This is a genomic window from Paenibacillus sp. FSL K6-1330 (assembly GCF_037976825.1).
GTDB lineage: Bacteria > Bacillota > Bacilli > Paenibacillales > Paenibacillaceae > Paenibacillus_AQ.
Genome location: NZ_CP150269.1, coordinates 2,458,872 through 2,574,214 on the forward strand (window position 1 = coordinate 2,458,872; position 115,343 = coordinate 2,574,214).

At 50.9% G+C, this 115,343-nt stretch carries 105 protein-coding genes, 1 pseudogene and 1 other annotated feature (2 of these 107 cut by a window edge); of the genes and pseudogenes, 83 read left to right on the forward strand and 23 right to left on the reverse strand.

Annotated features, from left to right (window positions below; translation table 11 throughout):
• Nucleotides 1-44, forward strand: partial view of a catabolite control protein A gene (ccpA, locus tag NYE54_RS11050; RefSeq protein ID WP_098742808.1) — the 3' end only. 967 nt of this gene lie to the left of the window's left edge; only the last 44 of its 1,011 coding nucleotides appear in the window; its start codon lies off the left edge, out of view; its stop codon occupies nucleotides 42-44.
• 115 nt (nucleotides 45-159) lie between these two features.
• On the forward strand, nucleotides 160-861 hold the full coding sequence (locus NYE54_RS11055; protein WP_339271993.1) for a 5'-methylthioadenosine/adenosylhomocysteine nucleosidase: 702 nt from the start codon (nucleotides 160-162) through the stop codon (nucleotides 859-861).
• Between the two features lie 118 nt (nucleotides 862-979).
• Here the strand turns inward: NYE54_RS11055 and NYE54_RS11060 are convergent, their stop codons facing one another.
• Complete coding sequence (locus NYE54_RS11060) at nucleotides 980-1,612, reverse strand: GNAT family N-acetyltransferase (RefSeq protein WP_076320706.1); 633 nt, start codon at nucleotides 1,610-1,612, stop codon at nucleotides 980-982.
• A 286-nt stretch (nucleotides 1,613-1,898) separates the two neighbouring features.
• On the opposite strand from NYE54_RS11060, the gene acsA reads away from it, so the two are divergent.
• Nucleotides 1,899-3,623, forward strand: a complete 1,725-nt coding sequence (gene acsA / locus NYE54_RS11065; protein WP_076320707.1) for an acetate--CoA ligase — start codon at nucleotides 1,899-1,901, stop codon at nucleotides 3,621-3,623.
• A gap of 224 nt (nucleotides 3,624-3,847) precedes the next feature.
• On the opposite strand, the gene NYE54_RS11070 is transcribed toward acsA, so the two are convergent.
• A complete protein-coding gene (locus tag NYE54_RS11070) occupies nucleotides 3,848-6,955 on the reverse strand; it encodes a transglycosylase domain-containing protein (RefSeq protein WP_339271994.1) in 3,108 nt (1,035 codons plus the stop codon).
• Between the two features lie 144 nt (nucleotides 6,956-7,099).
• Nucleotides 7,100-7,357 (forward strand) — a binding site (T-box leader).
• Nucleotides 7,358-7,408: 51 nt separating this feature from the next.
• On the opposite strand from NYE54_RS11070, the gene tyrS reads away from it, so the two are divergent.
• Nucleotides 7,409-8,662: a tyrosine--tRNA ligase gene (gene tyrS, locus NYE54_RS11075; protein ID WP_339271995.1), complete on the forward strand. Its 1,254-nt coding sequence runs from the start codon at nucleotides 7,409-7,411 to the stop codon at nucleotides 8,660-8,662.
• Between the two features lie 86 nt (nucleotides 8,663-8,748).
• Here the strand turns inward: tyrS and rpsD are convergent, their stop codons facing one another.
• Nucleotides 8,749-9,351: a 30S ribosomal protein S4 gene (rpsD, locus tag NYE54_RS11080; protein ID WP_076320710.1), complete on the reverse strand. Its 603-nt coding sequence runs from the start codon at nucleotides 9,349-9,351 to the stop codon at nucleotides 8,749-8,751.
• A 533-nt stretch (nucleotides 9,352-9,884) separates the two neighbouring features.
• On the opposite strand from rpsD, the gene NYE54_RS11085 reads away from it, so the two are divergent.
• The 5 genes from NYE54_RS11085 (at nucleotide 9,885) to NYE54_RS11105 (ending at nucleotide 14,839) form a co-directional block, all read left to right on the forward strand.
• A complete protein-coding gene (locus NYE54_RS11085; RefSeq protein WP_339271996.1) occupies nucleotides 9,885-11,876 on the forward strand; it encodes a sensor domain-containing diguanylate cyclase in 1,992 nt (663 codons plus the stop codon).
• Nucleotides 11,877-11,979: 103 nt separating this feature from the next.
• Nucleotides 11,980-12,813 carry a hypothetical protein gene (locus tag NYE54_RS11090; protein ID WP_083659562.1) on the forward strand — a complete coding sequence of 278 codons (834 nt, stop codon included), beginning with the start codon at nucleotides 11,980-11,982 and terminating at the stop codon, nucleotides 12,811-12,813.
• 131 nt (nucleotides 12,814-12,944) lie between these two features.
• A complete protein-coding gene (locus NYE54_RS11095; protein ID WP_339271997.1) occupies nucleotides 12,945-14,060 on the forward strand; it encodes an aminopeptidase in 1,116 nt (371 codons plus the stop codon).
• 95 nt (nucleotides 14,061-14,155) lie between these two features.
• Entirely contained in the window at nucleotides 14,156-14,401 is a 246-nt protein-coding gene (locus NYE54_RS11100; protein ID WP_071223684.1) for an HPr family phosphocarrier protein, read from the forward strand.
• 150 nt (nucleotides 14,402-14,551) lie between these two features.
• Nucleotides 14,552-14,839, forward strand: a complete 288-nt coding sequence (locus tag NYE54_RS11105; RefSeq protein ID WP_009589686.1) for a YlaN family protein — start codon at nucleotides 14,552-14,554, stop codon at nucleotides 14,837-14,839.
• A 126-nt stretch (nucleotides 14,840-14,965) separates the two neighbouring features.
• Here the strand turns inward: NYE54_RS11105 and cax are convergent, their stop codons facing one another.
• Nucleotides 14,966-16,039, reverse strand: a complete 1,074-nt coding sequence (gene cax / locus NYE54_RS11110; RefSeq protein ID WP_339271998.1) for a calcium/proton exchanger — start codon at nucleotides 16,037-16,039, stop codon at nucleotides 14,966-14,968.
• Between the two features lie 187 nt (nucleotides 16,040-16,226).
• Between cax and NYE54_RS11115 the strand changes: the two genes are divergently transcribed.
• The gene (locus tag NYE54_RS11115; RefSeq protein ID WP_009589611.1) at nucleotides 16,227-16,613 is read left to right on the forward strand and encodes an Asp23/Gls24 family envelope stress response protein; all 387 of its coding nucleotides are present in this window, start codon (nucleotides 16,227-16,229) and stop codon (nucleotides 16,611-16,613) included.
• A 52-nt stretch (nucleotides 16,614-16,665) separates the two neighbouring features.
• Here NYE54_RS11115 and ftsW read toward each other — a convergent pair whose 3' ends face one another.
• Both ftsW and NYE54_RS11125 read right to left on the reverse strand, forming a co-directional pair.
• The gene (ftsW, locus tag NYE54_RS11120) at nucleotides 16,666-17,883 is read right to left on the reverse strand and encodes a putative lipid II flippase FtsW (protein ID WP_098742818.1); all 1,218 of its coding nucleotides are present in this window, start codon (nucleotides 17,881-17,883) and stop codon (nucleotides 16,666-16,668) included.
• 11 nt (nucleotides 17,884-17,894) lie between these two features.
• Entirely contained in the window at nucleotides 17,895-18,242 is a 348-nt protein-coding gene (locus NYE54_RS11125) for a YugN family protein (protein WP_215164023.1), read from the reverse strand.
• Between the two features lie 252 nt (nucleotides 18,243-18,494).
• On the opposite strand from NYE54_RS11125, the gene NYE54_RS11130 reads away from it, so the two are divergent.
• The 9 genes from NYE54_RS11130 (at nucleotide 18,495) to NYE54_RS11170 (ending at nucleotide 27,564) form a co-directional block, all read left to right on the forward strand.
• Nucleotides 18,495-19,004: an NUDIX hydrolase gene (locus NYE54_RS11130; RefSeq protein WP_339271999.1), complete on the forward strand. Its 510-nt coding sequence runs from the start codon at nucleotides 18,495-18,497 to the stop codon at nucleotides 19,002-19,004.
• A 30-nt stretch (nucleotides 19,005-19,034) separates the two neighbouring features.
• Nucleotides 19,035-20,207: a M20 family metallopeptidase gene (locus NYE54_RS11135; RefSeq protein ID WP_339272000.1), complete on the forward strand. Its 1,173-nt coding sequence runs from the start codon at nucleotides 19,035-19,037 to the stop codon at nucleotides 20,205-20,207.
• A 212-nt stretch (nucleotides 20,208-20,419) separates the two neighbouring features.
• Nucleotides 20,420-22,204, forward strand: a complete 1,785-nt coding sequence (locus NYE54_RS11140) for a DNA repair helicase XPB (protein WP_339272001.1) — start codon at nucleotides 20,420-20,422, stop codon at nucleotides 22,202-22,204.
• Complete coding sequence (locus NYE54_RS11145; protein ID WP_339272002.1) at nucleotides 22,201-23,916, forward strand: helicase-associated domain-containing protein; 1,716 nt, start codon at nucleotides 22,201-22,203, stop codon at nucleotides 23,914-23,916. The genes NYE54_RS11140 and NYE54_RS11145 overlap by 4 nt, the downstream gene beginning before the upstream one ends.
• 104 nt (nucleotides 23,917-24,020) lie before the next feature.
• Entirely contained in the window at nucleotides 24,021-24,458 is a 438-nt protein-coding gene (locus tag NYE54_RS11150; protein ID WP_098743096.1) for a YlbF family regulator, read from the forward strand.
• 47 nt (nucleotides 24,459-24,505) lie between these two features.
• On the forward strand, nucleotides 24,506-24,769 hold the full coding sequence (locus NYE54_RS11155; RefSeq protein ID WP_076320721.1) for a YlbG family protein: 264 nt from the start codon (nucleotides 24,506-24,508) through the stop codon (nucleotides 24,767-24,769).
• Nucleotides 24,770-25,197: 428 nt separating this feature from the next.
• Complete coding sequence (locus NYE54_RS11160; RefSeq protein WP_076320722.1) at nucleotides 25,198-25,635, forward strand: hypothetical protein; 438 nt, start codon at nucleotides 25,198-25,200, stop codon at nucleotides 25,633-25,635.
• A 118-nt stretch (nucleotides 25,636-25,753) separates the two neighbouring features.
• A complete protein-coding gene (locus NYE54_RS11165) occupies nucleotides 25,754-26,659 on the forward strand; it encodes a selenium metabolism-associated LysR family transcriptional regulator (RefSeq protein ID WP_339272003.1) in 906 nt (301 codons plus the stop codon).
• 38 nt (nucleotides 26,660-26,697) lie between these two features.
• On the forward strand, nucleotides 26,698-27,564 hold the full coding sequence (locus tag NYE54_RS11170; protein ID WP_339272004.1) for a PHP domain-containing protein: 867 nt from the start codon (nucleotides 26,698-26,700) through the stop codon (nucleotides 27,562-27,564).
• A gap of 175 nt (nucleotides 27,565-27,739) precedes the next feature.
• Here the strand turns inward: NYE54_RS11170 and NYE54_RS11175 are convergent, their stop codons facing one another.
• Nucleotides 27,740-29,497, reverse strand: a complete 1,758-nt coding sequence (locus NYE54_RS11175; RefSeq protein ID WP_339272005.1) for an NFACT RNA binding domain-containing protein — start codon at nucleotides 29,495-29,497, stop codon at nucleotides 27,740-27,742.
• Between the two features lie 178 nt (nucleotides 29,498-29,675).
• Here NYE54_RS11175 and NYE54_RS11180 point away from each other — a divergent pair, with 178 nt between their 5' ends.
• From NYE54_RS11180 to spoVM, 18 genes are all read left to right on the forward strand, one after another.
• A complete protein-coding gene (locus NYE54_RS11180; protein ID WP_339272006.1) occupies nucleotides 29,676-32,471 on the forward strand; it encodes a calcium-translocating P-type ATPase, SERCA-type in 2,796 nt (931 codons plus the stop codon).
• Nucleotides 32,472-32,546: 75 nt separating this feature from the next.
• On the forward strand, nucleotides 32,547-33,383 hold the full coding sequence (dapF, locus tag NYE54_RS11185; protein WP_339273460.1) for a diaminopimelate epimerase: 837 nt from the start codon (nucleotides 32,547-32,549) through the stop codon (nucleotides 33,381-33,383).
• A 182-nt stretch (nucleotides 33,384-33,565) separates the two neighbouring features.
• Nucleotides 33,566-35,437, forward strand: coding sequence for a bifunctional homocysteine S-methyltransferase/methylenetetrahydrofolate reductase (locus tag NYE54_RS11190; RefSeq protein ID WP_339272007.1), 1,872 nt, complete (start codon nucleotides 33,566-33,568; stop codon nucleotides 35,435-35,437).
• Between the two features lie 38 nt (nucleotides 35,438-35,475).
• Nucleotides 35,476-36,363 carry a YicC/YloC family endoribonuclease gene (locus NYE54_RS11195; RefSeq protein ID WP_339272008.1) on the forward strand — a complete coding sequence of 296 codons (888 nt, stop codon included), beginning with the start codon at nucleotides 35,476-35,478 and terminating at the stop codon, nucleotides 36,361-36,363.
• A gap of 53 nt (nucleotides 36,364-36,416) precedes the next feature.
• The gene (locus NYE54_RS11200) at nucleotides 36,417-36,677 is read left to right on the forward strand and encodes a DUF370 domain-containing protein (RefSeq protein ID WP_006209218.1); all 261 of its coding nucleotides are present in this window, start codon (nucleotides 36,417-36,419) and stop codon (nucleotides 36,675-36,677) included.
• 13 nt (nucleotides 36,678-36,690) lie between these two features.
• Nucleotides 36,691-37,263: a guanylate kinase gene (gmk, locus tag NYE54_RS11205; protein WP_076320728.1), complete on the forward strand. Its 573-nt coding sequence runs from the start codon at nucleotides 36,691-36,693 to the stop codon at nucleotides 37,261-37,263.
• A gap of 57 nt (nucleotides 37,264-37,320) precedes the next feature.
• Nucleotides 37,321-37,521 carry a DNA-directed RNA polymerase subunit omega gene (rpoZ, locus tag NYE54_RS11210; RefSeq protein ID WP_100536098.1) on the forward strand — a complete coding sequence of 67 codons (201 nt, stop codon included), beginning with the start codon at nucleotides 37,321-37,323 and terminating at the stop codon, nucleotides 37,519-37,521.
• A gap of 124 nt (nucleotides 37,522-37,645) precedes the next feature.
• On the forward strand, nucleotides 37,646-38,899 hold the full coding sequence (gene coaBC / locus NYE54_RS11215) for a bifunctional phosphopantothenoylcysteine decarboxylase/phosphopantothenate--cysteine ligase CoaBC (protein WP_339272009.1): 1,254 nt from the start codon (nucleotides 37,646-37,648) through the stop codon (nucleotides 38,897-38,899).
• Nucleotides 38,899-41,427 carry a primosomal protein N' gene (gene priA, locus NYE54_RS11220; RefSeq protein WP_339272010.1) on the forward strand — a complete coding sequence of 843 codons (2,529 nt, stop codon included), beginning with the start codon at nucleotides 38,899-38,901 and terminating at the stop codon, nucleotides 41,425-41,427. Before coaBC ends, priA begins: the two co-directional genes overlap by 1 nt.
• A 43-nt stretch (nucleotides 41,428-41,470) precedes the next feature.
• Nucleotides 41,471-41,965 (forward strand): peptide deformylase, encoded by a 495-nt coding sequence (gene def / locus NYE54_RS11225; protein WP_076320731.1) that lies wholly within the window; start codon nucleotides 41,471-41,473, stop codon nucleotides 41,963-41,965.
• Nucleotides 41,962-42,903 carry a methionyl-tRNA formyltransferase gene (gene fmt / locus NYE54_RS11230; RefSeq protein WP_339272011.1) on the forward strand — a complete coding sequence of 314 codons (942 nt, stop codon included), beginning with the start codon at nucleotides 41,962-41,964 and terminating at the stop codon, nucleotides 42,901-42,903. Before def ends, fmt begins: the two co-directional genes overlap by 4 nt.
• A 50-nt stretch (nucleotides 42,904-42,953) precedes the next feature.
• Nucleotides 42,954-44,282: a 16S rRNA (cytosine(967)-C(5))-methyltransferase RsmB gene (rsmB, locus tag NYE54_RS11235; protein WP_339273462.1), complete on the forward strand. Its 1,329-nt coding sequence runs from the start codon at nucleotides 42,954-42,956 to the stop codon at nucleotides 44,280-44,282.
• A 180-nt stretch (nucleotides 44,283-44,462) separates the two neighbouring features.
• Nucleotides 44,463-45,503 carry a 23S rRNA (adenine(2503)-C(2))-methyltransferase RlmN gene (gene rlmN / locus NYE54_RS11240; RefSeq protein ID WP_076320734.1) on the forward strand — a complete coding sequence of 347 codons (1,041 nt, stop codon included), beginning with the start codon at nucleotides 44,463-44,465 and terminating at the stop codon, nucleotides 45,501-45,503.
• A 6-nt stretch (nucleotides 45,504-45,509) separates the two neighbouring features.
• Nucleotides 45,510-46,286 (forward strand): Stp1/IreP family PP2C-type Ser/Thr phosphatase, encoded by a 777-nt coding sequence (locus tag NYE54_RS11245; protein WP_076320735.1) that lies wholly within the window; start codon nucleotides 45,510-45,512, stop codon nucleotides 46,284-46,286.
• On the forward strand, nucleotides 46,283-48,421 hold the full coding sequence (pknB, locus tag NYE54_RS11250; RefSeq protein WP_339272012.1) for a Stk1 family PASTA domain-containing Ser/Thr kinase: 2,139 nt from the start codon (nucleotides 46,283-46,285) through the stop codon (nucleotides 48,419-48,421). Before NYE54_RS11245 ends, pknB begins: the two co-directional genes overlap by 4 nt.
• 51 nt (nucleotides 48,422-48,472) lie before the next feature.
• Nucleotides 48,473-49,381 (forward strand): ribosome small subunit-dependent GTPase A, encoded by a 909-nt coding sequence (gene rsgA, locus NYE54_RS11255; protein WP_339272013.1) that lies wholly within the window; start codon nucleotides 48,473-48,475, stop codon nucleotides 49,379-49,381.
• Nucleotides 49,382-49,384: 3 nt separating this feature from the next.
• Nucleotides 49,385-50,044 carry a ribulose-phosphate 3-epimerase gene (gene rpe / locus NYE54_RS11260; protein ID WP_339273463.1) on the forward strand — a complete coding sequence of 220 codons (660 nt, stop codon included), beginning with the start codon at nucleotides 49,385-49,387 and terminating at the stop codon, nucleotides 50,042-50,044.
• Nucleotides 50,045-50,204: 160 nt separating this feature from the next.
• Nucleotides 50,205-50,285, forward strand: coding sequence for a stage V sporulation protein SpoVM (spoVM, locus tag NYE54_RS11265; RefSeq protein WP_034273235.1), 81 nt, complete (start codon nucleotides 50,205-50,207; stop codon nucleotides 50,283-50,285).
• Nucleotides 50,286-50,729: 444 nt separating this feature from the next.
• On the opposite strand, the gene rpmB is transcribed toward spoVM, so the two are convergent.
• Entirely contained in the window at nucleotides 50,730-50,918 is a 189-nt protein-coding gene (rpmB, locus tag NYE54_RS11270) for a 50S ribosomal protein L28 (RefSeq protein WP_006209230.1), read from the reverse strand.
• Nucleotides 50,919-51,284: 366 nt separating this feature from the next.
• Here rpmB and NYE54_RS11275 point away from each other — a divergent pair, with 366 nt between their 5' ends.
• The 4 genes from NYE54_RS11275 to NYE54_RS11290 all read left to right on the forward strand — a co-directional run bounded on the left by NYE54_RS11275 (nucleotide 51,285) and on the right by NYE54_RS11290 (nucleotide 56,410).
• The gene (locus NYE54_RS11275) at nucleotides 51,285-53,063 is read left to right on the forward strand and encodes a DAK2 domain-containing protein (RefSeq protein WP_339272014.1); all 1,779 of its coding nucleotides are present in this window, start codon (nucleotides 51,285-51,287) and stop codon (nucleotides 53,061-53,063) included.
• Between the two features lie 49 nt (nucleotides 53,064-53,112).
• Entirely contained in the window at nucleotides 53,113-53,970 is an 858-nt protein-coding gene (locus NYE54_RS11280; RefSeq protein ID WP_339272015.1) for a DegV family protein, read from the forward strand.
• 14 nt (nucleotides 53,971-53,984) lie between these two features.
• Nucleotides 53,985-56,036, forward strand: coding sequence for an ATP-dependent DNA helicase RecG (gene recG / locus NYE54_RS11285; RefSeq protein ID WP_339272016.1), 2,052 nt, complete (start codon nucleotides 53,985-53,987; stop codon nucleotides 56,034-56,036).
• Nucleotides 56,037-56,122: 86 nt separating this feature from the next.
• Nucleotides 56,123-56,410, forward strand: a complete 288-nt coding sequence (locus tag NYE54_RS11290; RefSeq protein WP_215164004.1) for a stage VI sporulation protein F — start codon at nucleotides 56,123-56,125, stop codon at nucleotides 56,408-56,410.
• Nucleotides 56,411-56,568: 158 nt separating this feature from the next.
• On the opposite strand, the gene NYE54_RS11295 is transcribed toward NYE54_RS11290, so the two are convergent.
• Nucleotides 56,569-57,276, reverse strand: a complete 708-nt coding sequence (locus NYE54_RS11295; protein WP_339272017.1) for an SOS response-associated peptidase — start codon at nucleotides 57,274-57,276, stop codon at nucleotides 56,569-56,571.
• Nucleotides 57,277-57,457: 181 nt separating this feature from the next.
• Here NYE54_RS11295 and NYE54_RS11300 point away from each other — a divergent pair, with 181 nt between their 5' ends.
• Nucleotides 57,458-58,759, forward strand: a complete 1,302-nt coding sequence (locus NYE54_RS11300; RefSeq protein ID WP_076320743.1) for an NCS2 family permease — start codon at nucleotides 57,458-57,460, stop codon at nucleotides 58,757-58,759.
• A 202-nt stretch (nucleotides 58,760-58,961) separates the two neighbouring features.
• On the opposite strand, the gene NYE54_RS11305 is transcribed toward NYE54_RS11300, so the two are convergent.
• Nucleotides 58,962-59,582 (reverse strand): putative glycolipid-binding domain-containing protein, encoded by a 621-nt coding sequence (locus NYE54_RS11305; protein WP_339272018.1) that lies wholly within the window; start codon nucleotides 59,580-59,582, stop codon nucleotides 58,962-58,964.
• Between the two features lie 279 nt (nucleotides 59,583-59,861).
• Here NYE54_RS11305 and NYE54_RS11310 point away from each other — a divergent pair, with 279 nt between their 5' ends.
• The 13 genes and pseudogenes from NYE54_RS11310 to NYE54_RS11370 all read left to right on the forward strand — a co-directional run bounded on the left by NYE54_RS11310 (nucleotide 59,862) and on the right by NYE54_RS11370 (nucleotide 70,266).
• Nucleotides 59,862-61,412, forward strand: coding sequence for a sensor domain-containing diguanylate cyclase (locus tag NYE54_RS11310; RefSeq protein WP_339272019.1), 1,551 nt, complete (start codon nucleotides 59,862-59,864; stop codon nucleotides 61,410-61,412).
• A gap of 208 nt (nucleotides 61,413-61,620) precedes the next feature.
• On the forward strand, nucleotides 61,621-61,935 hold the full coding sequence (locus tag NYE54_RS11315) for a metalloregulator ArsR/SmtB family transcription factor (RefSeq protein ID WP_076320745.1): 315 nt from the start codon (nucleotides 61,621-61,623) through the stop codon (nucleotides 61,933-61,935).
• 63 nt (nucleotides 61,936-61,998) lie between these two features.
• Nucleotides 61,999-62,199: pseudogene (locus tag NYE54_RS11320) on the forward strand (NAD(P)-binding protein); the annotation flags it as partial.
• A gap of 303 nt (nucleotides 62,200-62,502) precedes the next feature.
• Nucleotides 62,503-63,429 (forward strand): COX15/CtaA family protein, encoded by a 927-nt coding sequence (locus NYE54_RS11325; RefSeq protein WP_339272020.1) that lies wholly within the window; start codon nucleotides 62,503-62,505, stop codon nucleotides 63,427-63,429.
• A gap of 152 nt (nucleotides 63,430-63,581) precedes the next feature.
• A complete protein-coding gene (gene cyoA / locus NYE54_RS11330; RefSeq protein WP_339272021.1) occupies nucleotides 63,582-64,502 on the forward strand; it encodes a ubiquinol oxidase subunit II in 921 nt (306 codons plus the stop codon).
• Nucleotides 64,503-64,516: 14 nt separating this feature from the next.
• Nucleotides 64,517-66,490, forward strand: a complete 1,974-nt coding sequence (locus NYE54_RS11335; RefSeq protein ID WP_339272022.1) for a cbb3-type cytochrome c oxidase subunit I — start codon at nucleotides 64,517-64,519, stop codon at nucleotides 66,488-66,490.
• 71 nt (nucleotides 66,491-66,561) lie between these two features.
• The gene (gene cyoC, locus NYE54_RS11340) at nucleotides 66,562-67,116 is read left to right on the forward strand and encodes a cytochrome o ubiquinol oxidase subunit III (protein WP_256720416.1); all 555 of its coding nucleotides are present in this window, start codon (nucleotides 66,562-66,564) and stop codon (nucleotides 67,114-67,116) included.
• A gap of 1 nt (nucleotide 67,117) precedes the next feature.
• Nucleotides 67,118-67,441 (forward strand): cytochrome o ubiquinol oxidase subunit IV, encoded by a 324-nt coding sequence (gene cyoD / locus NYE54_RS11345; protein WP_098742852.1) that lies wholly within the window; start codon nucleotides 67,118-67,120, stop codon nucleotides 67,439-67,441.
• Nucleotides 67,438-68,310, forward strand: a complete 873-nt coding sequence (gene cyoE / locus NYE54_RS11350; RefSeq protein WP_339272023.1) for a heme o synthase — start codon at nucleotides 67,438-67,440, stop codon at nucleotides 68,308-68,310. Before cyoD ends, cyoE begins: the two co-directional genes overlap by 4 nt.
• 31 nt (nucleotides 68,311-68,341) lie before the next feature.
• Nucleotides 68,342-68,743, forward strand: coding sequence for a FixH family protein (locus NYE54_RS11355; RefSeq protein WP_339272024.1), 402 nt, complete (start codon nucleotides 68,342-68,344; stop codon nucleotides 68,741-68,743).
• A gap of 37 nt (nucleotides 68,744-68,780) precedes the next feature.
• The gene (locus NYE54_RS11360; protein WP_076320757.1) at nucleotides 68,781-69,146 is read left to right on the forward strand and encodes a cytochrome c; all 366 of its coding nucleotides are present in this window, start codon (nucleotides 68,781-68,783) and stop codon (nucleotides 69,144-69,146) included.
• Nucleotides 69,143-69,718, forward strand: a complete 576-nt coding sequence (locus NYE54_RS11365) for an SCO family protein (RefSeq protein WP_339272025.1) — start codon at nucleotides 69,143-69,145, stop codon at nucleotides 69,716-69,718. Before NYE54_RS11360 ends, NYE54_RS11365 begins: the two co-directional genes overlap by 4 nt.
• Before the next feature lie 26 nt (nucleotides 69,719-69,744).
• Entirely contained in the window at nucleotides 69,745-70,266 is a 522-nt protein-coding gene (locus NYE54_RS11370; RefSeq protein WP_339272026.1) for a redoxin domain-containing protein, read from the forward strand.
• A 101-nt stretch (nucleotides 70,267-70,367) separates the two neighbouring features.
• On the opposite strand, the gene NYE54_RS11375 is transcribed toward NYE54_RS11370, so the two are convergent.
• Nucleotides 70,368-71,804, reverse strand: coding sequence for a PLP-dependent aminotransferase family protein (locus NYE54_RS11375; protein WP_083659541.1), 1,437 nt, complete (start codon nucleotides 71,802-71,804; stop codon nucleotides 70,368-70,370).
• A gap of 306 nt (nucleotides 71,805-72,110) precedes the next feature.
• Here NYE54_RS11375 and rpmG point away from each other — a divergent pair, with 306 nt between their 5' ends.
• The 17 genes from rpmG (at nucleotide 72,111) to NYE54_RS11460 (ending at nucleotide 87,998) form a co-directional block, all read left to right on the forward strand.
• Nucleotides 72,111-72,260, forward strand: a complete 150-nt coding sequence (rpmG, locus tag NYE54_RS11380; protein ID WP_076320761.1) for a 50S ribosomal protein L33 — start codon at nucleotides 72,111-72,113, stop codon at nucleotides 72,258-72,260.
• A gap of 112 nt (nucleotides 72,261-72,372) precedes the next feature.
• A complete protein-coding gene (locus tag NYE54_RS11385; protein WP_215163992.1) occupies nucleotides 72,373-72,846 on the forward strand; it encodes a hypothetical protein in 474 nt (157 codons plus the stop codon).
• A gap of 105 nt (nucleotides 72,847-72,951) precedes the next feature.
• Entirely contained in the window at nucleotides 72,952-73,560 is a 609-nt protein-coding gene (locus NYE54_RS11390; RefSeq protein WP_339272027.1) for a DUF1349 domain-containing protein, read from the forward strand.
• A gap of 210 nt (nucleotides 73,561-73,770) precedes the next feature.
• Nucleotides 73,771-74,673 (forward strand): alpha/beta hydrolase, encoded by a 903-nt coding sequence (locus tag NYE54_RS11395; protein ID WP_339272028.1) that lies wholly within the window; start codon nucleotides 73,771-73,773, stop codon nucleotides 74,671-74,673.
• Nucleotides 74,674-74,863: 190 nt separating this feature from the next.
• Nucleotides 74,864-75,052: a hypothetical protein gene (locus tag NYE54_RS11400; protein WP_076321309.1), complete on the forward strand. Its 189-nt coding sequence runs from the start codon at nucleotides 74,864-74,866 to the stop codon at nucleotides 75,050-75,052.
• 39 nt (nucleotides 75,053-75,091) lie between these two features.
• Nucleotides 75,092-75,250: a hypothetical protein gene (locus tag NYE54_RS11405; protein WP_339272029.1), complete on the forward strand. Its 159-nt coding sequence runs from the start codon at nucleotides 75,092-75,094 to the stop codon at nucleotides 75,248-75,250.
• A gap of 24 nt (nucleotides 75,251-75,274) precedes the next feature.
• On the forward strand, nucleotides 75,275-76,249 hold the full coding sequence (locus NYE54_RS11410; RefSeq protein ID WP_339272030.1) for a Gfo/Idh/MocA family oxidoreductase: 975 nt from the start codon (nucleotides 75,275-75,277) through the stop codon (nucleotides 76,247-76,249).
• A gap of 285 nt (nucleotides 76,250-76,534) precedes the next feature.
• Entirely contained in the window at nucleotides 76,535-80,209 is a 3,675-nt protein-coding gene (locus tag NYE54_RS11415) for a nitrate reductase subunit alpha (protein ID WP_339272031.1), read from the forward strand.
• Nucleotides 80,199-81,734, forward strand: a complete 1,536-nt coding sequence (gene narH, locus NYE54_RS11420) for a nitrate reductase subunit beta (RefSeq protein ID WP_339272032.1) — start codon at nucleotides 80,199-80,201, stop codon at nucleotides 81,732-81,734. Before NYE54_RS11415 ends, narH begins: the two co-directional genes overlap by 11 nt.
• A complete protein-coding gene (narJ, locus tag NYE54_RS11425) occupies nucleotides 81,727-82,305 on the forward strand; it encodes a nitrate reductase molybdenum cofactor assembly chaperone (RefSeq protein WP_076320771.1) in 579 nt (192 codons plus the stop codon). The genes narH and narJ overlap by 8 nt, the downstream gene beginning before the upstream one ends.
• Nucleotides 82,292-82,984 carry a respiratory nitrate reductase subunit gamma gene (narI, locus tag NYE54_RS11430; RefSeq protein ID WP_076320772.1) on the forward strand — a complete coding sequence of 231 codons (693 nt, stop codon included), beginning with the start codon at nucleotides 82,292-82,294 and terminating at the stop codon, nucleotides 82,982-82,984. The genes narJ and narI overlap by 14 nt, the downstream gene beginning before the upstream one ends.
• Before the next feature lie 51 nt (nucleotides 82,985-83,035).
• A complete protein-coding gene (locus NYE54_RS11435) occupies nucleotides 83,036-83,500 on the forward strand; it encodes a GAF domain-containing protein (protein ID WP_339272033.1) in 465 nt (154 codons plus the stop codon).
• Nucleotides 83,497-84,579 (forward strand): ATP-binding protein, encoded by a 1,083-nt coding sequence (locus NYE54_RS11440; protein ID WP_339272034.1) that lies wholly within the window; start codon nucleotides 83,497-83,499, stop codon nucleotides 84,577-84,579. The genes NYE54_RS11435 and NYE54_RS11440 overlap by 4 nt, the downstream gene beginning before the upstream one ends.
• Entirely contained in the window at nucleotides 84,576-85,223 is a 648-nt protein-coding gene (locus NYE54_RS11445; RefSeq protein ID WP_339272035.1) for a response regulator transcription factor, read from the forward strand. The genes NYE54_RS11440 and NYE54_RS11445 overlap by 4 nt, the downstream gene beginning before the upstream one ends.
• 166 nt (nucleotides 85,224-85,389) lie before the next feature.
• On the forward strand, nucleotides 85,390-86,904 hold the full coding sequence (locus tag NYE54_RS11450; protein WP_339272036.1) for an MFS transporter: 1,515 nt from the start codon (nucleotides 85,390-85,392) through the stop codon (nucleotides 86,902-86,904).
• 51 nt (nucleotides 86,905-86,955) lie between these two features.
• Nucleotides 86,956-87,681: a YwiC-like family protein gene (locus tag NYE54_RS11455; RefSeq protein ID WP_339272037.1), complete on the forward strand. Its 726-nt coding sequence runs from the start codon at nucleotides 86,956-86,958 to the stop codon at nucleotides 87,679-87,681.
• Between the two features lie 80 nt (nucleotides 87,682-87,761).
• On the forward strand, nucleotides 87,762-87,998 hold the full coding sequence (locus tag NYE54_RS11460) for a hypothetical protein (protein ID WP_076320777.1): 237 nt from the start codon (nucleotides 87,762-87,764) through the stop codon (nucleotides 87,996-87,998).
• A 107-nt stretch (nucleotides 87,999-88,105) separates the two neighbouring features.
• Here NYE54_RS11460 and NYE54_RS11465 read toward each other — a convergent pair whose 3' ends face one another.
• The 4 genes from NYE54_RS11465 to NYE54_RS11480 all read right to left on the reverse strand — a co-directional run bounded on the left by NYE54_RS11465 (nucleotide 88,106) and on the right by NYE54_RS11480 (nucleotide 94,552).
• Nucleotides 88,106-90,595, reverse strand: a complete 2,490-nt coding sequence (locus NYE54_RS11465; RefSeq protein ID WP_339272038.1) for a glycoside hydrolase — start codon at nucleotides 90,593-90,595, stop codon at nucleotides 88,106-88,108.
• Between the two features lie 22 nt (nucleotides 90,596-90,617).
• The gene (locus tag NYE54_RS11470; RefSeq protein ID WP_339272039.1) at nucleotides 90,618-91,622 is read right to left on the reverse strand and encodes an ROK family protein; all 1,005 of its coding nucleotides are present in this window, start codon (nucleotides 91,620-91,622) and stop codon (nucleotides 90,618-90,620) included.
• Nucleotides 91,619-93,496, reverse strand: a complete 1,878-nt coding sequence (locus NYE54_RS11475) for a class I mannose-6-phosphate isomerase (protein ID WP_339272040.1) — start codon at nucleotides 93,494-93,496, stop codon at nucleotides 91,619-91,621. The genes NYE54_RS11470 and NYE54_RS11475 overlap by 4 nt, the downstream gene beginning before the upstream one ends.
• 123 nt (nucleotides 93,497-93,619) lie before the next feature.
• Nucleotides 93,620-94,552 (reverse strand): AraC family transcriptional regulator, encoded by a 933-nt coding sequence (locus NYE54_RS11480; protein ID WP_339272041.1) that lies wholly within the window; start codon nucleotides 94,550-94,552, stop codon nucleotides 93,620-93,622.
• Nucleotides 94,553-94,759: 207 nt separating this feature from the next.
• Between NYE54_RS11480 and NYE54_RS11485 the strand changes: the two genes are divergently transcribed.
• Complete coding sequence (locus tag NYE54_RS11485; RefSeq protein WP_339272042.1) at nucleotides 94,760-95,350, forward strand: YdhK family protein; 591 nt, start codon at nucleotides 94,760-94,762, stop codon at nucleotides 95,348-95,350.
• A gap of 77 nt (nucleotides 95,351-95,427) precedes the next feature.
• Here NYE54_RS11485 and NYE54_RS11490 read toward each other — a convergent pair whose 3' ends face one another.
• The gene (locus tag NYE54_RS11490) at nucleotides 95,428-96,336 is read right to left on the reverse strand and encodes a TIGR01777 family oxidoreductase (protein WP_339272043.1); all 909 of its coding nucleotides are present in this window, start codon (nucleotides 96,334-96,336) and stop codon (nucleotides 95,428-95,430) included.
• 135 nt (nucleotides 96,337-96,471) lie between these two features.
• Here NYE54_RS11490 and NYE54_RS11495 point away from each other — a divergent pair, with 135 nt between their 5' ends.
• Complete coding sequence (locus tag NYE54_RS11495; protein ID WP_339272044.1) at nucleotides 96,472-97,437, forward strand: bile acid:sodium symporter; 966 nt, start codon at nucleotides 96,472-96,474, stop codon at nucleotides 97,435-97,437.
• 170 nt (nucleotides 97,438-97,607) lie between these two features.
• Here NYE54_RS11495 and NYE54_RS11500 read toward each other — a convergent pair whose 3' ends face one another.
• The 5 genes from NYE54_RS11500 to NYE54_RS11520 form a co-directional block, all read right to left on the reverse strand.
• A complete protein-coding gene (locus tag NYE54_RS11500) occupies nucleotides 97,608-98,798 on the reverse strand; it encodes an ornithine--oxo-acid transaminase (protein WP_076320785.1) in 1,191 nt (396 codons plus the stop codon).
• 95 nt (nucleotides 98,799-98,893) lie between these two features.
• The gene (gene rocF, locus NYE54_RS11505; protein WP_076320786.1) at nucleotides 98,894-99,802 is read right to left on the reverse strand and encodes an arginase; all 909 of its coding nucleotides are present in this window, start codon (nucleotides 99,800-99,802) and stop codon (nucleotides 98,894-98,896) included.
• 239 nt (nucleotides 99,803-100,041) lie between these two features.
• Entirely contained in the window at nucleotides 100,042-101,403 is a 1,362-nt protein-coding gene (locus tag NYE54_RS11510; RefSeq protein WP_339272045.1) for an ABC transporter substrate-binding protein, read from the reverse strand.
• Nucleotides 101,404-101,528: 125 nt separating this feature from the next.
• Nucleotides 101,529-102,353 carry a carbohydrate ABC transporter permease gene (locus tag NYE54_RS11515; RefSeq protein ID WP_339272046.1) on the reverse strand — a complete coding sequence of 275 codons (825 nt, stop codon included), beginning with the start codon at nucleotides 102,351-102,353 and terminating at the stop codon, nucleotides 101,529-101,531.
• On the reverse strand, nucleotides 102,350-103,330 hold the full coding sequence (locus tag NYE54_RS11520; protein WP_339272047.1) for a sugar ABC transporter permease: 981 nt from the start codon (nucleotides 103,328-103,330) through the stop codon (nucleotides 102,350-102,352). Before NYE54_RS11520 ends, NYE54_RS11515 begins: the two co-directional genes overlap by 4 nt.
• Before the next feature lie 235 nt (nucleotides 103,331-103,565).
• Here NYE54_RS11520 and NYE54_RS11525 point away from each other — a divergent pair, with 235 nt between their 5' ends.
• The 7 genes from NYE54_RS11525 (at nucleotide 103,566) to NYE54_RS11555 (ending at nucleotide 110,526) form a co-directional block, all read left to right on the forward strand.
• On the forward strand, nucleotides 103,566-104,549 hold the full coding sequence (locus NYE54_RS11525) for a LacI family DNA-binding transcriptional regulator (RefSeq protein WP_339272048.1): 984 nt from the start codon (nucleotides 103,566-103,568) through the stop codon (nucleotides 104,547-104,549).
• Nucleotides 104,549-105,427, forward strand: coding sequence for a ribokinase (rbsK, locus tag NYE54_RS11530; protein WP_339272049.1), 879 nt, complete (start codon nucleotides 104,549-104,551; stop codon nucleotides 105,425-105,427). The genes NYE54_RS11525 and rbsK overlap by 1 nt, the downstream gene beginning before the upstream one ends.
• Before the next feature lie 2 nt (nucleotides 105,428-105,429).
• Complete coding sequence (gene rbsD / locus NYE54_RS11535; RefSeq protein ID WP_339272050.1) at nucleotides 105,430-105,828, forward strand: D-ribose pyranase; 399 nt, start codon at nucleotides 105,430-105,432, stop codon at nucleotides 105,826-105,828.
• Nucleotides 105,829-105,843: 15 nt separating this feature from the next.
• Nucleotides 105,844-107,325, forward strand: a complete 1,482-nt coding sequence (locus NYE54_RS11540) for a sugar ABC transporter ATP-binding protein (RefSeq protein ID WP_339272051.1) — start codon at nucleotides 105,844-105,846, stop codon at nucleotides 107,323-107,325.
• 1 nt (nucleotide 107,326) lies between these two features.
• Nucleotides 107,327-108,295 carry a ribose ABC transporter permease RbsC gene (rbsC, locus tag NYE54_RS11545; protein WP_076320794.1) on the forward strand — a complete coding sequence of 323 codons (969 nt, stop codon included), beginning with the start codon at nucleotides 107,327-107,329 and terminating at the stop codon, nucleotides 108,293-108,295.
• A gap of 15 nt (nucleotides 108,296-108,310) precedes the next feature.
• Nucleotides 108,311-109,228, forward strand: coding sequence for a ribose ABC transporter substrate-binding protein RbsB (gene rbsB / locus NYE54_RS11550; protein ID WP_339272052.1), 918 nt, complete (start codon nucleotides 108,311-108,313; stop codon nucleotides 109,226-109,228).
• Between the two features lie 221 nt (nucleotides 109,229-109,449).
• Nucleotides 109,450-110,526, forward strand: coding sequence for a Gfo/Idh/MocA family oxidoreductase (locus tag NYE54_RS11555; protein WP_339272053.1), 1,077 nt, complete (start codon nucleotides 109,450-109,452; stop codon nucleotides 110,524-110,526).
• A gap of 136 nt (nucleotides 110,527-110,662) precedes the next feature.
• Here NYE54_RS11555 and NYE54_RS11560 read toward each other — a convergent pair whose 3' ends face one another.
• Together NYE54_RS11560 and NYE54_RS11565 are read right to left on the reverse strand one after the other, a co-directional pair.
• Nucleotides 110,663-112,285, reverse strand: a complete 1,623-nt coding sequence (locus NYE54_RS11560) for a response regulator (RefSeq protein ID WP_339272054.1) — start codon at nucleotides 112,283-112,285, stop codon at nucleotides 110,663-110,665.
• Nucleotides 112,282-114,018, reverse strand: coding sequence for a histidine kinase (locus tag NYE54_RS11565; RefSeq protein ID WP_339272055.1), 1,737 nt, complete (start codon nucleotides 114,016-114,018; stop codon nucleotides 112,282-112,284). Before NYE54_RS11565 ends, NYE54_RS11560 begins: the two co-directional genes overlap by 4 nt.
• Nucleotides 114,019-114,332: 314 nt before the next feature.
• Here NYE54_RS11565 and NYE54_RS11570 point away from each other — a divergent pair, with 314 nt between their 5' ends.
• Entirely contained in the window at nucleotides 114,333-115,262 is a 930-nt protein-coding gene (locus NYE54_RS11570; RefSeq protein WP_076321312.1) for an ABC transporter permease subunit, read from the forward strand.
• 20 nt (nucleotides 115,263-115,282) lie between these two features.
• Nucleotides 115,283-115,343, forward strand: the 5' end (the start) of a protein-coding gene (locus NYE54_RS11575; protein ID WP_339272056.1) for a carbohydrate ABC transporter permease. Its footprint extends 860 nt past the window's final position; only the first 61 of its 921 coding nucleotides appear in the window; its start codon is at nucleotides 115,283-115,285; its stop codon lies beyond the right edge, outside the window.

A 115,343-nucleotide genomic window follows, 5' to 3' on the forward strand; every position in this document is an offset into this window, starting at 1 on the left:
ATGAAACGATTCTTCGGCTTTCGGTTAGTCATGTGAACGAGTAAGAAGTGTGAATAAAAGCTGTTTAGACATCTATTGATTTGAAGAAAGCTCCTGATTTTAAGGGGCTTTTTTCTGGTGGGATTTATATGTGGTCTTGAATTCAGGAGGGATATCGGTATGACAACACAGGTTATCGGCCTAATCGGGGCCATGGACGAAGAAGTGGAATTGCTGCTCAGTCAACTGGAGAATAAAGAAACAGCAGTCCGTGCAGGAGTTACATATGCTTCAGGAACGATTCATGGCAAGAGAGTCGTTGTATGCAAGAGCGGGGTGGGTAAGGTGAATGCCGCGGTTACCACGCAAATCCTGATTGACACCTATGGCGTTTCTAAAATATTGTTTACCGGCGTAGCGGGTGCGCTGCATCCGGAGCTGAATATTGGCGATATCGTCATCTCTTCCTCCTGCATGCAGCACGATATGGATGTGACTCCGCTCGGCTTTGCGCGCGGTTTGATTCCGTATCAGGAAGTGTCTGATTTTCCTGCGGATCCGTCGTTGATCGAGCTGGCAAAGGAAGCGTGCAAAGAGCAGGCGGTGAATCATTACGTCATCGGGAAGGTTCTGTCCGGCGACCAGTTCATTGCCAGCCGTGAAACGGTACGGACGCTCTACGAGGATCTGAACGGGGCTTGCGCGGAAATGGAAGGTGCTGCTGTTGCCCAGGTGTGTTATATGAACAGCGTGCCATATGTGGTGATCAGATCCATGTCAGATAAGGCTGACGGCTCTGCCCATGTCAACTTCCCTGAGTTTACAGTGAAAGCTTCCAAGCGTTCGCACGAAATCGTGAACTACATGCTGGGCAAACTCTAGTAACAAATTTGAGCAAGCAGTCGGTATGTATATTCAGTTATGCGCCCGCAGATAACAAACTCCCCTGTGGCAAATTCTCGGGGAGTTTGTTTTTTTGTTTATTTTATTGGGTATCGACTTAATACATAAACCGCTGTCTGAAACGGATACGATCGAATTGTTCTTGTGATGAAAGCGGTACGTGCCGCCCGATTCTGACCATAAGACAGTTGGCAGGATGGGAACAGATTTCCGGATCATCGGTTGCGTACCACTCCATATCCACGATTTTCATTAACCGTTCCATCATTTTGCGGTAATCCCATACGTTAAGGCCGCTTCCTTTAAGATCCCAATGCCAGTAGTACTCGGTCGTAAACACGATGTAACGCTCCATCTGTTCTTCTTCAAATGCAGTCTTGATCATCTGCTGCCCAAGTCCCAGAGAACGGTAGTCTTTTGCTACCTCGATGGCACCAAGTTCAATCAAATCTTCCATATTGCCCTCGGACCAGCGTTCCTGCTCATCCGGGTGATGAAATGTTACATATCCAACGATCATATCTTGGTCTCTCGTGATGATGATTCTGCCTTCGGGCAGGCCTGCAATTTCCACCAATGCCTCATGCTGCTCCGCAGGACGACGAAAAGCCTTGAGATCAGGGTGCATGGTTAGCTCGGATAGTTGCTCGGGAGGTACAGGTCCTTCGATGATCAGGCGGCGGTCTTCAGGGAACAAAACATGAGACAGGTATACCTTGCAGTGTTCCATCCGTTACGCTCCTTTCAATTCCATACCCTACTTATAGCAAAAAAATAAAAAAATGAAAAGCAATGACAGGCAAACAAGAGCTATGATATAATCTTTTCGACATAAAATCTTCACATTTATGTTGTACTTAACGATATGTTTCCTTGCGAATTCTAAGGGTTGATGACTCGATGACTGCGACAACGTGACGACCCACCGCAATGTGTAAAATGTATGTTTCATTCAATCATTTTGTAAGCGCTGTCCACTATGAGGAGACCGATTTGAGAATGAGGAGGATGTTATCATGAATCAAACGCATAGCGAAATATTGCCAAGTGAAGTTTCACATTCCAATATGAAGAGTTACGAGCAGGCACGCTCCGAGTTTTCATGGGACGAAATCGAGAGACATTTTACTTGGTATGAGACGGGCAAAGTAAATATGGCGTATGAAGCTATTGATCGTCATGTAGCAGAGGGGCGAGGAGACAAGGTAGCTCTCCTGTACAGTGACGCCAATCGCGAGGAATCTATTACTTATGCGCAGTTGAAAGAGAAATCCGACAAGTTCGGTAATGTACTCCGCAAATATGGTGTTGGCAAGGGTGATCGGGTATTTATCTTTATGCCGCGCGGCCCTGAGCTCTATGCCGGTTTGCTGGGCATTCTGAAGGTAGGCGCCGTGGTCGGCCCATTGTTCGAGGCGTTTATGGAAACGGCGGTAAAGGACCGTCTGGAGGACAGTGGTGCTGTTGCACTGATTACGACGCCTGCACTGTTGTCACGTGTGAAGCGAGACGAGTTGCCTGAACTGAAACATATTTTTGTTGTTGGCGAGATTGAGGAGGAGGACTCGCGGCTAGTAAGCTACCACGAGGAAGTAGAGGCTGCATCAAGTGAGCTGGAGATTGAATGGCTTGAGCGGGAAGATGGATTGATCATGCACTATACATCAGGCTCTACCGGGAAACCGAAGGGCGTGTATCACGTGCAGAATGCCATGATTCAGCATTATTATACGGGCAAGGTTGTTTTGGATTTAAGGGAAGATGATATATATTGGTGCACGGCGGACCCGGGTTGGGTAACCGGTACGTCCTATGGTATTTTTGCACCGTGGTTGAATGGGGTTACCAATGTCATTCGCGGAGGCCGTTTCAGTCCACAGGATTGGTACAGCACGTTGGTGAACAATAAGGTAACGGTATGGTACAGCGCTCCGACCGCTTTCCGCATGTTGATGGGTGCCGGTTCCGACCTTATCGACCAATATGATTTGAGCCATGTACGGCATATTTTATCTGTTGGTGAGCCGCTTAATCCCGAGGTGGTGCGTTGGGGACACAAGGCTTATAAGCAGCGTATCCATGACACATGGTGGATGACAGAGACGGGCGGACAGCTGATCTGTAATTACCCGGGCATGGCGATCAAGCCAGGATCCATGGGGCGTCCGGTGCCGGGCATTACAGCTAAGATTTTGGACGATCAGGGGAGAGAAGTGCCTCCGTACACGATGGGTAATTTGGCCATCAAGACACCTTGGCCGTCCATGATGAGAAAAATTTGGAACAACGAGGCGAAGTATGAAGAATACTTCCGAATTCCGGGCTGGTACATTTCAGGTGATTCGGCATATATGGATGAAGAAGGATACTTCTGGTTCCAGGGCAGAATAGACGATGTGATTAATTCGTCCGGTGAACGAATCGGACCGTTCGAAGTGGAGAGCAAGTTGGTTGAGCATCCCGCTGTCGCTGAAGCAGGCGTGATCGGTAAGCCTGATGTAACCCGTGGCGAGATCATAAAGGCCTTTATCTCCTTACGTGAGGGGTATACACCTACTCAGGAGCTCAAGGATGAAATCTACCGTTTCGTAAAGGAAGGACTTTCCGCTCATGCCGCACCTCGTGAAATTGAGTTTAAGGATAAACTTCCGAAGACGCGCTCTGGTAAGATCATGCGCCGCGTATTGAAAGCGTGGGAACTGGATCTTCCGACAGGCGATTTGTCCACGATTGAAGATTAAACCGTGATCAAGAACAGACTGACAATGGAGATGGTGACCACCATTTCCATTGTCAGTCTTTTTTTTTAGAGAAAGTTTAAACTTCCGAGGTTAACCTTCTTATCTTGCAAGATGCAGTCTGTCCTCATGGAATATACGTAGAAGTATCTGCTTTACCTAAAAAATAAAGCCAGCCCTTCTAACAGATGATCTCTGTAGAGGGGCTGGCTTTTTAGTATACCAATCTATTTTTTCTCAAAATATACGGCCGGTGAAGCTGCAGATTCACCGATTGGATTTACGGCAGTTACTCTAAAGGTACCGCCGATTGGGTTACCCGAGGAGTAGTAGAACTCCGTGCTCTTACTTGAGCCAAGAAGCTGGTAATTGCCATCACTGTTCGGACTGATGTAGATGTTGTAGACCATTACTTCTTCCTCTGGAGCATTGCCGCTCCAGGTGGCCTGGAAGCCCTCAGGGGTAGCCCCAAGGGTCGGCTGACCTGGTGCAGACGGTACGGTAGTAGCGCCTTCATTCCCAAGTTCCAGGTCGTCATTGGGATCTCCCTCTGTGATGCCGTCATCAGGATTATCGATGTCGTCATCCGGATTCGTGTCGTTATCGCCTGGAACTTCGAATCCAGGTGCTGTACCGCCCACAATAGCGCTTGGTTCAGATGTTTTGCCGGCTACGTCAACGGCAACAACGTAATAGGAAGTAAACATTCCGTCAGCTCCAAGTCCCGAGAAGACAAGGCTCTCGTCGCCGAGCACCACCTGCCCTTGATGTGTAAACGGACTGCCGTTAACGGACTTAAAGAGCCGGTATCCGACAACATCAGGAGATCCACTGGCATTAAAGCTGATGGAGCCGCTGCCCATCGAATAATGTACGTTTTTCGGTGGGGTAGGGGCTTTGCCGTCATCTGTTCTAGGGTCAACCTTGCTTGGCATCCCTTTCTTCGCGTCCTGGGGAAGATAAGACTCCAGCGATCTCTTTTCACCTTTCATGACCTTCAAGGCGTTCTGCAGTTCTACAATCAGCTCATCAAGGGGCTTCTCACGCTTGATTACGATTTGTTCTCTCAACATATCCAAAGGCGTCGCTTCCTGTGGAATATAATTTACACCCCGATAGGTGATGTATTTCGCTTTTGCGATACCGTCATCGCTTTCGGTAGGCACAAACTTCACATTAAACAGATCCGTTACGAATCTGTCCGTTAAGGCCGTCGGCAGCTTGCCGCTGTAAGCTGAAACTGTCTTGGACGTTATGCCTTCAGGTTTCTCGAACGTTTTGGTCGGGAACAGCTCCGGTTTCACGTCCGTTACTTCGTTCATGATTCTGGCCCAAATGGCCTGGGCGTGCTTGCGCTGGTCTCCGACGAGCGTATTTTTTTGTTCCTTATATCCAACCCATACGCCAAGCGTAACGTCAGGCGAGTATCCCATGAACCAGACATCCCCGTAGTTCTGGGTGGATCCGGTTTTACCAACAACCGGAACCTCATTAAATTTCTTGTACGTGTCTCTGACCTTGCTGCCTGTTCCGTTCGTAATGACGGTACGAAGCATATCCGTCATGAGATACGCGGTTTGTTCAGAGAATACCTGCTCCGGCTTTACTTCGTGTTTATAGACAATATTGCCTTTGGAATCCACGATTTTCTCAATCATGAAGGCGTCCGTGAATTTGCCTTGGTTGCCGATGGCACTGTATGCATTAGTGAGTTCTTCCACTGTCACCCCGTAATGCAGCCCCCCCAGTACACCGGTGGAAGCATTATAATCGTCTTCCTCCAAGGTAGTGATACCCAGCTTCTTGGAAAACTCCCAAGCCTTCTCGATGCCAACCGTGTTGTTAAACAACTTGAGCGCCACCGTATTGGTTGAATTGTTCAGTGCCTGTCTTGCCGTCATCAATCCCCTATACCCGCTGTACGAGTTTTTAGGAATATGGAACACTTTGCTGTAGTCCTTTAAGATGATCGGTGAATCGTCCACCACGCTGGCAGGCTGAATCGCCCCCGAATCGAGTGCCGGTAAATAGGCGGCAATAGGTTTCATGGCAGATCCAGGTTGTCGTTTCATTTGCGTAGCGTAGTTCATTTGTTCTGTGTTAAAATCCCTGCCCTCAATCATCCCGAGAATGGCGCCGGTTTTGTTGTCGATCATCATCGCGGCGGTTTGCTCCATTCCTTTTTCCGCGCTGTCAGGCACGTAGTTGCTGTCATTCTCTGCGATGGATCGCATGGTCTTGTATAATGTCCGGTCGATGGTGGTGTAAACACGGTAACCGCCGGTGCTGAGCTGAGCTCGGGATGCATCCATCAGATCGGAGTTCGCTTGCGTGCCTTTTGCGTTCTCTTCGGCTTCCTCGCTCAGCTTCATCAGGATATTCGATGCTTGGCGCTCTACTTCCATCATGAGATAAGGATAAGTCACATAGGCCTTCTGCGTGCGAGGAGCAAGCGATTTTTTGATATCGAATGCCTGGGCCTCTTCATACTCAGTTTGCGTTATTTTACCTTCTTCCAGCATGCTTCCCAGTACGCGGTGCTGGCGGTTTATTGCACGGTTGAATGATTTCTCGTCAAATTCCCCCTTGCCGTTAAAGGCAGAGTAGGAGGACGGTAGCTGCGGAAGACCTGCCAAATATGCAGCTTGAGCCACATTCAGATCATTCAGATTGTTAATGTTAAATATACCTTTTGCCGCAGCCTTGATCCCGAACAGTTGGTATCCGCTGGAACCGTTACCGTAAGGAACCTTGTTCAAATAGGCTGTTAAAATTTGGTCTTTACTCAAAAAGCGTTCCATCCGCATGGCCAGCAGCATTTCTTTGACCTTGCGGTTATCGGTTTTGTCGCGACTTAAAAAAGTGAGCCTGGCCAGCTGTTGCGTCAACGTGCTGCCGCCGGTTTGAACCGACTCGTTCAGCACGCGTTCCTTAACGGCGCGAGCGGTACCTTTTATGTCAACACCCTTATGTGTATAAAAACGGTTATCTTCTATGGATACGACGGCATCCTTCACAAGCTGGGGAATATCCTTGAATTCCACAGGTCGTCTGTCTTCTTCGGTTCTAAGCTGCCCGATCGGTGAGCCATCTGCGAAGTAGGCGAAGCCCGTTATAGCATTATCGTTCACCGTATTCTCGATGAGAGCCCTGGATCTTACCGGCTCATTCTCAACAATAGAGGTTACGTAGCCACCTATGGCTCCTCCGGCGAACAAAACGCCCATCAGACCTACCACAAAGAGCCATCCGATGACGGATCCGAGTACCCGCAGAAAGGACCGTTTACGCGGTTTCTTCTGTTTTTCAGGCTCTTGTTTTTTCTCCTCAACCATGAATGTATACTCCTCCTTTTAACGCACCTATTATAGCATAAATCGAAGGTTTTGAATCATGTGTCCCTACATAGCGTGTCCTTTTTTGAGGAAGATTGACTTTTTCGGGAAGCATATGATACAAATAATGCAAAGTTCATATCGTGAAAAGCTTTGAAGGACCCCAGTAGAAGGCGGAGCCTTTCGTTTCCAGAGAGTCGGTGGGTGGTGCAAACCGATAACGAGCCCCTTTGAATTACCGTCCGGAGCTGACCGGGGGAAACAGAGTCGTGCACCAGTACGGCTGTTACAGTAGTCCGGTTCCGGGATGACAACCCGTTATGGCAATGAAGTGAAAATCCGTTCCTGAGGCAACGGATTTTAATTAGGGTGGTAACGCGAGCGCTCCTACTCGTCCCTTGGGATGAGTAGGAGCTTTTTTGCGTTCAAATTTAGAGGGAGGTGTATGGAAACATGAAATGGGATGTGTTATCGAATGTCCAGCAGCAGGAGGTGGAACGCCAGATGGAGGTGATCTCCCGTGGAGCGGTGGAGATCATTCCGGAAGAAGAGATGAGGCAGAAGGTGATGACATCGGTCGTAACCGGCGAGCCGCTGCGCGTGAAGCTGGGAATGGACCCGTCAGCGCCCGATCTTCACGTCGGGCATACCGTCGTGCTGCAGAAGCTGCGTCAGTTCCAGGAACTCGGACATGAAGTACAGCTCATCATCGGGGACTTTACTGGCAGGATCGGAGATCCGACAGGCAAATCCGAGACGCGCAAGCAATTGTCAGAAGAGGATGTGAGGCGTCATGCGGAAACGTACAGGAAACAAATATACAAAGTATTGGATCCAGAAAAAACGAAGGTATACTACAACTCCGAGTGGCTTGCGCCGATGACTTTTGCTGAAGTGGTCGGCTTATCGGCAAAGGTTACGGTGGCACGGATGCTGGAGCGCGATGATTTTACTAAACGTTACCAGGGCGGGCTTCCGATCAGCATCCACGAGTTCTTTTACCCGTTGATGCAGGGTATGGATTCTGTAGCGCTTAAGACCGATGTCGAGCTTGGGGGAACGGACCAGAAGTTTAACCTGCTGATGGGGCGGACCCTGCAGAAGGAGTATGGCACAGAGCCTCAGGTTGCGATCACGATGCCGCTTATCGAAGGACTTGACGGTATACAGAAGATGAGTAAGAGCTTGGGGAATTACATCGGTATCGATGAAGAGCCAAATGAGATTTACGGTAAATCCATGTCCGTTCCGGACGAACTTATGCTTAAGCACTTCGGCTTGGCCACCGATATGGCAGGTGAGGAGGTAACCAGACTGGAGAAGGGGCTTCGGGACGGAAGCGTTCATCCCCGGGATGCCAAGATGAGTCTCTCGCACACTCTCGTTCGGATGTATCATGGGAGGGAGGCTGCGGATGCCGCACAGCAGCATTTTGTGACCGTGTTCCAGCAGAAGGCACTTCCTGAAGACATTGAGGATTATATTGTACCCGAAGGAGAACTGGAGGAAGGAAAGATTACGCTTATCAAAATGCTGACACTGCTCGGTTTTGCCGCTTCCAATGGTGAGGCCAGACGCAGTATCCAGCAGGGGGCTGTAAAATGGAATGGAGAAAAGTGCAGCGACACCCACGGTGAAATCGCTCCTCAAGACGGGGATGTGGTTCAAGTAGGCAAGCGTAAATTTGCCAGATTGAAGTTTTCTTAAGATGATTGAACTTGCGGAGGATTCATTTCGATAATAAAAAAACCTGAAGGCCAAGGCCTTCAGGTTTTTTGGGTTCCGAGTTAATCTTAACGGTTGTAGAATTCGACGATTTGTTTCTCATCGATATCTTGGGAAAGTTCGGAACGTTCTGGAAGACGGATGTATTTCCCTTCCATTGCTGCTTCATCAAACTCAAGGTAAGCTGGAAGATGTACGCGGTTAGCCAAAGCTTCCTTGATGGAAGAGAGGCTACGGCTTCTTTCACGAAGACCGATTACATCGCCAGTGCTTACAGCGTAAGAAGCGATATCGACTTTCTTGCCGTTCACAGTCACGTGACCGTGAGCTACCAATTGACGAGCACCCGCACGGGAGTTGCTGAAGCCAAGACGGTAAACCAGGTTGTCCAGACGGCTCTCAAGCAGGAACATAAAGTTCTCACCAGCGATACCTTTCATGCCAGTTGCTTTGTTAAACAAGGTTTTAAATTGCTTCTCGCCCAAGCCGTACATGTGACGCAGCTTTTGCTTTTCTTGAAGCTGCATACCGTAGTTGCTAATTTTTCTCCGTTGGTTAGGACCATGCTGACCTGGAGGGAAAGGGCGTTTAGCCAATTCTTTACCTGTACCGCTCAGGGAGATTCCCAGACGACGGCTTAATTTAAATTTAGGACCGGTGTAACGTGCCATGTTATATAGACTCCTTTTTAATTAAAGTTTCATTAGGGCTCTATTTGCGCCGTATTTGTTTGCTCTAGCCGTAATCTCCGGAAGATCTGCCAGGAAAGTTCAGCCGCTGTCCTGGCAGTAACAAATAACGTGAGGGTGACACAACCCGCCCAAATTCATGGAATGCATTGCATTCTTACTCAACAATAAATATTATATGAAGTAATGATATAAAGTCAAGTTCAACCTGCAACTTACTATAACTTGGTTTTTGTCTAATTTTGTCGATAGGACCACAGACCTAAAAATATTGTGAAAAACGCATAAATTTTAATGCAAAAATGGGTAGAAAAGAGTAAGATGATATTGGATTAAGTAGTCTCATTTATCTAGTTACATATCGTAACATCTTTTGTGTTTATCATGACCCTCCCAATATGTTGAACAGCTGGGTTACCGTTATTAAATGCGGCAGCCAAATGGATCCTTACATTATGAATCCCGAACGCCAGTCTTGGATAGGCCTTTTATAATGGTGCAAAGGAGCGCCCAATATGTCAGAAGATCAACGGAAAGCGTATGAAAGCTCTCCCGGTTCTGCAGTTATGTTTAATGATGCTGGGCCAATTCCTGGAAATGGGCCTCGTTTTTGGCTTCAGAGCTTGGATATTACACCTCATGATTTCCCTTATATTCAGCCTCTCATATCAGACAGCTATCTGGAGTGGCTAAGAGAAAGCGCAGGCACACAGGCGATGAAGAAATTCAGCTGGGCCCTTCTTTCTCATGAGGGAGCTTGGCTGACAGGGGCGTCCGAAATAACGCAATACCTTAACGCAAGTGAAGATGAGACATTATCGCTTACTTTAAACTCCAAAGAAGCCGCCCAAGGGATGGGAAAGGGTTCTTTGGAGGGAAGCGTGCTGTGCGCTGTCCCGCTCTTCACTCGCATTCATGGCGATGTATTTGCGGTGATGGTCAGTGTTTCCTCGCTTGAGATGGAGCCGGAACAGTCACTTATGCTGACAGAAACTCATGCGTTATTGTTTCGTTCCTGCTTCTATCGGAAGTTGGAATACGTATTTGCCGATGATCTGGAGAAAGTCCACAACCAAGCTGAGCGTGAGGTGCACAGGCGTTCCATCATGTTTCAGTATGTAAAGCGGATGCATGTGCAGATTAATGTGGACAATGTGCTGGTGGAGGCTATCGACAGTGTTCTGGCACTGTATCCCAAGGCCAAAGTTGAATTGTTTATGTCTCAGGACCATGAGAGCGGACATCCGCTGGTGCGTCCCCTGCTGCTTCATCATTGGCAGAGAGAGGTTTATGTCCGCACATTTATGGAGGGTACCCTCACGATTGATGAACATAAGGAACCCGATTCGATCGTGGAAATCGGGATTCCCATGGGAGGCAAGCAGGGCGTTTATGGCGTGCTCCATGTGGAAGTGGACAAGTCTGAGCTGCCCGATATGGATCTGGAATTGCTCTCTATGATGGCCGATGCTGCGGGCACCGCGTTTGAGAATGCCAAATTGTACGAGCAGTCCAACCTGATGATTCATGAGCTCCGTATGATTAATGAACTGACACAGCGGTTGAACAAAAGCTTGCATTTGGCGGAGATATTTCAATTTGCCAACCATGAGCTGCTAAAGATTCTTGAGGCCGATTACTGCTGCATTTTGATTTATAACGAGGAGCTTGGCGGTCTTGAAGTGGTATCCTGCAACGCCGAATGGCTTGCCAAGGAGGTCTTTGAGAAGGATTATGGTTTGGGCGGCCTAGTCTACCATTCGAAGGAACCGCTCATCCTGTCAGACTATAACGAAGAACGTCCGGCGGAATCCCGGCTAATGGAGAGCACTCATTCCAGCTCGATGATTGCTACTCCGCTTACCGTAAACGGTGAGGTGCGGGGGGTTGTCCTTCTCACCCATGCGAAGCGGCATTATTTTTCGTATGACAGCTATCGGTTGCTTCAAGCTTTGACAAGCCATATTGGTCTGGCTATCGGCAATGCCTTCCTGCATGCGGAAGTGAGAAGAATGGCGAACCGGGATATGCTGACTGAACTGTATGCGAGACATTATCTTGATGAAATGATCCATGAATGTCAGACTCGTGATTTTTGCGGTTCTCTCATTGTTGTGGATATCGATGCATTCAAGCAGGTTAATGATACGTTCGGTCACCAGCGGGGGGACAAAATTCTGAAGCAGGTCAGCAGTATCGTGAAGACAACGATTCGCCATAGCGATATTCCGGCCCGCTGGGGAGGCGAGGAGCTTGCCGTGTATTTGCCGGGACTCGGCATTCAGCAGGCGATGCAGGTCGCCGAACGGATTCGCATAAGGGTATCGGAAGAGACCGACCCGCGCGTAACGGTGTCCTGCGGAATTTCCGAATGGAACTGGACCAATGACAAGATCAGCGTGGAGTCCCTCTTTTATCGAGCGGATATGGCTCTTTACGAAGCGAAGAATGGTGGCCGCAACCGGATTGTCGTGGAGAGGGCCGAGGCTGAAATCGGATTAGATTAAAAACCCTGCAGCTATTTAGTGGCTGCAGGGTTTTTTCTGTCATCTGCATAATGTCATGGACCGCGGATAGCCTAAGAGAAAGATCAATGAGGGGCTGAAGATTATGAGAATAAGAAGATCACGGAGCGTCATCGGAATGGTTTTGTTTGTCTTTTGCTTAACCGGATGTGCCTGGCAAGATCAATTGTCTGCCGAAGAGTCGTTTAACCGCGCCCTGTCGGGGCTGTCTGGCGTTGATAATTTCTCTTTTCGGGGAGAAGCGGCGATTCGGAGCGGAGAAAACGGACCGTTTCAGCAAAGTTTGGCATTTGAAGGCAATCTGCAGCATCATACGGATCTGACACTATCCTCAAGGAACAAGGGCACAACCATACGTAATGATAAGGATAAGGTATATGCCGATTCGGTATATCAAGCGGATGGACTTACCGTGTCCCTGAAGCGCAAGGAGGGCAAGTGGAGCACACTCTCATCAGGACATGTCGAGGAAATGTGGATAACCCGCTTGAATCCATTAGAATTACTGGAATATATCGGGAATTCGGAGAAGACGGTGACTCAGGAACTGGGGGCGGCAAGAGGAACCAAGGTACTGCGCATCGAGCTGTCACCCGAAGCGGCAGCCCAAATGGTATATGGATCGCTGGATGAGCAGATGAAGACGCTGGCGGAACGGATCGAACGCAAAGGGGATCCGCTGTACAGTGAAGATCCGAAGGTACGCAAACGACTGAAGGCCGTGTGGGAGCGGGACTATAATGAAATGAAGAGCATGTTGAGCAAGGCGGACACGGTTTCGGTTTCTCATGTAACGATTAATCAAAAAAAACAGCTTCCTACCAAACTGACTATGGAACGAACGTTGTTTTTTGTTGATGAACAAGGCAAAACCCGCACGGAAACGCTGCTGTCCGATGTTACATTTACTGGTTATTGAAGGGATTGCCATGAAAATTTTTTTAACGATGAACGCTGACTTAAGGCTGTTCGCATGCTACAATAATGAATAAATTTACCGCTGTTCAATTCATAACGTAGGGAACAGTCATCATAAGGAGGATATGACATATGCGTGATCCCAGAATTCAAAAATTGGCTCAAAATCTCGTGAACTATTCGGTAGATATGCAGCCGGGCGAAAATGTGCTCATCGAAATGATTGGATCGGAGCGCGATCTGCTGAATGCCATCATTGAGGAGGTTTCGAATCAAGGTGGCCGCCCGTTCGTGCAATTGACAGATCGCACGGTTCAACGTGCCATGCTGAAGAACGCAAATAAGGAGCAGCTTGAGCTGTGGGCTGAGCTGGATCTTGAGCGCATGAAGAAAATGGATTGTTACATCGGTATCCGCGCAGGCGAGAACGTCAACGATATGGCTGACGTGCCTGAGGAAAACATGAAGCTGTATAATGCACTTTATTCGCACCCCGTACATAGCGAAGAGCGCGTCAAGCGTACGAAGTGGGTGGTTCTCCGCTATCCGAACGCCAGCATGGCGCAGCTTGCCAACACCAGCACCGAGGCGTTTGAGGATTTCTACTTCGATGTGTGCAATCTGGATTACTCCAAAATGGACCGCGCCCAGGATCCTTTGGCCGAGCTGATGAGAAAGACCGACAAGGTTCGCATCGTTGGACCGGGAACGGATCTCAGCTTCTCGATCAAAAACATTGGTGCAGAGAAATGCTCCGGTCAGAAGAACATTCCGGATGGCGAGGTATATACAGCGCCTGTTCGTGATTCAGTTAACGGTACAATCTCTTACAATACACCGACTCTCTACAATGGCGTAACCTTCGAGAATATTAAATTCCGCTTTGAAAACGGAAAAATTGTTGAAGCAACCGGCAGCGACACCAAACGTTTGAACGAGATTTTGGATGCGGATGAAGGTGCAAGATATATCGGCGAATTTGCCATCGGCTTCAACCCATACATTTTGACACCGATGAAAGATATTCTGTTTGATGAGAAAATCGCCGGAAGCCTGCATTTTACGCCAGGTCAAGCATATGATGTAACAGACAACGGCAATCGTTCCTCGATTCACTGGGATCTCGTTTTGATCCAGCGTCCGGAGTACGGCGGCGGGGAAATCTACTTTGATGATCGCTTGATTCGCAAGGATGGTATATTTGTTATTCCAGAACTAGCAGCGTTAAATCCGGAAAATCTTAAATAGATTGGAAAAAATGTTGCATAAGAAAACGGATTCAATGTATCATGAAGGTGCAGTGATGAGCTTTATTCAGATCCTAAAGTTACGGAGGGATTCGTATGTCCAATAACAATCAATCTATCGTAGAAATTTCGCAAACCGCTAGCCAGTTCTCATCCTCCATCGTTTTGCAGGCAGAGAACAAGTACATTGATGTTAAGAGCATCTTGGGTCTGTTCACAACGCTTGTCAACAGCCAAAGCTATGAACTGCATGTTCATGGACCTGATGCTGATGCAGCTAAAAAAGCAATGATCGACGTATTCACCAAGCATGGTTTGAATGTATCCGTCGTGGCTGAATAACAGTCGCCCAAAACACCCCTCCATAGAATGGAAGGGTGTTTTTTCGTAGAGAAAGGGTCTATTTTGTTCAGGTCCTTGTATTGAGAAACGATTTCGACTAATATTAAAGGTAGTAACTGTGCTGTGATTTTTGACATAGGGGGGAAGATCATGACTTCATCTGATTTACAGGAACAGCTGAATTTAAAAGCGATCAGTCTTCTTCATGAAGATGCAGATAAAATCCTAAAGCTTATTGAAGTACAGATGGAGAATCTGGCGACCCGTTATTGCCCTCTCTATGAGGAAGTGCTGGATACCCAAATGTACGGTTTTTCAAAAGAGGTTGATTTCGCGGTGCGGGCCGGGCTTCTTCCGGAAAGTACGGGAAAGCAGCTGATCAGCAAGCTTGAACGCAATCTGGCGGTCCTGTACGAAGCCATGAATCAATCCAAATAGCCTGTATTCGTACAGGCGCATACATAGAGAAACGCATGTCGCACTCAGGCGGCATGCGTTTTTTTCTTGTGAATTATCGCACACGATGTAGGCAACTGTGTGGGCTTCCCCTTCCTTACATTACATTTAGACGAGGAAGAACGAGACGCCTAGTATGACGTACACGGCGAGCAGCAGAAGGCCTTCATACCAGTTGGAGGCACCGTCTTGCGTAATGGATCTGGCAATGAATACGGCGACACCGATAGCAACCAGCTCCAGCGTGGTAAACACAATATCCATCGTATCCCCAAGGAAGAAGCTGATGAACACGAGCACGGGAGCAACAAACAGGGCAATCTGCAGGCTGCTGCCAACGGCAATTTCAACGGCTGCGCCGATTTTGTTCTTCATGGCGAGCATAATGGCTGCACTGTGCTCGGCTGCGTTACCGATAATCGCTACAAGGAATGCACCGATAAACAGTTCGCTAAGGCCATACTCGTGGCTGATAGGCTCAAGCACCCCCACAAGCCATTCACTGACAAACGCAACCATCACCGTAGCGACAACGAGGTACAGTATTGAGCGTTTCTTGGACCAGACGGGACCGTGCTCGTGCGGCAGCGCATCCTGATCGTTATCGTCGCTGACATCCGCCAAATAGTTCTTGTGGGTGATCATCGAGAACCCCAGCCATGCGATGTAGGCTACGATCAGAATTCCCGCCACAATGAGGCTGAGCGTCTTGGTCTCACTCTCCGTAATGGAGTGGGTATTCAGAAAGACAGCAGGGATAAACAGGGCGATAATCGCCAGCGTCATCAGGGATCCGTTCAGACCTGCCAGCGTCACGTTGTATTTTTGGATTTTAAATTTGAGGCCCCCGGCAAACAGGCTAAGTCCGAGGACGAGCAGCAGGTTGCCGATAATGGAGCCGGTGATGCTTGCTTTCACCATATCGTACAAGCCTTCCTTGATCAGCAGGATGGCAATGATCAGCTCCGCCGCGTTACCGAAGGTGGCGTTCAGGAATCCCCCGAGCCGTTGACCGGCGTAATGCGCAACGCTTTCGGTTGCTTTGCCAAGGAAACCGGCGACAAAAATAACTGAGATGGCAGACAGAATGAATTGGAGTGTGAAGTTCCAATTCGCAAAATGCCCCAGCGCACTAAGCAAAAAAGTGAAGATGAGCAGCGCGGGGTTTAGCCATTTTTTCATAATCGACACCTACCTTATGATTTATGTATTGATGAGTTCTTGCGAGCGGAAACGACGATTCTCGTATCGCTTTTTACAATATACCCAAATTTTTCGGAAAATTATCCTTCTTTTCAGAAAGGAGCATTTGCTTTTTAGGTCCGTTACCATTTACAATAACGGATAATGAGGTGAAGGAGGAAATGGCATGACGGAACAACTTCAACTGGATAACGGTTTGATTCGAATATCGGATGATGTCGTCTCGAAAATTGCCGGATTAGCTGCCTTGGAAACCCCAGGTATTGCAGCAATGTCCGGTGGATTGTCCGAGGGCTGGGCTAAGCGACTGAGCGGCAAAAATGTGCAAAAGGGTGTTACCGTAGAAGTAGGTCAGCTGGAAGCGGCGATTGACCTGCGGATTATCGTGCTTTATGAGACACCCATACATGAAGTGTGCCGCATGCTTCAACAGAATGTCCGCGAAGCTGTCGAGAGCATGACAGGACTTCGTGTGGTTGAGGTCAATGTGAAGGTCGAAGGCGTAGCTTTCAAAGACGATGAAATCGACGATATTCAGCTTCGAGCTAAATAAGACGTACTATAGGGGATCCGTTCCCCGCTGATGATGAAAACAAGAAAAAAGACTACCCGATTGCCCGGTAGTCTTTTTTAATTACGGATTTAACCTGCTCCTCTTTCATCGGACGGTTGCTGTCCCTGGATATGCTAAGCACGATTCCCATGCTCAGCATCATAACCAGCAGCGAGGATCCGCCATAACTGATGAATGGGAGGGTAACGCCCGTTATCGGGATGGTATTGGTAACCCCACCGATATTGATGAAGGCCTGTATGGCGATTAGTCCCATGATGCCGACGCCGGTCAAGGTTCCGAACGGATCCGAGCAGCGAAGCGACACAATGATCCCTCGCAGGATAAAGTATAAGTAGAGCAGGAGGAATATCGCAGTTCCGATAAAACCGAATTCTTCGCCGATGACCGAAAAGATAAAGTCATTGTAAGGATTCGGCAGGTAATGCAGCTTCTGCACACTCTCCCCGTAACCGGCTCCAGTGACACCGCCCTGGCCGATGGCGATCAGCGATTGCACCAAGTTGTAGCCCGTGTCCGACTCATCGTGGAACGGGTCCATGAAAGCCTCGATCCGGCCCATCTTGTAGTTCTTGGAAGCCTGCTCCTGATCTCCGCTGGAGTTAAAGAGTGCACCGACGCCCAGAGTGAGTACCAGGCCAAGCGCGACAAGCGAGATACATCCCAGGATATGCTTGAGGCTGGCGCCGCCAGCATAGATCAGCAGCCCGCTCGTAGCCACGAGGATGAAGCAGGAACCTAAATCCGGCTGAAGCATGATAAGTCCCGCTACGACCCCTACAATAATGAGTACGGGGAAGAAACCGCCCTTCCATTGACGGATTCGTTCCCCTTTTTTGGTAATCAGCGCTGCCAGATAGACAATGGTCGCAATTTTGGCCAGTTCGGTCGGCTGTATGCCGAATTTTCCCAGGTTAAACCAGCTTGTGGCTCCGTTGGTCGCGGAACCGATGATCACCACAAGAATCAGCAACATCAAGGTTAGAAAAAACACCGGTATGAATAGCTGCTTGTATTTCTTATAGTTGATGTTCATGGCAACAAACATAACCAACGTGCCAAGGACGGCAAACGCGACTTGCCGCTTCGTAAAATGCAGCGGATCGTTATTGAATTTTTCATTGAAAACGGCCAAGCTGGAGCTGGAACTGAACACCATGATCAGTCCGAATCCCACTAACAGCAAGGTAAGGATCAGCAGTTGAAAATCAGGCGTCCCTCTCTTCGGCTGAGGTTTGGTCGTATTCATAATGTTCGACCTTACGCTTCCAGAAGAGCTTTGAGCTCTTGAAGCTTCTTGGTAGCCACATTCATAACGGGCTGTGGAGCCATGGATTCATACTCAAGTCCGTGCGGGAACGTGGCTCTACCCAGGTATACCGCTTCGATTTTGAGGATGGCGTCCGGTTTTTCGAGCTTGCCTTCAACAGCGCGGGTGTTAATGCGCAGGAAGTATTCAGCCTGATTTTTTTTATCTTCGATTTTCAAGTCATATGTAGCGCGGTAGTATTCCCACTGCCAACGAATGAAGCCTACTTTCTCGGCACATTCATCAAGGTAAGCTAAATCGCTGTGCAATTCGTCCAAGCCTGTATTTTCGAAAATCATGTGGTTGTAACCCCCTTAATAGTCCTTGCAAAGTTCTTTAATATGATAGTATGTTTCAGGAACTTGTGCAAGCCTGTACCGCCCGTCACGCTTCAATTGAGACCTTTTATCCAGGGTGAGATTTTGATAACGACAGGCATTCTTCTTTTCTGCTAAAATAAAAGGAAGTGAAAACGCTGTGAAATGTACGCTTTCCATCCTGGTGGTTATATATTCATAGGACTTCAATTAAGCGAAGGGTGGATATGGCCAATGAATCGCGTCGTTTACCGCACGGATTATTATGTAGTGGAAGAGAACGGGCAGCAGGAAATTGTCGTGATCGACCGGATTCCGGAATCGGCAGCGGTTGTGGCCGTTCATCAAGGTTGTCTGCTCTTGGTATGCCAGCACCGGGAAGCGGTTGATAAGATCACCTGGGAGCTTCCCGGCGGAACGGTGAAACCGGGTGAGGAACGGAAGTTTGCCGTTAAGCGGGAGCTTGAGGAAGAGGCAGGCGTGCTGTGCAAGGACCTGTCCTACATGGGCAGTGCTTATCCGATGGCTTCTCTGGCCAACCGGAACGTTCATTTTTATTTCACCGACGATTTGAAGGTGTCCGGCAGCCAAGAGTCGAATCAAGATGAGGACGAAGATGTTAGAGCTGTGTGGGTCCCGCTCAGGGATGTATATCGCAAGATCAAGGAAGGCGGCCGAATGGATGCCATGGTTGGGCACGGACTGCTGCTGAGCAAGCTTTACGGATTTCTTGCGATCGATTGAGCCGCATATAGCGGGGGAGGATGATGGAACTTGACGAAGGAAGCATTTTGGGAACAATGGTATCCACGGATGGTGGAGTGGCGTCGTCATTTACATATGCACCCGGAACTTTCGTTCCAGGAGAAGGAAACTTCGACATTTATAGCAACCCGGCTGCAGGAGCTGGGCCTTGCGGTCAAGACAGGTGTGGGCGGGCATGGCGTTATAGGAATTATAAAAGGAGATACACCTGGCAAGACCGTTGTGCTGCGTTCTGATATGGATGCGCTGCCGATTGAAGACGGCAAGAGCTGCGAGTACAAATCCCGGGTGCAAGGCGTGATGCACGCTTGCGGGCATGATGGGCATACCTCCATGCTGCTGGGGGCAGCTGCTTATTACAGCACGTATCCTGAAGAAGTCCAGGGCGAAATTCGTTTTATGTTCCAGCCAGCGGAGGAAGTCTGTCCCGGCGGTGCGGTAGAGATGATCAAGGATGGAGCACTTGACGGAGCCGACGTTGTCTATGGTCTCCACTTATGGACGCCGTTTCCGGTAGGGACCGCAGCGAGCGCGCCGGGTCCGCTGATGGCTGCGGCGGATGAGTTTTTCATTGATATTACAGGGCGCGGGGGACATGGCGGTATGCCGCATGTGACAGCCGATGCCCTGGTAGCGGGAGCAGCGCTTGTTATGCAGCTCCAAACCATTGTAAGCCGCACGGTAGATCCACTGCAGCCTGCCGTGGTTACGGTAGGAACGATGCAGGCCGGAACGGCGCAAAACGTAATTGCTTCCTCTTGCCGGATCACGGGAACGGTGCGCACCTTTGACGAACCTACCCGGACATTGATCCGGGAGCGGATCGAACATATGACCCGGACGGTTTCTGAAACCTACGGCACGAAGGCAGCGGTCCGATATCTCGTCGGTTATCCACCCTTGGTGAATGATGAGACCGAAACCGAGCGGTTCTTCCGTACGGCACCGAAAATATTCGAAGCGGATCAGGTCAAGGTCTCGCCCAAACTGATGCCAGCGGAGGATTTTGCCTATTACTTGATGGAAATTCCAGGCTGCTTCATTTTTGTTGGAGCCGGTAACCCGGACAAGGGGGCAATCTATCCGCATCATCACCCGATGTTCGACTTTGATGAAGATGCTATGCGTTATGGGGCGAAGCTGCTGGTCGAGATGGTGTCGAGTTATCAGAACGGGGACTAGATTTTAAGAAAATCGCAATCATCGCGCATGAACGCTCGTCATTTGGAAATCCTATTGATCATAGGGGAAGTTCAGATCCATGGATATGGATGTGGACTTCTTTTTTTTAACCTCCGCTATATGCGGTCTGTCTTCTGAGAAAGTACGTTGATAGACGATTTTCTAACCTGCTATGAAAAATAAAGAGCCAAATGTTACGAGGAGGGATTAGGATGCATAACAAGCCGTGCATCGTCCAGCGGGATCGGACCATCTTGCTTGAGACCGCTCATGTGGAGGCTGAGGCCGCACGCGAACAACTGGCCCAGTATGCGGAATTGATCAAAAGTCCTACGTCTTTTCATACATATCGCCTGTCCCCGTTATCCTTATGGAACGCTGCTGCCGGAGGATTGACAGCTGAGGCGATTTGTTCGAGCCTTCAGTCGCTATCACGTTGGGATGTGCCGGCAGCCCTGCTGGAAGAGGTTATCCAGCTCGTTGGGCGTTACGGACAGCTGTCGCTGCTCCCGCATCCCACACAGGATCGTTCATTGCTGCTACACAGCAATAGCGAAGCCCTGATGCAGGAGCTCAGGTCCAAGCGTTCCCTGATGGAAATCGGCGTTCGGTTGATTTCGGCAAACGAGGCAGAGGTGCCCTCAGACCGGCGTGGCCTATTAAAGCAGGAGTTGACCCGGCTTGGATATCCTGTGCTGGATCAGGCGGGATATTTGGACGGGCAATATCTGAACATCCTTTGGCAAGGAGAAACAACGGGTACGGAGAGAGGCGGAGGTTTAAGCGGCGGCTCAAACGATCAGCGATTCAAGCTTCGCGACTATCAGCAGAAGGCTGCTGAGTCCTTTCGGGATATCGGCGGAGAAGGGGGGAACGGGGTGCTTGTCCTGCCCTGCGGTGCCGGGAAAACGGTGATTGGCATCGCCGCTATGCGCGATCTGCAGTGCGAGACCCTGATTCTAACCTCCAACACAACGTCTGTAAGGCAGTGGATCGACGAGCTGTTGCAGAAAACCTCACTCTCCGCGGAGGAGATCGGTGAATACTCTGGTCAGCGCAAAGAGGTGAGGCCGGTAACGGTCGCTACCTATCACATCTTGACCCACCGACAGGGCAAGGGCGATGAACAACAGCATATGAAGCTGTTTAATGAACGTCGCTGGGGCTTAATCATCTATGATGAGGTCCATCTCCTCCCCGCCCCGGTATTCCGTGCGACGGCCGATATTCAGGCGACCCGCAGGCTTGGTCTGACCGCCACCTTGGTTCGCGAGGATGGAAGGGAGCATGACGTGTTCTCGCTGATCGGCCCCAGACGATATGAAATGCCGTGGAAAAGGCTGGAGGAGCAGGGCTGGATTGCTTCGGTGGACTGTATGGAGATTAAGGTGCCGCTGCCGGATGAGATAAGAGAAGCCTGCAAGACGGTAGGCAAAAGGGAGCAGTATCGGCTGGCTGCCGAGAATCCCTCCAAGCTTCGTGTGATTCGGCAGCTCGTGGATCTCCACAAGGATGCACAGACGCTGATCATCGGGCAATACCTGGATCAGCTTCATGCCATTGCCGAGGAACTGCAGGCCCCTCTCATTACGGGGCAAATGACGCAGGATCAGCGGAATGAATGGTATAAGGCTTTCCGGGAAGGAGCCGTCCGTGTACTTGTCGTTTCGAAAGTGGCTAACTTCGCGGTTGATCTGCCCGATGCTTCCGTCGCGATCGAGGTTTCGGGCAGTTACGGCTCACGGCAGGAGGAGGCGCAGCGCCTTGGACGCTTGCTGCGGCCGAAGCAGGGGGAGAATCGGGCTTATTTCTATGCATTGGTGACGGAGGACAGCCGGGAGGAGATGTTTGCGATCCGGCGCCAGTTGTTCCTGATTGAGCAGGGATATGAATATCACGCGATTCAAGCGAAGCATCCGGCCTCCCTTGACCTCATAGCGATGCGGCATACGCATCGCTTGCCGATTCCTGACGGGAAGGAGGCCTCGTGGAGATGATGGAGCAGCAGAACGTGGCGGAAGCCACAAGCTTAGAGCATCTTCTTGCCAAGGAGCGATCGGTCCTTCATCATATTTGGAACCGCTTTGTCGGGCAGAGCTTTGATGACGACAAGCTTCGCTCGCTTCGCGTTCAACGCCTGAGCGGTGTGGAAGTACAGCTCGCCTTCTTATCCTTGAGGCAGCAGCGATGGGTTCAAGCAGTCAAACAGGGCTGGGGCGAGAGGCTGTATTTCATTCCTTTTGATAAACTTCAGATTCTCCAGGAGGCTTTTGGCAATCTCGAGGCGGATTCCGTTCCCGCTGCTGCCGTGAAGCTCCAGCAAGAGGGAAGAAGCGGCATAGCAGTTGATATGTTCAATGTGCTTGTCTATATGGCCAAGAACCAGGTGGCTATAACCGCTAAAGGGGTTCTACATAAGAAGTTTATTCAGAAGCTGGGGAGCATCGTGGGATTAACGCCATCCGATGTCGAGGGGCTTACTCTCCAATATGATCACGCTGATGTTTACCCACCGCATGTTGCGATCGTATTGGATCTGCTGTTTTCGTTTGAGTTGGTCGCCTTGGAGCAAAGGGAGCTTAGGCTAAACATGACCGCGCTCCGTCATTGGCTCGCACTCTCACGCGAAGCGATGGAACGATTGGTTCTTTTGCACATGATGGAACGTTATGTTCCGGGTTCGGCCGAGTATCAGCATTTCACATGGCAGATTTGCCACTCATCACGGATCGGCGGGATGTGGTATTATGCTCAGCACATGGTAGCAAAGGGCGAGGAACCACTGAACTGGAATCCTCTTAGGGGAAGGGAGTTGTCCGCGGGGGATGCGGCTTCATGGCTCCGTTTATTGACCGGTTGCGGTTACATCGATCTTGGGATGGATCACGATGGTCAATTCCTGTTCCGGTGGCGTATGGATCCCTGCTCCTTGTTGAGTGGAAGCAGTAAGGATGACACCGGATCTTCGGGGCTGTTTATTCAGCCGGATTTTGATATATTGATTCCGCCTGACGTGCCTTATATGGTCAAGTTTACGGCTGCTCTATGCACGGAGCGCATATCGGATGACGTAATGACGGTTTATCGACTGACCAGAGATTCGGTAGCTCAGGCGGCGACTGCAGGAATGGGGCCGGAAGCGATCACGGCTTTTTTCACGGAACATGCAGTGGCAGGAATTCCAGAGAACGTGTACACGGCCCTACGTCAATGGGGCAAGGAGATTGAACGCGCGGGGAGGAATGAGTTCTTACGGTATGTCGGCGCAGCTCCGAAAGATGAAACGGAATTCGAGGACGGTGATGAAAGAGATAACCGTTACGCTTTGCCGCGTTATCCAGGCTGCCCTTCTAGCGGATTGATTCGCTCTGCTCGCAGTGAGCTTGTTCTTGAATGGGACGACAGCCTTCCGGATAAAGCGTCAATCGTTCCGGATTTGAACAGGATTCCCATCATGTGGACACGGGATTGGCGTTCTTATCACGGTTCGACGGCCAAGCAAATGATGGAGCAGGCGCTTGAATTGTCAGCCAAATTAGAGATTGCAGTCGATGGAAGCCGGATGGAGTTTATTCCATATCAGCTCGAGCGGCAGCCATGGAAAATTTCGGGAGCATTATATGATCTGGATTCCGATTTCGAAATGACGGGAACCGTGGTGCAGTTAGGCGAAGGGGAATGGAAGGAAATGCGGCTTGTGATTCCGTAAAAGCGTATGAATTCCCCCTTCTTAAGATACGAGCGTTATGCTATGATGAAAGAGTCCACAAAAATAAAGCGTGGGCCAAACTATTAGAAAAGCGGGATGAGTTCATGAGCGTATCGGAAATAAACACGGTCGATATGGCCGAGGTGCTCACCTATGCCTATGAAATAGGCGACATGATTAATGCTTCCGTCGAAGTGGCGGATTATCTATATTGGAAGCAGGCAGTTGAAGGTGATCCTACGATTCAGGCTTTGATCAGAAAGCTTGATTCCAAGAAAGAGCTATTTGAAGAGACTCAGCGGTTCGGTCACTTTCACCCGAATTACCATTCGGCCAAGGATGAAGTAGCCGCAGTGGAGGCGGAGCTTGAGGCTTACGAGCCCGTAGCCCGGTTTAAGCAGGCGGAGAAGAATCTGGACGATCTGCTGCATTCGATGTCGGAGAAGATTGCTTTTTCGGTTTCGGAGAGCATCAAGGTACCTGGTAACGATCCTCTTCCCAAGAAGGGGTGCGGCAGCGGCGGAGCTTGTTCGTGCGGATAATAAGCATAGACTAGAGATAGAGACGAAAGTGAGGCGAGGAGCTTAGGATGTTGGCTGAACGGACCGGTTTTATTATATGGGTCAGCGATGTAAAGGCAGCAAGAAATTTGGAGAAATACGGCAGCGTGCACTATATATCACGCCGCATGCATTATGTTGTCATGTACGTCAATGCTGACCGCGCCGAGGAAACAATGAAGAACATCCGGAGATTGTCCTACGTTCGTAAGATCGAGCGCTCCTTCCGGAATGAGATCAAGACGGAGTACAGCAGCAAAGGGCCGGATAAAGCGAAGTTTTACGGTCCTTAGCATGATGTGCCTGATCAAGACTCTAACGTTAACGCATAAGTTAGCATAAAGAGTGTAAAGCGGCCCCCACGGGGCCGCTTTTTTTAAGATATTGGAAGGTATAAAATTGAAGCATGGGACTTCCTGATATCGCAAGAGAAATCCACTTTTTTATAAAGTTTTTTTGGATTGATGGCGATAGATTGGCATAAATCGGAATCTTGTTTGATAAAATAGTATAAGTAAGGTACAATTTACATTTTAATCAAGCCATCATTCCAGGCGACGTCAGCGCCTAACGCACAGGATACAACTAGAGATATTTCTAAATTTTCGGTGATTGTTCACAAGAAGCGAGGTTTCAATCTTGTGAATGCCAGTGGAATGATGTAATATGTTGGGTATATATACATAGATACAAAGACCCATTTGGTGGAGAGTGATATTCCATGCGCGACAAAGGGACAGAGCGGTGGAGCACCTATGAGCCGTTTTATATTACGTTAAATGATAAAAAGGTAGCCGACATCATCATTACCAATCATGCGAAGAGCCGTTATACGGACCGGGTTCAGGGTAACGACACCTCCCATGAGGAAATCGGGACTTGGATGTGGGAGTGCCTGAAACAGGACCGGATCGTGCCGTATTACCGCAACGAACAGGATGTCTATCTGATTGACGACGACTTGGTGGTTGTGGCGGAGTTTTCGGAGCTGGAGCATGAACGTGATTTGATTGGCAACCCGCTGCACCGGATGATTATTGTAACTTTTTTGGGACGTATGTCAGAAACCATTGAGCTTCGAGACCTGAAGTCGTATTACTCATGGCTTCGCCATTCACGTCGTATGACACTGATTAAGAATAGCCGGAAACGTAAATAAAGAAATAGAGTCACCATATGGCATGCGAGCGTAAGCGCGGATGTCTTTTTTGTATGCTCCGCTCTGATCCGTTACAATGATAATAACAAAGAGAGGCAGCGAGAGGGGAACCGATGCTATGAACTTTCATCAGCTACATATTTTTTATACGGTAGCAGAGCGTGGGAGTTTTTCTGCTGCTGCCCAGGCACTTCATATGAGCCAGCCCGCTGTGACGATGCAGGTACAATCGTTGGAGGAATATTTTGGGACAAAGCTCCTCATTCGTTCCACCAAGCGCATGGAATTGTCCGAGGCCGGGAGGACGCTGCTTCCTTTTGCCCGCAAGAGCCTGGAGCTGTCGCAGGAAACGGACGCAGCGATGGCGGCATTCTCAAATAAGCTTCAGGGAAGACTGCAACTGGGGGCTAGCCTGACTATCGGGGAGTACGTGCTGCCTCGATTGCTGGGGCCCTTCGGCCGGGAGTATCCCGATATATCCATCATGCTTAAAGTGATGAACACCACGCAGATTCTCGAGGAAATCGCTGGCCATCAATTGAATTTTGGGCTGATTGAGGCACCTGTCGAGCATCCGGATATGGTCCTGGATTCGGTTATGGAGGATGAACTGAAACTGATCGTTCCTTCCAGCCATCCTTTAGCGACAAGGGAAGATGCGATATATTTGGAGGAGGTGCTGAAGTATCCGTTTGTCCTTCGTGAGAAGGGATCTGGCACCCGGAAGGTGATGGAGCATGTGCTGCTTATGCGGGGGTACGATCCCGAGAGCATCCGGACGGTGATGGAGCTTGGGAGTACGGGAGCGGTGAAATCGGCGGTAGAGGAAGGACTCGGCATTACGATGCTGTCGACTTCAACGGTCAAGCATGAAACGGCGCTCGGCTTAGTCAAAATGATCGATATTGCGGATGCCTCATTTAAACGGAACTTTTATTCCATTCAGTTGCGGTCAGCGCTGCTGCCGATGTCGGCGATGACGTTTTTGGCCTATTTAAGGGAACGCCAGCGAAACCAGCGATAAAGCACGCCCGCACATACAACGAAAGGGGATTGAATATCATGGATACATCGATGGATCGGACAGGCTGCGACCTTCATTCCCACACTCAGGCTTCGGACGGGATGAACACACCTTCGGAGAACGTGCAGCTTGCCTTCGATCGGGGACTTGGGGCGCTAGCTATAACGGATCATGACACCGTAGCTGGTGTCGAGGAAGCGCTGCAAGCCGGAGAACGGCTGAACATGGTCGTGGTCCCTGGCGTAGAAATCAGCACCATGGCATGCGGGACGGATATTCACGTCCTAGGCTATTACATAGATTACCGGGACCCCGTATTTCTGGAGCGGCTGGCAGAGCTCCGTCGCACGAGGGAGAAGCGTAATGAGAAGATCATGAGCAAGCTAAGAGAGCTTGGCATCGAGCTTACGATGGAGGAAGTGATCGCCAGCTTGGGACGGCCGCTGGAACCCGATGAGAGCATCGGCCGCCCGCATATTGCGGATGCGCTGGTCCTGAAGGGCCATGCTCTCGATCTCAGGGATGCCTTCGACCGTTATCTCGCACAGGGCGCAGCTGCTTATGTGCCGCAGCCGCGGATTCATCCCAAGGAAGCCTGCGAATGGATACGGGAAGCCGGGGGTGTGCCGGTGCTTGCACACCCTGGACTCTACAGCGATGACGCGTTGGTGAGAGCGGTCATTGAAGAGGCTGCATTCAAAGGGATTGAAGTCTATCATTCAGACCATGGGGCAGCGGAGGAGAAACGCTACTTGGCCATGGCCGAAGATTACGGTTTGATCGTGACCGCCGGATCGGATTACCATGGTGAGAGGCAGGGCCAGGTATTCCATGGGGATATCGGAAGCCGCCAGGTATCTATCCAGGTGTTGGACCAACTTCAACAGGCGCAGGCAAGGAGCTGAGAACCCGACAATACTGCCGGTTTCGAGCGGATTAAGTTTGTGCGGCTCCGGCGGATTCGTATAGGAGAATCCTGGCATGAGAATAAGAAAAAACGGGCATCCCGGCTGGTCACACGACCTTTCGGGGTACCCGTTTTTTAGTTAAATTAACGATATATCGATGTCTTAGATTATCTTAATTACGATTGTTTTTTACCGAACTGGGCATCGCCTTGATCCGCTGCTCGTCTGGCGTGACAAACAGCGTTTTCTGATTGTCATAAATGACAAATCCGGGCTTGGCTCCATTCGGCTTGCGTACATGGCGAATGAGTGTGTAGTCGACGGGAACACTGCTCGATTCTTTCGCCTGACTGTAATAAGCAGCCAGCTGTGCCGCTTCCTGCAGCGTTGCATCCCCGTACTCGCTACTGCGGATAACCACGTGGGAGCCCGGGATATCCTTGGTGTGCAGCCATGTATCGTTAGAGGAAGCGAGACGGTTGGTAACGTACTCGTTTTGTAGGTTGTTTTTGCCTACATAAAGCTCGATGCCTTCGGATGAAGTATAGACATGCAGCGTCGGCTTGTCGTTTTTTTTCTTTTTCTTCGCTTTACGATTGCGGTCTCTTAAGTATCCCTGCTGGATCAGCTCTTCCCGGATTTCATCGATGTCGCTCAAGGAAGCATGCGACAGCTGCTGCAGAAGATTCTCGATATAGTTGATCTCTTCGCGGGTTTTGATTAATTGTTCGTCGATGACCGCGAGGCTGTTCTTGTACTTGTTATATTTTTTGAAATAGCGCTGTGCATTGTCCGACGGAGTCAGGAGCGGATCCAACGGGATGGTGACGGTCGCCTGCTCTTCATCATAGAAGTTAACCAGCTGGGCTTCACGGTCGCCCTTCTTAATCTGATGGAGCGAGGCGAAGAGAAGCTCGCCAAAGATACGATACCGGTCGGCATCCCCGGCTTCTTCCAAGTCCTTATTCAGATTATCCAGCTTCTTGATGTTCTTCGTCCGTTCATTCTGCAGGAATCGGAGGAGGTCGCTTACCTTCTGTTTAACTGTATCCCGCTGCGCCTTATCCCCGTAATAATCCTCCATGCATCGGCTGACCGACTCGTAGGTTGTGGTTTCGTCCACCAGCAAGGTCAGCGGAATGACGGAGAACACCGATTTCCCCTTGGCATTGACGCCTGTAACGGGCGTATATTGATGGTTACGAACTTGTTCCATGAGTTCATCAAAAACGCTCCACAGGCTGCCGCAATCTTTTTCCCCCTCAACCCCGCTAGCACTGCTTTCTCCTGCGCGGTGGGCAATTTCCTGTGCCGCGAGCGGACTGAGGCCGCTGAACGCGCTGACCAACCATGGAACGGCCTGCTCCTCGTTCATCATACAAGATTCCCGGAAGGCTTCCTGCAAGGTTTCGAGCGGATTCAGCTTGTGCTGCTCCGGCGGATTTGTATAGGCGAATCCCGGCATGACCACGCGATAGCTGCTGATGGCGGGTGTCACATGGTTGATGCCGTCCAGAATGGTGTCGCTTGCTGGGTCGAGCAGAATGATGTTACTGTGTCTGCCCATCAGTTCGACGATGATTTTCTTGGAGGAGATATCCCCAAGTTCGTCGCGCTGCCGGATCGTAATATGGATAATTCGTTCCATACCGACCTGCTGGATGTCCTCGATGATGCCGCTCTCGCAATGCTTGCGCAGAATCATGCAAAACATAGGGGCTTCGGCCGGATTCAGAAAGGTCTCCTGTGTCAGATGAACCCTGGGATACGTGGGGTTTGCGGATAGCAGCAGCTTGGCGTTTCCCTGCTGGGTGCGTATATGAAACACGATGTCCCGATCGTTCGGTTGATATATTTTATTGATCCGTGCGCCCCGGCATGATTGAAGCTCATGCACGATCGCACGTGTGACAATGCCGTCTAATGCCATCCTTCATTCTCCTATCTGTCTGTTACCCTTCCTATCGTACTTCTCTATGATGCCATATTTCCCTTAAAAACTTAAGGCCCCTTCTGTGATAATTCAGGACCTGTCCGAATACATTTACGTAGAAAGGGTGGAAAAGCTGTCATCCGCCGGAGGAAAACAACCGGGAGGGAAAGGAAGCATGGAACAAAAGCAATGGCATCAAATGGATACGGATGAATTGCAGCAAGCGCTGCATATGCATCCGGAGCAGGGCCTCACGGAAGAGGAAACCGGGGAGAGACGAAAAAAAAGCGGCTATAATGAGCTCTCCGAGGGCGTTAAAATTTCTCCATTTGTTCTGTTTCTGAATCAATTTAAGGATTTCATGACGTTGGTGCTCCTTGGAGCCACTCTGGTATCGGGTCTGCTGGGTGAGTATCTGGATGCCGTAACGATTGTAGCCATCATCCTGATCAACGGGATTCTTGGTTTCGTTCAGGAATTCAAGGCGGAACGCTCGCTTCGGGCCTTGAAGCAGCTGTCCGCACCAATGTCTAGGGTCATTCGGGACGGTAAAGTGGTACAGGTTGCGGCCAGAGAACTCGTCCCTGGCGATGTCGTGCTCGTCGAGAGCGGAGACCGCATTCCGGCCGATGTTCGCTGGCTTGAGATCAACAGCTGCAGCGTCGAGGAATCGGCCTTGACCGGCGAGTCCCTGCCGGTGAACAAACATGCCGAGCCGATCCGCGATGCGGATGTTCCCCTAGGTGACCGGAAGAACATCGGGTTCATGGGCACGATGGTGGTCCGCGGTACGGCGAAGGGTGTTGTCATCCGAACCGGAATGGATACGGAGATGGGCAAAATCGCCGATTTGATCCAGAACACGGAATCCCAGGAGACGCCGCTGCAGCATCGACTGGAGCAGCTGGGCAAAATCCTGATCGCCGTTTCACTGGGGCTTACGATTCTGGTCGTCGTAGCAGGCATTCTGCATGGACAGCCTGCCGCAGGCATGTTCCTTGCAGGAGTCAGTCTTGCGGTTGCGGCCATCCCGGAAGGGCTTCCGGCCATCGTCACGATTGCACTCGCCCTCGGCGTGCAGCGCATGATTAAGCGCAAAGCGATTGTACGCAAGCTGCCATCCGTGGAAACGCTGGGCTGTGCATCCGTAATCTGTTCGGACAAAACCGGGACGCTCACGCAGAATAAAATGACCGTAACCCAAGTTTGGCTGGGAGGGCGCTCATTGGAAGTGACCGGGCATGGTTATGACCCGACGGGTCAGATCCTTCATAGAGGCAAACCGGTCGAGCTGCGGTCCGACCAGGGCCTGCGCAGATTATTGCAAATCAGCGGTCTGTGCAACAATGCCGAAATCTATGAGAACGTGCAGGAAGAAACGCGGAACAAGCGGAAGAGCAAGGAAGAGCCGACAGCTGCTTCCTGGGAATTAAAAGGGGACCCGACCGAAGGGGCGCTGTTGACGCTATCGTCCAAAATGGGATTGACAAAGGGAAGCCTGAACTCCATCTACCAGAGAGACAAAGAGTTTCCGTTTGATTCGGAGCGAAAGCTGATGTCCGTCATTGTCAGCCATCAGGGCGGACGCTTGCTCTGCACGAAAGGCGCGCCGGATGTGCTGCTAGATGCATGTGCTTATATTATGTGGGACGGAAACGTTGTTCCGCTTACCGCTACGCTCCGTCAGAAGGTGTTTGCCGCCAATGAAGGTATGGCCTCCGATGCGCTACGCGTGCTTGGTTTGGCTTATCGGGATTTGCGTTCTTATGACAAGCCGGAAACGGAGAAAGAGGCCGAGAGCCAGCTTATCTTTGTCGGGCTGGCCGGGATGATCGATCCGCCGCGCCGTGAAGTGCGCGATGCAATTGCGACATGCCGCCGCGCGGGCATCAAGACCGTCATGATTACGGGCGACCACCGGACGACGGCGGAAGCGATCGCCGCCCAGCTTGGCATCCTGCCAAGGAACGGCCTGTCGTTATCAGGCCAGGAGTTATCCGGGATGGATGACAAAGAGCTCGATGCGAGGGTGGATCAGACCTTTGTTTACGCCCGCGTATCCCCTGAGCATAAGCTCCGCATCGTAAAGTCGCTTCAACGTAAGGGGCATGTGGTTGCCATGACGGGGGACGGCGTGAACGATGCTCCGGCCATCAAAGCGGCGGATATCGGAATTGCCATGGGAATTACCGGGACAGACGTAACGAAGGAAGCGTCTTCGCTTGTGCTCAGTGATGATAATTTCTCCACAATTGTTTCAGCGATTGAGGAGGGGCGCAGCATCTATGAAAATATTCGCAAATTTATCCGCTATTTGCTGGCTTCTAATGTCGGCGAAATTCTGACGATGTTTTTCGCGATGATGATGGGTCTGCCGCTTCCGCTCGTTCCGATCCAGATTCTGTGGGTCAACCTCGTGACCGACGGACTGCCGGCTATGGCGCTTGGGGTGGATCAGCCGGAGAAGGATCTGATGGAGCACAAGCCGCGCGGAGCCAAGGAAAATATTTTTGCCAGACGTCTTGGTTGGAAAATCATCAGCCGCGGCATATTGATCGGCCTGTGTACACTTGGCGCATTTTGGATTACGCTGCGCATCGCGCCGAATGATCCGGGTCAGTTGGCCAAGGCACAGTCCGTTGCCTTTGCGACACTCGTCATGGCCCAACTGATCCATGTGTTTGACTGCCGCAGCTCGCGTTCGATTTTCCATCGCAATCCGCTTCAGAACAAAGCGCTGGTGCTTGCTGTGCTGTCCTCGGTATTGCTGATGCTTGGCGTCATGTACATCGAGGCGTTTCAGCCGATCTTTAAGACCGTTCCATTGAATTTGAAGGAATGGGCACTGACACTCGTGGCCGCCGGCATTCCTACCTTCCTGATGGGAGCGGGAAGCGTGTGGGGAGGCAGACGAAACCGCAACCGGAACCGCCGCAGCATGATGACGAAGAGTGCAAATATTTCGGCATAAATTGAATGGATAGCCCATCACCTCTGCGATATGCTAAGCACGAGCATAGCAATTGCAGAGGAGATGGGTTTTATGATGGAATTTACGAAAATGCATGGACTTGGCAACGACTTCGTTGTCGTATACGGCGAGCAAGAACTTCCATCCCATGCATCCGAATGGGCCGTGAAGCTGTGCAATCGCTTTTTCGGCATCGGTGCAGACGGACTTGTATATATTTTGCCTTCCACAAAGGCTAACTTTATGATGCGCATCATGAACTCAGATGGTTCCGAAGCGGAACAATGCGGCAACGCCATTCGGTGTGTAGCGAAGTATGTGTATGATCACGGTCATATTGACCGAGAGGAGATTACCATTGAAACCATCGGCGCCGGGGTACAGCAAGTACGCCTTACGGTGCAGGATGGTCAAGTGAGCAGCGTGCGGGTCGATATGGGTGAACCGGTCCTGAATGGACTGAGCGTGCCTACGACGATCGATCTCCATCCGGTGGTGAATCATCCAATTGAAGTAGACGGCCAGGATTTCCGCTTCACCGCGGTGTCCATGGGCAATCCGCACTGCGTCATTTATGTGGACGATGCCATTAACTTCGATCTCGGTGAATGGGGACCTAAGCTTGAGGTACATCCGCTGTTCCCGAGAAAGATTAACGTGGAGTTTGCGACGGTGAATTCACGGGGCCAAGTGGACATGCGGGTATGGGAGCGTGGTGCAGGACCGACCTTGGCCTGCGGCACCGGCGCCTGCGCAACTTTGGTATCTTCGGTACTGAACGGATTGACAGACCATAGCGCAACGATCTCTCTTAAAGGCGGGGACTTGTTTATCGAGTGGGATGAGTCCGACAATCATGTGTACATGACAGGGCCAGCCGAGGTCGTGTACGCAGGCACGATTGCCTTGTAGAGCATCCGCCAGCCGTTACAATCCTGCCCGCAAAAGTGAAAAAACAGTATGATCTAAAGTTTGTCCATTAGGGGTGGACACGTTAGGGAGGCCTTCTGAAGGCTTCCCTTTTGTCTCTTTATCTTTTGAGAGGTTTTATGATACATTAGTTGAAAATAAACGTCGGGTGGAGGAGAAACGCGATGAAACCGAATCTTCGGCAGGCATGGGAGAATCAGGTACTGGTCGGTGACGGCGCGATGGGTACTTATTTATATCAAAAAGGATTTCCTGTAGGCATATCATATGAAGAACTGAATTTAACCTCTCCGGAGGTCATCGGAAACGTTCATCGCCAGTATGCTGAGGCTGGTGCCCAGGTCATTGAGACGAACACGTTCTCTGCCAATTATGACAAGCTGTCCAAATACGGTTTGGAGGCGAAGGTAGGAGAGATTAACCGCGCAGGCGTGAGAATTGCGCGTGAAGCTGCCGGCGATAACGGATATGTAGTGGGTGCGGTAGGCTCCATTCGTGCAGGCAAAAGAAGCAACATTTCCACGAGCGAGCTCAAGCGTTACTTCGAAGAGCAGCTGTCGGTACTCATATCGGAAGGCGTTGACGGCATTCTGCTCGAAACGTTTTATGACGTGGACGAGATTCAATTGGCTTTGGCGCAGGCTCGGATGCTTAGCGATCTGCCGGTGATCTGCCAGTTTGCGGTAGAGGATATTGCCCGTACACTGGACGGCTTCACGATGCCGGATGCTTACCGCATCCTGAGTCAAGAAGGTGCGGACGTGATCGGCTTTAACTGCCGGACGGGTCCAAACGGTATCATGCGCGCACTTGAAACCCTGAACGGCATTATGAATCTTCCGGCTTCGGTCTACCCAAATGCGGGGATCGCTGATTATGTGGATGGGGAATACCTTTATGGTGCGAGTCCTGAGTATTTCGGCAAGACGGCTTTGGAGTTTGCGAAACGTGGTGCCCGGATTGTCGGCGGCTGCTGCGGAACGACACCGGAGCATATCGCCGAAATATCATCGGCGTTGTCCGATTACGTACCCGCGCCGCTTCCTGCCGTCGATGAGGCTGAAGTCAACCGGATCGTGATTCACGAGACAGCCCAAGAGCAATTTTACGAGCGCATCGGGGAGCCGACGATTGTCGATATCGTGAAGGAACGTCATACCGTTATCGTCGAGCTGGACCCTCCAAGGGATCTGGATATCACCAAGTTCATGAAGGGTGCGGAAGCTTTGAACAAAGCGGGAGCCGATGCGCTGACCCTTGCAGATAACTCGCTGGCCGTAACCCGTATGAGCAACATGGCGCTCGGCCATCTAGTACAAGCACGCACGGGACTGCGGCCGCTGATCCACATCGCTTGCCGTGACCGAAACCTGATCGGCACGCAGTCGCACATGATGGGCTTTGATGCGCTTGGCATCGACCATGTGCTTGCGGTGACGGGGGATCCGGCACGCTTCGGGGATTTGCCGGATTCCAGCTCGGTGTACGACATGACCTCATTTGAAATCATCCGCATGATCAAACAGCTGAACGACGGCATTGCTTTTTCCGGAAAGCCGCTTAAGCAGAAGGCCAAATTCGTTGTCGGCGCAGCGTTCAATCCCAATGTAAGGCATCTGGACAAAGCGGTTGCCCGCTTGGAGAAGAAGATTGCGTCGGGTGCGGATTATGTGATGACACAGCCTGTGTACGATCCCGAGTTAATGGTTAGGCTGAGGGAAGCGACGGCACATCTGGATATTCCGATCTTTATCGGCATCATGCCGCTGGCAAGCGGACGGAACGCGGAATACCTGCATAATGAGGTACCGGGCATTCAACTGTCGGACGAAGTCCGCAGCCGCATGGCCGGGCTTGAAGGTGAAGCGGGCCGGGCGATGGGTGTCAAGATCGGCAAGGAGCTGCTGGATGTTGCAACAGAGCATTTTAACGGCATATACTTAATGACGCCGTTTATGTTCTATGAAATGAGCGTACAATTAATGGAGTATGTCTGGGAGAAATCGGGCCGTCGATTGACCCCCTTGTTTCATTAATAATTATCAATTACAATAGTGTAATGGATGTGATTCCGATGTCATTGAGCATGACCGGATATGGGCAATCCGTTGTCGATTTTCAAGGTTACAGTATCTCTTTCGAAGTGAAGTCAGTCAATCATCGGTATTGTGAAATCGTCTTTCGTATGCCCCGTGAGTGGGCTTGCTTCGAGGATTCACTTCGACGGGCGGTACAGAGCCGAATTGGACGCGGGCGGATTGATGTTTATATTAACAAGGAAAACAACGGCGAGTCCCAGGGTGCTGTGCTGAACCACGCCATGGTTCAGGCGTATTTACAGGCAGCCGAGGATTTGAAGTCATATGGAATCAAGGGAGATCTGGCGGTGCGGGATATTTTGTCGCTGCCAGATGTTCTTGTTAGTCCGAGCGGACTTCCCATGGATGAAGCGCAGCAGAAGTTATGGAATGATGCGCTTCTTCAAGGTCTTGAACAAGCGCTGGAGGGTCTGATTCAGATGCGCAGCAGGGAAGGTTCTTTTCTCGTGAAGGATATCGGGCAGAGGTTAAACCGATTGCAGCTGCTTCACCGAGAGATGACCGAGATTGCTCCTGAAGTTCCGGAAGAGTACCGGAAGCGTCTGCGGCAGCGCATAGAATCTCTTGATGACGGGTCGCTTGCTGTTGATGAACATATATTCGGAATGGAAGTTGCCCTGTTTGCTGAACGTTCTAATGTGGACGAGGAGTTGATTCGACTTCACAGTCATTTGGAACAATGCAGAGAGCTGCTTCATCAGAAAAGCCCTGTAGGCCGTAAACTGGATTTTCTGATTCAAGAAATGAACAGAGAAGTCAATACGATTGGATCGAAAGCCAATCATCTGACTCTGGTAAACCGTGTTGTCGAAATGAAAGCGGAACTGGAGAAGATTCGTGAACAAGCCGCTAATGTGGAATGACCGCAGCTTCATCGGCAAGTAAGAGTCAAATGTATAGGGGGAGCAACCGCACAATGGCAATCAAACTTATTAATATTGGCTTCGGAAACATCGTATCGGCCAATCGGATCATCTCAATCGTGAGTCCTGAATCGGCTCCGATCAAGAGGATCATTCAAGAAGCACGGGACCGTCATATGCTGATTGATGCTACATATGGCCGAAGGACACGAGCTGTTATCATTACGGATAGCGACCACGTGATTTTATCGGCTGTGCAGCCAGAAACGGTGGCTCACCGTCTGTCCAGCAAAGATGACGACAACGACGAATAAGATGAGGAGTACTATGTCTAGAGGATTATTGATTGTATTGTCCGGTCCTTCCGGGGTGGGAAAAGGAACCGTCTGTACGGCACTTCGCAGCCTGGTTCCAGAGCTGGTGTATTCGGTGTCGGCTACGACACGTTCACCGCGGCTCGGCGAGGTACATGGTGTGAACTATTTTTTCAAAAGTCGGGAACAATTCATGGATATGATTGAGAACGACCAGCTTCTCGAATATGCGGAATACGTCGGGAACTATTATGGAACCCCGCGTGATTTTGTGGAAGAAACTTTAGCCTCCGGCAAGGATATTATACTGGAGATCGAAGTGCAGGGTGCACTGAAGGTCAAGGAGAAGTTTCCAGAAGGTATCTTTGTGTTTCTGATGCCGCCGTCGCTGGATGAACTGAAAGATCGGATCCAGGGACGTGGGACAGAGAGTCAAGCTACCATCGACCACCGCATGTCCGTAGCGGTTGACGAAATCAATTTACTGCAGCATTATGATTATGCGGTAGTGAACGATGAAATCAATCTCGCTTGTGAGAGAATACAATCTATCATTATTGCCGAACATTGTAAGGTGAGAAAGTAACCTGTCTATTCATAGACGGTGTTAACTTTCAAGTAAAAGAAGAAGAGGTGCTTCGCCATGTTATATCCATCCATTGATGAAATGATGAATAAGGTAGACAGTAAATATTCTCTTGTGGTTGCGGCTTCCCGCCGTGCACGCCAGTTGCGTGAAGGCGGAGTCAGCGAGTTGAAGAATCCGAAATCCCATAAGTTTGTCGGTGTCGCTCTGGAAGAAATCTATGGCGATTACGTGAAAATCGAGAAGGGACAGGACTAAGACTTTTTCTTCAATATTTGAATAACATGCGTTAGCGCGCGAAAATGTGACAACCGAAAGGTTGTTATTTTTTTGAGAAGATATGAGAATGTAGCCTTTATACAATGGAAAGCGGGGGATTGTCATGTTGAACGGAAAAGTCATTGTGCTTGGCGTTACAGGTGGCATTGCCGCGTATAAAGCAGCGACTTTATGCAGCAGGCTTGTCCAGAGGGGGGCGGATGTGCATGTCATTATGACGGAATCCGCGAAGCAGTTCATTCCGGAATTAACGCTTCAAACGCTGACTAAAAACCCGGTTTATAGCGATACCTTTGATGAACGGGACCCATCGGTCGTCTCGCATATCCATTTGGCTGATTTGGCCGATCTGGTATTGATCGCTCCGGCCACAGCCAATGTCATCGGCAAGATGGCACATGGCCTGGCGGATGACATGCTGACCACAACGCTGCTCGCGACCACGGCTCCTGTCATGATCTCGCCGGCAATGAACGTGCATATGTACACGCACCCAGCCGTCATGGCGAATATGGAGACGCTGGTCTCCCGCGGGGTATCCATGATTGAACCCGGAGAAGGGCTTCTGGCTTGCGGATATGTCGGTAAGGGACGGATGGAAGAGCCCGATACGATTGTTGACGTGGTTGACCGGTTTTTCCGAGATCGTGCCGCACAACCTGTGGCGTTGAATGAGGAAATGGCGAGCAGCTCGACAGGCATATTGCATGGTAAAAAGGTAGTTGTCACGGCCGGCGGCACGATCGAACGCATTGATCCGGTCCGGTATATAACGAATGATTCTTCCGGAAAAATGGGGTTTGCGATCGCGAAAGTGGCCCAGCAGCTGGGAGCGGATGTTCACCTCATTGCCGCTCATACCGATGAAGTCCCGCCAGAGGGAATCAAGACGGAAAAGGTGGAATCGGCTCAAGATATGTACGATGCGGTGCAACGTGTGTTCGATCATAGCGATATCGTGGTCAAGGCAGCAGCGGTTGCCGATTATCGCCCTGCTGAGGTAGCGACATCAAAGATCAAAAAGCGCGGGGAGACGATGACGCTGGATCTTGTCAAGACAACGGACATTCTGGAGAGCCTGGGACGCCAAAAAACCACCCAGTTCTTAATCGGATTTGCTGCTGAGACCGATACGGTGGAGCAGTTTGCCAGAGAAAAGCTGAAACGCAAAAATTGCGATCTGATCGTTGCTAACGATGTTACACAGGAAGGAGCAGGCTTCCGCACGGATACGAACAGCGTTCATATCTTTGATGCAGAAGGGCTGGTCCTGCAGCTTCCCGTGATGTCCAAGGAGGAAGTGGCCCAGAGGCTGTTAACGCTGGCGGCTGATCGGTTGTCCGGGAGGTCATCCTGATGGAAATGGCACGAGTGATTGTGGACGTGCCGTCCAAGGATACGGACCGGCCTTTTGATTATTTAATCCCTGAGGAGCTCCGCCCATGGGTCGAGGTAGGCAGCCGGGTCGGCGTGCCGTTCGGGCATCGTACGCTTCAGGGGTTTGTGGTCTCTCTGCATCCCCGGCCCGAGATGGATACGGCGAAAATGAAGCCGATTCAGGAAGTGCTCGATGTGATGCCGCCGCTTTCGCCTGAACTGATTGAGCTTGGAGAATGGATGAAGGAGCGGTATGCATGCCGCTATATATCGGTTCTGCAGTCGATGCTGCCAACGGCGCTGAAAGGGAAGGCTGAGCGGTACATTTCCATTGGCGATTCAGGCACGTCTCCGACGGATGAAACCGACGGATTATTTGCGCTCCTGCCCGAGAGTGAGTCGGAACAGGAGATCATCCGCTTTGTCAGTCAGAGAGGCGAGGTTTCGCTCCAGCAGTTAACGCGGGCATTTCCGGATGGGGCTGCCACCATCAAAGCACTGATCGGCCGTGGACGGCTGAGTGAATATCAGCAAATCAAGGATAAACTGCAGAAAAAAACGGTGAAAGCGGTAGAGCTTGCCGTATCGAGCGAGGAAGCGCATCTGGCGCTTGCCTCATTTCCGGCCAAGGCCCAGCGCCAGAAGGAAGTGCTCCAGTATATATTGGAAATGGAAGCATTTCTGCCAATATCGCAGAAGGATCTGCTACAGGCGCTGGGCGTCACCGCAGGCACCGTGAAGGCGCTGGCGGACAAAGGGCTGATTACCCTTGAGGATATCGAAGTGTTCCGTGACCCCTATCGGGGGCGGCATTTTACGCCTAGCACCCCATTAGCGCTCACACCGGAGCAGCAAGCGGTGTACCGCAGCATCGTGCACAAGCTGGATGAACGCAAGCATGGCGTGTTTCTTCTCCACGGGGTAACAGGCAGCGGCAAGACCGAAATCTACCTGCAAACGATTCAGCGATGCCTCGAACAGGAGCGTCAGGCGATTGTGCTGGTGCCTGAGATATCGCTGACACCCCAAATGGTGGAACGATTCAAAGCCCGTTTTGGCGATCGCGTAGCTGTCATGCACAGCCGGCTTTCAGATGGGGAGCGATATGATGAATGGCGGAAAATAAGGGAAGGCCGGGCGTCCGTTGTTGTGGGCGCACGATCGGCAGTGTTTGCGCCGTTTGACCGTCTGGGCTTGATCATTATGGATGAAGAGCATGAAGGTTCCTATAAGCAGGAAGAGACGCCGAAGTACCATGCCAGGGATGTTGCGATTCACCGTGCCCAACTGACCGGTGCAGCCGTCATTTTGGGTTCGGCAACGCCTTCGCTGGAGAGTTACCATGCGGCGAGATCGCAAGCTCAGGATGATTTTGCGCCTCATCTGCTGGAGATGCCGAGCCGTGCGCTGGGCAACAAGCTGCCTGAGGTCCAGGTCGTGGATATGCGAGAGGAGCTGCGAGAAGGAAATCGCTCGATGTTTAGCCGCTCCCTGCATGCCGCGATTTCGGCAAGGCTGGAACGCGGGGAACAGACGGTACTGCTGCTGAATCGGCGGGGCTACTCCACGTTTGTCATGTGCCGGAGCTGCGGATATGTGGCAGGCTGTCCGGAATGCGACATATCGCTAACCTATCATCAGAAATCGAATAATTTGCGCTGCCATTATTGCGGTTATGCCGCACAAGCGCCGGAGGTTTGCCCGGATTGCGGAAGTGAACATATACGCTATTTCGGTACGGGAACGCAACGTGTCGAGGAAGAATTGGCCAAGCTGTTTCCCGGCATTCGCGTCATTCGGATGGACGTGGATACCACGACCGAGAAGGGTTCCCATGAGAAGCTGCTGAAGCAGTTTCGGGATAAAAAAGGGGACGTGCTGCTAGGTACCCAGATGGTCGCCAAAGGCCTGGATTTCCCCGATGTCACCTTGGTCGGTGTCATTACAGCCGATTCGGCGCTGAACCTGCCCGATTTCCGGGCGGCCGAGAAGACGTTTCAACTGCTGACGCAGGTTGCCGGAAGAGCAGGACGCCATCATCTGCCGGGTGAAGTGGTTATCCAATCCTATACACCCGAGCATTATTCGATTATTCATGCAAGCAGCCATGATTATTTATCCTTTGTCAAGGACGAACTGAAGCACCGCAAAGCGCTCCATTATCCGCCGTATTGCAGGCTGATCCTGGTGACGCTGTCGCATGAACAGCTGCCGCTGCTGGTAAGAATGGCGGAGAATTTTGCCGCGACCATCAAAAGCGAATCCGACCGCCGGGGATGGTTTGGGAGTCTGGACCGATTCGACGCTAGCGCGCTCGATATATTGGGCCCGGTAGCCTCCCCTATTCCGCGGTTGAAAAATAGATACAGATTTCAATGTATGATAAAATGGCGGGGAACGATGGATGCTGTCTCGCTGGTACGTTCGGTTGCCGAGAAGCTTCAGGATTCGGCGCGGGACAGCAAGCTCCAGATCAGTATTGACGTAGATCCGCAAATGTTAATGTAATTCAGCATATAATGATGAAAAGCACAAGGATGGTGTCATAGACATGGCGATTCGTATTATCGTTAAAGAACCGGATGAGGTTCTTCATAAAAAGGCAAAGGAAGTTACCAAAATTACGCCGAACGTTCAAAAGCTCCTGGACGATATGGCCGATACCATGTACGATGCGGAAGGCGTTGGATTAGCTGCGCCGCAGGTCGGCATTCTGAAGCGTCTGATCGTGATCGATGCCGGTGACGAGCACGGTTTGATCAAGATGATCAATCCGGAGATCGTGGAGAGCGAAGGCGAGCAATTCGGACCGGAGGGCTGCCTGAGCATTCCGGGATGGAACGGGGATGTGCGCCGTGCGGAGAAAGTGACGGTTAAGGGGCTTGATCGTGAAGGCAAAGAGCTTATCATTACGGGTACCGGGCTGCTTGCGAGAGCGTTTCAGCATGAAATCGATCATCTGAACGGGGTGCTGTTTACGGAAATCGCTGATCGGGTGTATGAGTATGTTCCGGAACAGCCGAGAAAAGAGCTGGAGAATCGATGAATATTGTATTTATGGGCACCCCGGCCTTTGCAGTACCCAGCCTGGAAATGTTGATTGCCGAAGGTTATTCCTTAGCTGCCGTCGTTACGCAGCCTGACCGTCCGCAAGGGCGTAAAAAAGTGCTGACCCCAACACCGGTTAAGGAAGCCGCTCTTCGTCACGGCATCCCGGTTCTGCAGCCTCAGCGGCTGCGGAATCCGGAAGCCGTGGCCGAGCTGGCCCAATATAAGCCTGATTTGATCGTCACGGCCGCCTATGGCCAAATCCTGCCGAAATCAGTGCTGGATATGCCGTCACTCGGCTGTCTTAATGTCCACGGCTCGCTGCTCCCCGCTTATCGGGGAGGAGCTCCGATTCAGCGCAGCATCATCAACGGAGAATCCGTAACAGGCATCACCCTGATGTATATGGCTGAGGGGCTCGACACGGGGGACATGATCGCACGGACCGAGGTTCCCATTGAAGATGACGATACGGCCGGAACGATGTTCGAGAAGCTGAGCCAAGCCGGTGCGGAGCTGCTCCTGCGGGAGCTGCCGCGGCTCGTGAAGGGCAAGGTGGAGGCTGAGCCCCAGGATGAAACGAAGGCAACGTATGCTCCGAACCTGACCCGGGATGACGAGAAGATCGACTGGAATCGCACTTCCCGCGAAATTTATAATCAAATTCGCGGTCTGGTTCCTTTCTCCGGTGGATTTACGCTGTGGAACGGGGAAGTGTTCAAAGTATGGGCAGCGGCTAAGCCGGACAGCGCTCAGAAGCCATCTGGCGATGCACAGCCCGGAACCGTGCTGGAGCTGCATGAGAAGGGGATCGTTGTGAAAACAGGCGACGGCGCGCTGACGCTGCTTACGGTTCAGCCCAGCGGCAAGAAGGCAATGGATGCAGCGCAATTCGTGCGCGGGACGAGCCTGACGGCCGGGACGGTGCTGACGTGAGCGGAAACCGCAGCCCGAAGGGGCGTCAGGACTCCCCGAGAGAGCTGGCGATGAATGTATTAACACAGGTTGAGCAGGAGGGGGCGTACAGCAATCTTCTGCTCAACACCGCCTTGCAGAAGTCCTCGCTTGCGAAGAGCGACGCCGGACTTGCTACAGAGCTGATCTATGGCACGATCTCGCGACTGAACACGCTCGATTATTTTTTGGACAAGTTTGTCAATAAAGGGGTACAGAAGCTGCAGCCGTGGGTAAGGGCACTGCTTCGCATCAGTCTGTATCAGGTCGTATATCTGGATCGGATTCCGGATCACGCGGTTGTCAGCGAAGCCGTTAATCTGGCGAAGCGCCGCGGGCATCAAGGGATTTCCGGTATGGTGAACGGGGTGCTTCGGAATATTTTGCGTCAGAAGGAAAGCTTGGCGATCCCTGAGAATATGCCGGCGGCCCAGCGCATTTCTCTGCTGCATTCCCATCCGCAGTGGCTGGTGGAGCGCTGGATATCCCAGTACGGGATCGAGACGACAGAGGCAATCTGTGCCGCGAACAATGAACCGCCCGCTGTCAGCGTTAGGGTGAACACCACGATGATCAGCCGGGAGGACATGCTGGCATTAATGAGCAGCCACGACTTCGATGCCACCCCTTCGTCGCTTAGCCCCTATGGGATTGTCGTAAAAGGAGCGGGCAATATGGCCTTGACCGATTGGTATCGGGACGGGATGATCTCGATCCAGGATGAAAGCTCCATGCTGGTCGCCGAGGCTGTCAAGCCAGAGGCGGGAATGCGGGTGCTGGATTGCTGCGCAGCCCCGGGCGGGAAAAGTGCCCACATGGGCGAGCTGATGAAGGATGAAGGCAGCATTGTTGCCAACGACATCCATGCCCATAAAGGCAAGCTGATATCGGATCAGGCCAGCCGTTTGGGACTGGACAGCATTTCGATCGTGACTGGTGACGCGCTGGATTTGGTTGACCGCTTCGAGCCTGCGTCTTTTGACCGAATTTTGCTGGATGCTCCATGCTCGGGCCTTGGCGTAATCCGTCGCAAGCCTGATCTGAAGTGGGGCAAGTCACAGGAGGACATACATGAAATTGCGGCGCTTCAGCTAAGGCTGCTGGAGTCGGTCTCGACCTTGCTTCGTCCCGGAGGACTCTTGGTGTACAGCACGTGTACGATTGAGCCGCTGGAGAATGAAGGCGTTGTATCTGCTTTTCTGGAAGGCCATTCCGAGTTTGACATCCCGAAAGACGGTCTTGGAGCCTTAAGCCGGCTGGAAGAGAAATCGCTTCAGCGTGGAGGCGGGATTCAAATTCTGCCGCAGCACTATCACAGTGACGGCTTTTACATTGCAAGACTCGGCAGACGCCCCTCTTAGGGTGTCCGCCGCCATGACTATAGTCGTATCCCGCCAATGCCGGCGGGTTTTCCTCTTTTACCGTCTCTTTTATTTATGTTAGAATAGGAAGAATGAAAAAAGAGATGCATATGAATGTAATAGGGAGAGTTCGGAAGAATGCTGACTGGACTTCCTCTAAATTAGACAGGTGTGGTGAGAATGAAACCTTTTATATATGATTATTCACTGGAAGAGCTTCAAGCATGGGCTCAAGAGAATGGGGAACCGGCGTTTCGCGGAACCCAGATCTATGACTGGCTGTACGTAAAGCGGGTGAACGACTTTGCTGAAATGACGAATCTGTCCAAGGAGCTTCGGACGAAGCTGGAACAGGAGTTCAGTTTTGTTACCCTGACGGAAATCACCAAGCTGGAGTCAAAGGATGGAACGGTCAAGTTTCTGTTCGGTCTGCATGATGACCATGCGATCGAGACCGTCATCATGAGGCACAATTACGGCAACAGCATCTGCGTTACAACGCAGGTAGGCTGCCGCATCGGATGTACGTTCTGTGCATCCACACTGGGTGGCTTGAAGCGGAATCTGACCTCCGGCGAGATTGTTGCCCAGGTGGTTCAGGCGCAGAAGATTCTCGATAAAACGGGAGAACGTGTCGGCAGCATCGTGATCATGGGCTCAGGCGAACCGTTTGAGAACTATGAAGCGACCATGAAGTTTCTGCGCACGATGATCCATGAAAAAGGCTTGAATATCGGCCAGCGCCACATTACCGTTTCGACGAGTGGCATTGTGCCTAACATCTATAAATTCACGGAAGAGGATACTCAGATTAATCTGGCCATCTCCATCCATGCACCGAACGATAAGCTGCGCTCCAAGTTAATGCCTGTTAACCGCCGGTTCCCGTTTGATGACGTGATTGAGTCGCTTCGTTATTATCAAGCAAAAACCGGACGGCGCATTACGTTTGAATACGCCTTGATCGGCGGCGTAAACGATCAGGTTGAGCATGCCGAAGAGCTTGCGGATGTCATTAAGGATATGAACTGCTTCGTCAATCTGATTCCGGTTAACCATGTGCCGGAACGGAAATATGTTCGCACATCGCGTAACGATATTTTCAAATTTCAACGTGCGTTAGCAGACAAGGGGGTCAATGTGACCATCCGTCGTGAACAAGGCCATGATATCGCTGCCGCTTGCGGTCAGCTGCGGGCCAAGCATATGGAGTTGGGGTGAGAAGATTTGATCAAGACGGTTCATGTAAGCCATGTGGGACGCGTTCGTCCTGTTAATGAAGATTCGGTATTTGTTAGCACACTGGAGCATGGCTATACCTTGGGTGTGGTTGCTGACGGTATGGGAGGTCACCTTGCGGGTGACACCGCCAGCAGGCTTGCGGTAGATACCGTAGCCGAGGATTTGTCTTCTTTGGAACAGGACATGTCCATGGAAAGTATTCGGGCTGCGCTTGGTGATGCCATATTGCATGCCAATGCCGTTATCTATCGTGAAGCCTCGGCTGATGAGCGGCTTCACAATATGGGCACGACGATTGTAGCGGTGCTGCTGCGAGGTTCCGAAGGTTATATCGGACATATCGGGGATAGCAGGGCTTACAAAGTCGTTCCCGGACAAGTGATTCGACTCACAGATGACCACACATTGGTCAATGAGCTTTTTAAGAGTGGTCAGATTACGGAAGATCAACTGGAAACCCATCCCCGGAAAAATGTATTAAGCCGGGCACTTGGAACGGATGTGGATGTGACGGTTGAGCTAACACCGGTTACGATCGGAGAAGGCGAAGTGCTGCTGCTCTGCAGTGACGGGCTCAGCAACCGGGTCAGCCGCGAGCTGATCGGTCAGATTTCCGGTTCACTTGACCTTCCTCTGGAAGAAAGAGCGGATCGCCTGCTTCAACTGGCACTTCTTGCTGGCGGTGAGGACAACATCACGGTCGCAATGTTTGAACATCAAGAAGAAGTTGTCGGGCAACGTATAAAGGGGTGGGATTCATGATCGGACATGAATTGGCTGGTCGTTATAAAATTATAGAACGCATCGGTGGCGGTGGCATGGCGCTGGTCTACAAGGCTCAGGATATTTTGCTGAACCGGAATGTAGCGATCAAAGTGCTGCGCCAGCAGTTTGTGCACGACGAGGAATTTATTCGGCGTTTCCGGCGTGAGGCACAATCAGCGGCTTCGTTGTCGCATTCCAACGTGGTCAGCATCTATGATGTGGGCCAAGAGGAAGAAGTGCATTACATCGTCATGGAATATATCGAAGGTCAGAATTTGAATGAAATTATAAAAGAACGGGCACCGCTCCAGGTGGAAGAAGCTGTACGGATTGCTATCCAGATCTGCGATGCACTGGGGCACGCCCATCATAACCAGATCATTCACCGGGACATTAAACCGCATAATATTCTGATTGGCCGGAATGGGAGGGTCAAAGTAACCGACTTTGGCATTGCCAGGGCGGTCACGTCGACAACTATTACGCAAACAGGCTCTGTTGTGGGCTCTGTGCATTATTTTTCGCCGGAGCACGCCAAGGGCGTTGTTACTGGCGAGAAATCGGATTTATACTCACTTGGTATTGTGTTATATCAAATGCTCACGGCCCGTCTTCCATTTTTGGGCGAGAGCCCGATTAGTGTAGCTCTGAAACATCTCCAGGAGGAGTTTGATGAGCCTAGAGAAGTGAACCCGCTCATTCCTCAAAGCGTGGAGAACATCATCCTGAAGTCCATGCGCAAAAACCCGGAGGAGCGTTACCAGTCTGCGGAAGAAATGATGGACGATCTCGAGACGTGTTTGATGCCGATGCGACTCAACGAACCGAAGATGGAGTTCGAGGACGATGCCGATTCAACCCTGGTCATGCCGGCGCTCAAAACGATGCAGCGCAGCAGCCAGCATCACCATGACCCGGACGACGACTCGGATGACGAGGAGTTTGAGGAAAAGCCGACCGGTAAACCGAAGAAAAAATGGGTCAAGCCGACCATCATCATCGGTTCGGTGCTCCTGTTCCTCGGCATCATGTTCGGTGTCGTCATGTATGTGAACAATATGCTGGAGGTACCTGAGGTTAAGGTGCCCCAAGTTGTAGGCATGACGGAAGAGGATGCGATCCGCGAGCTTGAGGCCCAAGGTTTGACGGTGGATGAGGAAGTCATTCGTGAATATAAACCAAATGTCGATGAAGGCATTGTGTTTGCCCAGGATAAGGAACCAGAGACCATGCTCAGGCAGGGGGCACCGGTTCAATTGTCGGTTGGGGATAAGGAGCCTCTTAAGCAAATGCCGGATCTCTCGGGTAAGACGTTTGATCAGGCAGTTGAGATACTGAAAAATATGGGTATTAAGGATAACGCTATTAAGCAGTCCTCTGAAAACAATGATAATGTACCTGTCGGTCAGATCTATGATCAGAGTCCTTCCGCGACCACCGAAATTGATCCTGAACAGGTGGAGGTCCGGGTCACGATCAGCAAGGGAAAGCAGACGTTCAATATGCCGAGCCTGGTTGGCATGACAGAAGAGCAAGCCCGAAACACGATTGAATCGCTTAACCTTAAAGTTGATGCAGTCAAGGAAAAATCCAGCTTTGAAGTAAAGAAGGGCATCGTAATAGAGCAATGGCCGCATATGGCCAACCAACAAGTTGCTCCAGGCGACAAAATCACATTATTCGTCAGCTCAGGCTATCCTTCGGATGCGCTTGAGTACAATTACAGTGTACCGGTCTCACCAAGCATGGAGGGACAAGAAAGCAAAATTCGGGTCGTTTTCACCGATGCGCTGGGAGAAAACCAGGAAGCTATGAACAAGGTCATTACAACCTCGGAAATGGTACCTGTTAAGCTGCTGCTGGCTCCCGACAAGCATGCAACGGTCATGATCTTCCGTGACGGTCGCCAAGTGGATACGTACAGCGTAAGTTACAGCGATGTCAAGAATGGCACCGTGCCGCAGCCGACCTTTGAACAACCGCCTGTTGAGCCTGATGTGCCGGTGGACACCAATCCGGATGAAGGAACTGGCGAGGACGGTTCGAATGAGGAAGATGATGCTGCTTACCATTGGGACTCCGGCAACCATGAAAAAGGCAAAGGCCCTGGTAAAGGTAAGGATAACGATTAGAAACAAGTTGTGAGCACACTAAATTTCAACAAGAAAGGTGAGGCCTATTATATGCTAGAGGGACTGATCGTGAAGGCACTAAGCGGATATTATTATGTCAAACCAATGCAGGATGGCAACATTATATCCGGGGAGGACCCAGCGGTTCAATGCAGAGCCCGCGGCATTTTCAAAAAGAAAGGTATCTCTCCGCTCGTTGGAGATCACGTGATGTATTCATTGACTGAAAATGGGGAAGGGACCGTGGACGAAATTCTTCCACGGTCTTCCCAATTAATTCGCCCGCCTGTCGCGAACGTCGACCTGGCGGTACTGTTGTTTTCGGTCAAAGAACCGAATCTGAGCCTGCATCTGCTGGACAAGTTTCTGGTACATATTGAGCATGAGAGCCTTGAGGCATTGATCTGTCTGACGAAGCAGGATCTTGTAGACGCCTCCGACGATGTACTGGAGCAGGTGAAGCGCAAGTATAAAGAGATTGGTTATGAAGTGCTGATTACCAGCTCTCTGCAAGGGATTGGGACCGAAGAGGTGAAGAAACGCCTGGCCGGTCGAATCAGTGTCTTCTCCGGTCAATCCGGTGTCGGGAAATCGTCCCTGCTGAATGCGTTGATGCCAGGCCTCTCGCTGGAGACGAGTGAAATCAGCCTGCGTCTTGGCCGCGGTCGACATACGACACGCCATGTGGAGCTGATTGAGCTTGATAACGGAGGGTATGTAGCCGATACACCCGGCTTTAGCCAACTGGATTTTCTAGAGCTGGGTGTCGAGGAGTTATCGACCTGTTTCAGAGAATTTGCTCCTTATGCTGCGGAATGTAAATTCAGAGGTTGCAGTCATCTGCAGGAGCCGGGCTGCCGGGTGATCCAAGCCAAAGAGGATGGAATCATCCTGGCTAGCCGTTATGAGCATTATGTGGAGTTTTATACAGAGATGAAAGACAAGAAGCGGAGGTACTGAATGATGATTAAAATTGCGCCATCCATATTGTCAGCGGATTTTGCGAAGCTGGGACAAGAAATTAAGGAAGCCGAGGCTGGCGGAGCCGACTGGATTCATGTGGACGTCATGGACGGACACTTTGTACCTAATATTACGCTGGGACCGCCGATCGTCCAAGCCATCAGACCCCATACGAGCCTGCTGCTTGACGTACACTTGATGATTGAACAGCCTGAGCTGTATATTGCGGACTTTGTCAAGGCTGGAGCCGATCTGATCACCGTTCATGCCGAGACCTGCCAGCATCTTCATCGAGTCATCCATCTGATCAAAGAGTTTGGCGTGAAGGCCGGCGTCGCGATCAATCCGGCTACGCCAGCCCATGTCCTTCAGGAAGTGCTGCCTGACTTGGATTTGGTGCTGGTGATGACCGTGAACCCGGGGTTTGGCGGACAGGCATTTATCGAGCGGACTGTAAACAAGATCTCACAGCTGCGTGAATGGGTTTCAAACTCCGACTACCCGAATATCCATATTGAAGTGGATGGCGGCATTACAGCGGAGACAGCGCCGCTTGTGGTGGAAGCGGGAGCGGATGTCCTGGTTGCGGGCAGCGCCGTATTCGGCAAGCCGGATCGCGCGGCAGCCATTGCAGTAATCCGTGACAGTGTATCATCTTGACCAGAACGTGAGCAACGGGATGCATAGGGCGCGGGGTTCCCGCATAAATATGGTTACATGAGCTGGGTTCTCATGTAGCCTTTTTTGTCTGTGTTCACATCTGTGGGCTTGGTGCATAACATAATCTAGGAAGGCATGAGAATGATGGGGAGGGTGAGACATGAAATTCTATACGTTCAAGCTGCCGAAGTTTTTGGGAGGTTTTGTGAAGGCCATCTTAAATACGTTTCACAAGAGCTGACAGCTTGTCCCGGCGTAACAAAACCTCCGCCTGGGACTGACGCCGCCTAGCCGGTTCTGGGGAAAGAGGCAAGAACACTCCGATAGAGCGCGCATGGAGGACATACCGCATCTGTGTGCGGAGGTTTTTCTTGCGGTATAAGAAAGCCATAATGTGCGGGAGTTCTCCTTCGCTTTCTTATATCAAAAGAAGAGTGTCTAGCGACGTACTTATCGAGGACAGACTGCGTTCGACCGGAAGTTTTTCTTGCGATATAAGAAAGCGGAAGTTTTGCTCTTTCATTTTTCTTATATCTAAATAAAAAAAGCACCTGCTATCTGCTTAGGGTGCTTTTTGTTTAGAAGGAGAATATGTATCTAAACGCAAGAAAAACTTCCTTGTCCCGGATCGCCCACAAATGGTGCCTGGAGATTAAGAAGTTTTTCTTCATATAACACAAGATGATTATACGCGAGTCACTTTACCGGATTTCAAAGCGCGAGTGCTGACGTATACACGTTTTGGCTTGCCATCCACCAAAATGCGAACCTTTTGAACGTTGACACCCCAAGAACGCTTGTTGTGATTGTTAGCGTGAGAAACATGGTTACCACTGCTTGGTTTCTTGCCAGTTACATAACATTTGCGAGCCATTTATTACACCTCCTTGTTCCTAACCCTGCATGAAACAATACTTAAATATAATATCACAGTAAAAATTGCTCCGTCAACTGTCTTAAAAACATTTATTTCTCTTTGCCATTATAGTACAATGTTGATTAGTCCATAATATTTCCGAAGAAATAGTTCGTGGGCTTGTCGGCATGGCTCTCAGAAGGCTTGGGAACCGCCGGAAAGCGTAGAGGACGAGAGGATAGCCCATCATAGATTTATGATCCATTAATCATGGTAAGTCTTTTATTTACTGCTTGGGCATTTCGTCAGCTATAAGCTATGAAATAGATATGAAATTTACAACAAGAAGTGTTATGGGTATCAAGCCAGGAAGGGGAATTCTCATTGAGTAAGCGTTCTTTGAATGGAACAGAATTTACCGCGATGGTCCTAGCCGGAGCGGAGCAGCTGCAGCAGCATGCAGAACACGTCAATTCCCTGAATGTATTCCCGGTGCCGGACGGCGACACGGGGACCAACATGAATTTGACGATGACTGCAGGTGTGGCAGAACTGAAGAGTAAGTACTCGGAGTCCGTCGGGCATAGTGCCGGTGTGCTGTCCAAGGGGCTTCTGATGGGAGCCAGAGGGAACTCGGGGGTTATTCTGTCCCAGCTGTTCCGTGGTTTCAGCCGATATGCTGCACCTTATACAGAACTAAATTCTCATCAATTCGCCGCAGCACTGCAGACAGGCGTAGAAGCTGCGTATAAAGCTGTCGTGAAGCCTGTTGAAGGTACCATCCTTACCGTAGCTAAAGAAGCGGCCAAGCATGCGGTCTATTTCTCCCGCCGCAACAACGATATCGTGGAATTGATGGAGCAGGTGTTGGCCAAAGCCAAAGAAACACTGTCCCAGACGCCGGATATGCTCCCTGTTCTGAAGCAGGTTGGCGTCGTGGACTCGGGTGGCCAGGGCCTGGTTTACATTTATGAAGGTTTCTTGCAGGTGCTGAGAAAAGACGCTCCGCCCGGATCGTTTGCTATTGCCGGAGGACAAGCTGAACAGAGCAACACGGCACCGGCCTTTCAAGCAGTCCCTGACTTCTCGGCGGTTCAAGCTCCGGCTTCTGCCCAGTCCAGACTGTCCACAGAGGATATTGAATTTTTATATGACATGGAATTCTTTATTAATCGGCAGCTCGGAGAAGGAACGAACGCAGACTTTGATGAAGATAAGTTCCGGAAAGCGCTTGCAGTGAATGGTGATTCCATCATTGTCATCGCCGATGACGAGACCATCAAAGTTCATGTGCATTCCAAGGCTCCGGGCGAGGTGATGAATTTGGCGCTAATGTATGGAGAGATCACTCAGATTCATATATTGAATATGCGCGAGCAGCACCGTGATTTGCTGACAACGGGAATGGATATCGCACCGATGCCCGAGTTATTTGCGGATATTCCGGCAGAGACCGTTACACCGGAAGCTCCGGCTGTTCCTCCGGCAGACGAGATCGCACCGTACGGTTTCATTGCGGTATCGTCAGGGGAAGGCATCTCCGATATATTCAAAAGCCTGGGCGTTGACGTCGTTCTCTCCGGAGGACAGACAATGAACCCGAGCACCGAGGATTTTGTTAATGCGATTACTTCGATCTCGGCACAGCAGATTTACATCCTGCCGAATAACTCCAACATCGTGCTGGCTGCCCAGCAGGCGAGAGAGCTTCTCGAAGGCGAGCGCAGCGTAACGGTTATTCCGAGCAAGACGATTCCGCAGGGGATCGCGGCAGCATTTGCTTTCGAGGAAGACGAGAATGCGGATACGAATACCGACAATATGCTGAATGCGATCACTCGTGTGCAATCGGGGCAGGTAACCTATGCCGTTCGGGACACAACGATCGATGATCTCGAGATCAAGGCTGGCCAGTTCATCGGTATTCGCAATTCCAACATCGTTGCAGCAAATGCGGATCTGATTACGACCTCCCGGGATTTGCTGAGTAAAATGCTGGAATCCGGGGATGAAATCGTGACTCTGCTTACCGGCGCGGACGCAACCGAGGAATCGACCAACACACTCACCGAGTGGCTTGGTGAGCAGTACCCTAACGCAGAGGTTGAGGTACACTACGGCGGACAGCCGATCTATTCTTATCTGTTCTCCGTGGAGTCTTGATATAGAACGCTTTGATATTATGCAAGGTACATTTATAGGAGGGGTTCCGGTGAATAAGACCGTTATTGTGACAGACAGCACAGCGGATATTCCGGCAGACCTGGCGAAGCAACACAACATTCATATTGTGCCGCTGAAACTCATGTTCGGGGAAGCTTCGTATTTGGACGGAGTCGAAATCACGCCGAGAGAGTTCTACAAAAAGCTGGTTGAGTCGCCACAGCTTCCGACGACCTCTCAGCCTTCACCCGCAGATTTTGCAGCTGCGTATGAGTCCATCTTGGAACAGCACCCAGGCTGCTCCATTGTGTCGATTCACATCTCATCCGGCATGAGCGGGACGTATCAGTCCGCATTGCTTGCCACCTCTATCATCGAAGGAGAAGCGGATATTACCGTGTGGGATTCCAAATCGGCCTCCTATGGTTTCGGATTATTCGTGGTCCATGCAGCGAAGCTCGCACAAGAAGGAGCCTCTGTTTCTGATATTATTTCGTCACTCGAAGAGCTCCGTTCCAAGCGCCGTCTCTACTTCCTGGTAGACACGCTGGAATATTTGCAGAAGGGCGGACGGATCGGTAAGGCTTCGGCTGTGCTGGGCACGCTGCTTAACATTAAGCCGATCTTGTCCATTGATGGCGAAGGAATCATATTTCCGGTAGACAAGGTCCGCGGTCGCAAGAAAGCGACAGCGAAAATCATTGAACTGTTTCAACAGGATCTATCCGGTGTGAAAAATATTAAAGTGGCTGTGGGTCATACAGCTGACCCTGCTCAGGTTGAGGATTTTCTGCAGCAGCTGTCCGCTGTGTTTACGATTGAGGAAACGGTATTTTCCGAGATCGGTCCGGTTGTCGGTACGCACGTTGGACCGGGAACCATTGCAGCATATATATGGCCTGCTTAAGTGAGGTAGATGATATGAGTCTCAAACTCGATCAAATATCCGTCAGACAGATCAACGGCGTGAGCGCCCTGAAAGAGGGGGAGCTTCACGCCTTTGGCGTCTCTACGGTCAAGGATCTTTTGGAGTATTACCCCTTCCGGTATGAGGATTACCGGCTCCGTTCCCTAAGTGAAGTCAAGGACGGGGACAAAATCACCATTCAAGCCAAGATAGCCAGCGTACCGGTACTGCAGCGCTATGGGCGTAAATCCCGTCTCACCTGCAAAATGCTGGCCGAAAACTGGATGTTCACTGCGACCTGGTTTAACCGGCATTTTCTGAAGGACCAGCTTACGGCTGGCCGGGAGATTGTGCTGACAGGCAAGTGGGATCAGCGCAGAATGCAGCTTACGGTGTCCGAATCCGAATTCCCGGATAAGGGAGCCTTCCGCAGCGGGACGCTGCAGCCGGTGTATTCCATCGGCGGTAAGATCACGCAATCGTGGATCCGAAAAACAATGGGGCAGGCATTGGAGCAATACGGGGAGATGATCCCCGAGATTTTGCCGCAATCCCTGCTCAGGAAATATGATCTGATGCCCCGTAAAGCGGCAATCATGACGATCCATCAGCCTGTCGACTCCCGGGAAGGTCAGGAAGGGCGGCGCCGGATGGTGTATGAGGAGCTCTTCTTGTTCCAGTTGAAAATGCAGGCGTTCCGGGCGCTGAACCGGAGTCGAATGGACGGTGTTGTACATACGGCTGACAATGCAACGATCCGGGAGTTCGTGCGCAGCTTCCCTTTTGAGCTCACGGATGCGCAGAAGAAGGTGGAGCTGGAGATTTTGCATGATATGCGCTCCCCTTACTGCATGAACCGTTTGCTTCAAGGGGATGTCGGCTCGGGAAAAACGATTGTTGCCGCCGTCGCTCTGTTTACAACAGTGCGCTCAGGCTTTCAAGGGGCCTTGATGGTGCCGACAGAGATTCTCGCCGAACAGCATATGCGTTCGCTGCAGAAGCTGTTTGAGCCCTTTGGCATTACCGTTGGCCTGTTGACAGGCAGTGTCACGGGTAAGAAGCGCAAAGACCTGCTGGCTTCCTTACAGATGGGGTTGACGGACGTTGTCGTGGGCACCCATGCTCTCATTCAGGATGATGTATACTTCCGGGAGCTGGGACTCGTCGTGACGGATGAACAGCACCGTTTTGGCGTGAATCAGCGAAGCGTACTCCGCCGTAAAGGCTACAACCCGGATGTGCTAACGATGACGGCGACGCCGATTCCACGGACGCTGGCCATTACCGCCTTCGGGGATATGGATGTATCCACGCTGTCGGAGCGTCCGAAAGGCCGTATTCCCATTACGACCTATTGGGTCAAACATGAACTCATGGACCGTGTGCTCGGATTTATTTCCCGGGAAGTAAATCAAGGACGTCAGGCATATCTGATTGCTCCTCTGATTGAAGAATCGGACAAGCTGGACGTTCAGAATGCGATTGATCTGCATGTTCAGATGCAGCAGGCCTTTCCTACGTATGCTGTGGGTCTGCTGCACGGCCGTATGACGCCTGCCGAGAAGGATGAGGTTATGCGCCAATTCTACAGCAATGAGGTCCAGCTGCTGATTTCCACGACGGTCGTTGAGGTTGGCGTCGATGTGCCGAATGCCACGTTGATGATCATTATGGACGCCGATCGCTTCGGTCTGTCCCAGCTGCACCAGCTTCGGGGCCGCGTAGGCCGTGGGCAGCATGCATCCTACTGTGTTCTTGTGGCCGATCCGAAATCGGAAGTGGGCCAGGAACGGATGCAGGTGATGACCGAAACCGAGGACGGCTTCGAGGTATCCCGGAGGGATTTGGAGCTTCGGGGCCCGGGCGACTTTTTCGGTACGAAGCAGAGCGGACTGCCGGAGTTCCGGCTGGCCGATATGGTCGCCGACTTCAAAGTAGTGGAAGAGGCTAGGGGCGATGCAGCGTCCCTTGTCAGCGACAGTTCCTTCTGGACGTCTCCTGAATATGAGCCATTGCGCGACTTTCTTCAGCAGGAGAAGATCTTCCAGGGCGATATCATGGACTAATAACATGAATCTGTTAGCACAATGGACAGACCTTCGTCATATACTCAAAAAAGGTAGCAGCATTTATGACTGGAGGTGCTTCAACATTGAGTTATCAGCAGTACGGGATTAGTCCGCAGCTGGTAGAACGAATCAAGCAAAAAATGAAAAACCCGGCAGTCAAGGAAAGAATCAAAGGGCTGACTCAGGGTTTAACCAAGGCAGATCTTCAAAATAGCGCAAAAGTGCATCAAATGATCCGGACGGCCAGCGGCATCTTGAATGAAAAGCTGAGCTCCACGCAGGAGCAGCAAATGGTTCAGTTTGTGCTTGCACAGCGCATCGATCCGAACAACACCTTCCATTTGATCAAGCTGTGGGGGATGTTTCGATAACAATTGGATGACATCAAGGAATTACTTTGCATAGAAGAAGCCCCTCTCGGGAGTGTTTTCTCCTTATGAGCAGGGGCTTTTGATTTCGCGTATGCAAAGGATGCAACATTCCTGGCGGACTCCCGTAAAAGGAATCCCTTAGTTTGTGGTCAACGGATTTAGCTGCCTGTAATAGAACGGATGCAATCTTCCGTGTCATTTTTAACGGAATTTACGGTTGTGCTAACCGCAATGGCTTGCATGTCCTCCTCGGGGTAAGGCCTTAGAAGCTCTTTGAGGGATTGCAGGAGGGAGGGGCTACCTTCATGGGTATGGGAAGACGTCTGCCGTTCAAGCCATAACGCTTCGTCTTCGGGTCTCAGAATGACCGGCATCCGGTTATGGATCGGCGCCATGAGTTGATTGGGTTCGGTTGTAATGACGGTGCAGGTGCTAAGCTTATCTCCGCTTGGGGTAATCCAGGTATCATACAGACCTGCCATGCTGAATATTTCGCCGTTCTTCAAGCTGATGCGAAAGGGCTGCTTGCCATTGCCGTTTTTTTGCCATTCGTAAAAACCGTCTGCAGGAATTAGGCATCTTTTCCGATAAAAGGGCATCCTATAGGCAGGCTTGGCTTCCAGCGTTTCACTACGCGCATTGATCATTTTGGCTCCGGCCGAGGCATCCTTGGCCCAGGATGGGACAAGCCCCCATTGCAGCTGACCGATCCGATTGGTGCTGCCGTCGTTGATAATAGCCGTGACCATCTGCGTAGGCGCGATGTTGTACCGGGGAATATGAAAGGGAGAGACCGATTCGGGATCGATGAGATACCTGGTCATCAGTTCTTCCCAAGTGACCGTGAGTGTAAAGCGTCCGCACATCGTTTCAAGCCTCCTGTCATTTGCTGTCGCTAAGATTTGAATATAGCGTCTAATTAAGACTTTTATCGAGTTCAGAAATAAATTGCTAGTACATTTGTGTTTGAGTATATCAAATATAACGTAACTAACCAAAAGGGCCTAGCGTATAGCCAGGCCAAGCATCATGAATGGAGGATTTTTTGTGTTTGATTTAAAAGCTAACGGGACCTCGGTTAAGACAGAAGTTGTTGCCGGGGCCACGACGTTTTTCACGATGGCGTATGTGACTGTTGTGAATCCGCTGATTCTATCGCAAGCGGGTGTGCCTTTTGAGCAGAGCTTCACGGCTACTATTATTGCCGCTGTGATTGGTACACTGCTGATGGGGCTCGTAGCCCGTTATCCGATCGCTGTAGCACCGGGGATGGGCTTGAATGCCTACTTCACCTATTCCGTCGTTCAGGGACATGCCGGACTTGGGTATATTGAAGCTTTCTCAGCCGTTTTTATAGCCGGTATTCTGTTTCTGGTATTATCGATGACTTCCCTGCGGCGCAGGCTGATTGAGATGATCCCGGCCAATTTGAAGCATGCGATCACGGTCGGAATCGGCTTGTTTATTGCTTTTATCGGATTGCGGATGAGCGGCATCATTACAGCGCATCCGGACAATCTGGTAGCGCTCGGTGATCTGCACCAGCCATCAGTTGTGCTCGCCTTGGTAGGACTTGCGGTTACGCTTGTGCTGCTGTCGCGCGATGTGAAGGGTGCCTTGTTTATCGGAATGATTATTACCGGGATTATCGCTTATTTTGCCGATATGCTGTCTTTTACGAACGGGATTATGTCGCTTCCAACGCTGCCGGAAGGCATTCTGGTATGGAACCCGATTACCGCTGCCTCGGATGTGATCAGTCATGGACTCTATGCCGTTGTGTTTTCGTTCCTCCTGGTGACACTGTTTGATACCACAGGTACGGTAGTTGGTGTGGCAGAACAGGCGGGGCTTATGAAGGATAACAAGCTGCCTCGTGCGGATCGTGCCATGTTCTCCGATTCGGTGGCAACTGTGGCCGGATCTATGGTCGGTACAAGCCCGACCACCGCTTATGTTGAATCTGCAGCCGGTGTTGGCGCAGGCGGTCGGACAGGATTAACGGCGGTCGTCGTTGCTGCATTGTTTGTGGTTGCTGCCTTCTTCAGCCCGCTGATCGGCGCGGTTTCCGGATTATCCGCCATCACCGCACCTTCGCTCATCGTAGTGGGTTGCCTGATGCTAAGCAACGTTCAGCACATCCGGTGGAATGATTTTGATGAAGCGTTCCCCGCGTTTCTCGTGATCTTGACCATGCCGCTTACGTCCAGCATCGCGACTGGGATCGCGCTCGGTTTTATCTCATATCCGCTGATGAAAATCGTGAAGGGCAAGTGGAAGGCGGTTCACCCGCTGATGTATATTTTTGCTGTGCTGTTCGTACTGCAGCTTGTCTTTGTCCCGCATTGATTCAGGAGCATTAGAAGCATGACAATCCCCTGCCAAGGTCTAAGCAGACCCGGCAGGGGATTTTTGGCATGCCGATAAACCCTCGTATGAGCTTGAACATTGTTTGTGACGGATCGAGAAAATGCTGCAACGGCTCCTGGTTGTTAATTCTCGTCCGGTTAAAAGGGACATGCCTTCTTATGGCCGTGCAGATGCACAGAGCTTAGCGAGTTCGGCTCCATACGTCCGCGTACCTCGTGACGAGGCCGTGCTCGTCAACCTCCAGATCCGCTTGATAGGCCCCATGGTTACTCTCATAACGGTAGGTGTACTCGCCCGTACGCGTGTATTGTTGGGGAAGCGGGGCGATGGTTAGGCTCGGGAACTGAATCCAGACTGCCGTCATGGACGCACTCTCCCCAGGCTCCAGCTTCAAGCGCCGGATCGGCAGCGTGTTGGTGGATGGGGTAATCCCGAGATCAATGTCGTTCATTCCGGCAAATGCCGTGAGCTCGGTATCGCCGCTCCACCAGCAGCCGTCGTCATCCCGCTCCAGGTGAAGGGACCGTTCCTCCGTGCCGCTTGTGAGCTTAATCTTTACCCTCCGGGTCTGCCAGCTGCTGGTGGTTTCAACCTCATAGGAGCAGTGGAGCTGCCGACCTTCCAGGCTGGCTACGACCGTTCCGGTGAGCGTAAATCCGTCATGATGCCGATAGAGCCGGCCATGTTCCAGAGAGGGAAGATCATGCCTGTTCCATAACAGCGATTCCAGAAGCTGGGACGAGCTTGTGGTCTTTTGTCCCAGGGGCTGCATGTCTGCTTCAGCATGGATATGGTCGTTCAAAGTGAGATCACGTCCTTTGTCAAACAAGAGTATGAATAGATGCTACACCTCTATATTATATAACGAACATATGTTTGTTATAAAGCGATAAATACCGTGTGTGATAACCGAAGATAAATCGGGGACTTCCACACAAGATGCTTATTCCATATATGGACGCAAAATCGTTTGTGAAGTAATATGTAAAGATCATATACTAATCCGGCAGTATTTTTCATCAAGAGTAGGGGTGCAGCGGTCATAAACATACCTAAACAACGCATCAAAATAAGTCTAGCCATGCTCATGCCTGCGCTGGTTTCCTTATCCATTCTCATGACGATGTCCATTATGATCTACATTCAGTATAAAAATGAGAAACGATCCCTATACAACAATACCATGTCGCTTAATTTATCCTCCGCACAAAAAATGGCGGTTACCATTGAAGCGCTTTTCTCAGGGATGCGCCAAAGTCTTCGCGCCTCTGCCAACAACCCGGCAATTGAGGCTAGTGCGACATCCGATGAGAGGGAGTTGCAGGTCATTTTTGATCTTATGCTTCAGAGCAGCCCTTACTTCAACTCCGTATTTTGGGCCGATCAAACGGGTACCATTCGCGTGGTTTCTCCTGTGGGAAACAATTTGAATCCGGCCCGATTAAAAACAGTGGGGACCACGGAGGCGCTAAAGGAGAGAAAGTCCTACATATCGGCACCGTATAGAAGCCCTACCGGCCGCTGGATTGTTCTTGCGAGTGAGCCGATTTTTGACAGCTCCGGCAAGTATCACGGGATGATTGCCGGCACGATCTACCTGGAAGAAAACAATATATTGCATCGGATTTTCGGAAGCGGCGCGGGGAATATCGAAGACTCATACTCGTATATCGTTGATTCCGGCGGGAAGCTGCTCTATCATCTGGATAAAAGCCGGGTAGGGGAGGACGTAAGCTCTAATGTCGTGGTGCAGCGGCTTATGAGCGGCGAGAGCGGTATGAAACGTGTCATGAATACGCAAGGTGAAGATTACTTAACAGGGTACGCCAGTGTCTCGATGAATGGCTGGGGGATTGTCATGCAGACATCGGTTAGTTCCATTCTGGCCGATGTCAATCGCAACTTGCAGGACCAGCTGAGAAGTATGCTTTTTCCGATCGTGATCATGCTCGTCATTGCCGCATATATGGCTGCAAGAATTGCCGCTCCATTTACCCAGCTGTATAAATTAACAAAAGCGGTAGCAGCTGGCCAAACGGTGTCTCCCGAGGAATTCCAGCCGCATTGGAATCGGGAAGCTGATCAATTGAACCAGATTATGGGGGCGGCTGCCGAAACGCTTGCCAAACAGGCCTATTCGTTACAGCAGGAAGCCAGCACGGATCCATTGACAGGGCTGACCAATCGCAGAGAACTGGAACGCTGCCTTGACTCGTGGGATATGCTTGGGGATCCGTATGCTGTTTTAATGCTGGACATCGACCATTTTAAGAACGTTAACGATACATATGGCCACCAAACCGGCGACCAAGTCCTGAAACTGGTAGCAGTGGTCATGAGCGATTGTGTTCCTGAGGGTGCAGTCTGCTCCCGTTTTGGCGGGGAGGAGTTTGTCATTCTTCTTCGCAAGCATCGTATGGATGAAGCCTACCAAATGGCTGAGCGGATACGCAACGCGATTCTGATGTCCAAAACCCCGTACTCCCTAACACTTACCGTATCGATCGGCATATCCTTATATCCTGAACATGGCAAAAGCCGCGAAGGTGTATTCCTGGCAGCGGATATGGCGTTATACCAGGCGAAGGCCGAAGGCCGTAACCGGACGATTGCGGCAGAGATATCGGCGTAATAGTATAAGGCATTGGTATGGCAAAGATCCCTGTTGGATGAAGCTGCCGATAAGATGACTCCTGAATTCATTCAGGGGTCATCATGTGAATAAGGGTTGAAGGAAGCCCAGCCGACCAATGGGCCGCATCATTGATGCTTGACGTGTCAATGATGGCTTGCTACAATCAACACATCAAAATAATTTGATGGAAAGTTGTGGTGACAACATGAGGGTCTCTATTATACAAGATGACGTATTAAGCCTGTATGAACAGAAATTTAAAGCGTTATCCGATAAGAATCGCTTAAGAATCATCTATGAATTGAACCAGCGAGGGAAAGTGTGTGTATGTGACCTCACCGCCTTGCTGGATCTTCCTCAATCGAAACTGTCTTATCATCTAAAAATGTTGCTGGATGCAAATATTATATTGATGGAACGAATCGGAAAATGGAACTATTATGAGCTTAACGATGAAGAGGTTAAGGGACTGTTATCCGAGAAGCTGTGCTGCGTTTTTTATCCGAATTCAAAAACATAATTTTTTAACTAATGCATCAAGAAAAGTTGATGATTATAAATGTTTCTATTAGAGGGCTTATGTATGAAAAACATTGAATTTAAAGTGGCTTCAACTTCCTGCTGTACACCCCAAGTGCCGACAATTGCTGAGGATAAAGTGAAGGAAGAGTATGATCGGTATAACGGCACCCATCCAGTCACGATTATCGGTGGTGGACCCATTGGCTTGGCAGCAGCAGCTCATTTGGCCGAAAGAGGGCAACAATTCATTCTATTTGAAGCGCGTTCGTGATCAAATCGGCGAGCGCATTCAACGATTCGCTGAAACCGGCGAATAATACGATAACATTATGCCGGGGTCCGAACCATAAAAGAATCTTTAAGAAGATATCGAAAACCTGCATCCCAATATACCAAGAACGCCCTTAACCGGGGCGTTCTTTTTTTGTCAACAACGTGAAGCGGATGGTCGGAAACTGAGCTCTAATGGAGGGTCACGGATCATGTGTAATTCTTTATCCTGTGCAATGGGATAGGTCTTGAACCTTGAACCTGTTCCAACATTAAATTCAGACACAAGAGGTGGATGATATTGTTCGTAGTATCCTTAAAGCACCGTTTGCTGGTATGGTCCTCATTTATCGGTATGTTCTTAGTATTGCTGGCTGGGGCGCTTGTAACTAAGACCGGTTCCGGCCTTGGGTGTGGCGATGATTGGCCGCTTTGCAACGGGAAATTCATCCCGGCTTATACACTGGAATCCATGATTGAATATTCGCACCGGATGATAACCGGCGTGGTCGGAATTCTGGTGCTTGCCACTTATATCGTGATCCGGAAACATTACCGGGGCCATAGGGAGGCGAGTTATTATGCTGGCGGTACCTTATTGTTCACCGTGATTCAAGCTCTAATGGGGGCCGCGGCTGTCATGTGGCCGCAGCAGCCGGCGGTCATGGCGCTTCATTTTGGAATCTCCTTGTTTGCGGTGGCCAGCAGTATGCTGCTCGTGGTATGGATGCGTGGACTCCATGGAGCACAGGATTATCGTACTAACGTTACGGTTCCGCGATCTATCCGCTTCTTGGGCTGGGGAATCTGGCTGTATAGCTGCGGAGTGGTATACCTCGGTGCCTATATCCGGCATACGGAGTCGGAGGCTGGCTGTATGGGCTGGCCGCTATGCAATGGCCAGGTCATACCGTATCTGGGCGGGGCTTCTGGCATTGTCTTTCTTCATCGGGTCGCCGCTGCGGTTTTACTCATATTGCTGATTCTTCTGCTCTTAGCTGTAAAAAATTATGAGACAAGGGTGCGTTCAACAGGTCTGACAACGCTGGTAATCGGTCTTAATCTCGTAGTGCTAGCACAAATTTTAAGCGGGGCGTGGCTGACGCTTGCCATGAACAATCATCATATTTTTATTTTTGCAAGTCTTGTTCACAATGTGTTAGCGACCTTGCTCTTCAGCATGCTCGCGGTTTTTGGGATTCGTACATGGAAGAGAAGATGAGACCTAAAGACGAAAATTCTGAATTTGTATGTGAAATTTGTTACAGAATCTTGAACTTGGCCTGCATATTTAGTGAACGAACGGCTGGTGACACCAACTGCCTTGTCAACTAAAGTAAGTCAGGACAAGTGAGCAGATTGGAGCTGAATGTAATGAAACGACCCAAAACACTTCGAATCATGGGGTTAGCGGTTCTGCTGACCATCATGCTGCTGGCCATGACCGGATGCAGCGAGAACATCATTATTTTGAATCCGAAAGGACCCATTGCCGAGCAGCAGCGTGATTTAATGATCATCTCGACCTTGCTGTGCAGCATTGTCATCGTTCCGGTGTTGATACTGACAGCTATCATCGTGTGGCGGTATCGGGACAAAAAAGGAAGAAAAGCAGCGTATACCCCGGAGTGGGAGCATAGCACGAAGCTGGAACTGATTTGGTGGGGAATTCCCATCTTGATCATATTGACGCTGGCAATTATCACGGTCAAAGCAACGTATGCACTGGAACCGTCGAAGCCCATTGCCTCCAGTGAGAAAGCGCTGACCGTACAGGTAACCTCCTTGAACTGGAAATGGCTGTTTCAGTATCCCGAACAGGGCATAGCCTCGGTCAATGAATTGAAGATTCCGGAGGATGTGCCTGTCCGCTTCGAAATTACGGCCGATTCGCCAATGAACTCGTTCTGGATTCCGCAGCTTGGCGGCCAGATGTACGCTATGTCGGGGATGGCGATGACACTGTATTTGCAAGCCGATGAGGCTGGGGATTATTGGGGGTCCGGCGCGAACTTTACGGGTACGGATTTTGCAAAAATGTATTTTGACGTGGAAGCGACGTCCAAGGAGGAGTTTGACGCATGGGTGGAGGAAGTGAAGGCAGAGTCGCCCAAGCTGACATTGGAGGGATATAAACAGCTGAGGGAGCCGTCCGCATCCGAGGTTCATACGTATTCCGCTTTTCCGGAAGGGTTGTTCGAGATGACGGTGACAAAATATGCCGCTTCCCACAACCATGGTTTGTCATGGAAAAACACGCAAAACTTCAATTTCAAGGACCAGGTGACTAGGTAAGGAGAGAGCTTCTAATGTGGGAAAAGATAAAAGAATTTGCTTCCGGATTTTTCGTGACGGGCGATCCGTTAATTTATGGCGCGGATGTCACCATCGTTCTAACGTTGATTGCCATTGTAAGCGGCTTGACGTACTTCAAAAAGTGGAAGTGGTTATGGCGGGATTGGCTGACCACTGTCGATCATAAAAAAATCGGCATTATGTACATTTTGTCCGCGTTCCTGATGCTGTTTCGGGGCGGAGTAGACGCGCTTCTCATGAGGGCGCAGCTGGCTATGCCGGAGCTTGATTTTTTGCCGCCGGATCATTATAACCAGATCTTCACCACGCATGGGGTCATCATGATTCTGTTCATGGCCATGCCGTTCATGTTCGGTTTGTTTAACATCATGGTGCCGCTGCAGCTCGGAGCTAGAGATGTAGCCTATCCGTTTCTGAATTCGCTCAGCTTCTGGCTGTTCTTCTCAGGGGCGATGCTGTTTAACCTGTCGTTTGTCATTGGTGGCTCGCCCGACGCCGGGTGGCTGGCGTATCCGCCCTATTCGGGCTCCATGTACAATCCGGGTGTAGGGCAGGACTTTTATATATGGGGAATCCAAATCTCGGGGCTCGGCAGCTTGATGACCGGGGTTAATTTCCTGGTGACGATTCTGAAAATGCGGGCGCCGGGCATGAAACTTATGAAAATGCCGATGTTTTCCTGGTCGGTCCTATCCAGCTGCATCGCCATTATATTCTCGTTTCCGATTTTGACGGCAACGCTGGCACTGCTTTTCCTGGATCGTTATGCCGGGGCGCATTTCTTCACGCTTGACGGTGGGGGGAACCCGATGATGTATATCAACCTGATCTGGATGTGGGGACATCCTGAGGTGTATATCATTGTCCTGCCGGCTTTCGGCATATTTTCAGAGATCGTCTCCACGTTCTCGAAGAAAAAGCTGTTTGGCTACAAGTCCATGGTGTGGGCGATGATGATCATCAGCGTCCTGTCCTTTCTGGTATGGGCCCACCATTTCTTTACGATGGGGTCGGGGGCGGACGTCAATGCTTTCTTTGCTTTAACAACCATGCTGATCGCAATCCCAACTGGCGTGAAAGTGTTCAACTGGCTGTTCACCATGTTCCGTGGAAAAATTACATTCGAAACGCCGATGTTATGGACGATTGGATTCATTCCATGTTTTATCATAGGGGGGTTGACGGGGGTTCTGTTATCCGTCGCTCCGGCGGATTTTCAGTTCCATAACAGTTACTTCCTGGTCGCGCATTTCCATCAGGTGATCATAGGGGGCGTCGTATTCGGTTACTTTGCCGGGCTGTACTATTGGTGGCCGAAAATGTTTGGCTTCAAGCTGAACGAACGCATCGGGAAGTGGGCATTCTGGTTCTGGAACATCGGTTTCTATTGCTGCTTCATGCCGCAATATGTGCTCGGTCTGATGGGAATGACCCGCCGGGTCGTTTCGTATAGCTGGGACAAAGATTGGTGGGAGCTGAATCTGGTGTCCACGATCGGTGCTGTGCTCATGGCGATTGCCTTTCTGTTTCAGGTTTGGCAGATCGTGGATGGGTTTAAGCACCAGGCAAAGAACCGGGATGTCACGGGGGATCCGTGGAATGGCCGTACGCTCGAGTGGTCCATTCCTTCGCCGGCACCGGTCTACAACTTTGCCGTATTGCCGAACGTCTCCCGTCAAGACGAATGGTGGGAGCAGAAACAAGCGTCAGAAGAACATCGGACCAAGAAGCAGCACCTGGAACCGATTCATATGCCTAGAAATTCCGGTGTTCCGATTGTCATGTCGGCTTTCTGGTTTATAGCAGGGTTTGGCTTCATATTCGATTGGACCGGATTTATCTATACCGGATTGGCAGGCGTGGTAGGCTGTTTACTATATCATTCCTTTAATTATGACACGGATTATTATATTCCGGTTGACGAAATCGAGCGAACTGAAGCTGCCATAAGGAAGGTGAATATCTAATGGCTGAGTCCCAAATATCAGAACCCATAACTCAAGCACACTTGCAGGAAGAACATCAGGGTCATCCGGATATGGAGGAAGTACGAACGTTCGGCTTCTGGATTTATCTCATGACCGACGTTATTATATTCGGCACGTTGTTTGCCACCTACATTGTTCTGCAACGCAACACGGACGGAGGTCCGGGACCTGCAGACCTGTTTCAGATGGGCGGAATTATAGCCAGTACGTTCATATTGCTTGCGAGCAGTTATACTTGCGGCCTTGCGCTGCTGTCGATGCACAAGCATAACGTTAAAGGCCTCATATCCTGGCTGGCGATTACAGCCGGGCTGGGTGCCATATTTATCGGGATGGAGATTGCTGAATTCAATCATCTGGTACATGAAGGCGCGACGATAGGAACCAGCGCATTTTTATCCGCCTTCTTCACGTTGGTGGGCACGCATGGATTGCACGTATTGTTCGGACTGGTCTGGATGATCGCCCTGATCCTTCAGATCGCCAAGCGGGGAATTACCCCCGTGACCAAACGGAAGGTCAATGTGATCAGCTTGTTCTGGCATTTTCTCGATGTGGTATGGATCTTTGTATTTACAGTCGTGTACTTAATGGGGGTGAGTTAATATGGTGCCGTCCAATACGCATCAAGCCCCGGAAGGGCACGGTTCTTTCAAATCGTATACCATCGGATTCATCTGCTCGATCATTCTGACACTTATTCCTATCATAATTGTCATGAATGACTGGTTGGATGGAACCTGGAACACCGTTGTGTTGATGATTGCGGCCGTGCTGCAGCTCATGGTTCAGCTCTTATTCTTCATGCACTTACGTGAAGAGAATAAGCCGAGGTACAACCTGATCTCGCTGGTTCTGGGCCTGGTCATTTTGCTGGTCATCGTAGCAGGGTCCATGTGGATCATGCTGTACAACATGGTGGCTGTATGAGGAGACGCACCGTACTGGGAGATTGGATACAGCTCGTCAAACCGCGCATTATCCAGCTAAATCTGGTTGCAGCATTCGGAGGCTACTGGCTGGCTTCTAAATGGGTCATAGACTGGGGCTTGTTATGCTGGATGCTGCTTGGTACAACGCTAACGATGGCATCTTCCTGTATCTTCAATAATATTTGGGATCATAAATTGGACCGCAAAATGGTTCGAACGAACAGCAGGCCTCTTGCCACGGGGCGGATTCAGTTAACCCATGCCTTATGGTGTGCTCTGGTCCTTGGTATCTTAGGAGAATGGATCCTGTTCTTAAACGTGAACCGGATTGCAGGTTGGCTCGGTTTGCTGGGGATGTTCTTTTATATTGTCATATACACGATGTGGCTTAAACGGAAGTCAACCTGGAGTACCGCTGTCGGCGGCGTGTCGGGAGCGGTTCCGCCGGTTATCGGATACTGTGCCAGTACGGGAACGGTAGATATCGGAGCTGTTTTGTTATTCTGCTTGCTGTTTTTGTGGCAGCCCGCGCATTTTTGGTCGCTGGCCATCCGGCGGGTGGAGGAGTACAGAGCGGCTGGTTTTCCCTTACTTCCTGTACGAAAAGGGGTCAGGCGCACCAAGCTGCAGATGATTCCTTATGTAACGCTGCTGCTCCCAACCGTCATTTTGCTGTACGTTACCGGTTTTTCCGGTCCCGTATTCCTGATAGTGTCTGTGATCGGTGGCGTTATATGGCTATGGCATACGCTGCGCGGAATGATCGTTTCACTGGATGAACGCTGGGCCAGGACCAATTTTCTGATTTCCGTGAATTATTTGATGATTGTGTTCATTGTTATGATTCTGGACACGCCTGCGATTTAATGAAAAGCATTGCAAAAACGAGGTGAGGCTTATGAGGAGATTAGGGTTATTTGTCCTTTTGGCGTGTGTACTTCTGTTAGTATCGTGTTCTCCGGCTCCTGCGTCCGATCCAGAGGTTGAAGCATTGATTCAGGTTGATCTGATTTTACCGACCGGCCCGGTGGAGACCTTGCAATCGGTTCCCTTTGAGGCGCGAGTGACGCAAGGTGAAGAACCTGTAGCAGATGCGCAAGAGGTGAGTTTTGAATTCCGGCTGGTCGGTCAGGACGAACATGATTTGATTGACACTAACCATGCTGAAAACGGCAGTTACCGGATCGATAAGACATTTGAAGCGGAAGGGACCTATGAAGTGACTGCGCATGTTACGGCAAGAGGCATGCATGTGATGCCGAAGAAAGAGATCGTTGTAGGAAATCCGGGGAAAAAGTGAACTTAAGGTTGCCATGATCCGGTAGGAAGGGTGGCAGATGGAATTGATCCGAGAATATATATGGATTGTTGTTATGCTGGCTATGCTGACGTTGTCTGCATGCAGCGAACGGACCGAGGATGATTCGGTGCTTCGTGCCAGCATCACCACAACGGAGGATGAAGAGGCGGTTGCGCTGTACAAGAGCCAGTGCCTGTCATGCCATGCCGTCGACTTAAGCGGAAGGGTTGGCCCAAGTCTGAAGGATGTCGGGACGAGGCTATCTGAGGATCAAATCGCGGACATTGTAATGGAGGGTTATCAAGGCATGCCATCATATAAAAAGATTCTGGAGGAGAGCGAGATCAAGTCCATTGCGATGTGGCTTTCGAACATGAAGGAGGAACAGGAGGGAGATACATGAAAAAGATTGTGTTTATAGGCGTAATCATGGTGTTCACGTTGGTGGCAGCCGCATGCGGCAACTCTAAACCAAGTCAGCTGAGCATTCCGATCCAGCCTTTTGAATATATCAACCAAGATGAAGAGCCGATTTCTTTAGCCGATCTGGAAGGCAAGGTATGGATCGCAGACTTTGTGTTCACGCGGTGCATTACGGTATGTCCGACCATGACCGCTAATATGGCCGAGCTGCAGCAGCGGCTGGATAACGCGGGGCTTGAAGCCACGCTGGTATCTTTTTCGGTGGATCCCGAGCGGGATGACCCTGCAGCACTGAAGAGCTATCTGAGTAAATTCGATGCGAATTTCACGAACTGGCATGCGTTAACAGGCTATTCGTTTGAAGAAATTAAAACGTTTGTGCTGCAATCCTTCAAAGCGCCTATCGCCATGGATACTGCAGCGGATCAGGTCATCCATGGGACGTCCTTCTACTTGGTTGATCCATCAGGTACGGTCGTTGCGAAGTATGATGGTAACACAGATCCTCCATATGACAAGATCCTGAAGGACGTCAAATCGCTGCTGAAGTAGCGGCGAATATCGTGAGGTGGAGTGAGATGAACCTTATCGCTCGTTCAACATGGGTCCGAGGGCTGATTCTGGCAATTCTTCTGGCAGCCGCTGCATATGCACTCTTTCAATCCATGATGAAGGATGGCCAGATTGCAGAGATTGGGCATGCCGCGCCTGGCTTTGAAGCGGTGAATCTTCAGGGTGAGCCGGTCCGGCTCTCCGATTATAAAGGGCAGGCCGTGCTACTGAACTTCTGGGCGTCCTGGTGCGGTCCCTGCGTGAACGAAATGCCGATTCTGAACGAAGCGTATGCACAGGAGCCAGGTGTTGAAATAATTGCCGTTAATATAGGCGAAAGCCGCGAGAAAGCAGAGGCGTTCGTTCGGAAGCATCAACTGGATATACCGATCGTGTTGGACCAACAAAATAAAATCAAAGGGAAATACGGCATAAGCGGCCTGCCGGTAACCGTGCTGATCGATGACCAAGGCAATATCGTGGATCGCGTAACTGGTGAGCTGCCAAGCCTTGAATTTATCAGAGAAATGATGGACAGGATTCGATAGGATGGGATTTGTCGGGTTATGAAAAAAAGGTTAGCTTCCGGTAAGCTAACCTTTTTCGTGATTCCGGAGAAGGGGGCTGTCCCTGTTCCTGTTGTATTGCCCTATTGGATCGTGGCGTGCAGAGCTTCAGCGAACCTGGATATTCCAGATGGGATATCCTCAGCCCTGGCACGAGCATAAGTGAATCTCACATAACCTGAAGCTGAACCGTATACGCTGCCCGGTGCAAAAATCACACCTTTTTGAATGGAGCTTTCCAGCAGCTTGCTGTCATTCACGTCCGGGACGATTTTGCACCAGAGATGCAGGCCGCCCTCGGGCACATGGAAATGCACCAGGCCTTGCAGTTCCTTCTGAAGGGCCTCGATCAGTAAATCCCGCTTGTATAGCAGGCTTGCTCTCAGCCTGTCCAGGTGCGGAGCAAAATGGGAAGAATTGAGGAACTGTCCCGCCAAGCTTTGGGGCACTACGCTTAACCCGAAATCCATCTGCTGCCTGGCGTCCGCAAGCCGCTCCACCACCGAATTAGGGGCGACCATCCAGCCTACCCGGAGACCGGATGCGGCTATTTTCGAGAAAGACCCGATGTACACCACCGACCCGACAGAATCCACGGATTTCAAAGGGGCAGGCGGAGAACATTGATAGGCCGTTAAACTGAAGGGGTCATCCTCCACGATCGGAAGCCCGAGCTCACTTGCCGTATCCAGCAGTTGGGCCCTTCTCTCATGATCCATAACGGTGCCTGTCGGGTTCTGAAAATTCGGATTAATGAAAATCATCTTGATCCGGTGTTTCTTGTACAGGGAGCGGATGTCTTCCGGTTGTACCCCTCGTTCATCGACCGGGAGCCTGAACAATCGCAGACCTGCGGATTGAAACATCGGCAGTGAATAACAATAGGATGGATCTTCGATGGCAACCGCGTCACCAGGTGACAGCAAGCACTGTGTAATGAGATACAGCGATTGCTGGGATCCCGACGTGATCAGGATGGACGATTCGGTGGTATGAATCCCGCGATATTTTTTGAGATACGTAACCAATGCTTGTCTGAGTGGACCATATCCTTGTGGATTGTCATAACCGAAATAGGACATATTGGGTTTCTGACTCATCAACGTATTCATTTCTTGGATCGGCGCCAAATCCCCGGCGAGCTCCCCGCTGGCAAAATCAATCAAAGAAGGATCATGCGCCAACGCCTCCCGAATCCGGCGGAGAAAAGGGGGATTAGGCAGGAAATTTCCTCCCTCAGCGTAACGGCGCCAGTTCGGCGTATGTTTTGGCGTGGCGCCCCACTTGGAACTGCTGACCCGCGTACCGCTCCCGGAACGGCTCTCTATGATTCCAAGCGCCCGAAGCTCCGAGTAAGCCAGGACCACGGTGCTTCGATTAACTCCGATTTGCTCCGCCAGTTTTCGCTCGGAGGGGAGTAAGCTGCCTGGTGGAAATTCTCCATACGATATTCTCTGCTCCAGATCATCAGCAATTTGCTGATATAGAGGTTGTGTGCTGTTGCGATCCGGCTTCCACACCTTCCTCATCCTTTCATAAACATATTCAGTCTGTTTCTGTCTGTAATGTTAATCATATCATTATGTATAAATGAAGGGTTTTCATAATTTCATCATTACGATGACAAATATCCTGCAATCCGTTGAACATGGATGGTGTATCTGATTGTAAATTGGATGGGTCAACGTAATCCCTCTTACTGGGATGTGGCAGTAATTCGCTTGCGCTTTCGGTTTCTTGACAAAATTTAAAAAGAGGAATAAAGTATGGTTTGAATAATCGTAATTGTTACGATTAAACAAACACAAGAATAGGAGGTGCTGACTATGCGAGTGACGGTAACATTGGCATGCATGGAAACCGGCGACCGTAACTATACAACGACCAAAAATAAAAGGAATCACCCGGAGCGAATGGAATTGCGCAAATATTGTCCACGGTTGAAGCGGGTAACGCTTCATCGGGAAACCCGATAGTGAATACGGACCGTAAGCCGGATCTATCATCCGGCTTATTTGACTTCAGGTGAAATGGGATTACACTAAAAGTAGCAGAAGTGCAGCCATGTAAATGAGGGGGATGGATGGGATGAACCAGGAACGACATGATTCCAGCGGTGAGCTGCTCCTAAGCACACATACCCCGGAACAGTGGAGACGAAGAAGGCAGGAGCTAAATGAGTGGATCAACAGACCTAAGGTGCGCAAACAGCCCAAACGGACGCGTGTATTCGGCAATACCCCTGTCGATGAGCAGTTATACCTGATATTGATCCGGCTGCAGCAGGCGGGATTGGAGACCGAGTTTTCCTGCGCGGGTGTAAGCCCGCTTGATGAACCCGTTGATCATTCCCTGTACGCCTACCTAACTTTTTTCTCGAGCGGTCCTGCGGAGCAGTTCGCTAACATTTTGAAGGGTAACATGAAGCATCGAGCGCTGATTACCTATGAGCCTGCCCGTCACCGCTATGACGTTTCATCGTTCTTTATCGGACATAACCGTTCCTTTTGTATACTTCTCCAGCACAGTGCGGATCAGTTACTGAGAGATTTAGTCCAGTAGAAAATGGGGCTTTTACATAAAATAACATTGCTTTGCCGGCTCAGAGTCCCTTGAGCAGCTTAGCTTCGAACAACCCTATTAGGGGAAATAAGGAGTTGTGATCGAATGACGAAACGGAGAATTGCTTGGAATTCAGGTCAATGGACAACCGAACCGGTATCGGTGGCAGAGGAAGGGTTGCATCTGAAGGTTGAGTCCAGAGAAGGCAGTGATTATTGGGAGAAAACCCTGTATGAGTTTCAACGTGACAGCGGTCATTCACTGCTTGCGGCGTGGGATAAGGATACGGCCATAGAGGTCACCTTTGAATTGGATGCCTTTACGGAGCTATATGATCAGGCCGGGCTTATGCTAATGAACGCTCCGGGACAGTGGATCAAAGCTGGGATTGAAATCAATGACGGAATCCCCCAGCTGGCCACGGTGGTCACCCATGAATATTCGGATTGGTCACTCGCACCCGTGCCGGAGTGGGTTGGCGAGCGTGTCACGATCCGTGCCTCCAGGCTGAATGATGCGGTCATCATTAGGGCGAGAACCGGGAAGCATCCTTGGCGCACCGTTCGCGTGGCGCCCTTTCCCGCCCGAACAGCAAGTCAGGCCGGGCCTTTTGTCTGTTCGCCTACCCGCTCCGGTCTCATCGTGACCTTCACACGTTGGGTGAGCACACTGCCGGACAGCGACATTCATGTTGATCCGCAGGTGGAAGAGTAGAGGTAGGGCCAGGACTCCTGAGTTTAACCAACAGCTATAGAGGTAAAGAGACTTCACCCATCATTTCGTGATCGGTGAGGTCTCTTTTTATATGCAGACCGTTCTGTATCAATTGCCACAGCGGCCATGCGGATTGTGGTGGTATATTGAGGCTGGATACACACTAATCTGCCATATATTGATAACGTCCAGCAAAGGGGATAAAACTATATGCCGAGCAAAGAAAGTTTTGCTATAAAGGAACTGCTGACCGCAGAGGGATTCAATCATAAATGGGAAAATGCCGGAACGATTCGGCAATATATCGAAACGCTGCCTCCATATCCTGCACTTCCAGAGGAACAGGAGGGATTTGAAACCCGCTGTTTTGAAAGTGGATCCGGCTTGAGTATGAATTATTATATATCGCATGGTGCATTGGAACAGGGGACTGTCGTTTATTTACACGGTGGAGCTTATATCGAAGAGATTCTACCGCCCCATTTCGCTTTTGCCAAACAGTGGACGAAGCGAACCGGATTCACCGTAATTATACCCAATTACCCTACCGTCCCGGCTATTGATGCAAAGAAGCTGACAGGGCTAATGCGCGAATTTTACAAGTACATCTGCGCCGAGGCGGGGAGTGCGGTATTTCTAATGGGCGATTCGGCCGGTAGTGCGCTGGCTCTCGATATGGCCCAATCAGTAAAAGAAACGCCGCTTGCACCAAAAGGGTTAATCCTGCTCTCGCCATGGGTGGATGCAGCTACGGACAATCCCCAGATTGCTGCGCTCGGTATACCGGAGCATGACGTCTTTCTGCAGCCGGCCGGGCTCGGTGAGGTTGGAAGGATGTATGCAGGAAGTCTTTCTATGGACGACCCGGCGGTCAGTCCGTTGTTTGGCGAGATGGGAAGCCTTTCCCGCACGGTCATTCTCGTCGGAACCGATGATTCTCTGCTGCCGGACGCTCGTCTGCTGCGCGATAAACTGGTCCGAGAAGGTGTTGATTCCGAGTACTGGGAATACGAGAACATGATGCATGTGTGGCCTCTGTTTCCGATGCCTGAAGCCGTAGAGGCACTGGAGCGGCTGCATCAATGGGTGGCGTACGGTGGTGGAAAGCCATAATGGAGGGTGACAGACCAGCCAATTGGATGGTTACAACTGTCGCGCAATTGGATGGTGTGCATTAGCCGATTGTTCATTATAATGAGGCGGAAATGACAAATGAATGATGATTACTGTTGATCCTGATGCCTCAGGTTCTATAATAGAGTGTATATAATGAATAATCGAATGGGGTTGTTTGTGGTTGGTTATGTATATTATCGTCATCGCGCTGGCATTAATTGGTGGAGTTTCCACGCTTCTTGTCGGATTATCTCAGGAGAATAAGAAGGCAAACCCGAACTATGAGCGGAAAACAAAAACCAATCTCACGAAGCTGCTCATCATTTATTTTGTTTCGTTAATTGCGTTTATTGTGATATGGATGATTTTGAGATAACTATAAAGGCTGTTTCCTGAACGATCGGGGAGCGGCCTTTTGTTATTCATGATTATCATTGGAACCCAGGTCCATTTGATGTATTCTGGAGACATCAGCTCCACGGAGATCGTCATCATCGCTTACGTCCTGATGCTGGTTGTGTTCGCTGCAGGATTTGTATATCAATGGCTGAGAAGAAAACCACAGCGTCTCTAATCGAAGGGGAGGTCTTAGGATTACATGGCATTGCGAATTGGAATCATAGGCACAGGCTGGTTTAGCAAAGTACATGCAGATATATTATCCAACATGGACGGAGTACAAGTTGCTGCTTTTGTCGGGACAAGTCAGGAGAAGGCGGCACGAGCGGCGCAGGGCTATGCCTCGGCGAAGGCGTATAGCAACACTGAGCAGATGCTGGATGAAACCAAGCCCGATGCGGTTTATATCTGCGTTCCGCCGTTTGCGCATGGAGAGATCGAATCCCAGCTCGTGCAGAGGGGCATTCCTTTTCTGGTTGAGAAGCCGCTAGGGACAAACCTGGCTACGCCAAGACAGATTCTGCATGGGGTGAAGAAGGCCGGATTAATGACGTCCGCCGGGTATCATTTTCGTTATACGGATGCAGCCATGAAGGCTGCCGAGATGCTGGAAAGCCGGAAGATCGGGATGGCTCTTGGCTACTGGATGGGAGACATGCCGCAGGTGTATTGGTGGAGACAACATGAAGGCTCCGGGGGGCAATTTATCGAGCAAACCACTCATATGGTTGACCTGCTTCGCTGCCTGCTTGGTGAAGTGGATGAAGTGTATGCGGCGTTCGCCCATAGAGCTATGAAGGACATTCATGAGGGGGTAACGGTACACGACGTGGGTACCGCGACGCTGAAATTAAGGAGCGGGGCCGTGGCAACGATCTCCAATACCTGCATGCTGCCGGAATCGGATAAGGTAGGCTTGGCTATCTATACGGAGCAGGGAGTCATTGACATTCAACCTGATAAACTCATCGTCAAGGAAAAAGGAAGAATGACGGAAATCCGCAATGCAGCTAATCCTTATCTTCGAGAGAATGAAGCCTTTATCCATGCGCTGCGCACAGGCGATGCTTCCGGAATCTTATCGACTTATGAGGATGCCGTCAAAACCATGGAAGTTACCTATGCGGCTTTGCGGTCGGCTGAAACGGGAGTACCGGTAAAGGTAGGGGAATGATCGACTAACCGTTCAGATTCATAATGATTGCCTTAGGGATGTCCCACGAGATCTGCAGGTCTTATGGGGCATCCCTTTTTTCGTTCAAAAAACGCTCCGTGCACGACTCGCTCCTTTCGATGGGGCAGTCCGGGCGACAATCCATCAACAAGGGAATTCTCGGAGGAATATAGGTGTTTCCCTAATAGGAACCAAGGAAGAGGCCACTCATAATTAAATTATACGAAGGACGGCATATTGATTCCCCAATCATTGTCATTCAAGCAGAAGGAGTTGAACTGTCCTATGAAACGAAAGTCGGGGCTGAAGTTCTTCAAGAGGATGGAAAGCTATTCTGACAATTGGTCCGTTCTGGAGGAGAAAAGCAGGGAATGGGAAGATATGTACCGCAAGCGCTGGTCGCATGACAAAGTGGTACGGACGACGCATGGCGTGAACTGCACAGGCTCCTGCAGCTGGAAGGTTTTCGTGAAGAACGGGATCATCACTTGGGAAAACCAACAGATTGATTATCCTTCCTGCGGGCCGGATATGCCGGAATTCGAACCACGCGGATGCCCGCGTGGAGCTTCATTTTCCTGGTATGAATACAGTCCGCTGCGAGTGAAATACCCTTATATGCGCGGCCGGCTATGGCATATGTGGAAAGAGGCCTTAAGCCAACACAGCGATCCGATCGCCGCTTGGGCCAGCATCGTCGAAGATCCGGAGAAGTCCAAGTCCTATAAACAAGCGCGGGGTAAAGGCGGTCATGTCCGTGTGTCCTGGCAGGAGGCCACGAAGCTGATCTCCGCGCAGCTCATTTATACGATCCGCCAATACGGGCCAGACCGGATTGCCGGGTTTACGCCCATTCCGGCCATGTCGATGATCAGCTATGCTTCAGGAGCCAGATTTATTTCCCTGCTTGGGGGAGAAATGCTCAGCTTCTATGACTGGTATGCGGACTTGCCGCCGGCATCTCCACAAATCTGGGGAGAGCAGACGGATGTGCCGGAATCCAGCGATTGGTACAATGCCGGTTACCTTATTATGTGGGGCTCGAACGTGCCGTTAACGCGGACGCCGGACGCCCACTTCATGACGGAGGTGCGGTACAAAGGCACGAAGGTTGTGTCGGTCGCGCCGGACTATGCCGAGAACGTCAAGTTCGCGGACAACTGGCTGGCTCCGAATCCCGGAACCGATGCCGCAATTGCACAGGCCATGACGCATGTTATTTTAAAAGAATTCTATCATGAGCGTCAGGAACCGATGTTCCTGAATTATGCGAAACAATATACGGATATGCCTTTCCTCATTCTATTGGATGAGTTTGAGGGGGGATACAAGGCGGGACGCTTCCTGCGGGCAAGCGATTTGGGCGATACCACGCAGCATGCCGAGTGGAAGCCGGTGATTATCGACGAGAATACCAATGAAATCACGGTTCCGAACGGCACGATGGGGCAGCGCTGGGAGCAGGACAAGAAATGGAACCTGATCCTGGAGCGCGAGGACGGCTCGGTCATTGCGCCGGCGCTATCCGTGGAGCCTCAGGGTGGAGAGCGACAGACGATTTCCTTCCCGTTCTTCGATAACAACGCCAACGGCACTTTCGAACGCCATATTCCGGCGAAGACCATTCAGCTGGCGGACGGGACGCAGCGTCTGGTGGTAACGGTATACGATCTGATGCTGAGCCAGTATGGTATTGGACAGGCAGACAGCGGGCTGGATGCAGACGGGTACAAGGATGCGGACTCCTTCTATACCCCGGCCTGGCAGGAGAAAATCACCGGTGTGAAGCCATCCATCGTGGTTCAGATTGCCCGGGAGTTTGCGCAGAATTCGCTGGAAACCGGCGGTCGCTCGATGATCATCATGGGCGCCGGGATTAACCACTGGTTTAACAGTGACACGATCTACCGTTCCATTTTGAATCTGGTCATTCTAACGGCGTCCCAAGGCGTAAACGGCGGTGGCTGGGCGCATTACGTCGGCCAGGAGAAATGCCGCCCGATCGAGGGCTGGTCCACGGTTGCCTTTGCTAAAGACTGGCAGGGAGCGCCGCGTCAGCAAAACGCCACTTCGTTCTTTTATTTTGCGACTGACCAATGGAAGTACGAAGAAATGGGAGCCGATTCTCTGAAATCGCCAACGGGCGGGGAGATCCGTTACCAGCATCCGGCGGATTACAATGTGCTTGCCGCGAGACTTGGATGGCTTCCATCTTACCCGCAGTTCAACAAAAACAGCCTGAAGTTTGCGGAGGAAGCAGCGCAGCAGGGGAAAACCACCCATGAGGAAATTGTGAAGCATACGCTTGAACAAGTTGTTTCCGGGGATACGAAGTTTGCGGCCGAAGATCCCGATGCGCCTGAAAACTTCCCAAGATCGCTGTTCGTTTGGCGCTCGAACCTGATCTCGAGCTCCGCCAAGGGTCAGGAATATTTCATGAAGCATTTACTGGGCGCTTCGGACAGCCTGCTCTCGACGCCGAATGAAGAGAATAAGCCGGAGGAAATGGTCTGGCGCGAAGAAGTCGAAGGCAAGCTGGATCTGCTTGTTGCCTTGGACTTCCGGATGACATCAACTCCGATGTACGCAGATGTAGTCCTTCCTGCAGCAACCTGGTATGAGAAAACGGACTTGTCTTCAACCGATATGCATCCTTTTGTGCATCCGTTTAATCCGGCAGTGGATCCCCTCTGGGAATCCCGGTCGGACTGGGATATATACCGAACGATTGCCGAAGTCTTCTCAGATATGGCGAAGACCCATCTTCCGGGAATATATAAGGACCTGGTCACCACACCGCTCTCTCATGACTCCATAAGCGAGATCGCCCAGCCATACGGTGAAGTGAAGGATTGGCGCAAGGGGGAGATTGAGGCCATACCTGGCAAAACGATGCCGAATCTGACGGTGGTCGAGCGGGACTATACGAAAATTCATGACAAATATATAACGCTCGGTCCGAACCTGGCTACAGGTAAAGTCGGAGCGCATGGCGTCAGCTTCTCGGTAGCCGAGGAGTATGAAGAGCTGAAGCGTTTGAACGGAACTTATTACGATGACACGATCAAGAATGGCCTGCCCAAACTTCATACGGCGCGAAATGCGGCGGATGCCATTTTGAATCTGTCTTCCGCCACGAATGGCAAGGTATCGCAGCGAGCCTGGGAATCGGCGGAACAGGACACCGGCGTGCAGCTAAAAGACATTTCCGCGGACCGCGCCGCAGAGCGCATCACGTTCCAGAGCATTACGGCCCAGCCGCGGGAAGTCATTCCGACGCCGGTATTCAGCGGATCGAACAAAATGGGCAGAAGATACTCCCCGTTCACAACGAATATTGAACGGCTTGTGCCGTTCCGTACGCTGACCGGCAGACAGCATTTTTATATCGATCACGAAATTTTCCTGCAGTTTGGAGAGGCGCTGCCGGTGTATAAACCGACGCTTCCGCCAATGGTATTCGGACCGCGCGACAAGCAGATTACCGGGGGGAAGGATACACTCGTGCTCCGATATCTGACGCCGCATGGCAAATGGAACATTCACAGCACCTATCAAGATAATCTGCACATGCTGACGCTGTTCCGCGGAGGCCCGACGGTATGGATTAACAACGATGACGCAGCGGCTCACGACATTCAGGACAACGATTGGTTGGAAGTATACAACCGCAACGGGGTCGTCACCGCTCGCGCCGTCGTCAGTCACCGGATGCCGAAAGGCACGATGTACATGTATCACGCGCAGGATAAACACATCAACGTGCCGGGCTCGGAAATTACGAAGGATCGCGGCGGCAGCCACAATGCGCCGACGAGAATACATGTGAAGCCGACCCAGATGGTTGGGGGTTATGCGCAGCTCAGCTATGGATTTAACTACTACGGACCGATCGGCAACCAGCGGGATGTGTACGTGGCTGTCCGCAAAATGAAAGAGGTGGATTGGCTTGAAGATTAAGGCACAAGTCGCCATGGTTATGAATCTGGATAAATGCATTGGCTGCCATACGTGCAGCGTCACCTGCAAGAGCACCTGGACGAATCGTCCGGGTGCGGAATATATGTGGTTCAACAACGTGGAAACGAAGCCGGGCGTAGGCTATCCGATCCGCTGGGAAGACCAGGAGAAGTACAAGGGAGGCTGGACGTTGAAAAAGGGCAAGCTGCAGCTGAAATCCGGCAGCAAGCTGTCCAAAATCGCGCTCGGCAAAATCTTTTACAATCCGGATATGCCGGAAATGAAAGATTACTATGAGCCGTGGACCTATAACTATGAGCATCTAACCAATGCCGGGGAGAAGAAGCATCAGCCGGTGGCCCGTCCGAAATCGGCGGTAACCGGCGAGACGATGAATCTGGAATGGGGTCCGAACTGGGAAGATGATCTGGCGGGAGCCCATGTGACCGGCCCGAAGGATCCGAATATCGAAAAGATCGAGGAAGAAATCAAGTTCAACTTTGAGCAGACTTTCATGATGTATCTGCCCCGCCTGTGCGAGCATTGCCTGAACCCGAGCTGCGTAGCGTCCTGTCCTTCCGGTGCCATGTACAAGCGGGATGAAGACGGCATCGTCCTGGTGGACCAGGAAGCCTGCCGCGGCTGGCGGTACTGCATGACGGGCTGTCCGTACAAAAAGGTGTATTTCAACTGGAAAACGAATAAAGCCGAGAAATGCACCTTCTGTTTTCCGAGAATTGAAGCCGGGCTGCCTACGGTATGCTCCGAAACCTGTACAGGACGTATCCGGTACTTGGGCGTGCTGCTGTACGATGCCGACAAGGTACAGGAGGCAGCCTCCATGCCGGATGAGAAGGATCTCTATCAGGCCCAGTGCGATCTGTTCCTGGACCCGCATGATCCGGCAGTGATCGAGCAGGCGCGCAAGGACGGATTAACCGAAGAATGGATCGAAGCTGCCCAAAACTCGCCCGTATATAAACTGGCCATTGAATACAAGCTGGCCTTTCCGCTCCATCCGGAGTATCGGACGCTGCCAATGGTTTGGTACGTGCCGCCGCTCAGTCCGATCATGAACTATTTTGAAGGCAGGGATTCGATCGAGAATCCGGACATGATTTTCCCGGCGATCGAGGAGATGCGTACACCGATTCAGTATCTCGCGAATCTGCTCACGGCAGGGGACACGGTGACGGTAAAGGAAGCCCTGCAAAAAATGGCGATGATGCGTTCTTATATGCGCGCGCAATCGTCAGGGACTGAGTTTGATGAGACACGGCTAGAACGGGTTGGGTTGACCGCCCATCAAATGACGCAGATGTATCGGCTGCTCGCCATCGCTAAATACGATGACCGGTTTGTGGTCCCGACTTCGCATAAAGAAAGCCATATGGATGTTTACCGTTCACAGGGCTCCGAAGGCTTCAGCGCAAGCTGCGGCGGCTGCGGTCCGGAAGGTCTGCAGGGCAAAACGGGCAAAGAGCTGTACGAAGAAAACTTCTATGGGGGGATCTGGCGTGATTAATCTCGGAAAGCTGCATGATTATAAACATGTTTTCGGTTTTTTCGCTCAGCAGCTCACGTATCCGGAGAAGCTGGATTTCCATCCGTCGGTCATGGAGGAGTCGCTTGGCTCCTCGGACCCGGCCTACGAATCCGTCAGAACGTACTGGACGGCCATGCATGAATACAGCATGGAAGAGATTGAAGAGCTGTACGTCCAGACCTTCGACTTTCAGGCGAAATCTACATTGTACATGACCTTTTATAAATTTGAAGATGGCCGGGAACGTGGCCAGATGCTCGCCAAACTTAAAGAGACGTATGAGATGTTTGGCCTGGGCATCGCGGGCTCGGAATTATCGGATTATCTTCCGCTGATGTGCGAGTTTATATATGCGGCGAATTGGCAGGGTCGCGAGAAGGAAGTGGCAGCGAGCCTGGATTTGATGCTGGCTGTTATGGAAGACGGCACCTATCATCTGCTGAAAGCTTTGGAGAAGTATAAGAGTCCGTATCTTCATCTCATTCAAGGTCTGCGTGAGACGTTCAAAGCATGTTTCAATCAGGAGGCGGCAGATCATGAGCATGATTAATCAGTTTCTGTGGGTCATCTTTCCCTATATCTGCCTTGCTGTGTTTATTGTCGGTCATATTTACCGTTACCGTACAGACCAATTCAACTGGACGGCAAAATCCAGCGAGTTTATCGAGAAGAAACATCTCAAGCTGGGCAGTCTCATGTTTCATTTAGGCATCATACCGGTTATCGGGGGGCACGTCGCAGGCTTGGCCATCCCTCAATCCTGGATGGAGTCACTGGGCATCAGTGATCATATGTACCACATCGGGGCGGTGTATATCGGAAGCGCATTTGGCTTTCTAACCCTGGCAGGTATGGTACTGTTAACTGCCAGGCGGTTCACCATTCGAAATGTGCGAAAACTGAGCAGTGCTTCCGATATGATGGTTAATGTCCTCCTGCTGTTTATCGTATTTATGGGGATGTACAGCACGCTGGTTACGAACGCGGTACAGCCGGAATTCAATTATCGGGAGTCGGTATCCGTGTGGTTCCGTGGATTGTTTATGCTCCGTCCGGATGCTTCATTGATGGTGAATGTGCCGCTGGCGTTTAAAATTCACATTTTGGCCGGATTTGGTATTTTTGGCTTATGGCCGTTTACTCGATTGGTGCATGTGTGGAGTGTTCCGTTGAATTATGTGGGTAGAAGATATATTCTGTATAGAAAGCACCGTAAATTTGAATCGTAGAGCGGAAGAAGGCTTTTTGGCCTTCTTTTCTACGTCAGAGGAGTAATGGAAATGAAGAATCAGCCGATCTTTAACTACCAAAGTGAAATGGATAAGCTTCGTGCCCGGTTTCAATTCGATTTCGTGTCCATGGCATTGGTGCAGCCGGCTGAAGACCGATTTGTATTGACCTGGCAGTATGCCTCGGGAAATATAAACGAGAGGTATAAGCGCATCGTTTTACATTCCGGCAAAGGCATCGCCGGCATGGTGTTTAAGACAGGAAAACCGATGCTGATTCAAAACGTGAATGCTGATATTGAATCAAGGGACTTGTATAATTACCCGATTATCGTTGCCGAGCAGTTGAAAAGCCTTGGTGCAGTACCGCTGTGGGAAGGCTCTCGCGTCAGGGGTGTTTTGCTTGTGGGATACCGCAAGGAAAACGTGCTGGATCCAATGTCCTTTGAGTCGTTTCAGGAAGGAATAGGAACGGAATTTGGTGCTTTTTATGCCAAGGAGGTATCACAGCCTTGATTCAAATGACGGATGAGCATTTAAGCGAATTGCTTAGAAACATGTATCATAATAGCATGGAAGCCATTTTTTTTATTGACGAAAAGGGCAGCGTGGTGGCTATGAATCCGGCTGCAGAGAACATCCTTGACATTGAAGTGATCGAGAGGATGCATTCTGGTGCGGATGGTTCCTTCTGCCAAACCTGCAAAGGGTACACCGATGAACAGGATCTCATAACCTGCTCCACATGCTATCTGGATTATCCGGATGGCGAGTTTTCGTCGTTCCAAGTCTATCTTAAGACACGCGGCGAAGGAATCGTTCCCTATGCGGCCAGTTACCATATCATCGATGAAGCTCGCGGCATCCGGGTGATGATGCTTCTCGACCTGACGAAGCAGCAGAAGACACAGGAAATGCTGCAGCGGACGAATATGCTGAAATATGTCATCAAGGCACAGGAGGACGAGCGCAAGCGGATATCCCGCGAACTGCATGATAGCGTGGCTCAAGAGCTCTTAAGCTCGCTGGTCGACCTGCGCGTCGTTAAATATATGAATGTGGGCGAGGATGTGCTCAAGAAACTGCACCAGACCGAGGTGTCTTTAACCAGGCTTCTGGATGATATCCGGCATTTATCCGTTGAACTCAGACCGGCTTCATTAGATGATTTGGGGCTTGAGGCTGCATTCCGCTCCCATTTTAAATGGATTGGAAAGAACTACGGAGTGCTTGTTGAATTCTCTGCGGAGTTAGCGGCAGCCCGCTACGGCAGCGAGATTGAAACAGTTGTGTACCGGGTATGCCAGGAAGCGGTGCTGAATGCCATGAAATATTCAGGAACGGATGAGGTACATGTACGCTTATGTGAAGTGAATGGCTACCTTCAGTTAACCGTCCTGGACCGTGGAGTCGGGTTTAATATGGTCATTGATGAAGCTAAGGGAACCGGACTGGGACTGTACGGGATGCGCGAACGCGCAGAGCTCGTCGGTGGTCAGTTTATTTTGCTTTCCGCTCCCGGTGAGGGTACGACGATTCAGCTTAACATTCCGCTTACGAATGGTGACGACAAGCTGGAGGTGATGGGTACATGAAAATTGTGATTGCGGATGATCATGCCGTGGTCCGCAGCGGGTTTTCCATGATTCTGAATTACCAGGAAGATATGGAGGTCGTCGCGACGGCGGCAGACGGCATGGAGGCTTACACCATGGTGGCGAAGCACCGGCCGCATGTGCTATTGATGGATTTAAGCATGCCTCCCGGCGAAAGCGGACTGATTGCAACCGGCAAGATCAGCAGTGAATTTCCAGACACGAAAATTCTGATTCTAACCATGTATGATGATGACGATTACCTGTTTCATGTTTTAAAAAACGGTGCTTCAGGTTACGTACTGAAAAATGCGCCGGATGATGAATTAATCTCCGCCGTCCGCATGGTGCATAAGGGAGGGACCTATATCCATCCCCAGATGGCTACTTCCCTGGTTCGGGAGTTTATTAAGAAAGATAGCGAGAGCGCGGAACAAGATCCGTTTAACAGTCTGTCCAAACGGGAGATTGAGATCCTGCCCTTGATCGCCAAGGGTTATGGCAATAAGGAGATTGCGGAAAAACTTTTTGTATCGGTCAAGACGGTGGAAGCGCACAAAGCCAAAATTATGGACAAGCTGAATTTGAAAAGCCGCCCGGAGTTAGTGGAATATGCATTGAAGAAAAAATTGCTAGATTTTTAGTCCTTACGTATATAAAAGGGCGCAATAAAGGGTTGTTGCTTTAAGGAATAGGGAAGTTCCCCGGAGAGATTCAGGGAACTTCCCTATTAGCATTGTGAATAGGTGCACGTACAATAGGAGCTGGGGATCAATTGCCATTCATTACGCTTTAGAAAAGGTGATGGAAATGATCAAAAAGCTGCAGCTTCCGCTGCAAACAATGAATCTGGTGCTTGGCTTTATGGTATGGGTCATCATCTCCGCGCTCTTGCCGTTTATTCGAGAAGATATCTCCATTCCGGCGGACCGGCTCGCTATTCTGACGGCTATTCCGGTGGTGCTGGGTTCGGTCCTCCGGATTCCGCTTGGCTATTACGCCAATGTCGTGGGAGCACGAATTGTTTTTATCGTCAGCTTTATCCTGCTGCTGTTTCCGGTTTATTTTATCAGCTCGGCTTCATCCTTTACGCATTTGGTCATCGGTGGCTTGTTTCTGGGGATCGGAGGGGCCGTGTTCTCGGTCGGTGTGACCTCATTGCCTAAATACTATGCGAAAGAAAAGCTGGGACTCGTAAATGGGATTTACGGGATGGGCAACATTGGCACCGCCATTACCACGTTTGCTGCACCGGTCATCGCGACTCAGATCGGATGGTCCAAAACCGTCCAGCTGTACTTAATTCTGCTGCTGATATTTGCCGTGCTAAATGCACTCTTAGGTGACCGTAAAGAAATCAAGGTGAAAACACCGATTATGGAACAGATCAAGGGTGTATATAAAAATGAAAAACTGTGGTTTTTCTCTCTTTTTTATTTCATCACATTCGGTTCGTTCGTAGCCTTTACGGTGTACTTGCCGAACTTCTTGGTTACCCATTTCGAGCTTGCGAAGGTGGACGCCGGGATGCGGACGGCAGGATTCATTTTGGTAGCCACTTTATTACGTCCTGTAGGCGGCTGGCTTGCGGATAAATTTAAACCGTTGTTCTTATTAATGGGCATATTCTTAGGGCTCACGGCTGCGGCCATCCTGTTGGCATTCTCTCCATCCATTGGCTTATATACGGCCGGATGCTTAACCATTGCCGTTGGTGCCGGTCTCGGAAACGGCGTTATTTTCAAACTCGTGCCCCTTTATTTCAACAAGCAGGCGGGCATTGTGAACGGTATCGTGTCCATGATGGGCGGCCTTGGCGGATTCTTCCCGCCGCTGATGCTTTCCTTTATCCATTCGGCCACAGGGCAGTATTCCATTGGATTCATGGCCTTATCGCAGGTTGCGCTTGCCAGTTTCGTTATTGTGGTATGGATGTACTACCAGGACAAACTTTCCGTGCAATCCGAGGTGTTTAACTCCACCGGCCAGGGGATTCTGGTTACGGATTCGAACGGTAGGATCAATGCCGTCAATCCGGCATTCACGAAGTTAACCGGATATTCGGAGGAGGAAGTGCTCGGCAAAAATCCGAGCGTATTGAAGTCCGGAAGACAATCACCGGCGTTTTATCAGGCGATGTGGTCTGAAATCAGGGAACACGGGAGCTGGCAGGGGGAGATTTGGAACCGCCGGAAAGACGGAGAAGAGTACTTGGAGCTACTTACGATTAACGCGGTAAAGGACGAATCCGGTGACATCGTACAATATGTGGGTACCTTCAGCGATATTACTTATTATCCGCCTGGCCGTTGTTCGAATGGCTGAAGATATGAATCAGGATTGGTATGAGTTGATGGATTGGAGAGGGAGAGACGCATGAAAAAGACGAGGATTGTCATCCCACGGGAGCATGGCGGCTGGGCTATGGTCAGTGTACCCTATATCATAGGAATGGCGGCAGCCAAGCCGGTTCTGCTGCACCTTCCGCTATTTTTGGCCTGGTTATGTTTATATATGGCATCCTATCCGTTTCTGCAATCCTTAAAGAAGACGTCCCAACGTAAAACTTGGATATCCTGGGGGATCGTTTATGCCCTTATCGCCGTTGTTTTTCTGATTCCGGTGCTTGTCTTCAAGCCGTCGATGCTCTGGTTTGCACCTGTGCTGCTCATCCTGATCATGGTGAATGTTTGGCATGTCCTTAAGAAAGCGGAGCGTGCGCTGTTAAATGATATTTGCGCGATTCTGCTGTTCTGTACCGGAGGTGCCGCTGCTTATATGCTGGGGGGCGGTGGTTTCGATCCGATGCTTGCCGCCGTCATTGTGTATAATTTCCTATATTTCACGGGCACCGTGTTCTTTGTCAAATCGGTATTCCGTGAGCGGAAAAACAGGCGCTGGACGATATACGCAAGAATATATCATGCCGTCATGTTGGTTCTGCCGATCATCTTCGGGAATCCGTGGATGTATCTGCCATTCGTATTTCCGTTCATTAAGACGTTACTGTATTCCGGAAAAGCAATGAAACCGATGAAGGTCGGAATCATCGAGATTGTGGGTTCCGTTCAGTTTTTATTGCTGTCCATGATCTTGATGTAGTCTGCCGTTTTCATAAAAATCGATTCCATCGTCCATTCTGTTATAATAAGTGAAGGTATACAGAAGGGAACGATGTTCATATGACATATACAGCGCAGCAGGTGGCCGAATGGATGGTGGAGGAAATCCGGTTTACGGGTAATTTGTATCAGACAGAGGCCATCCGCTATGTACGCGAGAACTTCGGGGAAGAGTTTGTTTTCGTTAACGAAAACGGTAATGCCTCACTGTCCAAGGAAGTGAAGAAGGCATTCCGCAAACTGCATGGCGGTCGGATCGCTTGGGATCGTGACGGATTCATGTGGGCATGGACGTAGTCTTACTGTGGAAAAATAATAAGGGCTGGAGCGGCTTGAGGGCCATCCTGCCTATCATAATGAAAAACAGCTGCCTTGAAACCAGGGCAGCTGTTTTCCATCTTGACTTATTTGATTCGGTGAATCGTGAATTGTCCGGTTGAAGCGTGCAGGGTTTTCACAGCCTGCTCCGGGTCCAACTGGCGATGCCGCTCAAGCGCATAACGGAACTCGTAGAAGCCGCCGAGCGTCGCCTTGAAGTTGGTTTCCCAGTAGTTGGTCAATATCCAGGCATACGTGGAAGGACGGCTGTCCGCAGACTGCATGGTGTGGAGCAGCCGGGGGGCGTGCTCCAGCGTTCCCAGCTGTACGAGCGGCGTGTCTGTCATGGACAGAATGAGCGCTTCCCGTTCTTTGGCCGAGTGCCAGAATATTCCCTCTTGGACACTGGTGTAATCCAGGCAGGTTCCGGGAATCTGATCCTTCCATGGCCGGACATGACAGCCGGCTTTTTCTACATATAGCTCGGCTTCAGTGCCCATAGTGAATGGCAAAGCCACGTAAACATTCTCCGGTAGCCAGACGCTGTCCTTGTGGAAGCGGACGGACACCTCGACACGAGGTTGGTTCGCATACATCTTGATGTGTAGGGCATAGTAGCTGAGCCCTTTCACGTCAAAGACCAGCTCCACCAGGGCAAACAGCGGTCCGTTGTCCAGCACGGTGACTCGGGTCAAGCGTCCGGTATCCTGCTGGACGTTCGTGCCCTTCCGGTTGCGTCCCATGCGGCGGCGGGTTGAGCATATTTCGGACGGATTATGCTCATCCTGTGCCGGCGTTACCTCGTACACGGGGGTGAATGGCGCGTGCTCGCGTGCATCGTCCAGCAGGTCTGCCGAGCGTGTCTTATCGATCCATGCCGTAATGCCTTCGTTCATCTCCCATTCGATCCGGAAGGATTCGGATTCGATCGAACGCTTGCCCACAACGATTGGATATGGAGTTATGGGCTGAGATTGGATGTCGGCAATTCCTTCGCATGCAATCGGTTCGGTGTTGCGCGCAGTCACCATGTTCCCGGAAGCGGAGAGTGCATCCGGTGTTTCGTGCGGATGGATGTACAAGATCCGGGACTCATCCGGTTTAAGTGAGAGCTGCGTGACAAGCGCCCCCGTGTGTGCCAATTGGTACGGTAATGCCTGTCCGGTCGTTTCGTCGATGAGCTCGAACTTTTTCTTCAAGATCACATGTTCCCAACCATCCAGCGGGATGGCGACCTGCAGCGTCGCCGCGGCCGACTCCGTGTTGATCACCTCGTAGCGCAAGGGACGATGAGGGGCAAGCAGTGCGCCCTGACGGGCAACAAGCGTTTTATCCAGCGCCCGGTAAGCCAGCTTGCTGGCTTCAGCCGCATAGGCTTGCTTCCGCACCTCCAGCATTTGCACCTGCGGGTGCCATGGCTCATACACGGAGGAATGATAGCCCCATGTATGCTCGGCGTACATGGTCAGTGCTTGTGAGGCATCCTCGATCTCGGTCAGGCTTGCCGCACCATGGACCGGATCGAGCCGCTTGACCTTGCGAAGGGTGCGCTGGGCATCCCGGTAAATCTGGGTATGCATCGCTGTTGAAGCCACCCCATCGGTCCACCAGTCCGGCCAATCCCCCCGGTGTACCGGAAGCGCGGACAGGTCCTCCTGTTTCAATGCTGCAAAAAATTCGGACAGCGTAGCCATCTTAATGGTGATTTGGTCGCCGTATTGTTCATTCCAATTCGTAATCCACTCCGCGATATCCGCATTCGGGGATGCATTGTCCGTGCCTAGGCCTGAGACCATGACCGGAACGAAGGAGTAGGGGTAGGATTCCTGCTCGAGATTCCATAAATACCGGTTAATCCGTAAAGCAGCGATGTCGTTATGACGTTGTTCAGGCTCCATCAGGTTATGCTGAAGCTCGTCTTTGATGATGTATTTACCCAGTGCATCCGGACAGAACCCGAGCTCGTTGCCGAACATATAATGTTCGCCGTTCCAAACAAGCAGCTTGCCGCCACTTGGACTTTCCCACCAGAACGGCGTTTGTTTGCGGCCCAGCGGATACATGCCGTGATGCGTATGGATGCAGGAAAACAGGTGCTCGATGTTATGTTGCAGCAGGCTTTCGGCATACCCCCAGCTGTACCCGTTAATGTCGGCGGTCATGGCGCTGTCGATCCGATGTCCGAAGGTCTCCGCGAACCTTTGCGCCTTGCCGTGATTCCGCAGAAGGAGGTCGAAATCCGGGAGCTCGGTCATATTGAGATAGGTTCCGGACAGTTCGATATCGCCACGTTTCACCGCTTGTTGAAAAGCTTCTTTCTCTGCCGGAGTTGCTTCTTCGAGAAATTTCTCCACGGCCCAGAAGGTCTCGCAGGTCCAGCGGAATGTTTTCCATTCCGGGCGCTCCCCGCGGTGTGCGGCTTCCGTGATGTCTAGTGCCTGGCGGATAAAATCCACATGGTACTGCTCAATTCTTTCTTGGCGCTCGGTGTAGCCGATATCTGTGTGGGAATGATGGATGACATAGATCGTCCAGGGGCGGGCGGGTCGATGACCGCCTTGCGTGGATAGGTTCATAATATTGGTGACCTCCTATAAATTAATTGGGAGCGGAAACATGATGATCCGGATCCCCGAATAACTTCTCAATGCCGTTAAACACAGCCGCCGTTCCATCTGCGAGAGTATGAACCGGAACGGCATGCCTGCTTAAAGCTAGCTGGATTTCCCTTTCCCATAAGGGCAAGCTGTACGAGATTTGTCCCCCTAGCACTAGGCGGCTAGGTTTGAACTCGGATAGATAAGGGAGAAGCATCTCTCCTAGCTTGGTGCCGTATTCCCGAAATACATCCTGAGCTTGCGTGTTACCGCCCTTGGCTGCTTCAGCGAGGTCGGCTACATCGATCCCGTCGGTCAGGAGACCCCGCTTCGAAGCCATGTTCAGAATGCCCCTTCTCCCGAAATAGCTGTCCACGATGTGATCCCGGTAAGGCTCCGCAAACAGCATTCCGCTGCTTGGGATACCGTGTCTACCGGCTACGATTTGACCATTCTCCACAAAGGCAGAGCCAAGGCCTGTACCGAGCGTAAGGCATAGGAGACGCTCCGATGGGAACCGGATGGAGGCCCCAAGCCCGAACATGAAGGCGTCATTCCCGAACCGGATATCGGCCGCAGTCAGACGATTCATTGTGACACCCGGGAAGGATGACTTGAGTCTCTGAAATTCGAAACGGAGCAGATCCCGAACCGACAGCTTGAACAGGGCTTCATATTTGCCGATGCCTTGAAGAAGCGCGATGCCCTTTGCATAATCGAAGGGCCCCGGAAAAGCAAAGCCGATCCGGATCGAATCGTAATAATCCAATGGCCGGAAGGCCGAAGCGTAATAGGTGATCAAATCATGACAGGCTTGAGCAAAGCTGGCGATTGTATCCGCCGCGGCTCCTTGGGATTCTGAAGGCCGGGTTAGGAACGAGCCGGGGATTAGCTGCCCGTTCACGATGAGCGCTCCCTTCAACGCAGTGCCGCCAGCATCGAGCGCGATCGTGATAGGGGCAGGAGAAGGCACGCTTTCTGGATCGGCGCTATCATTGCGGCTCATTGAGTCTCCCCACTTTCGGTTGCCCAGTGAGGCGGAAGAAGCGGAAGATTCCACTCCGGATTGACTCTGGCGGCGATCAAGGTGCACGGGGAGCCGGACAGGTTCTCCAGACGGTATTCTCCCACACATGCCGGGACGATGTAGGATTCCGCATAACCCCATTCAACGGCCGCACCCTCGTCCGCTGCCGGTACAAGGCGGACACGTTCACCTTCCACAAGGTTGTACATGACGAATTCTCCTTGTGTGTCTGCATTCCATGTTTCATGCAGGGTCAGCCTGCTAACCTGGAATAGCAGATCATCCCGTTGACCGAGCAGTTCCTCCGCACTACGGCCTTGACGGCTTATGACGGTTGGCTGGGCGATAAGTCCGCTTTCTACCGCTGACGTATTCATGGCGTCATTGATATTGTGGTGTGCATGCTCAGGGTTCATCGGGCGCGGCTTGCCATCTGCGTCCATCCGTAAGTAATCGTAGATCTTGAACGTGAACCACCAGGTGGTTGAGGAGATTTCCAGCACCAGATTATCCCTGCCAGAGCAGTGGACCGTGCCTGGTGGAATGAGGTAAAGACCCCCTGTTTGCGAATCGTACTCGTTAACGTAGTCGGAGAGCTGAAGCGGCTTTTCCTGAAGCTGGGCGTCTTCCACTGCTTCAAGCAGACGTCCGCCGCTAATTCCTTCCTTCAGCCCGAGATACACCTTGGCTCCCGGGGCATTCCGCATGATGTAGTACGACTCTTGCTGCGTCATATGTTCATTGAACCGTGACTCGGCATATTCTTGCAGCGGATGCACCTGCAGCGATAGCTCGCCGCCCTGCATTGTATCCAGATAATCAAACCGGATCGGGAAATAATCGCCGAATAGCCTGACATTACGCTTTCCCATGATCTCTTGAGGCGCTGCCTCCATCAGCAATGTGAACGGAATCTCGAAGGTGATATCCTGCACGCACAGCAGAAGCGTATTCTCGGGAGCGATGGGCTCAAAGCTCCAGGCGCAGTTCGGCCATTCGTCGGGAAGGCCGCATAATTCCTTAAGGTATTGACCACCCCATATTCCCGGGGCAAAAAACGGCTTGACCCGAAACGGCTGCTGACTCGCTTTATGCAGTACGTTTGCCAAGGTTGCTGCCGGCAGCCACACCGGCTCTTCCGGACGATTGAAGTCCATGTAGAACGCTTTATTGTCCGAGCGTTCGGCATGGGTATAATGGGCTAACCAGTCACGACGGTAAGTCTCCCAGACGGGCCATTCGAGAAATAAACAATTCTTGTAAGTCTCAACCTTGTCGTGGGAGATGCCCAAGCCGAAGCTGCCCATCTGCTGGGCATGACGCCGCTGCTGGTTTTCGCGGGAGTAATCGGCGTAGAAACGAAGGTCGGGGGTCCGGCCTTCAAGCAGCGAAGCGCCGGGTCCGTGCAGTACGTATATGCCGCGCATCGCGTCAGATTCAAGCGCACTTTTTTTCAAGGCAGACCGTGCATCCTGTTGAAAATATTGAATGGGACGTACATCGGTTGCTTTATAGCCGAATGCCCGGTTGTCAGTCAGATAAGGAGCCATCTCGGCCCGGAGCTCGGCTTCGGGTTTGACATAATCGGACGTGGAATCGCATGTGAAGGTGATCCCTTCTTGCTCACAGGTTTGCTGAAGCTTTGCCAGAAGTTTATCGAAATCCGCGCCGTGTGTTCCGTCAAGCGTAATGAAGATACTGCTCTTTTCTTGCACTTCATGCTGGGATTTTTGTTTGTAGGTCGATAGGATCAATGAACACCATGAGTCGATCCCGCTCTTCATGAATTGGGGTCCGTTTCGAAAGTCCAAGTGGTTGATCGGGTGTGATTGAAAGGCTGTTGCAGGTTTCATGGATAGATGGATCCTCCCTTCCGGAATGTCTGTTACGACTTCATTGTAGAAGGCAAGGGAGGATCCGTCTTTATAAAAAGAGGAAGTGTTTTTGTACGATCAGGACATCGACGTCTCTAGCCGCTAAAGCTCGGAGTCGTAACGACCTTCCGAAAACTGCGACCGCCGGAAGCGGGCCGGGGTTACACCAAGTTTAGATGTAAACACCCGGGTGAAGTAGTGCACGGACTCGAATCCGCAAGAGATGGCAATCTCTTTGATCTGCCGGTCTGTATTCAGAAGCAGGTGTTTAGCCTGCTGCACACGCTGCTCCTGCACATAATGAACAAAGGATTGATGTCCGTATTTCCGGAACAGTCTTGTCAAATGACGGGTCGTAACGTGAAGATGGCCAGCCACCCGCTCCAGCGAGAGCGGCTCGCCCAGATTATCCTTGATAAACAATTCGGCCTGATGAAACATCGAAGCTCCTTCTTCGTTTGCTCCACCATCGGAAGGTTCTTGGTAGAAACCGGGGCCGTGGGCTGCCAGAATCGATAATATGAGTGAAATAGCCATGCTGTTCAGCATATGCGGCGGGTGCTGCTTACCGCCAGAGCCCGACTGAAACACGGATAACAGCGAAAGCCACAAGAGTCCAGGCGCTTGCCCGGCACCTTCCTGAAGCACCGGAATGCCTTGGCTGGCTAACCTTCGGAAAGCAGCCGTATGGAAATCGTTGTTTGCCGATTCATCCAGCTCAAAGGCAACATAACATAAGGCCAAGCCTTCTCTGCTCTTAATTTGGTGCTGGACCCCCGGCCTTGAGAGAAACAGGGTGCCTGGATGAAGATGGAACTCTGTCTCGTTTTCGATATACGATCCACGGCCTGTCAACACGTAACAGGCTTCAAAAAAAGAATGCCTATGCTCCGTATTATCGTAGTGGCGCGGCATAAATCCCCAGTAGTGGATCCGGATGCTCAGTTCCTGCTGATCGATACGGTTCAGGGTTCGGTTTAATATGGAATTGGCCCGTTTAAATAACGGGATGTAAGTTTCGTCATTGATTTGCATGGGAGAAAGTGCTCCTTCTGGGAATTGGCAAATATGTCTACCAAGAGTATAGGACTAAATAGTAGTTATGATCACTCTCTATTTTATATCACAGATAAGTTTTATTGAAAAAATGGGTATAGTGATGTAATGCATAGACAGCTACACATGTTCTTCATAAGTAGTTGCTATGCTATGAACATTCAATATAAGAGAGGAGTTCATCATATGTCAGCTAAGAAACGATGGAAGCCGCTTATTCTGGTTGCGTTAGCATCCCTCATCCTCATACTGGGTGCCTGCGGTAATACGAAAAGCGCAAACCCCGATAACAAGGAAAACACGGAGGCCACCGGGAACATGGATGACATGGATCATGGCAGCATGAACCATTCCGGCTCGGGGGAGGTTCCGGAAGGGTTGAAGCCGGCAGAGAATCCAACCTATGCGGTGGGCACCGAAGCGATCATTGAATCCGACCACATGCCCGGAATGAAGGGGGCAAAAGCAACGATTGTCGGGGCGTACGATACGACGGTGTACACGATATCGTATACGCCGACGAGCGGCGGACCTGAAGTAAAGGATCATAAATGGGTGATTCATGAGGAGATGAAGGATGCCGGGAAGGAGCCCCTAAAGCCCGGAACGGAAGCCGTCGTGAATGCGGATCATATGGAGGGAATGAAGGGAGCCACTGCCGTTATCGATTCCGCCGAACAAACGACGGTCTATATGGTGGATTTCACGACGACAACCGGCGAAGAAGTCAAGAACCATAAGTGGGTGACGGAAAGCGAGCTGGCCCCCGTACAATAGAAGTTTTATGAAAAAAAGAAAACAATCGTTCTCTATACATGAGAGCGATTGTTTTTCTATGCATGTGGCCGTACAGTTCAGCTTTCTTTGATCTGCTTCAGTGCGTCCGTCACTTCCGGATAGCGAAACTGGAAGCCGTGACGTTGGGCCTTAGCCGGCAGGATACGCTGGCCCTTTAGCAGAATGAGCGACATTTCGCCCAGGATGGCTTGGAGCATGAAAGCAGGCAGGGGGAGCCAGTGCGGACGGTGATAGACCTTGGCGATGCTCCTGCCGAATTCATCGTTCGTGACCGCATGCGGGGAAGCCGCATTCACGACTCCGGATATGTCCTCGTGCAGGATGCAATAATCGATGAGTTCCACGATATCGTCGATATGTATCCAGGAGAGCCATTGTTTGCCGCTGCCGATCTTGCCGCCTACGCCTAGTTTATAGGGCAGCAGCATTTTGGGAAGGGCTCCGCCTTTACCTCCCAGAACAACGCTGATGCGCAGCTTAATTAACCGGTCAACCGGGATGCGGTCGGCCGCTTGCTCCCATTGCAACACAACCTCGGACGGGAAATCCATAACCGTGGCAGGACTTTCCTCATCAAATGTTTCAAACTCGGATGTGCCGTAAATGGCCATCGCCGAAGCTTGAACTACGACCGGAGGTTTATGCTCCAGGCGGTCCATCAGTTCGGCTACGGAGGAGACGGTTCGTTGTCTTGACTGAAGGATTCTCTGCTTGCCTGCTTGCGTCCAGCGCTGACTAAGGGAAGAGCCAGCTAGGTTAACGATGGCATCCAAATCCTCAAACCGCTCGGGATGGGACTTCATCTCATCCCAGGTCAGATAGGATATAGGCCCGTCTTGTTGGCGATTGGGAGGAACTTCCGGCTTCGATCTTGTGACGATGATAACGTCATGTCCATCGCGCTGCCAACGCGAACACAATGCCTGCCCAATGAAACCGGTGCCTCCGCAAATGGCTATTCTCATATGAACCTCCTTATACTTTTAATTTGTCCTGAACATTATACAATCCATTATACAAAAAATGCGGTATGATTCCGTTATATGATTTTTCGGTCATTACTTCATTTTGTCCATGATTTAAATGGTAAGGGGTGCGGGATGGGACTTATAGAGAAACTTCAAACTTTGATCATCATGGGTGCGGTGGCAATCGGGCTGTTATTGGGGCAGTTTCCGGTTGTTTCGGAATATGCAGACTACGGGATCGTTCCTTTTTTGCTGCTGATGTTGTATGGATTGTTCTTGACGATACCGCTGCAGCAGTTAAGAGAGGCGTTCAAGAACATTAAGTTTCTGGGGGCGAGCACCGCCATTAATTTTATCTGGACGCCGCTGCTTGCTTGGGGACTCGGCGCTGTTTTTCTGTCGGATCACCCGGCGCTTTGGATCGGATTCATTATGTTGATGGTGACCCCATGTACCGACTGGTATTTGGTGTTTACCTCGATTGCCAAGGGGAACGTGCCCTTGTCAACATCGGTGCTGCCCATTAATCTGATCCTCCAGGTGCTGCTGCTTCCGCTATATTTGCTCTTGTTCTCCGGTACGATCGAAACGATATCGCTGGAAACATTGATCGAAAGCGTGCTGCTTGTGCTTGTAGTTCCGTTCACTCTTGCACATCTCACCCGTTTCTTGCTGAGAGCGAAGAAAGAGGCGCTGGAGCACAAGGTGCTGCCATTTTTTGGCCGGGCACAGATTGTCTTTCTATGTCTTGCCATTGTCGCGATGTTTGCGTCACAAGGGTCATACTTATTGAATCATATGGACATGATTTATATTCTCATTGTTCCGATCTTGATTTATTTTATGATGAATTACACGCTGGGCAGCGTAGTGGGCAGAATGCTGCGTTTCTCTTACGAGGATTCGGTCAGCCTCCATTTAACGATCATTGCCCGGAACTCCCCGGTAGCTCTCGCGATCGCCGTGACGGCCTTTCCGGAACAACCCGTGATTGCTCTAGCCTTGGTCATCGGCCCGTTGATCGAACTGCCCGTGCTTGCTGTTGTCTCTCAGCTGCTGCTTCTATCAAGAAGAATGAAAGTGAAGTCGATTAAATAACTGTGCTCAGACCCTATCAGGAAAGTGGCTCGGTGAATCGCAGTATCAGGATAAGCTGCAAAGCTTGAGTGAGAGAGGAACCAGAAAAACAGTTTGCCGCACCCGTTGTTATTTGAGCCAGGGGGTGAACAAACTGTTTTTTTATGCAATTGCAAGTCTGTTTCGGATCGTCACGCAAACGCTTGCCTTACAATCCCAATGGCCTGGTCCAGTTCCGCTTTGGTGATGATGAGCGGAGGGGCGAAGCGGATAATGGATTCATGGGTTTCTTTGCAGAGCAAACCGAGATCCTTTAGTGTCTCGCAGTAGGTTCTGGCTGGAACCTTCAGTTCCATGCCGATGAATAGGCCCCTGCCGCGCACCTCCTGAATATCGCGATGCCGGATGGATCGAAGCTGCTGAAGAAAATAGTCGCCGAGCTCCTTGGAGCTGCCTTCCAGCCCTTCCTCCAGGAATACATCCATGGAAGCGATGGCTACCGCGCAGCCGAGGGGATTCCCGCCGAAGGTGGAGCCGTGGGACCCCGGCTCGAATACACCGAGAATATCGGCGTCCGCCGCCACGGCAGAGACTGGGAAAACACCGCCGCCCAGCGCTTTTCCGAGGATGTACATATCCGGCATGACATCCTCCCAGTCGCAGGCAAAACGTTTTCCTGTCCTGCCGAAGCCGGTCTGGATTTCGTCCGCGAGCAGAAGAACGCGATGCTGCTTGCACAGCTCCATTGCGCCGCTAAGGTATCCGTCAGGAGGGATAATGATGCCGGATTCTCCCTGGATCGGCTCTACAAGAAAGGCGGCCGTATTCGGTGAGATGGCCTGCTTCAGCGCTTCCAGGTCGCCATAGGGGATGACTTTGAAGCCCGGCGTGAAAGGGCCGAAGTCTTCCCGATATTCGCTGGATGAGGAGAAGGAAGTGACGGTGATGGTGCGGCCGTGGAAATTACCTTCGCAGACGATGATTTCGGCCTGATTGGCCGGTATGCCTTTCTTCCGGTAAGCATAGCGGCGTGCTGCCTTGAGTGCCGTCTCAACAGCCTCGGCCCCCGTATTCATGGGAAGAATCATGTCTTTGTGGGTGAAAGCAGACAGCTTCTCGTAAAACTCGCCCAGTTGATCATGATGGAATGCGCGCGAAGTCAGTGTCACCTTATCTGCTTGTTCCTTTAAAGCGCCGATTATTCGGGGATGACAATGACCTGCATTCAGCGCTGAGTAGGCGCTTAACATATCGATGTACCGCTTGCCGTCCGAATCCGTCACATGGATGCCTGCAGCTTTGGCAATGACAATGGGTAGCGGGTGGTAGTTTCTCGCACCGTACCTTTCGGCTTTCTCGATATGTGGGTTTGAAGGGTCCATAGTGTAACCTCCTTGGGAGTCTTAAGAAACCTAACCGGCGGCTGGCACCGGATACCGCGCCAAAAAAGCCTCTCATAATCAAGTATGAGGACGCGTCACAAGATGCTTTCGCCCAGCATGGAGCCGATTAAGCCGACAAGCAGCCGGGACGTTGTCTGTCCGCGGTCCAGCAGCGGGTTGTTCTCCACGAATTCAGCCGAGGTCAGAATAGCGGATTCCGACAGCATCTCCATGGCCAGATGCGCTTCCCGGTAACTGAGTCCGCCCTGAACCGGCGTTCCCGTTCCAGGTGCGATTTTCGGATCGACACTATCGATATCGAAGGAGAGGTGAACGCCATCCGTGCCCGTTGACGCTATTCGGATAGCCTCCTTCATGACCCGGAACATGCCCATGCGGTCGATGTCCTGCATCGTGAAGCAGGTAATGCCTTCCCGACGGATGAAATCCCGTTCGCCCTGATCGAGGGAACGAGCGCCAATGAGCACTACATGCTCCGGCTTGATCGTTGATTTTACGCCGCCGATCGATGTTAGCCGTGCATCGCCTCTTCCCAAGCTGACAGCCAGCGACATGCCGTGGATATTGCCGCTTGGAGTTGTATCCGGCGTATTGAGATCGGAGTGAGCATCAATCCAGATGACGCCCAGGCTTTGATAGTGCCGGGTAAGCCCGGCTAGCGTGCCGATTGCAATGCTATGGTCACCGCCAAGGACAAGCGGGAAGACGCCCGATTGTGCCAGGGCAGACACATGAGCTGCGAGCTGCTCGTTAATCGTTATGACTTCTTTCAGATGTTTTAATTGAGGATCGTGCGTTTCATCCTTGTGTTCGGGGAGTCCAGCAAGGTCATCGACCTGGTAGGATACACCGAGCATGTCAAGCTTTCGTTTCAAGCCGGCTCCGAAAATCGCATTCGGTCCCTGGCTTGCGCCGCGGCGGGTAGCACCCCGGTCAAACGGCACCGGGACGATGGTTACGGTGGACGGAAGATTTCTCATCATAGGCTCACCTCCACTTTGTATCAGTGTATTCAGGAGCCCGGCTAAGTGACTTGGGCAAACCCCTATACAAGCTGATCCAATATGGAAAGTTGAGGTGAAGCTGCCATCAGAAAAATACCCCTGATGCATGATTCATAGGGCACCGCGGAGGGCCTTATGATCCTGTATCAAGGGTTGCAATTCGTTCATATAGGACAGTATATGAGGTCTGTCTTCCGAGAAAGTACGTCGATCGACGTTTATTTCACCGTTTTATTATAGGTCTCGATCTTGGAGCTGATCTCCTGAGCGGCTTTGTCCAGTGCTTCCTGCGCCGTTTTTTGACCGTTTAGCACTTCCTCGATGGCCGTTTCCGTCAGCTGGCGGGCTTCAGGGAACACGCCCATGACAGCGCCTTGCGTTGCCAGGTTGGCCGTCGTTTGATGCAATTGATCCACGGCCGTCTGGAATTGCGGATATTTCTCCAGGTTTTCCTTTACCAGGGTCTCTTCGTAAGCTTTAGTTGTTACCGGGAAGTAACCTGTGTTGACATGCCAGTAGGCTTGCGTTTGCGGCTCGGCCAAATATTTCATGAATTCCCAGGCTGCCTGCTGCTCTTCTTCCGATTTGTTGTTCATCAGCCACAGGCTTGCACCGCCGATAATAACGCCGCCTTCGCCGCCGTCAGCCGGTTTGGGCAGGAACGCCGTACCGACTTCGAATTTGCCTTCCGCTGCGCTGACGATTCCGCGGAGGGAAGCCGTCGAGTCCAGCGTCATGGCAATTTGACCTGCTGCAAATGCTTTTTTGGTGTCATCCGTTTTACGTCCCAGGTTCAGGAGCACCTTATCGTCCAGCATTTGCTTCCACCATTCCAGCGTCTTCACGGCAGCGCCGTTGTTGACCTGCGAAGCGGTTGCCGGGGAAGTGCGGCCATTGCCGTTGTTCAGCAGCTCAACGCCTTGATTCGCAAGGAATTGTTCCATGAGCCAGCCATAGATGGCGAAGGATGCTCCGGTTTGGCCGCCTTTTGTCAGCGCTTTTGCCGCTTCCGCTACCTCTTCGTAGGTTTTGGGAGGGTTTTCCGGGTCGAGACCCGCCGCTTTAAAAGCGTCCTTGTTGTAATACAGAATCGGGTTGGAGGAGTTAAACGGCATGGAGTACAATTTGTTGTCGAATGTATAGTAATTTTTGATATTCGGTTCCAAGGAGGAAATGTCGTATGCTTCAGCATCCATGAAGTCCTGAACCGGACGGATGGCCTTGGTATCCATCATGAAACGACTGCCGATTTCGTACACCTGGATCATGCTTGGACCGCTCTTTGATCCCAAGGAGGCCTTCAGCTTGTTCAAGCTTTCATCATACGTTCCTTGAAACACGCCCTCAACCTGAATATCCTTGTGGGCCGCATTAAAATCGGAGATCAGCTTGTCCGCGACAGTCCCGAGCTCCCCGCTCATGGAATGCCACCACACAACCTTAACAGGATCTTTGGCTGGCTCGCTGCCGGCAGCAACGGTCGTTTCTCCAGCGGCTGGCGTATTGCTGCAAGCGGCGCTGATCAGCATGAAGCAGGAAAGCAGGAGCAGCGCGAAGGACCTTTTACCAAAACGTTTCATGATCGGTTAATCTCTCCCTTTTTGAAAATAAAGTATGGTTTGATCTATCAGAAATTGCGCGGCCCGTTTCTTATCGATAACCGGCACGCAAGGCTGATTCATTATAGTCCGAATTAATATAGCGATTAGCCCTTCAACGCACCTGCCGTGATGCCGCGGACAAGCGGCTTCAAACCGAGCGCAAGCAGCAGCAGGGAAGGAAGCAGCAGAAGGAGTACGCCGGATAGAATCAAATTCCACGAATTCATCTCTTCGAACTGCAGCATGCCAATCCCGATCTGAACGGTACGCATTTCAACGCGGTTGGTGGTCAAGAGCGGCCACAGGTACATGTTCCAATTGTTCAGGAACGAGTACACGCCCAGCGTGGCAATTCCAGGTACGGATAACGGCACCACCATGCTCAGAAAAATCCGGACATGGCCGCAGCCGTCCACCCGGGCCGCTTCAAACAGCTCCTTCGGCAGCTGCAAAAAGGCTTGTCTGAGCAGGAAGGTTCCGAAGGCGGTTGCCAGGAATGGAACGATAAGCCCCTGGTAGGTATCGAGCCAATTCAAGCTTTTGACCGTCAGATAGTTCGGGATCATGATCACTTCCCACGGGATCATCATGGTGGCGAGAAAGAGGCTGAACAGCAGCGTTTTACCCGGGAACCGGAGGAAGGCAAAGGCGTATGCCGCCAGGCTTGCGGTCACGATCTGCCCGACCATGATGGCAATGGAGACGACCAGGCTGTTCCCGATAAAGGTAAGGACAGGGATCGTATCGATCACCTTGGCGAAATTGGACAGATTGATGGCTTCCGGAAGCAGAGGCGGCGGATAAACGGCCGATTCAGCCTCGCTCATAAGCGATGTCGACAAGGTGTATAGAAGCGGAAAGGCAACGACCAGCGAACAGAGAAGCAGCGCGAAGTAGATGAAGCTTTTGGGCATGAGACGCATGTTCATTGGTAATGCACCTTCTTCTCCACGAATTTAAATTGAAAGACGGTCAGCAGCAGAATGATCGCAAACAGGATGAGCGCTTGCGCACTGCCGATGCCGAAGCGGAAGTTGACGAATGCATCCTGATAGATATTGAACACGATGACGTTGGTGCTGTTCATCGGACCGCCCTTGGTCAGGATGTTGATCTGTCCAAACGCTTGGAAGGCGCCAATCACTGACACGACGGATGTGAAGAATAACGTAGGGGAGATCAGCGGCATCGTAATCCGGAAGAAGGTTCTTAACGGACCGGAACCGTCAATCTTGGTACTGTCATAGATATCCTCGGATACGCCCTGCATGCCGCTCAGCATCAGGATGTAATTAAACCCAAGATTCATCCAGACCGTCATGATGGCAACGGAGATCATGGCCCATTTCGGATCGGTCAGCCATTGGATGGGCTGCGTGCCGAGTTGCGACAGGAAATAATTCAGCATGCCCATAGTCGGATGGTAGAGGATCATCCAGATCATCGAGCCGGTACCGACGGACACGGCCATGGGCAGCGAGAATATAAAACGGAATATTTTCATGCCTTTCAGTTTATTATGCGTCAGGGCTGCGAGCAGTATGGCGGCTGCCATGCCGGTCGGGACCGTCAGTACGATAAACAGCAGTGTGTTGCCGAAGCTGGTATAAAACATCTCGGAGGCCAGTATCTCCTTGAAATTATCGAACCCTACGAATTCGGCTACCCGGCCTTGAGGATCGGTCAGGAACAAGCTCAGATAGACGGATTTGAGCAGCGGATAGAACAGAAATAGACCGAAAATGAGCAGCGATGGTGCTAGACATGCATAAGCGAGCATGATTTCCCTGCGTCTTGTTTTCTTGATAGAGATCGGTTTTGCGGCTGTCGAAGGCCCAGCTTCGCTAACCGGCGGCGTCAGAGAATGACCCGGAGAGGGAAGCATAAATTCTTTTTCCATAATCATGTTTACCTCACTTTCCTGCTTGGCCTTACAGGTATTGAGTATAGGAGCCGGATGTAAACTCCAGTAAAGGTTTTTGTAAGAATACCGTAATTTATTGCTGGCCATGTTATTACTGAAGGTGGGTTTGCCAATACCCGGTACAAAAATATTCCAATCCTCAAAAGCTTGCAGGTTAAAAAAAAATGTGATATGTTATAGCTGTAACCGGTTACACATGAATGAGGTGATGACGGTAATGGCAACGATCAAGGATGTGGCAAACCGGGCTGGCGTGTCCGTGGCCACGGTTTCACGGGTTTTAAATGGAAACGGTTACGTGCATGAGGACACCAGGTCCAAGGTAGAACAAAGCATTCGCGAGCTGAATTATACGCCGAATGAAGTAGCACGTTCTTTATATAAAAGAAAATCCAAATTGATAGGACTTTTGCTTCCGGATATTATGAACCCTTATTTCCCGCAGCTTGCCCGCGGAGTTGAGGATGAGATGCAGGAAAATGATTATCGGTTGATATTCGGGAACAGCGACGAGAGCAAGAAGAAGGAAATGGAGTACATCCAAACCTTTGTCCAAAATAATGTGGTTGGTGTCATATCATCGACCAATGATCCGGATGCCGACATATATGCAGGGCTCAAGATCCCGGTTGTATTTCTGGATCGAACCTCATCGGATCGACCTTCCGTATTTGCGGATGGTCGGCAGGGAGGTAGGATTGCGGCACAGGAGATGGTTAGGCGAGGCAGTAAAGCTATAACCGTGATTCAAGGCCCGGCGGATGTCCGTCCTGCCCAGGAGCGTTTTGAAGGCGCTGTTGAGGTTCTGGAAAAACAGGCGGCTGCGTATCAAGTGCTGAAGACGACATCGTTTTCTTTAACCGACGTGGAAGAATTCGCCCAGCAAGTGTTCATTGAGCATCCGGACACGGACGGCGTCATTGCCAGTAACGATATTATGGCATCCGCCGTAGTCAAGGAAGCGCATCGGCTGGGGAAAAGGGTGCCGGAAGACGTACAGATTATAGGATTTGACGATATTCTGCTCAGCCGACTGCTGGCCCCGCCCCTGTCCACGATTCATCAGCCGGCATATGAAATGGGCCGGGAAGCGGCCAGATTGCTTATCGGACTTATTGAAGGGCAGCACATCGAGAGAAGCAGTATCGAATTCTCGGTAGAATTTATTGAGCGGCAGACAACAAGAAAGGTGGAATCATAATGGCGAAGATCGTGGTAATCGGAAGCGCGTCGATGGACTTGGTGGTCACCTCCACCAAGCGCCCCGGCGCTGGAGAGACGGTGCTAGGCGACAGCTTTAAGACGGTACCCGGAGGGAAGGGAGCCAACCAGGCCGTCGCGGCGGCGAGACTGGGTGCAGAGGTAACGATGATTGGCTGTGTAGGTGAAGATTCCTTCGGCGAAACGATTTTGAGCAATTTGCAGGCGAACGGTGTTATTACGGAGTATGTGGAACCGGTTACAGATATTGAAAGCGGAACCGCACACATCATATTGGCAGAGGGAGACAACAGCATCGTGGTGGTTAAGGCTGCCAACGATCGGATCACCCCGGATTATGTTGATCAGGCAGCGGAGGTTATCCAGGCTGCGGATATCGTGTTGATTCAGCAGGAGATTCCGGAGGAAACGGTGGTGCATGTCAGTGAATTATGCGCAAGATATCAGGTGCCGTTGATGTTGAATCCGGCTCCGGCCCGCCCGGTGCCGAGCGTTGTTATTGAACGGGCGGCTTACATGACGCCGAACGAACATGAAGCGGCTATTCTGTTCGGAGATGAGCCATTAGGCGACGTGCTGCGCCGTTATCCGAACAAACTGATCGTGACGGAAGGCAAGCGGGGAGTTCGTTATTTTGACGGCAATGAAGAGGTTGTGGTTCCCGGCTACAAGGTTGAAGCCGTGGATACAACGGGAGCGGGCGATACATTCAACGGTGCCTTTGCCGTGGCTCTGTCCGAAGGCATGAGCATGGCCGACAGCTTGAGATTTGCGAACCGCGCAGCTTCCTTATCGGTCATGAAGTTCGGAGCGCAGGGAGGAATGCCGTCGCGCCTCGAAGTGGAAGGGAGTCTTTGAATATGAAGAAGAACGGAATGCTGAACAGTCACATCGCGAAAGTGCTGGCAGATCTGGGACACACCGATACCATCGTTGTTGGCGACGTGGGCCTTCCGGTTCCTCCCGGAGTTCCCAAGATTGATTTGGCGCTAACGCTGGGGACACCAAGTTTTACCGAGGTGGTAGAGGCGATCGCTGACGATATGGTAATCGAAAAGATCGTCATCGCTGAAGAAATGAAGCTTGATAATAAGGAAACACTGCATTATATACAGGAAAATTTTCAGGATTGCGAGATCGAGGCTTGCTCACACGAGCAGTTCAAGGCACGGACTCGAAACGCTAAGGCGGTTATCCGTACAGGCGAAGCCAAGCCCTATGCGAACTGCATTTTGCAGGCCGGTGTTCATTTCGGTTAAAAAGGAGGAAGCACCATGAACATTGAGATGACGAATATCCAAAAATCTTTTGGCACGAACCGGGTGCTGGCAGGCGTGGACTTTGATCTCCGGGAAGGAGAGGTCCATGCCCTGATGGGAGAGAACGGCGCAGGTAAATCGACGCTGATGAATATATTAACCGGTCTTCACAGCCGGGATGAAGGCAAGATTGTCATCGACGGTAAGGAAACCTATTTTGCTAATCCGAAGGAAGCGGAAGAGAGAGGCGTTGCCTTCATCCATCAGGAGCTTAACATCTGGCCGGAGATGACGGTTCTGGATAACTTGTTTATCGGCAAGGAGATGACGTCCGGCCTCGGTTTCCTCAATATGAAACAAATGAAGGCGCTTGCGAAGGAACAGTTCAGCAAATTAGCGGTGACGATACCATTATCGCAGGAGGCAGGAGAATGCTCCGTCGGCCAGCAGCAGATGATTGAGATCGCCAAAGCGCTTATGACAAAAGCGAAAGTCATCATTATGGATGAACCGACGGCGGCGCTCACCGAAAGGGAAATTGAGAAGCTGTTTGATGTCATCCGTTCATTGAAAAAACAAGGCGTATCCGTCGTTTACATTTCCCACCGGATGGAGGAGATCTTTACGATCTGCGACCGGATTACGGTCATGCGAGATGGTAAATCCGTCGATACCAAATCCATTCCGGACACGAATTTTGATGAAGTCGTCAAAAAGATGGTCGGCCGGGAGCTGACCGAGCGATATCCGGCACGTCATCCATCTCCGGGTAAGCCCGTGCTGGAAGTGAAGAATATTAGCAGTAAAGGCCGGTTCGAGAATGTAAGCTTCACGGTTCGTGCCGGCGAGATTGTTGGCGTATCCGGCCTGATGGGGGCAGGGCGCACCGAGATGATGAGAGCGATCTTCGGATTGGACCCGCTGGATAGCGGCGAAATCTGGGTACGCGGAAAGAAAGTTTCGATCAAGAAGCCGGATGACGCCGTGAAACACGGCATTGGATTCATAACAGAGGACCGCAAGGATGAAGGGTTGGTCCTGGATTTCTCAGTCCGTGAAAATATGGCACTGCCCAATCTGTTCAGCTTCTCTTCCAAAGGGTTCATTTCCGGGAAGAAGGAGCAGGATTTCGTGGACACCTTGACGAAGCGACTGCAGATCAAGACGCATACATCCGAGACGCTGGCACGCAATCTGTCGGGTGGTAACCAGCAGAAGGTCGTTATTGCCAAGTGGATCGGAATTGGGCCGAGCGTGCTCATCCTGGATGAGCCGACACGCGGCGTGGACGTTGGTGCGAAGCGGGAAATTTATCAGCTGATGAATGAACTGACCGAACGCGGCGTGGCGATTCTGATGGTGTCGTCGGAGCTGCCGGAGGTGCTCGGAATGAGCGATCGGATTCTCGTTGTTCACGAAGGCAGGATTTCCGGTGAATTGGACCGTGAACAAGCCACGCAGGAACATATCATGACTCTAGCTACAGGAGGTCAGTAATATGACAACTATTAACGATGCCAAGGCGGAAAAAGGGTTTAAGGTATCAGGTTTGACGCAAAAGCTCGGTCCGCTGCTCGGACTGATCATTCTAATCGTTATCGTATCCGTCCTGAATCCAAGTTTCTTGGAACCGCTTAACATTCTGAACCTGCTGCGTCAGGTATCGATTAATGCATTGATTGCATTCGGTATGACGTTTGTTATTCTGACAGGCGGTATTGACCTGTCGGTTGGTTCGATTCTCGCGCTCTCCAGCGCATTTGTCGCCAATATGATGGTGGCCGGGTTTGACCCGATCCTATCGATCATCATCGGCGTTGCGCTTGGCGGTGTCATGGGGATGATCAATGGTCTCATGATTACCAAGGGGAAAATGGCGCCGTTTATTGCCACCTTGGCCACCATGACGATATTCCGAGGACTTACGCTCGTCTATACGAACGGTAACCCGATTACGGGTCTTGGCGACAGCCTTGCATTCCAATTGTTCGGTCGCGGATACCTGCTTGGTATTCCGGTGCCTGCTATTACGATGATCATCACGTTTGCCGTGCTATGGGTCATCCTGCATAAAACGTCATTTGGCCGCAAGACATATGCCATCGGCGGTAACGAAAAAGCATCGCTTGTATCCGGTATTAAAGTACCACGAGTCAAGATTATGATCTATTCCCTGGCAGGGATGCTGTCCGCGCTTGCAGGCGCGATTCTGACCTCCCGTTTGAATTCCGCACAGCCGACTGCAGGGACGTCCTATGAATTGGATGCCATCGCAGCCGTTGTTCTTGGCGGTACAAGTCTGACCGGTGGTCGCGGCCGGATCGTCGGTACGTTAATCGGTGTGCTGATCATTGGCATACTGAATAACGGGCTCAACCTGCTCGGTGTGAACTCTTTCTATCAGATGGTTGTCAAAGGCGTCGTGATTGCGATTGCCGTACTGCTCGACCGTAGAAAATCGGCTTAAGGGGGAGAATGAACGATGAAAAAAACAACTTTGCTGCTCGTATCACTTATGTTGATCTTCATAACAGGCTGTTCTCTGGAGCCGCCGGAATGGGCGAAGCCCAAGGCTGGCGGAGATGTCAAAGACATCAAAATCGGTCTTTCCATCTCGACCTTGAATAACCCGTTCTTTGTATCCCTGAAGGATGGCGTCGTTGCCGAAGCGACCAAACAAGGGATGGAGGTCGTTGTCGTAGACGCACAGAACGACTCGGCCAAGCAGAGCAACGACGTTGATGATCTGATTCAGCAGGGCGTCAATGTACTGCTGATTAACCCGACAGATTCGTCCGCAATTTCCACTGTGGTGCAAACGGCGAATAGCTTGGGTATTCCGGTCATTACACTTGACCGTTCGGCGGATCAGGGCGAAGTCGCTGCGCTGGTTGCCTCCGATAACATCAAAGGCGGTCAGATGGCAGCCGAGTATATCGTGGATCAGCTGGGCAAAGATACGAAGGTCATCGAGCTCGAAGGGGTTCCGGGTGCTTCCGCGACCCGCGAACGCGGCAAGGGATTCCATGATATCGCAGATAAGCAGCTGAACGTGGTGGCGAAGCAGGCAGCGGATTTTGACCGGACGAAGGGTCTGACCGTGACGGAAAATCTGCTGCAGGGCAACCCGGACGCCAAAGCGATTTTTGCCCACAATGACGAAATGGCCTTGGGCGCAATCGAAGCGATCCAAAGCTCGGGCAAAGACATTATGGTCATCGGCTTTGACGGTAACGACGATGCGCTGAAGTCCATCGAAGCCGGCAACCTGACGGCTACCGTAGCCCAGCAGCCGGAGCTGATCGGTCAGCTTGCCGTCGGCGCAGCCAAGGACGTGCTCCAGGGCAAAGAGGTGGAAGAGAATATCGCTGCACCTCTGAAATTGGTGGTGAAGGAGTAATCCAGTATGATTTAGAAGCGTTACCTTTTGCGATAGAAGCAGGGTAACGCTTTTTTTTGGGAAATATATTGACCATTTCTTACAGGATGCGAAGTAACTCACAGCCTTGCGATAATAGCGGGAATACAATATCGTTAAAAGAGGACAGTTATTTCGCATATTATATTATAATGGAAGTGTATGCGTTTACTTCTTAGATGTGATAAAGGAGCTATGTAATTATGACGATGGAGAAAAGAAAACATGCGATTGTGATCGTAGGTTATGGCGGAATGGGCAGCTACCATGCCAAGCTGATTAAGGACAATGCATTTCTTGAGGTTACGGGAATCTACGATATTTTGAAAGAACGCCGGGAAGTATCCCAACAAGACGGGTATGCTGCCTACGAGAGTTATGAACAGGTACTAAACGATGCTGCGGTTGACGTGGTGCTTATCGCTACGCCTAATGACGTGCACAAGGAACTGGCGCTTCAGGCGTTTAAAGCCGGCAAACATGTCATCTGTGAGAAGCCGGTAACATTGTCCGTTAGTGACTTCAAAGAAATGGTGTCTGCGGCTGATGCAGCTGGCCGGGTGCTGATGGTTCACCAAAACCGCCGCTGGGACGAGGATTTCCTGACCATTAAGCAAATGTACAACGAGAAGACGATTGGCGATCTGTTCCGCATCGAATCCAGGGTTCACGGGGCGAACGGCATACCGGGCGACTGGCGCCACCTGGAAGTGCACGGCGGCGGCATGCTGCTGGACTGGGGCGTTCATTTGCTGGACCAGATCCTGTTCATGGTGGACAGCCGGATTACCAGCCTAAGCAGCCGCTTAAGCTTTATTCTCGGCGATGAGGTGGATGACGGCTTTGAATCGATCATCGAATTCGAGAACGGCGTATCCGTACTGATTGAAGTTGGAACAACGAATTTCATTACGCTGCCGCGATGGTATGTTAAAGGAACCGAGGGAACCGGCATTATTGAGGATTGGTCGTTAAACGGAAGAGTCGTTACCCGGAACCAGGATGCCGTGAAGGTGGAGCCGAAGCCGATTCAAGCCGGGGTAGGCTTGACCAAAACGATGGCCCCTCCTTCCGAAGAAGCTACCATTACGGGAGCTCTGCCGGAGCCATACCGTCAATCCAGCAGCTTCTTCGATAACTTTGCGGCCGTGATCCAAGGCGAAGCAGAACCGATTGTGAAGAACGAGGAAGTACTGCGTGTCCTGAATCTGATCGAGGCAGTATTTGAATCGGCCAGAACAGGAGAAACGCTGAAGGATTTTGATATTTACCCTGCGTAATCTATACAGACTAGCACTCATTATGATCATAGAAAAAGTACCGCGGCTGCCAAGCATAAGCTTGAGGCTGCGGTACTTTTTCTTCATGTTGTGGTTGCTGTCAGCTCATTCGCGATGCCAAGCCGAAAGTGTAATGTTATTTCGCATGATCGATCTTTCCGCTGCTCCCGGCTTGCAGCACCCGTCTATAGTCACTGGGTGACCAGCCCGTATCCTGCTTGAACAGCTTTGAGAAATAGGAATAGTTGGCGTACCCCACCTTAGCCGCAATCTGGTATACCGACAAGGGAGTCGTCTCCAGCAGATGCTTGGCCGCCTTGATGCGGGACTGAATGATGTAAGTACCCAAAGAGACGCCCGTTTCTTTCTTGAACACGCGGGCCAAATAATCCGGGTTGAGATAGACGATTTCCGCGAGGCTTGTTCGCGTCAGCTCATCCCCGTAATGGCAATGAATATATTGCTTGATCTCCTCCACCACGGTATGCGAGTGGTCCGCGTAGGCATGATATTCTGCTGCCGTGCTGACGAGATATTTCGTATATTTCTCCATATCTTCAATTGAGTTCAAGGATTGCAGGAACAGCTGGTCATTGGTTTTGCCGGTATACAGCTTATGAGCCTGGATCTCTTTGCCCTTCAGATAGGAATATACCAGCTGTACGATATCCAAGCGGAATAAACGCAGCACCGAGGTGTTGTAGACGCCATTCTTGGCCAGGTTGTGCAAGTATTTGCGGGTTTCTTCCAGAAACCCAGCCGGATTGTTCCCGCTGAGAAGGACTTCCCAGTCTTGCAGCGGGGGAGGGGTGTACGTGGCTTCTTGCAGGGAATGGTGTTCCAGAAAAACAATCTGATTCCGCTTTTTAATCATATCCTCATTCATTTGCAGCAGCATCCGAATGGACTTGTTGATCTCCTCCAATACCACCGAAATCGATACGCTGCAGGAAGCATCGCTTCGGAGAAATTGATTGGCTTTTTCAATAAATGACGTGCAGATGTTTTCCATGACGCTGGAATCCGGAGGAAGATTCCATTTCAGCATGACCATCCAATTGTAATCCTTATATTCCATAGCGGCTTCAACCGTGAAGAGCGGGTCCTGGAACAATTCGGACAGCACGTTGAGAAACGCATAGTCAAACAGGTCTTTGTCTTCTTTACCCAAACTTTGATCATGCGGAAAAATGGTGATGAGCACAGGAAGAAATAGATCCGACATCTCATAGGAGAGTTTCTGTTCCGCGATATATCCTGCGATGGAGGCCCGGTCCGAAGAAGCTTTCCGTTCCTTTATCAGCTTGCTCCAAAAATGCTCCTGGAGCTTTTTTTGATTTTTTTTCCACAGCTGCCCGTCCTGTATCGCTTCCTGATCGCTTTGCTGTTCCTTTGCTTTATAGACGGCCTTGGAGATGATAAGGCTAAGCTTATCGAATTCAATCGGTTTCAGGAAATAGTCAAAGCTTTGCAGCTCAATGGCTTTCTGCGCATAGTTGAAATCAGCGTAATTCGTCAGAAATATCGTTTGAATGCCGTATTGTTCCTCGCGTATCCAGGCGAGAAGCTCGAGTCCGCTGCCCTGCGGCATTTCGATATCGCAGATGAGGATCTGGACCGAATGCTGCTGCAGTATATCCCTTGCCTGCGCAACGCTGTAAGCGGTATAGACCTGTTCGATCGAGAGTGTCTTCCAATCAATCTTCTTCTCCAGCGCGGCCACGACAAAATAATCATCATCAACCAGCAATACGTTCATTGAATTTCTCCTCTCCATTCCTGCACGGGTTGTGGAAGCGTTAATGTGACGCTAGCGCCGCCCTCTTCCGGGTTCGAAAATTCCACATGCGCCCGGCGATGATAGAGCAGCTCGAGCCGTTGAAGGGTGTTCATAATTCCGATGTGCTTCCCTTCGCTTTGATCGAGCGCTTTGCCGGTTGTCAGCTTATCCAATACTTCTGCGGGAAACCCGGGCCCGGTATCGGATATCCGGATGACCATAGAAGGTTTATCACCCTCCATCCGTAGACTAACGGACAATCGGATTTGCAGCTCATGATCACGGGATACGGCGTATTTTACCGCGTTTTCGATAAAGGTCTGGAGCACGAGGGGCGGAATGGTGAGACCGGTAAGCTCCTCTTCAACATCGATACGATAAGAAAAGGCATCGCGATAGCGGTGCTTCTGAATCTCCAGGTAAATCCGGACATGCTCGATTTCGTCCTCAAGCCGCACGAGGTTATCGCCGCTTTGAAAGATGTAGCGAAAGTATTTGGACGTGGACAGCGACATATATTCGATTTCCTTAAACATCTGCATTTGCGCCATGCTGTAGATGTTCGTCAAGCAGTTCAGGAAAAAATGGGGGTTGATCTGCAGCTTCATATAATCCAGCTGGATTCTCTGTTTATCCAGCTGCTGCTCATAAATATCGATTTTAAACTTCTTGATCTGTTCGATCAGATGTTTGAATTGGGAGTTGACCTGCTCAAGCTCGATGATCTCGCTGCTCATGAAATCCAGATTTTCGCTATCCTCATGGATGCGCCTTACGTTTTCCGAGAAATTCTGAATCGGCTTTAACACTTTCTTCTTGAAATACAGCATCACCAGGCTGAGCGTACACGTGAGTATAACAAACAGCAGCATAATGAGGAGCTGGGCGATCATGATCGTCTCAAATACGCCGAATTGGATGACCAGTTGCACGTTGAAGGAAGCGTTCGAGAATCCCTCCGTGACCGTAGTCCGCGGCTGTGACAGGCTAAAAGGGGAAGCTTTGGCAGCTTCGACCATGGCTCCCAGCTCGCCGACACTGGCGCTCGAAAGAGCTGCCCCTTGATCATCCACCAGAGACACGTAACCATCCTCACCCAAATCCAGTTGTTGGAGTGGTCGGATCAGATCGTCTGCGGAGATGAGACAGATCAGATACCGGTTGTGGTAAGGAACGATGTTGATGATGTAATTCGTGTCTTGAACAAGGATTGGATTCCAGTTGGAGTAGAACGTTTCGTATACGTTTTTGGAATCCGTGAGGGAGACGATTTGCTCCTTGAGTTCCAGGAACTCTGTATACGACAGGGACATGGGTGCATAGTTCTGAAAAAAATCCTGTTCTTTTAAATAGAAAAAGAAGTTGTATTCTTGGCCGTAGTTTTTTTGAAGCTCATTAAATCGTTTATGCACTCTTTCGCTCGACTTGATGTAGTCCACGTAATCGGTGCCGGGGGTATCCATGATCTTAACGCTCTCATCATTCGCCAGCGTCCAGCCCATATAGTGGTTGATGTAGGAGAAGTCATGATTGATCTGCCTGATGTACAGATTCGCTGTATCCTGCAAATATCGGGTCGATTGCTGCTTCACGATGAAGATGGAAGCGAAACTAATCACGAGATCCACCACGAGGGCAAAGATTGAGATAAAGAGCATGATTTTCACATAGTGACGGATGGGATAGGGTTTGTTATTCAGTGCTTTAACCATTGAGCTGCCGTGATTCCTTTCAATTCGCCAAATAATGAAAGCGTTTTAATAGTGGTACTGTCATTATAAATGGAAAAGACGAAAAAATCAGGAGCGAACGCTCGGGCATCTTCCATAAAGTCCGGATACCACATCGTAAAGTCCGGATATTAGCATGCTTGTATATGGAAATCGAGGATTTCTTGAAGGGGGACAAGGCGAAGGTCCGAATAACGCATGATGAGGTCCAAAAAACGATTCCGGGTGGAAGTATACTTGAGTTGCTTACGCGACATGCCGGATCCACGACGACGCGAACAGAAAGGGGAATCGATTTGAAAGCAGGCCAACTGAATAGAACAACACACCCAACCCTCGGGCGCATCAAAAAGAATTGGGGCCTGTATCTGCTGCTGCTGCCTGCGGTTGTGCTGGTTTTGTTGTTTTCTTACGTACCGATGTACGGGATCTTGATCGCATTCAAGGACTATAGTCCCGCTCTCGGGATTATGGAGAGTCCATGGGCGGGTCTAAAGTATTTTGAGAAGTTTTTTAACTCCTATCAATTCTCGACAACGATCACCAACACGCTTGTGATCAGCTTATACAGCGTTGCGACGTTCCCTATTCCGATCATGCTTGCCTTGATGGTCAATCAAATGCGCCAGAATTGGTTCAAGCGCTTCTTCCAGACCGTAACCTATATGCCGCATTTTATCTCCACGGTCGTGATGGTTGGACTCATGCTGATTCTGTTCTCCCCGGGGTCGGGGCTGATCGGGAATATATTTCGTCTATTCGGTGCGGAAGCGCCGAACCTGATGGGATCGGCTGGCTTGTTCAGCAGCGTGTACGTATGGTCGGACGTGTGGCAGCATACGGGATGGGACAGCATCATCTATATCGCGGCGTTATCTGCGGTGAGCCCCAGCTTGTACGAAGCGGCCACGATGGACGGGGCAAGCCGATGGCAGAAAATCCGGTTTATCGATATCCCGATGCTGATGCCAACGGTTGTGACCCTGCTCATTTTGCGGATCGGCAGCTTGCTTGGTGTCGGCTTCGAGAAGGTTTATCTCATGCAAAACAGTCTCAATATTACCTCCAGCGAGGTCATCTCCACGTATGTGTACAAAATCGGCATGCTGAGCAGCCAATACAGCTTCTCGTCGGCGATCAATCTGTTTAATACGGTCATTAATTTTGTTCTGTTGATTCTGGTTAACCAGATTTCGAAAAAATACAGCGAAAACAGTTTGTGGTAACGCAAGAGAGGAAGGGTTCTATGGGCGTTGTGGAAATAAGAGAGAAGACAGCGCCAAGGCAGAGGAATACCCGATCTTCCG

Bases quoted from the DNA above. Each gene is read 5' to 3' on its own strand.
- NYE54_RS11055 (WP_339271993.1), top strand. From the start codon at position 160: ATGACAACACAGGTTATCGGCCTAATCGGGGCCATGGACGAAGAAGTG.
- NYE54_RS11060 (WP_076320706.1), bottom strand. From the start codon at position 1,612: ATGGAACACTGCAAGGTATACCTGTCTCATGTTTTGTTCCCTGAAGAC.
- acsA (WP_076320707.1), top strand. From the start codon at position 1,899: ATGAATCAAACGCATAGCGAAATATTGCCAAGTGAAGTTTCACATTCC.
- NYE54_RS11070 (WP_339271994.1), bottom strand. From the start codon at position 6,955: ATGGTTGAGGAGAAAAAACAAGAGCCTGAAAAACAGAAGAAACCGCGT.
- tyrS (WP_339271995.1), top strand. From the start codon at position 7,409: ATGAAATGGGATGTGTTATCGAATGTCCAGCAGCAGGAGGTGGAACGC.
- rpsD (WP_076320710.1), bottom strand. From the start codon at position 9,351: ATGGCACGTTACACCGGTCCTAAATTTAAATTAAGCCGTCGTCTGGGA.
- NYE54_RS11085 (WP_339271996.1), top strand. From the start codon at position 9,885: ATGTCAGAAGATCAACGGAAAGCGTATGAAAGCTCTCCCGGTTCTGCA.
- NYE54_RS11090 (WP_083659562.1), top strand. From the start codon at position 11,980: ATGAGAATAAGAAGATCACGGAGCGTCATCGGAATGGTTTTGTTTGTC.
- NYE54_RS11095 (WP_339271997.1), top strand. From the start codon at position 12,945: ATGCGTGATCCCAGAATTCAAAAATTGGCTCAAAATCTCGTGAACTAT.
- NYE54_RS11100 (WP_071223684.1), top strand. From the start codon at position 14,156: ATGTCCAATAACAATCAATCTATCGTAGAAATTTCGCAAACCGCTAGC.
- NYE54_RS11105 (WP_009589686.1), top strand. From the start codon at position 14,552: ATGACTTCATCTGATTTACAGGAACAGCTGAATTTAAAAGCGATCAGT.
- cax (WP_339271998.1), bottom strand. From the start codon at position 16,039: ATGAAAAAATGGCTAAACCCCGCGCTGCTCATCTTCACTTTTTTGCTT.
- NYE54_RS11115 (WP_009589611.1), top strand. From the start codon at position 16,227: ATGACGGAACAACTTCAACTGGATAACGGTTTGATTCGAATATCGGAT.
- ftsW (WP_098742818.1), bottom strand. From the start codon at position 17,883: ATGAATACGACCAAACCTCAGCCGAAGAGAGGGACGCCTGATTTTCAA.
- NYE54_RS11125 (WP_215164023.1), bottom strand. From the start codon at position 18,242: ATGATTTTCGAAAATACAGGCTTGGACGAATTGCACAGCGATTTAGCT.
- NYE54_RS11130 (WP_339271999.1), top strand. From the start codon at position 18,495: ATGAATCGCGTCGTTTACCGCACGGATTATTATGTAGTGGAAGAGAAC.
- NYE54_RS11140 (WP_339272001.1), top strand. From the start codon at position 20,420: ATGCATAACAAGCCGTGCATCGTCCAGCGGGATCGGACCATCTTGCTT.
- NYE54_RS11145 (WP_339272002.1), top strand. From the start codon at position 22,201: ATGATGGAGCAGCAGAACGTGGCGGAAGCCACAAGCTTAGAGCATCTT.
- NYE54_RS11150 (WP_098743096.1), top strand. From the start codon at position 24,021: ATGAGCGTATCGGAAATAAACACGGTCGATATGGCCGAGGTGCTCACC.
- NYE54_RS11155 (WP_076320721.1), top strand. From the start codon at position 24,506: ATGTTGGCTGAACGGACCGGTTTTATTATATGGGTCAGCGATGTAAAG.
- NYE54_RS11160 (WP_076320722.1), top strand. From the start codon at position 25,198: ATGCGCGACAAAGGGACAGAGCGGTGGAGCACCTATGAGCCGTTTTAT.
- NYE54_RS11165 (WP_339272003.1), top strand. From the start codon at position 25,754: ATGAACTTTCATCAGCTACATATTTTTTATACGGTAGCAGAGCGTGGG.
- NYE54_RS11170 (WP_339272004.1), top strand. From the start codon at position 26,698: ATGGATACATCGATGGATCGGACAGGCTGCGACCTTCATTCCCACACT.
- NYE54_RS11175 (WP_339272005.1), bottom strand. From the start codon at position 29,497: ATGGCATTAGACGGCATTGTCACACGTGCGATCGTGCATGAGCTTCAA.
- NYE54_RS11180 (WP_339272006.1), top strand. From the start codon at position 29,676: ATGGAACAAAAGCAATGGCATCAAATGGATACGGATGAATTGCAGCAA.
- dapF (WP_339273460.1), top strand. From the start codon at position 32,547: ATGGAATTTACGAAAATGCATGGACTTGGCAACGACTTCGTTGTCGTA.
- NYE54_RS11190 (WP_339272007.1), top strand. From the start codon at position 33,566: ATGAAACCGAATCTTCGGCAGGCATGGGAGAATCAGGTACTGGTCGGT.
- NYE54_RS11195 (WP_339272008.1), top strand. From the start codon at position 35,476: ATGTCATTGAGCATGACCGGATATGGGCAATCCGTTGTCGATTTTCAA.
- NYE54_RS11200 (WP_006209218.1), top strand. From the start codon at position 36,417: ATGGCAATCAAACTTATTAATATTGGCTTCGGAAACATCGTATCGGCC.
- gmk (WP_076320728.1), top strand. From the start codon at position 36,691: ATGTCTAGAGGATTATTGATTGTATTGTCCGGTCCTTCCGGGGTGGGA.
- rpoZ (WP_100536098.1), top strand. From the start codon at position 37,321: ATGTTATATCCATCCATTGATGAAATGATGAATAAGGTAGACAGTAAA.
- coaBC (WP_339272009.1), top strand. From the start codon at position 37,646: ATGTTGAACGGAAAAGTCATTGTGCTTGGCGTTACAGGTGGCATTGCC.
- priA (WP_339272010.1), top strand. From the start codon at position 38,899: ATGGAAATGGCACGAGTGATTGTGGACGTGCCGTCCAAGGATACGGAC.
- def (WP_076320731.1), top strand. From the start codon at position 41,471: ATGGCGATTCGTATTATCGTTAAAGAACCGGATGAGGTTCTTCATAAA.
- fmt (WP_339272011.1), top strand. From the start codon at position 41,962: ATGAATATTGTATTTATGGGCACCCCGGCCTTTGCAGTACCCAGCCTG.
- rsmB (WP_339273462.1), top strand. From the start codon at position 42,954: ATGAATGTATTAACACAGGTTGAGCAGGAGGGGGCGTACAGCAATCTT.
- rlmN (WP_076320734.1), top strand. From the start codon at position 44,463: ATGAAACCTTTTATATATGATTATTCACTGGAAGAGCTTCAAGCATGG.
- pknB (WP_339272012.1), top strand. From the start codon at position 46,283: ATGATCGGACATGAATTGGCTGGTCGTTATAAAATTATAGAACGCATC.
- rsgA (WP_339272013.1), top strand. From the start codon at position 48,473: ATGCTAGAGGGACTGATCGTGAAGGCACTAAGCGGATATTATTATGTC.
- rpe (WP_339273463.1), top strand. From the start codon at position 49,385: ATGATTAAAATTGCGCCATCCATATTGTCAGCGGATTTTGCGAAGCTG.
- spoVM (WP_034273235.1), top strand. From the start codon at position 50,205: ATGAAATTCTATACGTTCAAGCTGCCGAAGTTTTTGGGAGGTTTTGTG.
- rpmB (WP_006209230.1), bottom strand. From the start codon at position 50,918: ATGGCTCGCAAATGTTATGTAACTGGCAAGAAACCAAGCAGTGGTAAC.
- recG (WP_339272016.1), top strand. From the start codon at position 53,985: ATGAGTCTCAAACTCGATCAAATATCCGTCAGACAGATCAACGGCGTG.
- NYE54_RS11295 (WP_339272017.1), bottom strand. From the start codon at position 57,276: ATGTGCGGACGCTTTACACTCACGGTCACTTGGGAAGAACTGATGACC.
- NYE54_RS11310 (WP_339272019.1), top strand. From the start codon at position 59,862: ATGCTCATGCCTGCGCTGGTTTCCTTATCCATTCTCATGACGATGTCC.
- NYE54_RS11315 (WP_076320745.1), top strand. From the start codon at position 61,621: ATGAGGGTCTCTATTATACAAGATGACGTATTAAGCCTGTATGAACAG.
- NYE54_RS11325 (WP_339272020.1), top strand. From the start codon at position 62,503: ATGATATTGTTCGTAGTATCCTTAAAGCACCGTTTGCTGGTATGGTCC.
- cyoA (WP_339272021.1), top strand. From the start codon at position 63,582: ATGAAACGACCCAAAACACTTCGAATCATGGGGTTAGCGGTTCTGCTG.
- NYE54_RS11335 (WP_339272022.1), top strand. From the start codon at position 64,517: ATGTGGGAAAAGATAAAAGAATTTGCTTCCGGATTTTTCGTGACGGGC.
- cyoC (WP_256720416.1), top strand. From the start codon at position 66,562: ATGGAGGAAGTACGAACGTTCGGCTTCTGGATTTATCTCATGACCGAC.
- cyoD (WP_098742852.1), top strand. From the start codon at position 67,118: ATGGTGCCGTCCAATACGCATCAAGCCCCGGAAGGGCACGGTTCTTTC.
- cyoE (WP_339272023.1), top strand. From the start codon at position 67,438: ATGAGGAGACGCACCGTACTGGGAGATTGGATACAGCTCGTCAAACCG.
- NYE54_RS11355 (WP_339272024.1), top strand. From the start codon at position 68,342: ATGAGGAGATTAGGGTTATTTGTCCTTTTGGCGTGTGTACTTCTGTTA.
- NYE54_RS11360 (WP_076320757.1), top strand. From the start codon at position 68,781: ATGGAATTGATCCGAGAATATATATGGATTGTTGTTATGCTGGCTATG.
- NYE54_RS11365 (WP_339272025.1), top strand. From the start codon at position 69,143: ATGAAAAAGATTGTGTTTATAGGCGTAATCATGGTGTTCACGTTGGTG.
- NYE54_RS11370 (WP_339272026.1), top strand. From the start codon at position 69,745: ATGAACCTTATCGCTCGTTCAACATGGGTCCGAGGGCTGATTCTGGCA.
- rpmG (WP_076320761.1), top strand. From the start codon at position 72,111: ATGCGAGTGACGGTAACATTGGCATGCATGGAAACCGGCGACCGTAAC.
- NYE54_RS11385 (WP_215163992.1), top strand. From the start codon at position 72,373: ATGAACCAGGAACGACATGATTCCAGCGGTGAGCTGCTCCTAAGCACA.
- NYE54_RS11390 (WP_339272027.1), top strand. From the start codon at position 72,952: ATGACGAAACGGAGAATTGCTTGGAATTCAGGTCAATGGACAACCGAA.
- NYE54_RS11395 (WP_339272028.1), top strand. From the start codon at position 73,771: ATGCCGAGCAAAGAAAGTTTTGCTATAAAGGAACTGCTGACCGCAGAG.
- NYE54_RS11400 (WP_076321309.1), top strand. From the start codon at position 74,864: ATGTATATTATCGTCATCGCGCTGGCATTAATTGGTGGAGTTTCCACG.
- NYE54_RS11410 (WP_339272030.1), top strand. From the start codon at position 75,275: ATGGCATTGCGAATTGGAATCATAGGCACAGGCTGGTTTAGCAAAGTA.
- NYE54_RS11415 (WP_339272031.1), top strand. From the start codon at position 76,535: ATGAAACGAAAGTCGGGGCTGAAGTTCTTCAAGAGGATGGAAAGCTAT.
- narI (WP_076320772.1), top strand. From the start codon at position 82,292: ATGAGCATGATTAATCAGTTTCTGTGGGTCATCTTTCCCTATATCTGC.
- NYE54_RS11435 (WP_339272033.1), top strand. From the start codon at position 83,036: ATGAAGAATCAGCCGATCTTTAACTACCAAAGTGAAATGGATAAGCTT.
- NYE54_RS11445 (WP_339272035.1), top strand. From the start codon at position 84,576: ATGAAAATTGTGATTGCGGATGATCATGCCGTGGTCCGCAGCGGGTTT.
- NYE54_RS11450 (WP_339272036.1), top strand. From the start codon at position 85,390: ATGATCAAAAAGCTGCAGCTTCCGCTGCAAACAATGAATCTGGTGCTT.
- NYE54_RS11455 (WP_339272037.1), top strand. From the start codon at position 86,956: ATGAAAAAGACGAGGATTGTCATCCCACGGGAGCATGGCGGCTGGGCT.
- NYE54_RS11460 (WP_076320777.1), top strand. From the start codon at position 87,762: ATGACATATACAGCGCAGCAGGTGGCCGAATGGATGGTGGAGGAAATC.
- NYE54_RS11465 (WP_339272038.1), bottom strand. From the start codon at position 90,595: ATGAACCTATCCACGCAAGGCGGTCATCGACCCGCCCGCCCCTGGACG.
- NYE54_RS11470 (WP_339272039.1), bottom strand. From the start codon at position 91,622: ATGAGCCGCAATGATAGCGCCGATCCAGAAAGCGTGCCTTCTCCTGCC.
- NYE54_RS11475 (WP_339272040.1), bottom strand. From the start codon at position 93,496: ATGAAACCTGCAACAGCCTTTCAATCACACCCGATCAACCACTTGGAC.
- NYE54_RS11480 (WP_339272041.1), bottom strand. From the start codon at position 94,552: ATGCAAATCAATGACGAAACTTACATCCCGTTATTTAAACGGGCCAAT.
- NYE54_RS11485 (WP_339272042.1), top strand. From the start codon at position 94,760: ATGTCAGCTAAGAAACGATGGAAGCCGCTTATTCTGGTTGCGTTAGCA.
- NYE54_RS11490 (WP_339272043.1), bottom strand. From the start codon at position 96,336: ATGAGAATAGCCATTTGCGGAGGCACCGGTTTCATTGGGCAGGCATTG.
- NYE54_RS11495 (WP_339272044.1), top strand. From the start codon at position 96,472: ATGGGACTTATAGAGAAACTTCAAACTTTGATCATCATGGGTGCGGTG.
- NYE54_RS11500 (WP_076320785.1), bottom strand. From the start codon at position 98,798: ATGGACCCTTCAAACCCACATATCGAGAAAGCCGAAAGGTACGGTGCG.
- rocF (WP_076320786.1), bottom strand. From the start codon at position 99,802: ATGATGAGAAATCTTCCGTCCACCGTAACCATCGTCCCGGTGCCGTTT.
- NYE54_RS11510 (WP_339272045.1), bottom strand. From the start codon at position 101,403: ATGAAACGTTTTGGTAAAAGGTCCTTCGCGCTGCTCCTGCTTTCCTGC.
- NYE54_RS11515 (WP_339272046.1), bottom strand. From the start codon at position 102,353: ATGAACATGCGTCTCATGCCCAAAAGCTTCATCTACTTCGCGCTGCTT.
- NYE54_RS11520 (WP_339272047.1), bottom strand. From the start codon at position 103,330: ATGATTATGGAAAAAGAATTTATGCTTCCCTCTCCGGGTCATTCTCTG.
- NYE54_RS11525 (WP_339272048.1), top strand. From the start codon at position 103,566: ATGGCAACGATCAAGGATGTGGCAAACCGGGCTGGCGTGTCCGTGGCC.
- rbsK (WP_339272049.1), top strand. From the start codon at position 104,549: ATGGCGAAGATCGTGGTAATCGGAAGCGCGTCGATGGACTTGGTGGTC.
- rbsD (WP_339272050.1), top strand. From the start codon at position 105,430: ATGAAGAAGAACGGAATGCTGAACAGTCACATCGCGAAAGTGCTGGCA.
- NYE54_RS11540 (WP_339272051.1), top strand. From the start codon at position 105,844: ATGAACATTGAGATGACGAATATCCAAAAATCTTTTGGCACGAACCGG.
- rbsC (WP_076320794.1), top strand. From the start codon at position 107,327: ATGACAACTATTAACGATGCCAAGGCGGAAAAAGGGTTTAAGGTATCA.
- rbsB (WP_339272052.1), top strand. From the start codon at position 108,311: ATGAAAAAAACAACTTTGCTGCTCGTATCACTTATGTTGATCTTCATA.
- NYE54_RS11555 (WP_339272053.1), top strand. From the start codon at position 109,450: ATGACGATGGAGAAAAGAAAACATGCGATTGTGATCGTAGGTTATGGC.
- NYE54_RS11560 (WP_339272054.1), bottom strand. From the start codon at position 112,285: ATGAACGTATTGCTGGTTGATGATGATTATTTTGTCGTGGCCGCGCTG.
- NYE54_RS11565 (WP_339272055.1), bottom strand. From the start codon at position 114,018: ATGGTTAAAGCACTGAATAACAAACCCTATCCCATCCGTCACTATGTG.